Source organism: Massilicoli timonensis (assembly GCF_900199515.1).
Lineage (GTDB): Bacteria > Bacillota_I > Bacilli_A > Erysipelotrichales > Erysipelotrichaceae > Massilicoli > Massilicoli timonensis.
Genome location: NZ_LT963434.1, coordinates 1,119,811 through 1,235,153, shown reverse-complemented (window position 1 = coordinate 1,235,153; position 115,343 = coordinate 1,119,811). Strand labels below are relative to the sequence as shown.

The following is a 115,343-nucleotide window of genomic DNA, read 5'->3' as shown; positions in this document are numbered from 1 at the left end:
CTTGCGGAAATCGCACATGGCACAAGCAAGCTCGTATTTTATAAAAAAGAAACGGAATATTACCTGTCGCTTACAGACATCTTGTTTTTTGAAACAGATGCCAAAACGGTGTATGCGCATACCGCTAAAGATATTTATGAAACCAAGTATCGCCTGTATGAACTGGAAACGCTGCTCCCTGCTTATTTTATGCGGGTATCAAAATCGACGATCTTAAATTGCAGGGAGATCTATTCGATCACAAAGTCGATCAGTGCGTCCAGCTTAGTGGAATTTAAGAACTGTCATAAACAAGTATATGTTTCAAGAAATTATTATAAAACGCTGAAAATGCGGTTAGAAGAAATGAGGTAGATCATATGAGAAAACAGAGAATCTTTTGGGGCTTGTTCTTTATTGCGATTGCGGCGGTGATGATTGCCAATCAGTTGGGTATGCTGGGCGGATTCAGTATGATGCAGCTCGTACTTGGCATGTTGTTTGCGGCAATGCTTGTAAAAAGCGCGCTTTATCGAAGCATCAGCGGTGTGCTGTTTGCGGCGGCTTGTTTAGGAAGTGTGTTTGCGGAAGAACTGGGAATCGGTGCATGGGCGCCATGGACGCTGTTAAGCATAGCGCTGTTTCTCAGTATCGGGTTTCACTTTCTCTTGCAGCCGAAAAAAAAGTACGTGGATCATGGACAGGCGCATTCTTTCAGTAAAAGCGTCGAGCACGTGAGCGATGATGAATTAAGCTTTCATACTTCCTTTGGCGAAAGTATCAAATATGTCAATTCCAATGCCTTAGAGAAAGCCTATTTGACTTGTTCTTTCGGCAGCATGAAGGTGCATTTTGAAAATGCCGGCATTCAGGAGGAAGCCTATCTCTATATGGATGTGGATTTTTGCGGAGTGGATTTGTATGTACCGAAGAACTGGCAGGTCGTAAACCGCATGCACACTTCCTTTGGCGGGATCAATGAGAAAAATCACAATGCGGCAGATGGGAATGCACCGCGTTTGATCCTAAGCGGGAATCTCAGTTTTGCGGGTATTACGATCACTTATATTTAGGAAAACAGTCATGTTTTGTTCATAGACAAGGCATGGCTTTTTTCTTATAGAAAGAAAGGGTGAATGAAGGCGGGAATAAAAAAGTACATGTTACGATTGATTTACCGGAAAGGGTAAAAATAGACAGTTGCTTTTTTTTATTTTCTATGCTTTAATATAGAAGCCTATTATCAAGAGTCGGAGTAGAGAGTCAGCTCGATGATCCCGCGCCAACCTGTATCTACAAGGTGGTAAAGCTGACAGCGATAAGAGAAACAGTTAAATGACACTACTGTCTTCTTATCGGAAGGCAGTTTTTATTTGAAAGAAAGGACGAGGAGCATGAGAGATTATTTATTTACATCAGAAAGCATTACGGAAGGACATCCAGATAAGATCTGTGATCAGATTGCGGACAGTATCTTAGATGAAGCGCTGCGGCAGGATCCTAACAGCAAAATGGCGGTCGAAGCGACGATCAAAGACGATTTTGTCTTAATTTACGGAGAAGCGAATACAAGCGCGAAGATCGACTATGAACAGATCGCCAAAGATACGATCAAGAAGATCGGGTATGAAGAAACATATGAAGTGATGGTAAAGGTAAACAAACAGTCTTCGGAGATCAACCACGCGGTAACGGCGCAGGAAAACGAAGGAGAGATCGGTGCGGGAGATCAGGGCATCATGTTTGGCTTTGCCTGCGCAGAAAGTGATGAATACATGCCGGCGCCGATTTATTACGCGCATAAATTGGCACGCCAGTTGGCAAAAGTGCGAAAGAGCGATCCACATTCTATTTTAGGACCGGATGGCAAGACACAGGTTTCGGTGGAATATGAGGATGATCACATCAAACGCATTGATACGATCGTGGTATCGACCCAGCATAAAAAAGAAGCGACGCAGGAAGAAATCAGAGAGCTGATCATGAAGGAAGTCATTGCACCATGTATTGAACCGGAGCTGATCGATGCCTCTACCAAGTTTTTGATCAATCCAAGCGGCAGCTTTGTCGTAGGCGGCAGCTTCGGCGATTCCGGTACGACGGGAAGAAAGATCGTATGTGATACTTATGGCGGAATGGGCAGGATCGGCGGCGGATGTTTCTCATCAAAGGACCCGACGAAAGTAGACAGAAGCGCTGCGTATTATTGCCGCTATGTCGCGAAGAATATCGTTGCGCACGGTTTGGCGCATAAATGTGAGATCGAGGTTGCCTATGCGATCGGAAAAAGTAAACCGGTATCCTTGATGGTAGAAACCTTTGGCACCGGTACGAAGAGCGATGAAGAGATCTTAGCGATCATCAAGCGGAATTTTAACTTTGAAGTAGGCAATATTTTGAAGGAACTGGATCTAAGAAAACCAATCTATGCAAAGACGAGCTGTTATGGACATTTCGGTGATCCACAGTTTACATGGGAAAAGATCATTGATCTGAAATATTAAAAAGGACGGGCAAAGGGCACGTGTTTACAAAGAGGAAGAACTGCTTTGATCTTTGGAAAACAAACGGCCGCTTTTGTCCTTTTTTCTTTGAATGCAAAAGTAATCTGAAGTATAATAAAAACCGAAAAGGAATATAGAAAGGATGATGGAAATGTGGGGCATGATTGCAACATGGAGAATGGCATTAGAAGGTGTCAGCGAGGCGGCAGAGCTGCTGGAAAAGGAAGGGAACGCATCTGATGCGATCGTACGGGCAATCTGTGCGGTAGAGGATTTTGAGTATTATAAAAGTGTTGGATACGGCGGCTTGCCGAATGAAGAAATGGAAGTAGAGCTGGATGCGGGCTATATGGATGGCGATACGTTTGATATCGGGTGTGTCGGCGCGATCAAAGATTATGCCAATCCGATCTTGATTGCCCGGGCATTGTCAAAAGAACGTGTCAATAATTTCTTGGTCGGTGCAGGCGCGGAGAAATATGCGCACCGCCATGGCTTTGTCCGTAAAAATATGCTGAGTGAACGAGCGAAAATTCATTATCATAATCGAATCGTCGAGAACCGCGATCAGGAATTGAAGCCTTATGCAGGCCATGATACGGTGGGAATGGTCTGTCTGGATACACAGGGGCATATGACTGCCGCAACTTCAACGAGCGGACTGTTTATGAAGCATGCCGGCAGAGTGGGGGATTCTCCTGTCTTAGGCGCAGGGTTTTATGTGGATTCACAGGTTGGCGGAGCCAGTGCGACCGGCTTTGGCGAAGATGTGATGAAAGGCTGTGTTTCTTATGAGATCGTGCGGTTGATGAAGGAAGGCATGCATCCGCAAAAGGCCTGTGATCAGGCGGTGCAGACATTTGATCGGGAACTGCGCAGACGACGTGGGAAAGCAGGCGATATGTCGCTGATTGCCATGAATCAAAAAGGCGAATGGGGCGTATCGACCAATATCGACAATTTTTCTTTTGTCGTAGCCGGCGAAAAACAAAAACCGACGGTCTATCTGGCAAAAAAAGATGAAGCGGGCAATTCTTATTTTGAGGAAGCGGATGAAGCGTGGATGGAAGAATATATGCGGGTGCGTACTGCGCCGCTTGCTTATAAATAGAGGTGCCGCATGGAAGAAATGCTCATACAAAAGATCGCGCGCAATGCGGATGACATGATCGAATCGATCAAAGCGATCGTACGGATCCCCAGTGTGAAAAGTGAACCGCTGCCGCAGATGCCTTATGGAAAAGCGATTCATGAAGCGCTTTCGGCAGTGCTTGCTTTGGCGCAGGAGATGGGCTTTGAAACAGAAAATGTGGATGGCCACATGGGAATCGTAAAATATGGAGAAGGAAAAGATTATATCGGTATCATCGGACATTTAGATGTCGTTGAAGCGGGTGATGGATGGAAACATGCGCCATTTGGTGCAGAAGAAGAAAAGGGACGGATCTATGGCAGAGGCATATTGGATAACAAAGGCGCGATCCTCAGCTGTTTATATGCTTTATATGCGATCAAGCAGCTGCATATAACGCTGCAGCACCCGATCTGGATCTTATTCGGTACTGACGAGGAAAGCGGATTTCATGATCTGCAATACTATTTAAGGAAACATCAGCCGCCGATCATGGGATTTACACCGGACTGTAAATATCCGGTCGTTTATGGAGAAAGAGGACGCTGTACTTTACAAGTAAGCGCCGATCCTGTGCATTATGATGCCTTTTGCACATTTGTAAATGCTTATCTGCAACAGGATAACGGCATGGGAAAATGCTTTGATTTAGAGATCGAAGATCAAGAGTTTGGTAAAATGCAATTAAGCAGAGGCAAGCTGCATAGGGAAGGGGAAAAGCTGTGCGTTGCTTTTACCTTTGCCTATCCATTTGGGATCGATGCGGAAACGATCATGCGTCAGGTGCGTTCATTTCTGCCCGATGGTTTAATGATGCAGTGTCTGATAAACTGGGAGCCGGTACGCTTTGCGAAAGATGGTTTTTTATGTCGAACGCTCCAATCGGCTTATGAAAAGATCACCGGTACGGATGGAACGCCGGTTACGACAAGCGGTGGTACTTATGCGAAGCTCATGCCGCACATCGTGCCGTTTGGGCCGAGTTTCCCGGGACAGAAAGGCATTGCCCATCTGCCGGATGAATGGATGGATAAAGAAGATCTGATCAAAAACGCCATGATCTACGGAATCAGCATGTTGCGTTTAGGAAGTGAGGGAACCTATGAAGAATAAACTGGAAGTATGCTGCGGCAGTTACCAAGACGCTTTGGCGGCACAGGCCGGCGGAGCGGATCGAATTGAATTGAACACTGCGCTGCATTTGGGCGGTCTGACACCGAGCATCGTTATTTTAGAAGCGGTAAAAAAAGCGGTGTCGATTCCTGTCGTCTGCATGGTAAGAGAGCGCGGCGCCGGATTTTGCTATGATGAAACAGAATGTGAACTGCTGTATTTACAGGCAGAAGCACTGTTGCAGGCGGGGGCAGATGGCATTGCGTTTGGCTTCCTGCATGCAGATCATAAAATTGATCGCGCTCATACGAAGAAGATGGTCGAACTGATCCATGCGCATCAAAAAGAGGCGGTCTTTCATCGTGCCTTTGACTGTGTAAAGGATGGAGAAGCGAGCATCCGATGTCTGATCGAATTAGGTGTCGATCGTGTTTTGACCAGTGGATTGAGCCGCAGTGTAACAGAAGGAATGGATCGGTTAATGATGTTACAAAAGCGATATGGCGATCAGATCGAAATATTGGCCGGCTGTGGAGTGAATGAGGGAAATGTAGAATTACTATTGACACAGGGCATAAAACAGGTGCACAGCAGCTGTAAAACATGGATCAAGGATCCTACGACCATACAAGGCGATGTTTCTTATGCGTATGCGCAGGGAGAACAGGCGGAATGTTATGATGCCGTGGATCAAAGGAAAGTAGCGAAACTGGCAGAGCTGGTGCATCGTTAGAAATGCATTGAAACAATTTACATCATTATTGAAAATGTTTTTGAAAACAGCATGTAAAAACTGATGGAAAGCATAAAAAATAACTTTACAGATAGTAGGTCTGCGAGTATAATAATTACGGTATTTATTGAAAATACAAGACAGGAGAGTTGAACTATGGAAAGAAAAATCGGTACTGTATCCAGAGGTGTCCGCTGCCCGATCATTCGTGAAGGCGACGCACTGGCTGATATTGTGGTAACTTCTGTATTGGAAGCGGCACAATCAGAAGGGTTTGAATTGCGTGATCGTGATATTGTCGCGGTAACAGAATCTGTTGTGGCAAGATCACAGGGCAATTATGCAAGCGTTGCGGCAATCGCCAAAGATGTAGAACAAAAATTCGGAAAAGATGCGACGATCGGTGTGATCTTCCCGATCCTGAGCCGTAATCGTTTTGCGATCTGTCTCAAAGGCATTGCGGCGGGCGTAAAAAAAGTCGTGCTGATGTTAAGCTATCCATCTGATGAAGTAGGAAATGAGCTGGTAAGCTTTGATCAGTTAGATGAACACGGCATCAATCCATACAGCGATGTGCTGACACTGGAAACTTATCGTAAATTATTCGGTGAAAACAAACATCCATTTACCGGAATCGACTATGTAGCCTACTATTCCTCGGTAATCGAAGAAGCAGGCGCGGAAGTGGAAGTGGTGTTTGCCAATGATCCGAAAGCGATCCTGCAATATACAAAAAATGTGCTGACTTGCGATATTCATACGCGTGCCCGCACAAAACGTCTGTTAAAAGCAGCCGGAGCGGAAAAAGTATTCGGCATGGACGATATCATGAATGCTTCTATTGAAGGCAGTGGCTACAATGAAAAATATGGTCTGCTCGGTTCTAACAAAGCGACAGAAGATACGGTTAAACTGTTCCCGAAAGAATGCCAGGATTTCGTTTTGGATATTCAGAAACAACTGTTGGATAAGACCGGCAAACATGTAGAAGTAATGGTATATGGCGACGGCGCCTTCAAAGATCCGATCGGAAAGATCTGGGAATTAGCCGATCCGGTTGTCAGTCCTGCTTATACAGAAGGCCTGGAAGGTACACCGAATGAATTGAAATTAAAATATCTCGCGGACAATGACTTTGCGGAACTAAGCGGAGAAGCATTGCAGAAAGCGATCAAAGAAAGTATCCAGAAGAAAGACAATGACTTAAAGGGCAATATGGCTTCACAGGGTACGACACCGCGTAAGCTGACGGACTTGATCGGTTCATTATGCGACTTAACAAGCGGCAGCGGTGATAAAGGAACACCGATTATTTTGATTCAAGGCTATTTCGACAACTTTACTAACTAAGCGACGATTATTAAAAAATAAGATCCTCTTAACAGATACTGTTTCAAGTCAGTGCAGGTTAAGGGGATTTTTCTATTGGAAAGAAGTGATGCAGCCAGAGGAATCATCGTATAGAGGAAACGAGCAGTTTTTGGAAAGACGCGTCATAAGGCGCACTGATCGAAATGCGCTCGTTTGTGAAAGGCTGATAAAAAACGATTTGGCAAGCATGCAGGCATAAGCGCGGATAAGGCTTACCATCATAAAGAACATCGCCGATCAGCGGATGATGGATGGCTTTCATATGAACTCTGATCTGGTGCATCCTGCCGGTTTTGATCGTTACCGCAAGCAATGCATGATCGCAAAACTGTTTGACAACGCTATAATGAGTAGACGCCGCTTTCCCGTTTTCATGGATGATCATTTTTCTCGGTTCGGCAGGGTCGTTCATCATCGGAAAGGAAATAACATCATTTTGTTTTTCCATCACGCCTTCTACGATCGCATAATAGGTCTTTTGACTTTGTTGAGAATTACGCTGTTCCGTCAGTTTTTGTGCTGCGATACGGTTTTTCGCAAGTAAGATGATGCCGGAAGTTTCTTTGTCCAACCTGCCGACACAGTGCAAACGCACGGTTTCCCCTTTCTTTGCGCAATAGCCGCTTGCCTGTATGAGCAAAGTATCATGGTAGTGGGCATGGATCGGATGCACTACACTTCCGCATGGCTTGTTCAGCACAAGCAAATCCTCGTCCTCATAAAGAACAGTCAAAGGATAGAGGGGATCACTCAGCGGCAGGGGCGGTCGATCGCTTTCCAATTTTATTTCGATCAGATCACCTTTCTGAAGCAGATGACTGACATAAACACGCTGATGATTCACCATCAAAGCATCAGGTTGAAATTTCAGACGGCTGATCTGTCTGTTTGTTAATTGTAAGTGTTCCCGCATCCATTTCTTTAAGGGGATTTCCTCATCTGTATGCACAATATGCCGATAGTATCTGCTCATATAAACTCCTTTTTGTTTTATTATAGCATATTGCAGAGAAGGCATAAAAAAACCATCTCAACTGAGATGGCATTTTGCTTTAATAATCGACATTGCGCTTTCCGCTGATGCTTTCGATGGTGATCTTGCCGATGGCGACCGCATTGATATACATGTCGATCACGCTTGGACGTTTGGCTAATTCTCCGGCTGCCAGTCGTTCACAAAGCCTGCCTAAGAGAACACGCATTTCCTGTTCATCTTCGATGAATGATACTGTACCGCTGATCAGTGCACTTTCATAATGTGTAATGAAACGATCGGGAATGATCTGTGTTTGGGCAACAGCGACAAAAGACACCTGCGGATGCAAGTGCAGGGCACGGTATTTCTTACCTGTTTTTGAGCAGTGAAAATAGAGTGCATGCGCGCCTTTGTCAAGGAAGTAATTGATCGGTACACCATAAGGGTTTCCCTCTTCATCGATCATCGACAAATAGCCATGATCACACTTGTCTAAGATTTCGATCGCTTCCTGCTTTGAGATCATTCGTTTTGGCTTTAACATAGCAGCACCTCCTTCGTTATCTCTGATTCTATTATTAGATAGATGTGAGAAAAAAACAATAACAATTTACAAAATCATGAAAATGCGGAGAATATACAATCAAAAACCGAAGAAATGGGAGGAAAACGCTTCTTTTATGAGAAAGAATGCTATAATGTGGATAGGACGGTGATCGGTATGCGCATTGCGGTCGTTGCGGAAGCAGAAAAAGCAAAAGACATGATTTTTACACTGGGAGTACAGTTGGAGGATACCGCATTTTCTTTTCGCTGGTTTGCGAAATTGGCGCAGTATGCCAAGGCGGCGCAGGCCTTGCCTTATGATGTGCTGATCTTATCGGAAAAAATGGATCTCCCGCGTTTTCGGGATACATTATTTACAAAAGCATCGATTGTTTTATTTGTGGACAGCGCGTCTTACCAAAGCCGAAAATATAATCAGACAACTTTTCTCTATCTGCATGATTTTCAAAAAGAATTGCCTTTTTGTCTGCATTTGCTGAAACAGTGTGCAAAAGGGAAGCAATATTATCTGATCCATACGCAAGGGGCGAGCATGCAGATCCGTTTACGGGATATTTACTATGTGGAAAAGCAGGAAAAATATTTGCTTTATCATACGAAATACGGGATTTTTCAAGAGCGCGGCACTTTGAAGGAAAAAGAAGCAAAGTGGCAGGAAGATGGCTTTGTGCGGGTACATCATGCGTTTTTATTGAATTTGCGCAGTGTGAAAGCGGTGCGTGGAGATGAGGTGGAGCTGATCAATCAGGAAAGCATCCCGATTTCTCGCAGCAAAAAGCATCGTTTTTATGAAACATTGCAAACATTTCAACCCGATGATGCAAGTTAAGGACATAAAACAACAAGTTATGCCAAAGCACTTTACAGAATAGCAAAATTTTCTATAATAAAGGTGTAAAGAAAAAGCACGGAAAGGTGTGAGAACATGGGTGATCGATTTTAGCAAAACCATTATGATTCTGTAAGAAAGACATGACTTGTAGAGCATGTACGGGCATACAGGGAAAAGAGAATAACAATCATAATTGTGTTTTGCGAATATAGGAAAATACGGCAGGAAGGCCGGAATTGAAAGATGCCTGCGGAAATGTAGGTGAAAGATGCATGAGGCAGCAGGAAAGGGAACAGCGATGGACCCGTCTTAGAAAAAGATCTTCCGAAAGTTTAACGCGAAATCAATATGACTACGACCCGATCAGTGAGAATAGAACGGGAACAAGCATGAGCGAGAATCATATTCTGTCTGAAGCATAAAGAAAAAGAGGAAAGGAAAGAAACCTAAAAGAATTGGAAAAAAGTGATGCAGGACAGAGTATGTAAAAGATAGATGGAACGTTAGAGAATGGATTATGCGTAAAGTAATAGTAAGATACGGAAAGGAAAAAGTATTTGAAATGAAAGGACGCATAAGTAAAGAAAACTGAATACAACTACTGTTGGAAAATAAATGGAAAAGCGGCACCGAAGAAGGCGTGCCGCTTTGTGCAGTTTGTCTATCTTTATGGTTTGATGAACAAAAGGAGGGAAGCGCAGTGTTTGATGAAGAGCAGGGTGTGTGCATCATCGAAAATGAAAGAGAATGCTCTTATTTTGTATAGCAGGTTTTTCTATGAAAAGCCTGTTTTTCAATCTGTTTGGTCTTATGACGATCGCATTTATTTCCCGGGTGATAAGTAAAGGCTGAGATGAAGAAACAAGCAGCGCCAGCATGCGCTTCTTTCTTTTCGCACGATCTTTCATGAATATTGTGTTTCGTTTACATGGCGAATTTGGTATAATAAAGAAACGGAGGGATGCTTGTGACACCGGAAGAACTGCAAGAAATACTGCAACAAAACGGCATCGCCGTAACAAAAGAACAAATGTCTCAGTTTGCTTTGTATGCGTCCATGCTGCAGGAATGGAACCAGCGTATGAACCTGACGGCAATTCGTGAAACAGCGGAAATTTATGAGAAGCATTTTTTAGATTGTGCGCTGCCTGCCTTTGAGAGAAAGATCAGCGGATCACTTTGCGATGTAGGAGCAGGCGCGGGTTTTCCTTCCTTGCCGTTAAAGATCCTTTTGCCGGATCTACGGGTAACGATCATTGAACCGATCGGCAAACGCTGTCAATTTTTGCGGGCATTAACAGAAGCACTGGGATTAAGCGATGTTGTGATCGTAAATGCAAGAGCGGAGGATTATGCGAAAGAACATCGAGAAACATTTGATTTCGTAACAGCGCGTGCAGTCGCAAATCTGCGGGTGCTGAGCGAACTTTGCATTCCGCTTGTCAAAATAGGCGGTGTTTTTCTGGCGATGAAAGGATCTGCCGGAATAGAAGAAGCGAAAGAAGCGCAGAGAGCGATTGCTTTGCTTGGCTGTGCAGCGGAAGCACAGGATGTGCGGCGGCTGGGAACAGATTCTCTGCGCTGTAATTTGATCTATCGCAAGGAAAAGCCGACGCCGAAACAATATCCTCGCAATTATGCAATGATAAAGAAGAAGCCGCTTTAATAGGAGAGAATGATATATGAGAGAAACAAAAATGATCGATATGGAACTGATTGCACCTAATCCCTATCAGCCGCGCATAGAATTTCAGGATGAAGCGCTGATGGATCTGGCGCAGTCGATTCGCGAAAACGGCTTGATTCAGCCGGTTACCCTTAGGGCAATGCCGGATGGCACCTATCAGATCGTTGCCGGAGAACGCAGATTTCGGGCAATGAAATTACTGGGGCAGCTGGAGATTCCGGCAGTCGTAATGGATGCCGATGAATTGCAGATGGCGGAAATGGCGCTGGTAGAGAATATTCAGCGAGAAAATTTAAGCGCGATCGAAGAAGCAAAAGCATATGTTGATTTAATGGCATATGCGAATTTGACCCAGTCGCAGTTAGCGCTGAAGATGGGGAAAAGCCAGCCGTCGATCGCCAATAAACTGCGTTTGCTGAACTTATGTGATGAGGTGCAGCAGGCAGTCAGTGAAAAAAAGATCAGTGAGCGTCATGCCAGGGCATTGCTCGGAAGCGATCCCGCACAGCAGAAAAAATATTTGCATGCGATCGTGAAAAAGGGATTGACCGTGGCGCAGGTCGAAAAGATGATTCATGAGAAAAAAGCGCCAAAAGCGAAGAAAGCGAAATTAAAGGCAGTGAGCCGCAATATCAGGATCGCCTTAAATACGGTGCATCAGGCAGTTGCCATGATCCAGAAAGCAGGAACGGCAGTTGCATTAAAAGAGCAGGAAAATGATGATGAGGTCATCATTACATTGACTTTTAAGAAATAAACAGATAGGAAGTGTGAGAAATGTCAAAAATCATTGCCGTATCGAATCAAAAAGGCGGCGTAGGGAAAACGACCACTGCAATCAATCTTGCGGTTGGCTTAGGATATTTAGGAAAAAAAGTGCTGTTAGTGGATTTTGACCCACAAGGCAATGCAACGCAGGGCGTTGGGGCAAATACCAAGGAAGGAGCACTCAGTGTTTATGAACTGATCATGGAGGATTATCATGCCCGGGATGTGATCCGCAAGCTGTCATCTCCGCCCATCGACATCATTCCTGCCAATATCTCTTTGGCCGGTGCCGATTTGCAGATGGTAAAATTCGAAACCGGAAAGGAACAGCTGTTAAAAAATAAATTAGAGGAAGTGCGCGATGCTTATGATTTTATCATCATCGACTGTCCGCCTTCCTTGGGACTTTTGAATACCAACGCTTTGACTGCCGCAGATTCGGTCATGATCCCGGTGCAGTGTGAATATTATGCGTTGGAAGGTGTAACCCAGCTGCTTTTGACGATTCGTTTGGTGCAGCAGTTATTTAATAAGCATTTGATGATCGAGGGCGTGTTATTGACGATGTATGATGCGCGTACCAAGCTAAGTGTAGAGGTGCAGCAGGAAGTGCGCAAGCATTTTAAGGATAAAGTGTATAAGAGTTATATTCCCAGAAATATCAAACTGTCAGAAGCGCCGTCTCGCGGCATGTCGATCTTTGAGTATGATGTGCGCTGTGAGGGAGCGAAAGCATATGCCGGTCTGGCGGCAGAAGTGGTAAAGGCCAACAGGAAGAAATAAACAGGAGGCGAACAGATGGCAAGGACAAAAAAAGATAACAGCCGGTTAGGACAGGGATTGTCCGCAATCTTCGGTGAAGATATTGAAAGTGTGCTGGATGATATTCAGCAGGGCGTGAATGAAGACCATGGATCGGGAAAGATCGAGATTGCGGTGGAAGAAATCAAGCCGAATCCTTATCAGCCAAGAAAACAGTTCGACGATACAAAGATCAATGAATTGGCAGATTCGATTCGCCTGCATGGGGTCTTTACACCGATTTTAGTAAAAAAGGCAGTGAAGGGTTATGAGCTGGTAACCGGAGAAAGACGTTTGCGGGCAAGCAAACTGGCCGGACTTGCGACGATTCCGGCAATCATTGTTGAATTTGACGATCAACAGATGATGGAGATCGCATTGTTAGAGAATATCCAGCGAGAAGATCTGAATGCGATAGAAGAGGCAAACGCCTATGATAAGCTGATCACAAAACTGCACTATACACAGGAAGAACTGGCAAAGCGCATCGGAAAATCGAGAACGCATGTGACCAATATGTTGCGGTTAAGAAAATTGCCGGATCAAGTTGCACAGTATGTAATCTCTAATGAGCTGAGCATGGGACATGTAAGGGCGCTGCTAGGCTTGTGTGAAGAGGATATGATCTTAGTGGCACAAAAAGCGATTCATGATAAAATGTCAGTCCGCGGGGTAGAGGCATTGGTAAAGAAAATGAATACGCCGAAAAAACACGTGGAAGCAAAAGTACAGGATCCGCAATACCGTATCTTACAGGATCGTTTACAGGAAAAATTTCAAACGCAGGTAAAGCTGGATGAAAAGCAGATCGTGATCCGCTATCACGGTACGGACGACTTAAACCGTTTATTGGAAATCCTAGGGTGCTTAGAGGAAGAATAGTTAGAACAGATGGAGCATGACAAGAGCAGTGCTCCTTTTTTGGTGGGAAACGGAATAAAAAAACAGCAATCCGACAGGCTGCGATTGCTGTTACTAAAATCATTTGTTTGGCTGGATCAGTTGTTTTCTGTCTGTTCGTTTTTCTGCATATTATGATGCTGGCGAAGCAGCGCCTGTGAAGCACGTTCGAAATCGCGTACCTCTTCGTAACGATTCAGCAACTCACTGTGTTCGTAAGTGATAGAATCATACTTAGAACTATATACGATCTTCAATAAGATCGGTGTAATGATCGTCGTAACCACGACCATTAAAATGACCGGCGCAATGTACTGTTCATCCATCATGCCTAAAGAAATACCCTTCATAGCAACGATCAAAGCGACTTCACCACGTGAGATCATACCGACACCGATCCGCATTGCCCGAGGAGTCGGACATCCGCACATCTTGGCGCCCAGTCCACAGCCAAGTACTTTGGTCAAAATAGCTACGATTACCAGAATCAGCGTAAAGGAAATGATCTCCCAGTTCATTGCCGGTAATACGACCTTCAAACCGATGCTCGCAAAAAACAATGGACTTAATAGCATATAAGACAATGTATTGACACGGGATGACACATAGGTCGCCTTCGTCGTATTAGAGATCACAAGTCCCGCAAAGAAAGCGCCGGTGATATCCGCAACCCCGAAAAACTCTTCTGCCACAAAAGAATAAAGCAAGCAGAAAGCAAAAGAGAAGACCGCAAAACGACGCAAATCACGATCATGACGCTTCATCCAGATCGCAAATCCTTTATGCAGCAGCATGCCGAGGATCCCGCTTAAAGCAAAGAAAGCAATGATCTTGATCGCCATCATCATGATATTTACATTTGGATCGGCAAAGCTGGTAATTACAGTCAAAAGGATAATTCCTAAAATATCATCGATCAGTGCCGCTCCTAATATAATATTGCCGCTTCTTGTCGATAAACGGCCCATTTCTTTTAATGTTTCAACTGAGATGCTGACCGAAGTCGCTGTCAGGATCACCCCGATAAAGACATTTTTCAAAACATCGGTCGTACCGATTCCATAAAGATCAGCAACGATAAAGCCGCCGATGAAAGGGATGATGACACCCATTAACGCAACGATGAAAGAATTTTTTCCCGATCGTTTCAATTCATTGATATCAGTTTCTAAACCGGCATCAAACATTAACACGATAACGCCTAATTCCGCCACTTGGGTAATAAATTCCGTTTCCTTCAAGATCCCGAAACCTGCCGGGCCTAAGATCAGTCCCGCCAGCAATGCACCAACCACTTGAGGGAGTTTTACCCGCCTCGTCAGCATGCCTAATAATTTTGTAGCTGCTAAAATGATTGCCACATCAAACATAAATCCATATTCCATTTTTGACAACTCCTTTTTTAGACCTTAATCAGTATAGTCCTGTTTTATCATAAAAGCAAATGAAATTTTTAATGATAACGCATTCATCAAATAGTTATATTTTTCACAAAAGAAAGCCCCTACAAAAGAGGGGCAATCGGATATTTGGCGGTCAATGTCAAGACTTCTTGTTTGATGCGCTGCTTGTTTGGTACAGAAGGATCTTTTAATAAAGAAGCGATCCATTTCCCGATCTGCATAAACTCGTTTTCCTTTAAGCCGCGTGTTGTCATTGCGGCACTGCCTAAGCGGATACCGCTGGTCGTAAACGGTTTTTCTTCATCAAAAGGAATACTGTTTTTATTACAGGTGATCGATACTTCATCTAATAGCTTTTCCGCTTCTTTCCCGCTCATGCCGATAGAGCTTTTCACATCTACCAGTACGACGTGATTATCACTGCCGCCGCTTACCAAGCGAAAACCCTCTTGCTTCAAAACATCGCACAGCGCCTGCATATTGGCGAGTACCTGCTTTTGATAAGCGATGAATGTCGGCTGCATCGCTTCATAAAGGCATACGGCCTTTCCGGCGATGACGTGCATCAAAGGACCGCCCTGCATGCCGGGGAACACTTTTTTATCGATCAGGCTCGCATACTCTTTTTTACATAAGATCATACCGCCGCGGGTACCGCGCAATGTTTTATGCGTGGTCGTCGTTACAAAATCCGCATAGGGAATCGGCGAAGGATGCAGCCCGGCCGCAACTAATCCGGCAATGTGCGCCATATCCACCATGAGGTAAGCGCCGACTTCATCAGCGATGGCACGGAATTTTTGAAAGTCGATGATACGGGAATAAGCGCTGGCACCCGCCACGATGAGCTTTGGCTTCTCTTGCAGGGCTACGGTGCGCACCTCCTCATAATCGATCATTTCATCCTCTTTGCGTACGCCATAAGATACAAAACGGTAGATAGAACCGCTGAAATTTAAGGGATGTCCATGTGTTAAATGTCCACCGGCCGCAAGGTCCATCCCCAGTACCGTATCGCCCGGCTCTAATACAGCCATATAAACGCCCATGTTGGCCTGTGAACCGCTGTGTGGCTGTACGTTGGCATGTTCGGCATGAAATAGCTTCATCGCCCGCTGTCTTGCGATTTCCTCTACTTCATCGACATACACACAGCCGCCGTAATAGCGTTTTCCCGGATAACCTTCCGCATATTTATTGGTAAGTATGCTGCCAACGGCTTCTCTGACTTCATCTGATACATAGTTTTCCGATGCGATCAGCTCAATATGGTCTTTTTGTCGCTTGGCTTCTTTTTCAATCGCTGCTGCTATTTCTCTGTCTTTCATCATGTGATCCTTTCCTGCATATCTGCATGTTCTTGTCTGCTTCTATTATACAGGAAGATCGCTGATTGTGGAAAAACAATGCTTGAAATACGCAGTTCTCCATTTACATACAGAGCAAGTGTTTTCCTAAAGACAGAGGAGCGCGCATCAGAAAACCTCTTTCCTTAAAGTGAGGATGAAAGAAAAGAGGTCGTTCAGAGGAGCTAGTCTGCTTGTTCCAGCCGTGCTAACTTCGCAATTCTTTTTTTATGCCGCTCTCCCTGAGAAAAAGGAGTTGTCAGCCATGTCTTTACAATGTCGCGCATGACTTCCTCGCCGATGACACGCTGTCCCATTGCCAAGATATTGCTGTCATTGTGTTCGCGGGTCAAACGAGCGCTGAAGGATTCACTGCAAAGCGCACAGCGAATGCCCTTGATCTTATTGGCGGCGATGCTGGCGCCGATCCCGGTACCGCAAAGTACGATGCCGCGATCACATTCTCCCTTTGCCACCGCTTGGGCAGCTTTGGCGATATAATCCGGATAATCACAGCTCTCATGACTATATGTGCCGAAATCAACGACTTCATAGCCTTCCTGCGGCAGTTCTTTTTTCAAGATCTCTTTATATTCCAAGGCGCCATGATCACATGCCAGTGCAATTCTCATTTTTCTTTTCTCTCCGATCACCGCTTCGATCTGTTCTTCGCTCACCGCTCCGCAGCGAAGAATCTGCCACTCGGTTTTTGTAACATCCAAAATGGTGGAAGCCGCAGACGCACCGCTTGCACCCATTACGATTCCGTCGATCCTGCCATCTAACTGTCCCAGCGCTTCAATGCCGGTCGTAGCAGCCGGTTGATCGGATAAATTGGCGCTGGTTACCAACATCGGTTTTCCCACTTGTTTCAGCAGCTCCAGTACAAAAGGATCATCCGGGATACGCACGGCAATCGTATCCATGCCATTGCTTATATAAGCGGGAGCAGAAGGCTGCTTTGGCAAGATCAAGGTGAAAGCGCCCGGCATGAACGCGTCTATGAGTTTCTTGCTTCTTTCATCGACGATGGCGACTTCCTCTATTTGTGCGCTGCTTGCCGCCATTGTCGGAATCGGCTTTGTTTCAGGTCGTCCCTTGGCGGTCTTTAAGCGCTGCAGCGCTGCTTCATCATCGTAAACAACGCCCAATCCATATACCGTATCCGTAGGGAATGCGATCACTTTTCCTTTTTTTAATTCATTTGCCACAAGTTCTATTTCCGTTTTCAGATAGCGTATCGTATCCATGCTTCATCGATCCTTTCTAATTTCTATTGTTATTGTATCACAGGTTAGATTCTAAGCGTTAGCAAAATAAAAGAAAAGTCCGAGCACCCTCGGACCCTCACAAGGAGAAACATCATAGATCGAAGAATTCCGCCAGCAGGCTGCGCGGTTTTACTTCTTCGATACAATGCAAAGGTTTGGCAAGCGTACCGCTCAGGAATTCTCCCTTGCCATCGCCAATCTGAATGTTGAGACGATTGTGCTTCCAAGTAACATGCGCATGCTCATCAACACGCTCAAATACCGACAGGTGAGAGCGAATCATGGCTTTTTCGCTGTCCGCGTCCAGTCCTTCACATAGTTCCAGATACAGTTGATTGACAGTTTCTTTTACTTCATAGAGGTTATCGCTGCTGCTGTCAAAGTAAATACGGTAAGCAATTTCATTGTTGTCATGGGAAGATACGCGGATGCAGGCACTGCAGAATAAAATGCCTAACAGGGCAATCAAAAGCAAGGGTTTGCGCTTATTTGACCGCGGTGATGCCGCAAAGGTCTTTTCTACATATGCCTCATACTGTATTTGTTCTTGTTCTGTCATCGTCTGTTTCATTCATGCCACTTCCTTTGTATTAGTAGCATTGCCGCTGCTTGTGATTTTATACAAGGAATATGGAAAAAATAAGAAAAAGCAGTTCATAAAATAACTGCCGGTTTTTTAGGAAGTATGATAAAATAGATGAGGAAATGAGGTTTGATTATGAAATATGATGTTTTGATTATCGGTGCTGGACCGGGCGGTATTTTCTCAGCCTATGAGCTGTTGAAACAGGATCCGGCATTAAAGATCGCGGTACTGGAAGCAGGGAATCCGCTTGAGAAACGCCATTGTCCCATCGACAACAAAAAGATCAAGCGCTGTATCGGCTGTTCTACCTGTGCGATCATGAACGGTTTTGGCGGTGCCGGTGCTTTTTCAGATGGGAAGTACAATATTACCAACCAGTTCGGCGGAACGCTTTATGAACACATCGGCAGAGAAGAAGCGCTGTCTTTGATGCGTTATGTCGATGCTTTGAATTTACAATTCGGCGGAGAAGGAACAAAGCTGTATTCGACCGCTAATTCCAGATTAAAGAAGATCTGTCTGCAAAATGACTTGCATCTGCTTGATGCGCAGGTGCGCCACTTGGGAACCGATGTCAATTACATCGTATTGCAGAATCTGTACGCACATTTATCCGAGCATGTGGATTTTTATTTCCGCTGCTATGCCAAACAGATTGAAAAAACGAAAGACGGTTATCGTGTCATTGCCGGCGAGGAATGCTTTGACGCACCGTACTGCATCGTATCGACAGGCAGAAGCGGCAGCAAGTGGATGGAAAGCATCTGTTCTGCATTGGGAATCCATACCAAATCCAACCGAGTAGACATCGGTGTACGGGTGGAACTGCCGGCGGAAGTGTTTTCACATTTGACCGATGAACTTTATGAGAGCAAGCTGGTGTATCGCACGAAGAAATTTCAAGATAATGTCAGAACATTCTGCATGAATCCAAGAGGAGTCGTGGTCAGTGAAAATACGAATGGCATCGTAACGGTAAACGGGCATAGTTATGAGGATCCATCACGTTATACGGAAAATACGAATTTTGCCCTGCTTGTCAGCAATCACTTTTCCGAACCGTTTAAGGACAGTAATGAATATGGGGAAAGCATTGCGCGCTTATCCAATATGTTAGGAGGCGGCGTGATCGTACAGCGATTCGGTGATCTGATCCGTGGACAGCGTTCTACGGAAAGCCGTATTCGTTCCAGTTTCTTAAAGCCGACACTTTCCGCTACACCGGGCGATCTGTCGCTGGTCATTCCGAAACGTCAGATGGATGACATCATCGAAATGATCTATGCGCTGGACAAAGTGGCGCCGGGTACCGCCAGCGATGAAACGCTGTTATATGGAGTAGAAGTGAAATTCTATAATTTGGAAGTGGAAATCGACGAGAACTTAGAAACCAAACACAAAGGACTATATGTGATCGGTGATTGCAGCGGGGTTACACATTCGCTGTCCCATGCTTCCGCCAGTGGGGTATATGTCGCAAGACATCTTGTGCAGACAAGAAAAGAGAAAAACGAGCAAAAGCATTAAAACAATAAAACCGCAGATCTCGAAAAAGGGGAAGTGCGGTTTTTTCAATTGATTGATTAGAAAGGGAAATCGACGTATCTGCCGATGTAGTCATTATAGGTTCATCTTTTTCAAATAATGGATCACACCGTCCTCATCGCAAGTATCCTCAGTGATATGATTGGCTTGTGCTCTGATATAGCGAGAAGCATTTTTCATCGTAACACCGTGTCCTGCTGCTTCTAACAGCAGTAAATCGTTGCCGTTGTCGCCAAAAGCGATGACCTGTTTCATCTCATAGCCGTATTTTTGACAAATGTATTCCACTGCGTGTCGCTTTGATACATCACTTTTCGTAATTTCGCTTACAAAGGGATTTTCGTAAAAGAATTGATAAGTCCTGCCATAGCGGCGATGAATTGCCGTTTCTAACGCTACGATATGTTTCGGCTTATGAGAGAGAAAGCATAATTTTTGAAAGGAATGCTCGAAGTGCGGTTCTTCCTTTAAGATCTGCATCTGCTCATAGCGGTCAATGCCATGACCGATCTTCGGGTGCAGCTTGCGAAACAGTGGAAACAAATGCTTGGCGATGCGCATGATCCTGCGGATACTGCCGGTCTGTATGAAATAGTAGCCGTCCTCATCATAGAGATAAGTACAGCAGTGCTTGCTTTTGGCAAAACGGATCAGTTCTTCACTTTCCTTTGCACTGATGGGGGTAAAACGATGATAGCTGTTATCTTTTTTATCATAGATCTCAAAGCCGTTGCAGGCGATGATGATGCCATGGTGTTCTTCGATCTGTAAAGCCTTGGCAACCGGTTCGATTTCATGGATAAAGCGTCCACTGGCAATGACCAAGAGATAGCCTTTTTCCTGTAAACGAATCATTTCCTGAATCGTGGCGGCAGAGAGCTGTTTTTTACTGTCTACTAAAGTATTGTCCAAATCGCATACGATCATGCGGTAAATTTCGTGCATGAAGATCATCCTTTCACATAGGATTATTGTAACGGATAAATGTGGTGCTTGCAAGTAAAGAAGATTGATGTTTTTGCTTTGAAAGGGTATAATGAAAATAGCAAGACGGGAGGTGTCTTTATGAACAAAAAGTATTTGATTACCATCAGCAGACAATATGGCAGCGGGGGCAGAGAGGTCGGCAAAAGACTGGCAGAACTGCTGGGCGTTCCTTTCTATGACAAGGAACTGATCGAAATGGCAGCGGCGGAAAGCGGCATTGACAAAGAACTGTTTGAAACCGAAGGAGAACGGACGAGCAAAGGCTTTAATTTCTTAGGTGTCATCGGTTATACGCTGGGCAGTCCGGTTGCCGGGTTGAGTGAAATGACGTTGAATGATAGAATGTTTTTGGTACAGAGTCAAGTCATTCAGCAGATTGCGGCAGCAGGCTCTGCGGTCATTGTCGGAAGATGTGCGGATTATGTGCTGCGGGAAGATCCATATTGCATCAATGTATTTATTCACTCTAATTTAGAAAGCAGAAAACGCCGTGCGATTGAAGAATATGGCGTTGATCGCGAAGATGCGGAAGATATTTTGATCAAGACGGATAAACGCCGTGCCAACTACTATAATTATTATACCGACCGAAAATGGGGCAAGGCAGAGAATTATCATATTGCGATCGACAGCAGTCGTTTTGAACTAGAGGAAATTGCGGAAATGATCGCACAGCTGGTAAAATCAAAACAGTAAGCACAGGCTGTGCAAATAGAAAAGAAAGCGGATCTTTACGCCTATTGATTAGGCGCAAGAACCGCTTTTATTTTTCAATCATCTCTTCCAAATGGAAGCTGTATAGATAACTGTGTATGCGATGGTTAGGATAAATCTGATGCAATGCGTCCTCATATGCCTGTAATTGTGCTCGATAATGGGCAAGCAGCGCATCGCCATTCGATACCCGATCGCTTTTGAAATCGATCAAAAGCAGTTCCTTCTCATCTGCCGCTAAAAAGTCTATGACGCCATGCAGCAGCGTATCATCTTGTAAAATGGCAAACGGCGCTTCATAGTAGCGCTTAGGCATCTGCTGTGCCTTTTGAAAGAGCGGCTGCTTCGCTAAGGCAAGCAGGGCGTTTTCAATTCCGGTTTGATAAGGAAGCTCCCATTTTTGTGAAACAGCTTGGATCTTTGCGCTGTCCCATGGCAGATCACCCAGCTTTTCTATATAGGCGTGCAAGGCCGTACCATACTGCATGCCCTCGTTTTGTAACGTGAGTTTTGGCAGGGCATCGCTTTTTTTCGCTGTCGGTGTTTCATAGAAAAGCGGCTGATGTGCGTACGCATAAGTAAGCTTTTGAAAATGATCCTGCTGTGGTTTGCTTTGCAGATAGGATTTTTTCTCTGTTTGCCAGGTCTTGCTGACTGTTTTGGTGAGCACCATGCCGGGTTTTAGATGCGAAGCGCTGCATAACCATGAGGTATAGCCTCTTCGCAAGTAAAGGAAAGGAGACGTGATTGCAGATCTGGCAAGCCTGCTTTCATCGGTAATGACGTCGACAATGTGCATTTCATCCTGTGCACGCGTTGTCGCTACATATAAAATGCGCATTTCTTCTTCCAACTCTTCTTTGTTTTTCTTGTGCTCCATCGCCATGCGCATGATCGTATCTTTACGATAACGCATCGGCAATACGATCTGATCCATCGCAATGCCCAATTCATTGTCACAGATCATCAGATCTTTGGATTCCAATGCCGGGAACGTAACGGTTGACCACAAAAAGACGATCTTAAACTGTAAGCCTTTTGATTGATGAATGCTCATGACCCGCACGACATCATCTTCACTGCCGATTGGCAGCGCTTCGGCGCTTTCCTGCTGCTTCAGCGTTTCCACATAGCGCAAAAAGCCGGTTACCCCAAAGCCTTCCTGCCGTTCAAAATCACATGCCATTTCATATAGCAGATCGAGATTGGTCTTTTCCTGTACGCTTGTATGCGCTAAGTAAAAAGCGTTGGTTTCATAGAGTTCATTCAACAGATCTTTCAAGGAAGCGTGCAGGATCGTTTGATGATGCGCAAGGAAAGCAGAAAAGCCGTCACAAGGATGTTTTTTCAAATACGCATAATACGAATATTCCTGTTCCTGCCGCATGGCCTGCTTCCACTTTGCCAGCTCTTCGAAAGAAACCGCAAATAAAGGCGAAGTCAGTGCGGCGACCAATGCGATATTGTCAAAAGGATCGACACAGGCGCGTAAGTAGGAAAGAATACAGGAAACGCCGTAAGATTCATAGAAGCCGGACTTTGCATCAATAAAGAAGGGAATGCGGTATGCGGAAAAGGCTTTTTTCATCTCTGCCTTGATCGAATTGGAGCGTGCCAGCACGACAAAATCTTTCCACTTGCATCGTTTTTCTTCATGGAGCCTTGCGATCTCTTTGGCGATGTAATCTGCTTTTAACGCCGGGTTGCTGATCGAAGCGGGGAGCTGCACCGATAATTCTTTCCACATCAGCTTATGAAAAATGATCGGCTGGTTGTCTTGTAACTGTGCCGGTGTGCCGCCATATGCAATATCTTCCTGATGAAAGGCCGGTGTGAAATCATCGGTATTCATCAATTCCTCATAAAGTGCATTATTGAAGTCGATCAGCAGCTGTTTGGAACGATAGTTGTTTGATAAATAGATGACTTCATCCTGTGCCCCTCGATGTGTGATGAGATCGCGCATGATCGATGGCTTGGCATGACGGAAACCGTAAATGGACTGCTTAATATCGCCCACTCGAAATACATTGTTTCCTCTGGCGATCAAATTCACCAAAACATTCTGTACGTCATTGGCATCCTGAAACTCATCGACCATGATTTCCGCAAACTGCATGCGGTAATCGTTTCGGATCTCTTCATGCTCTTGCAGGATAGAGAGCGCATAACTTTCCATATCGTGAAAGTCCATTCCCTGCTGCTGTTTCTTTTTCATCAAAAAGCGTTTTTGATAGGCGCTTGTCAATTCACATAGCTTTCGGATCAACGGGCGCTGTTCACTGATTTGCGCAAACAGTTCTTCCTTGGAATAAAGCTGTGCCAGCAGCCGTTCTTCCAGCTCTTGGATCTGTTTGCGTAGCTGATCATATTCCGGATCGTTTGCTTTGTCGGGATTGGCCGGCAGGATCACTTTTGCACAGGCGATCAGCTGCTCCCGAAACAGATCATAGTCCTTTTGGTCTAACGCTTTTTTCATCGCCGCAATGCCGACCTGTTTACTGGTTAATGCAGTACGCTGCTTTTCTGTTGCTTCTTCACGATAGGTGAAACGCATGGCGAGGGCATCGTACTGTGCGCTGTAAATACTGAGCTGTGATGTTAAGTAATCGAAAAAAGCCTGATAGATCGTTTCCGGCAGTTCTTGAAAAGAAGTGATCGGCTGATAGTTGTCAATACACATTTGTAAATAAGCCTGTTCATCGACGAAAGAAGATGCGGCTTGCGATAAGGAAAAGATCGCCTGCTTCAGCGCCTCATCATTTTCAGCCCGCGGTGAAAATAACGCACAAAGTTTTTGCATGTCCTCATCGTTTTGCGCCATTGCCTCATGCAGCACCTCTTCACAGGCTTCCTGCTCATAAATGGCAAGCAGGGAAGGATCTAAGATCGTTTCCACCTGCTTTGGCGTTAGATCGGTCACATAATAATACTTTTTCACGATCGATAAACAAAATGAATGGATCGTTGAGATATTGGCGTCGGGAAGCAAGGAAAGCTGCTTGCGGATATATGCGCGTGTTTGTTCATCATCGGCTTCCTGTAAACGGCTTTGCAGCTGCTTTGCCAGTCGTTTTTTCATTTCATTGGCAGCGGCATCGGTATAAGTCATTGCCAAGATGGAAGAAAGCGGGATCTGATCGTCAAGGATACGGCGCATCAAACGCTCTATCAGCACGGTCGTCTTGCCGCTCCCCGCCGATGCGGAAACCAGCACATTTTTATCTCTTGTCGTAATGGCTTTTAACTGTGCTTCATTCCATTTCATGCTGCTTTCCTCCTTTGATGTAAAAATGCTCCGGCAGTTCTTCGATCAATGCTTTTAGTTCTCGATTATTGCCCTGATAGCGGCAGATGTCATGATAATGACAGAACAGGCAGGCATCTTTGATCGGTGCGGGCGCGATCACACCGCTCATCATCTGTTTTACGATCGCATCATAGAGCTGCAACAGCACTTCGCTGATCCCTTCCATAGAATAGATCGTACGTGCCTGTATCGCACCGTCTTTATTTTGGGAAAAACCGTTGATGTGCGTACCGTCATGATCAAGCGCCTCTAAAAATTCACATGTCGTCCAGCCCTTTAAGCCACTTTTCTTTAATTTGTCTCGCAGTGCATCAGCCTCTTCGTAAACGTGGAAAGCCACCGGTCTGCGTTTGATCTTGCCATAAGGAAAAGGGATGCTTTCATTCTTCAAAGACTGATAATAAGCGCCTGCGACATCTTTGTGAAACTGCTTTTGTGCAACATAGGCATAGGTGAGCAGCTGTAATTGTTTCCCTGATAAGACATTTTGTAAAGAGAGCACTTTGGCACTGCTCTTATAGTCGATGATGCGTAAAAAATGTTCATAAAAGTCAATACGGTCGATCACACCGCTAATACGGATCAAAATGCCTTGATTGGTCGGGATTTCTTCCTCAAAGCGGTGTTCAAAGGCAGCGGGCGCATAGGAAGTCTGTTCTTCCATATCGTCTAACAATCCCAGCAGTACCTGTAAGTTTTGATGCAAACGCTGCAAGATATTGGATAAAAGCACTTCTTTGTTTGGATAAACCTGCATGATTTCCTGTATTTTGCTTTCCAGATAAGGAAGCAGCGCCTCTTCATGCTTGGTATAGGATTTTTGGTAATGACGTGTCATCTGTTCCATGGCATAATGGGATAAGGTACCGATCTTGGCGACATTGAAGCTCACATCCAACGGTTCTTTGATCCCCAGTCCATAGCGCACAAAATAGGAAAACGGACAGTTCACATAGCGTTCAAATGCTGAGATACTTCCCTTTAATATCTGGTCGGGGGTAAATAACTGCCGTGCCGTTGTTTCCCGCAAACAAATTTCTTCTTGCCGTTCATGATCATGCTGGGATAAAGGATAAAGGACAGATGTCCTATCGGCAAGCAGTTCGATTTCCGGCGCCGCCTCTTGACTTTTTCCCTTAAAATCGCCCTGTGCATAGAACAGATACAGTTCCTGTGCATTATGATGGTGCTTTTCTAATCGTTTCAGTGCATGCGCATAGCGCTTCTCTAAAGCGGGATAAGCAACCTGTTCCATGTAGCTTTCATCAAAAAAGCCTTTTTCTCCGCTGAATGCAGGATAATGTTTCTGATCGCAGCCCATGATGATATGTATCGGCGTATGCAGCAGCGGCTTATTGAGGTCGGTTATCATGACCCCCTCATAGTGCTCACAGCGTTCTTGTTTCATAAAGGAATCACATATTGCCAGTAAAAAAGAAAGATCTTCTTTTTCATTCAAATAAGGCATACTGTCCTGCAAGATCGTCTGTATCTGTGGCAAAGCGCTTTGATAGGCGCGGTTTTGGGCAAGCAGATCATAGCAGTGGTGAAACAAAGCAGGCAGATCGTCTTGTTGCAGCGGAACCAGTTGCAGTAACAATTCTTCCTTGGCAATGCGTGCTTTTTGTTCGATCTGCTTTAATTCTTCCACTTCATAAGCGGAGAGAATATCATCGCTGATCACAGCTTGTTCCATATGGGTAAAAGAATCATGCAGTTCTTTTTCAAAGATGAGCAGATAGGTGCTGAGCGCATGCAGATGCTTGATCGGAAACAAGGAAGCATCCAACAAAGCGAGCAAGTGTGCGCGATCTGGCGTCATGGCATACGTCAATAACAGCACAAACGCCTTCATGCCTAAAGAGGCACGCTGTTCAAATAAGATGGTATGGGGGATCTGATGTCGGGAAAAGATCTGTTTGATAAAAGGCTTATAGGAATCATCACAAACGGTGATCTGTACGTCTTCTGCCCGATATTGTTTCGTTAAGATAAGGTCGGCGACACTTTCTATTTCCTGCCGTTTATTGATGCTGTGATAAAAATGGAGCTTCGGTTTGTACGCATACCAGTCGATGCGCTTTGCACCTAATGCATACAATGCTTCTATCTGTTGTTGCTGCGTGAAGGAATAGCCGCAATCTAAAATATAGACATTGCTGAGATCGCGCTTTGTTGATAGCAGCACGCTGCATGAGGTGCTTGCGGGGTCGAGCATGATAGCGAGATCTGCCAGTGCATGCAGGATCAAAGCGAGCTCGCGCTGTACTTCACTTTGGTTAGGCAAGGTGGAAAGGTCAAATGCGAATTGCTCCCGTTTTACTAAAAATCGGTGCACTTCACTTAGAAACGCATAGGTAGGCGCAATTCGTTTTAAGATATGCAAAGCAGGCAGTATTTCTTTGATCTTGTGATAATACTGCCATAAGACTGCGGTTTCATTGACTTCTTTGCCGATCGTTTCTGTTAAAAAGGCCTGCGGGGTTTTCATGTGCAGGTCAAACAGATTTTTGTGCTGTTTCAACAAGCGGTATTGTAAAAAAGGATGCAGGTAACTCGGTGCAAGAATCGTGGCATTTTCAGGGATCTCATAAAGGTTCATACGGCCGCCTCCTGTCGTTTGCTTCTACTTTATAGTATAGCGTAACTGGCTTCTAAAAGAAAGAAACAACAGGTAAAAACAAATGTAAAAATATGTTGTGAGAAGGACGATATGTATGCGATCGATCATAAGAAATAAAATTTATAAAAAATACGATTGCGTTATCTGTAAAGATAGAACGCATTGCAGGCTCACGATCATAGATATATGATTAGGAGAAAAAGTGATACAATGGCGGTTCGTCTTTGCCTATGCCGTATTGGTCTTTTTTTGCTTGGAAATCAATGTCTATGATTATTTCTTTTTTAATTCTTTTGAAATTCTTAATATTTTTTAAGAGGGAATCTTTACTTTTTTCTTTTATACTGTAAAAGAAGAAAGGAAGTGATTTTATGAATACCTTTTTCAGTGATACCGACGGGTTGATCGGCTTCTCCCTTTTTGGCTGGCTCCATCTGCTTACCATAGCGGTTTTGATACTGGCAGTTTACTTGCTTTATCGCTTCCGCTTTCGTTTAATGAAGTGGCGTTTTCGTGAACAAATGCGCTATCTCTTTGCCGGTATCATGTTTTTGAATATGACGGTCTATTATGGCTTGAAGCTATATACCGGTACTTGGGATTTTCATGTGCATCTTCCTCTTCATTTCTGCTTCATCAGCGGTTACTTATTCATGTATGCATTGGTCACAAACCGTAAAGAGATGTTTCACTGGCTTTATTTCTTTGCTTTTGCCGGTCCGCTGCCTGCCATTCTTTTACCTGATCTTACCTGCGGATTTGACCGTTTTCTGTACTGGCAGTATTTCATCTCCCATCATTTTTTCCTGATTGCGGTATTTTACTGTTTATTTGTTTTACAGTGGCGGGTGGAGCGAAAAGATATAGTGCCGGCGATCATCAAGGCAAACTTTGTCTTTCTGCTCGTGTTCCTATTCAACCAGCTCTTTCACACCAACTACATCATGACAAGCACTTTGCCTAGTCATATCTTGCGGCTGATGCCTTTTCTTTCTCATTTTCAATCGCCGATCCTTTTGTTGGAGCTGGCAGGAGTTGCTTCTGCATTATTCGCTTACTCCTTTGTACTATATGATTATAATAGAAGATCAGTGCTGTCTTGATAGAGCAAATATTTTGAAAAGCCTGTGCAATCATTTGACACAGGTTTTTATTACGTCTCTTTTTATGCCTTTTTGTGGTTTGAGAAGAGGAGCATATGATTGTGGTGTTGGCTCTAACTACATTCTCTTTCATTAAGTTTTGAGTAGATTGGGGAAAAGTGAAGGAAATAAGAGATTAGAGAAAGGAGCTTTTATAGTAAAACTTTCATTTATAATGTCTAACAGTCTATCTATTTCATTGCCATTAAAAACTCATTTTCTTCCACGTCTTCTTTGTATTATCTTATTAGTGAAGCAACTTAAATTTAGATAATAATCTTCATTTTAATCATATAAAACTTATCACAATCAACGACCTATCAACGAAAACTAATATAAAAATGATTGAAAATAGGCTTAATTATAAGCTTTTCAATCATTTTTGTATAAAACAATCAACGACTTGTCAACGAAAATTATGCCCAATACGGAATATATCTTCTCATTTTTGTAGGAGCAGAATTGTCGGCTAGTTTAATAAATCCTAGTTTCATTGTTTCTTTAATTACTCTAGAAACCATAGCTTTGTTTTTTTCTTCAATACCAAAACGATTTCTTAAAACAGCATTTGATACTTCAATTTCATTAACATAGCAATAGCAAGTATACAAATAACATGTTCTTATCTTATCTTCTTTTTTCCACTCGCCGAAGTTTTTGTACCAATATAACTTAGTACGAGTAAAATCTTCAGCAGTTTCTACTTTTGGTGCCGGAATTTTGAGTTCATTCATTCCTTCTTCCATGCGATCAAAACCACTGCCACGCTCCTCACAAATTTTAACGATTCGCAAAAAAGAAGCAATATACTCATTTCTAGAGTGCGGAGCTGTATCAATAATACGATTTACTTCGACTAATAAGTTGCCTGGATTTGAAGACTCAACTCTAGTATCAAATACTTCCATCATTGGCCCATTTCCATGAACAGTTAGGTCTTGATGGATAATCATATTTCCAACCATTTCCCTAACTGCTTTTTTTGGAAACATAATATGTTCTTCTCTAGGACCACCATCAATTTCTTCCTCCTGTGGAATGATTGTCATTACGTAGTCTGTAATATCGCTGAACTGAACTGCATATCCTTTTGAAAAAACCTGTTCTCTAATTGCATTAGTTCTTCCTGTTCCTCTGTATTGAATCACACGAATAGATTTACGTTTTAGATGTGAAAAATCATTAAGATTCTTTGCGAATAATAATGCTCCCATATTGGTAATTGCATAATTTCCATTATCCATTTCAATAATAAACTGTTCATCCAACATATTATGAATAATACCATCACGGTTACTAGGTAATGGTAAATTCATAAGTGTATAGTACGCTGCACAATCTAATAACTCTGTGACTCTTGAAGAAGTAATGTTTTCTAATGCAATCATCAATTCAAAAGGTTTTTGTTCAAAAGACAACCAAAGTTTCCGTTCTTTTTCAGGAAAATCTTTTAATTTTTTCTTATAGGAACCTACGCGAATATACTCTGTTTCTTTGAACCTTGTTGGATGATTATTCGCACGAGGGATTTCCATTATTACGACATTAACGCCATTGATTGATATTTCAAAAAACTTGAAATCAACTCTTGGCTTTAATGCTCTTAATAGCCAATTTTCTAATTCTTCGTTACCAATTTTCGTCTGTTTCGGACTAAAACTAGTACCAACGATTTCATGAGTGCTATCATCAATCCCCCAAATCATATATGCTTTTTCTTTTTCGCATATAGTAGCAGAATTGCTTAACGCAGAAACATATTCGCCAATTAGAGATGGTTCATCATTGTTGACTTTAAATTCTAACCACTCTGTTTCGTTAGAAAAATGACATAGCCTTTCTATTAAACTAATGTAATATTCTTGCTCTGCACTCATTTAATCATCCTCTTTCTCATCTTTTGATTCATTTAAAATCCCCCTATTCCCAAATAAAATAACATTATAGTTTTAATAAATCCTTTAAGTTGAGGGAATGCACTTCTATTCACACCCACACCGAACAAAAAATTAATGTGAGAAGATGAGAGAATATTTTTGTTTAATTTTTCTTCCATAAAAACACCTCCTAACTAGCTAAACCGTTCGTTTTATTCCATATTATTTAAAAAGTATTCAGCTTCACTTAATCTTAAATCCCAATGCTTCTACAAAATTCGAATGATCTTATCGTTTTCTATATCAAGTTCTTTCAATACATAAACTATTTTCTTTATATCTTCTATCTGAATTTCTATTTGAGCATCATTAAATCTTTGCCTATTTCTTTCTCTTACTTCTTCAATAATATCTCTACTGAAATTTTTTATACTTTTCCAATTACTCATGATTTTGCTCTCCATCTAAAATTTCTCTGGAAGTGGAGGAACGTTATTAACATTAAATAAAGATAATATTTCAATAATATTTCCTGCTCTATCCCAATTATCCATTCCTTGCTTCCAAACAAGAGTATCTTTAGTCAATGTTCCTTGCACAATCATTTGAGATAATGTATTTAAATCAAAAGGACCAGTTGCTTCGCCGTTTACTGCAACATAATACATTACAGTAGGTAAAGGTGGTGGTGTTATTCCGATTTGGTTAGGCTGGTTTATTCCAGACATCATATTACTTATTGAACCTGCAATATTTTGTCCAACAGCACCTCCAACAGCCATACTGGCCATCATTGCTGCCATATTAAATCCATCTCCATTATCACCTAAATTAATATCTCCTGCTTCATTAGTTCCCATTTGACCTAATGCTTCAGCACCAGCAACACCAACTTCTGCCTGTTTTTCGACTTGGAAAGCCCCAATATTAGCAGTTTGAGTTTGTTTATGTTGTGCATATTGACCTTCTTCTCTTTGAATACGAAGTCTTTCAACATAATCTTCTGTTTGTGCTTGTACTTTAACAATATCAATATCTTTCGTTACACTCATTAATTGTTTAAATCCATCACTTGATTTATCTAGTTCAATTGCAGATATGTCTACTCCAGATACTGTCACACCAAAATCTTCATTCAATCTTTCTTCAATATGTAATTCTACAACATCATTTATTTGAGAAGTTTTTGTTTCAATTTGAACTAAAGGAATATTATTTTGAGCTGGTGCATTTGCTACGATATCTTTAACATAACGACAAACCGCATCTCTAATTTCTCTTTGAAAATCATCTAAATTAAAAGTATTAAGTCGATGTAATTTAATAAATTCTCTGTAATCGTTAATCTTGAAACTTATAGTTCCTCTAACAGCAGTTGGGACACCAAAATCCATAAATCTAGGATCATATACATCAAAAAATGGAACACCAAATTTTACTTGGATAATACGAGCAAGATTTATAAAGTAAATTTCTGCTTGGAAAGGAGTTCCCCCCTCGTATGCTAAGCCCACAATACTTGCAAGGATAGGAAAGTTATTTGTTTTGATGATTTCATCATATGGTCCTTCAATAAACTCTTGCATAGTTTCATCTTTTTGTTTATAAACAAATACAGCAACTTCACCATCTTTTACTCGTAACGATGAACCATATCTAATAGCATTTTCTCTATTTCCTTCTCCTAACTCTTTTCCAGATGGATGCCATTTCCATATTAAATATGACTTTTCATCACATCTAATTTCATCCATAAATCCTCCAGTTTTATTTTTCCTATTGAATATTGACATAATATATCCTCCATTCTATGTCTAATGTCTTTTATAACTTTAATATTTTCTATTTTTTATCACTCAATTGCTACCCCCGCTGCTATAACAATAAACATAAGACTAATAACACCAATGTTTTCATTATTAGATGCTGAGTATACTAAAAAAAAGAAAATTCCTATGATAAAAAAGATTAACGCCCACGCATATTTTGATTTAAAAAAATTGAATGCATAGTTTTTCTTATTCATTTTTTTTATTTGAACATACATTGATTTCAAACGTTCAAATTCACTGGTATTTCCAAAAGATAATTCTGCCTTTTGATATGCTTGTTCAATTTTAACCATCCATGCATTTGTATTCATACCGCCAATTTTAATATTTGAACTTGCAAGAATAAAAAATTCATAAATTTCTTCTTTAGTATTTGGAATATAAAAAGTTCGAATTAATTCTTCTTTTTTTTTGCACATTATTAGTGTTTTCTAATTTTAATGATAACTTATGTACTTGACTTGTAATTTGTCTTCCTCTGATTTCATGCCCACAAGTTGTACACACCATTTCATAGGCATTTATCGTGTTACCACAATTTGGGCATTTATGTATTTCACCTTCATAAACTGTTTTCCGTTTGCTATTGTCATCTAAAGTTGATTTTCCACAATTAGAACAAAATTTATCATCTTCATTTAATTCTTTTCCGCAATTCATGCAAACCTTCATTCATTTATCCTCCTTTGTATATTTTATTCTTCAGTTTTAATAGCATCGCATATATCTCCAATATTACAATCTAAATAACCGCAGATACGCAATAATACAGATAGTGCGACTTCTTCATTTCTTCTCAACTTAGTCATTGTACCAGTTGCGATATTTAAATCAGCTCTTAATGATACTGGAGAAATTTCTTTTTCAATAAGCAATATCCATAGTTTTTTATAACTGATTTTCATTTCTCTACCTCTTATCTTAAAAATACAGTTTAATTATATTATTACAAAGCCGTTTTTTCAATATGTTCAATTGCTTTTATAATAAAATATCGCAACTTCTTGCTATATTTGTTGGAAATATTTATGATTTTGTTCAAAATTAAAAAAATATATATAAACTAAAAAACACCCCTCAAAATGAGAGGTGCTATATATTAAATGGTGCCGACTATAGGACTTGAACCTACGACCTACGCGTTACGAGTGCGTTGCACTACCAACTGTGCTAAGTCGGCATTTTCTTTGCCTTCTTATTGTAACGCGCATCATTAAAAAAATCAATCAAAAATTTATGCTTTGCAACTATTATGTGCAAATGGAACGTGTTAAAATAAGAAAAACAGGAAAGTGAGGTGGCAGTGTGAAACGAAAAGTAGTGATCGGCATTCTGATTGTTATAGCAGCGATCGGCGTTTTTGCCTTGTGGCGCCACAACAGCCGCAATTATAATCGCGAATTAGGCAATAAGGAAAACATCAAAACGCCTGAAACAATAAAGATTGCCACCTATAACATCAAGACGCTGAACCAGGGAGAAGATCTGCATGCGTGCGTACAAGATCTAAAAACGGCGCAGGCTGATATTTTAGTATTGCAGGAAGTGGATGAGAGCGCTTTTCGTTCAAATGAGATGGAAATGGTAAAAGAATTAGCCGCTGCCGCTGACTATCCTTATTATTACTTTTACGAAACGATGTGGATGGTGGACGGTTATTATGGGTTGGGCATTTTGAGCCGTTATCCGATCCTTTCCGTATCTTCTCATTCTTTGCCTAATGAACTGTTAAAGGAGCCGCGTATTCTTGCCGGCGCAAAGATTCAGGCAGGCGAAGAAATCCTTTCTGTTTATCTCACTCATTTAAGTTATAAAGAACGCGACGTCAGATGGGAGCAGATCGACTACTTAAAAGAGGAACTGCAAAATGAGCGTAACACGATCCTCATGGGGGACTTCAATACATTCACCGCCGATGATTTTTTTACCATTGACGGCTATGAACAGATCAATAATGCCGCTGCACCGTTGCTTACATTCCGTGATTTCGGTTTCCCAGACAACATTTTCTATGCCGATCATTTTACCTTGTTAGACAAGGGAACGCTGCAAAGCTCCTTTTCCGATCATAATCTGTTATGGTGTCAATTAAAAATACAGCCCTCCTAGGTAGAACGAAAAAGATTCATGATTCGGATGCGCTTCCTAAAATAGCATCGAAATGATTTTCTGGTAACAGTTTAGTTTTATACGGACTGATGATTCTTGTCTATCTGCCTTTTGGTATCGCATAGAACTTCGCGTGTAGAGTTATGATGCATGACTGACACAAAAGATAATCTGATGTAGATAGAAGCGCTGTTATAAAGCATGTTATAGTAGCAAAGCGTTCAAAAATTACTGTTCATATACCTGATGACTTTTTCTGTTGTTTTCCGGTACGCTTTAGCCGATAAGGAATGACGCGCGGCAGTCCGCTTTCGACTGATTGGCTGATATCGTTTTATGTGCAGCTATCATTAGGCAATCCGCTTATTCTATGTTAAAATGTAGAGCAGGAAGAAGGATGATAGTATGGATACGATAGCTGCGATTTCAACAGCACTTGATCAAGGAGCCATTTCCATCGTGCGTATGAGCGGAGAAGATGCGATTGCCATTGCAGATACGCTATGCACCTGCTCTTTGCATGATGCGCCAAGTCATACCATTCACTATGGCTATATCAAAGATCCACAAAGCGAAGAAGTGCTAGATGAAGTGCTGATATCGGTATTTCGCGCCCCTAAGACATTTACCAGAGAGGATATGGTGGAGATCAACTGCCATGGCGGTATTTACATCACCAGAAAAATATTGCGGCTTTTATTGGCAAATGGAGCGAGATTGGCGACACGCGGTGAATTTACCCAGCGCGCTTTTTTGAACGGCAGGATCGATCTTACCCAAGCAGAGGCCATCAATGATATGATCGCTGCCGAAGGCGCATCGGAAGCAAAGCTTGCGGTGCAGGGAATCCGCGGCAGCATCAAAAAACTGCTGGATCCTTTTTTAGAAGAGCTGTTGGACATCATTGCACATATTGAAGTGAACATCGACTATCCGGAATATGATGATGTCGAACAATTAACCAATGAGGTGTTGTTGCCGAAGGCAAGAGACTGGGCGCAGAAGATCAATGCAATCTTAGCGCGCGCCAATAGCGGAAAGATCGTAAAAGAAGGGATTTCCACGGCGATCGTCGGACAGGCGAATGTTGGGAAAAGCAGTCTTTTGAATGCTTTGTTGGAAGAAGAAAAAGCCATTGTAACCGATATTGCCGGTACTACACGGGACATCGTGGAAGGAAGCATTCACTTAGGCGCATTTACTTTGCATTTGATCGACACTGCCGGAATTCGGGAAACACAGGATACCGTTGAGAAAATCGGCATTGCGCGTTCACTGAAAGCGATCGAAGAAGCACAGTTGGTGATCGTGGTGCTGGACGGCAGTAAAGAAGCAGATCAGCAGGATCAGGAATTATTGGAAAAGACTGCCGATAAAAACCGCATCATCGTTTATAATAAAAAGGACATCAGCCAAGCGCCTTCCAAAGAAGGCATCTGGATCAGTGCGGCGAACGGCGAGATCGATGCGCTGATCAAAGAGATCCACCGTCGCTATGACGAGCATCTGATCGTATTGAAGGAGCCTTCCTTAGCCAATGATCGCCAGATCGCCTTGATGATGAAAGCGCAGCAGGCAATGACGCAGGCAATCACGGCAATGGAAGCGGGCATGGAGCTGGATCTGGTGGCGATCGACATACAGGAAGCCTATTCGGCATTAAAAGAAATTCTGGGTGAAGTGCATCGAGAAGATCTGTTAGACGCGCTGTTCTCCAATTTCTGCTTAGGAAAATAAACGGTAGGATCAAAAGACGCATGCGCAAACATACAGCAAGAGCAAAGGAGGAATAGGATGAAACTGGTAGATTCACATGTGCATCTGGCAAGCGATGGCTTATATGAGGACGCAGAGGAAATCATCGCCAATGCACAGGCGGCAGGCATCGTTAAGATGATGGTGATTACTTTGAATCCGGAGGAATTTCAGCGGGCAAAGCAGTTAAAAGCAAAGTATCATGATCTGTTAGATATTGCTTACGGTCTTTTTCCCAGCGATCTGCACGAAATGACAGAGGCGGACTGGAATGCGTTTTATGCGATCACGCAAGATGAGGATGTCAAGGCGATCGGTGAGATCGGTTTAGACTATCATTGGGATAAGGAACATGCACAGTTACAAAAGGAAGGGTTTATCCGCCAGATCAAGCAGGCCCAAAAACTGCAAAAACCGATCATCGTTCACAGTCGGGAAGCGATGCAGGATACGATTGCGATCATTCAGACCCATCTGCAAGGAAAAGGCTTGATGCACTGTTACAGCGGCAGTGCCGAGAGTGCGAAAGTACTGATGAAAGCAGGCATGGATATTTCCTTTGCGGGGCCGATCACTTACAAAAATGCAAGAGCTTTGGTAGAAGTGCCGCCGGTCGTACCGCTCGATCATATTCTGGTGGAAACAGATGCGCCTTATTTAACGCCGCATCCGCATCGCGGCAAGCGCAATGAGCCGCGCTATGTCACATATACGTTTGAAAAAATCTGCGAACTGAAGCATTGCGACAGCGAAGCGCTGTCTGAGGCAGTTCTCGCAAATTATAAGCGTTTATTCGGTTAGTGTTTCTGTGATCCATAAACGACGAAAAAAGTTTTCTGTCTTATTTGAAATGAGGAATAGGAGGAATGGTGATGTCTTTAGAGCGGGTGATTCATTATTTTGGACAGTTTGATATGGCAGATCGTATCTGCGTGCTGTCTGACTCCAGCGCCACTGTCGCGTTAGCAGCGGCGGTGATCGGCTGTTCGCCTAAGGAAATTGCCAAGACCATGTCCTTTTTAGTAGAAGGGAAGCCGCTTTTGATCGTAACCGCAGGTGATGCGAAAATCGACAACCGCAAATATAAGGCCTGTTTTCAGGTAAAAGCGAAGATGATTCCATCAGATCAAGTGGAAAAGCTGATCGGTCATGATGTCGGTGGCGTTTGTCCGTTTGGCATCAACGACGGAATCGATGTATATTTAGATGTCTCGCTGCGGCGATTTACAGAAGTTTATCCGGCTGCCGGAAGCGCCAACAGCATGATCAAGATGACATTGCCTGAATTGGAACGATATGCACAGGCAAAAGAATGGGTCGATGTTTGCAAGGACTGGGAAGAAGCATAACGATCATTTCATGTAAGCGCAAGTGCGTACAACGAATTGTTTTGGATACAATTAAAAGATAAAAGAAAATGCAGGCACGATATTTTGCTCGATTGCCTGCATTTTTTATGAATGTTTTAGGATAATGTTTCTTCATCTGCCGCGAAATGGATCCCGGCCTTTACTCTGGCTTCATACAGCACCTCAAATACCGCCAATGAGTTTTCCAATTCCCGATAACATGCGTCTAGATCTCCCTGCTTCATCATTGAAACAAATGCTTTTACCTCATAGTACAAGCCCGGCATGATCTCCTCTGTTCCGATATTTGTCTGTTTTTGTTTCAGGTTAAGCATGACCTCCTGTAATAAAGAAGTCGCACCGTTTACAAGCAGATAGCCATTCTCACCCTGAATCTGGGTATAATTCGCCGCTTCACAGTTTTTACAGGCGATGCAGACAGCCTGAAAGTCCGGATAAGTCAAAAGCAGCACGCCTGCAGTATCGATCCCGTTAGCAGCAAGACTTGGCTCATAGCGAACTTCCTGCGGTTTTCCAAACAAGCCCATCACAAAATGAAGATTATAAATATTGAGATCCATCAGCGCCCCGCCGGAAAAAGCAGGATTGAAAACATTAGGATTTTCTCCGGCGAGAAACTTGTCATAGCGGGAGGAATACTGTGAAAAATTACACTGTACCATGTGAATCTTCCCCAGTTGTTCGACATGTTCCCGGATGATCCGATAGTTTGGCATATGTCTGGTTACGATTGCCTCAAACAAAAACAAACGCTTTGCTTTTGCGACCTGGATCAAATGCTTTAATTCATCTACAGTAGAAGTAAACGGCTTTTCACAGATCACATGCTTCCCCGCCTGCAATGCTTCCAGCGCATAATGATAATGCAGTGAATTAGGCGATGCCACATAAACCGTATCAATCTCCGCATCTTTCAACATTTCCGTAAAATCCGTATAGACCTTTTCCACATGATATTGATCTGCCAGCTTTCTGCCGGTCGTTTCTTTCCTGGAATATACGGCGACACACTTCGCACCTTCATTTCGTTCCACAGATGTCAAAAACCATTCTACGATAAAACCGGTTCCCACCGTTGCGACTTTCATATGTTTCACGCTCCTTGCCTATACTATATCATAATCACAGCCGATCATGTACTTATTTTCGCTTTTCTGTGAAATCATGTATAATATTGGTAATCAATAGGGAAAAGCAGGTGATCAGATGTTTGTAAAGTATCAGGAACCGGAAGTCATGCGTGATCCGATCCACGACTATATCCATATTTCTTATCAGGTAATATGGGATTGCATCAATGCCAAAGAATTTCAAAGGCTGCGCCGGATCCGTCAGCTGGGCGGAAGTTTTCAGATCTTCCATACTGCGGAGCATTCGCGGTTTTCCCATTCGGTCGGTGTTTATGAGATCGTCAGAAGAATGATTGCGGAAGTGAAAGGCTTAAAAGAAGAATTAAGCGAATATGAGCAGGTAACGGTCATGCTGGCAGGCTTACTGCATGATATCGGACACGGTCCTTATTCCCATGTATTTGAAACCATCAGCCATTGCTCGCATGAGCGTTTTACGCAGCGTATCATATTAGAGGACAGTGAGATCAATGCCATCTTAAAAAGCGCGCATCCCGATCTTCCCAAAGATGTCGCAAGTGTGATTTCCTACACGCATCCCAATGAACTGCTGAATCAGTTGGTAAGCGGACAGTTAGATGCAGATCGCATGGATTATCTATTGCGCGACGCTTATTTTACCGGTACGAGCTATGGACGTTTTGATATGGAAAAAGTGCTGCGGGCAATGACGATCAAGCAGCATCGCTTAGTCGTAAAAGAAAGCGGCATCTATGCGGTCGAAAACTATATCATGGCGCGTTATCACATGTATTGGCAGATTTATTATCATCCGATCTCACGAAGCTTTGAGGCAGTGCTGACTTTGTTTTTTAAGCGCATGCAGGTATTGTATCAAAAAGATCCTGCTAAGCTTTCCGGCGCCGAACTGTTTTTTCCATTTCTGAAAGCGGGAGAAATTTCGATCGACGATTTCTTTTTCATGGATGAAAGCAGCGTGCAGTATGGGTTCCATGTACTTACGAAAAGTGAAGATGAGATTCTTGCGGATCTGGCAGGGCGCTTATTAAATAGACATTTATTTCGCTATGAAACATTAACGGAAAGCCGTATTCCGATGATCAAAAAAGAGCTTGCGGAAAAAGGCTTGGATCCGGACTATTATTGTTATTTCGACCGCGCTATCCAAAAACCTTATCAGCCGTATCGCAGCGAAAACGGTCATAACATTTGGGTATGGAAAGCAGATGGCAGCATCGTGGAACTGTCGCAGGTTTCCTCTATTGTCCATGCCATCGCAAAAGCAGACATCAAAGAAAATCGCCTGCTGTTTTATCCATAGGAGAGAGGCAGAAAGTATCTGTAAAATAAAGAAAGCGTAGGAAAAGCTTGTATGATCGCATTTCTTGTTTTGAAAGCGTTATGATAGTATGCTATAATAAAACAGACGTTTGAAAGGTAGAGATAGAAATGAAAGATTTATTTGCGATGTTATGTATTCGTTTTGCGAAGCGCAATACGCCGGTTCGTAAAAAGAATTTTTTGAAATGGATGATGGAAAACTGCAAGCAGATGAAAGTGAAGCACAAGGTGGATGAAAAAACGGAAAAGCGCATGACTTCCACCAATCTGATCTGCGGGGATCTGAAACATGCGGATGTGGTGTTTGTGGCCGGTTACGATACGCCAAGCAAAGTGTATATTCCGGGTTATCAGTACTATCCTTTTGATGAAAAGAAAGATCATAAGATGGAAATGCTTTCTTTGGTCATTCAGCTGTTGATGTCGTTTATCGTATTGATCGCACTGTTCTTTTTGATCCGCGGCTGGAGCGGCTACAATATTTGGCTTAAGATCGGCTGTGTGATCGGTTCCGCTGTTTTGCTGGTGGCGGCGTATCTGTTTGGCAAAGGGGCTGCCAATAAATACAACTTTAATAAAAACAATGCGGCGTTAAGCGTAGCGATGACGTTGTTAACGCAGTCTGTTGATAAAAAGTATGAAAATGTGGCATTCGTCTTTACGGATTTCTCAAGTGCTTCTTTTATGGGCTATCGCCAGTTGTCACAGATGCGGGAGATTTCCAATAAGAATATCGTGATCTTAGATTGTATTGCGAGCGAAGGAGAATTGTTTGCGGCTTATAACAACGGCGGGAAAGAATGCGCAATGTCGTTAAAGCAGATCGACGGAGATATTCAGACTTTGGATTATACCGATGCGGCAGGGGTATTTGGCTTATTCAGAAAGCTGACCTATGTTACCAGCGGAAAAAAAGTGGACGATCGTCAGGTTGCGATTGCACATACGCGTTCCCGCAAAGATTCCAAGGCTGATTTTGATCGGATCGAAAAAGTATATCAGTTCTTGCTTGCCTATATGGACCAGTTGGGAACTGCACCGAAAAAATAAGAGATGAAAAGCATGTGCTGAAAAGGCATGCTTTTTTTAGCTGCGAAGAATAGATGGCATAAGGGAAAGGCAACAGCACATATGAAAAGAGATCCTTAAAACGTGTGTAAAAATCATTTGCTCAAGTGCTTTTTATCGGTAATTGTGTTATACTGTTTGACGTAATGAAAGAGGCGATCATATGGAAATGAAAAGAAACAGTCCGTGCTGGTGCGGCAGCGGGCTCAAATATAAAAACTGTCATGAAAAATTTGATGAGAAAATGGCATATTACGCAGCCAAAGGCAATATTATGCCGGATCGCAGCTTGATCAAAAATAAAAAAGATATCATCGGCATCAAGAAAAGCGCGGCAATCAACAACGGTGTGCTGGATCTGATCGCAAGCAAGATCAAGGCAGGTATGAGCACGGCTCAGTTGGACCAGCTCGCCTATGACTATACCGTTTCGCATGGAGCCATTCCCGCGCCGCTTGGATATGGCGGTTTCCCAAAAAGCATCTGTACTTCGATCAATGATGAAGTGTGTCATGGGATCCCCGATGAATCCATCATCTTAAAAGAAGGCGATATCATCAATGTCGATGTATCGACCATTTATCATGGCTATTACAGCGATGCTTCCCGTATGTTCATGATCGGAGAAGTCAGCGAAGAAGCCAGAAAACTGGTCGAAGTAACAAAAGAATGTTTACAGATCGGAATTGCGGCAGTTAAGCCATGGGGGCATGTCGGTGATATCGGTGCCGCTATTGCCGAACATGCACATAAACACGGATACAGTGTCGTGCGCGATTTTGCGGGGCATGGTGTTGGCAAGGAGTTTCATGAAGATCCGATCGTATCACACATCAATGTCAAAGGAACCGGCATGATGCTGGTACCGGGCATGGTCATTACCATTGAACCGATGATCAATGCGGGAGACTGGCATCTTTATATTGATGCCGATAATGGCTGGACCTCTTATACGAAGGACGGCAGCCTTTCCGCACAGTGGGAACACACGATTTTAATTACGGAAAAAGGCGTAGAAATCATTTCACAGTAAGAGGAAAACAGACAAAAAGGGAGCAGATCAGACAAAATTTGCTCTTTTTTTCATAAAATCTACATAAAAAATGCGTTTGGTATCCCTTTCAATGAAGAAATACTTTGAAAATAAATACATTTGATTAAAAAAGTGTTATAATAATCCATATATGAGAGGAGAAAATCATATGGAAAAATTTACGATGGAAGATTACAAAGCACGTCTACAATCTAAAAAACAGGATGCTCACAATAAGGAATGGTTATACATTGAAGTGAACGCAAAAGATTTGATCGAAGAATATGAGCCGGGTGTTAAAAATTTGAATGCGGCTTGTAAGGCAATGCTGAGTGAGATGCTGGAAGGGGATTACTTTGTAGTAGAGCCGAAAAGCAAATCGAAATGTGCTTATGCTTTGACGATTCGCTACTATGTGGATAACTTAAGCCCGGAGCGCAGAACATACGCAGAAGCAAACGCATAACCGAAAAAAAGCAGGTGTGGATAGGGAAGTTCCTTATTGCACTTGTTTTTTTATTGATAAATGGAAAAGCGATCATTTTAGCATGAGCGATATGGCAAAGGCAGAAAAGGAGCGGTAGGATTGCAACAGCGGTAAAAATAAGAAAATACTGATGAAAATATGGATTTGAAATGGCAATGATAAAAATTTTGTTATAATTTTGTTGGGATAAATCTGTTATAATGGAGAAGCGTTCAATGTAATAAAAAGAAATGATAAAGGGAACAGCGTTTTTATGACAATGGTGTTTCTAATAAAAAAAGAGGAGGAAAGTGTGATGGAGCGAATTACCAGTTTTTGCATCGATCATGACCGGTTAAAGAAAGGCTTGTATCTTTCTAGGATCGATGGGGATGTCGTTACGTATGATATGCGCATGTGTGTGCCGAATCAAGGTGTCTATTTAGAAAATGCAGGACTTCATACGTTTGAACATCTGCTTGCGACTTATGTACGCAACAGTGTATATCGAGATCAGGTCATCTATGCGGGACCGATGGGATGCCGTACCGGTTTCTATTTCTTATGTCGGGATCGTGTCAGCAAGCAGGAAGTGATCGCTTTATTGCAAGCGGCATGCGCGTTTATAAAAGACTATGAAGGGGAAATTCCCGGAGCGTCCTGCAGCGCCGAGTGCGGAAATTATTTAGACCATGACTTACAACAGGCAAAACGCTATGCGCAGGATTATTTGCAAGTGATTCAGGCATGGAAACCGGAAGATATGATATATGAGGATAGTGACAAAGCATTGTAATTGATCATAATATCAAGTAAAATGAAATGGTAAGAAAAAGGACAGGAGGATATCATGAAGGTACTGGTAATCGGAAAAGGCGGACGGGAACATGCGATTGCTCATGCCGCGAGCAGAAGTAAAAAAGTAACAAAGGTATTTGTGGCGCCGGGGAATGTCGGCATGCGTGATATTGCCACATGTGTGCAGGTAAGCGATCAGGATGTGGCAGGATTAGTAGCGTTTGCGAAACAGGAACAGATTGATTTAACGATCGTCGGACCGGAGGCAAGTCTTTCACTTGGTGTTGTCGATGCGTTTCAAGAAGCGGGATTAAAGATCTTTGGGCCAAGCAAGGCGGCGACCCAGTTAGAGGCAAGCAAGGATTTTACGAAACGGCTGATGGCGAAGTACCATGTGCCGACGGCTGCCTATGCGACATTTGCACATTATGAGGAAGCGGCTGCTTATGTCAAGAAACAAGGGGTGCCGATCGTTATTAAAGAAGATGGCTTAAAGGCAGGGAAAGGCGTTACCGTGGCAATGACGATGGAAGATGCGTTAGAGGCTTTAGATATTGCTTTTGCCTTACCGCAAAACAAAGTCGTGATCGAAGAATATTTGGAAGGATTTGAATTTTCACTGCTTTGCTTTGCATGTGGAACGACGCTGATCCCGATGGAAATCGCACAGGATCATAAACGTGCTTATGACAATGATGCAGGTCCGAATACGGGCGGTATGGGCGTCTATTCACCGGTCAAGAAGATTACCAAAGAAATCGTGGAAGAAACGATGCAGACAATCATGTATCCGGTAGCGGAAGCGATGGTAAAAGAGAGGTGTCCATTTACCGGTTTCTTATACGGAGGGCTGATGCTTACCAAAGAGGGCGTCAAGGTAATTGAATTTAATGCCCGTTTCGGCGATCCGGAAGCGGAAGTGATCTTGCCGCGTTTAGAAAGTGATTTTATAGAAGTGATCGAAGCGGTCATGGAACAGCGGGAAATGGAACTGCAATGGGATCCACAGGTTACCTTAGGCGTTGTGCTGGCAAGCACGAACTATCCGGCATCTTCTACCAAAGGCGCTGTGATCAAAGGCTGTGAAGAAGTGGAAGGACTGCTTTATCACATGGGAACGGATGAGAAAGATGGGCAGCTCATTACTGCCGGAGGACGTGTATTGATCGTTGTAGGAAAAGGCGATACTTTGGAAGAAGCATATGAGAAAACCTATGCGGATGTAAGAAAGATCAAAAGCGATGCGCTGTTTTATCGAAACGACATCGGTAAAAAAGATATGGCTGAAAAATAAAAAACAGATTGGCACAAGGTTGTTGCGAGATCGTACGAAATAGTAAAACAAAAAGGAGGGGCAATTCCATAATGTGGAATAACCGTCCTTTTTTGCGTTTATCGGAACTTGATTGCAATGACGAAGCGATACGAAATGCCCTCTTACAAATAGTGAATAGGATACATTTTTTCCGGCGTGTGCACCTATCTGTTATTTTGTGAATCACGGTCATATAAAAGAAAAAGTCAAGAAAGGAATGCTGTTTATTCTTACATTTAGCGGGTAATAGTTCTTTTAGGTAAGAGAAATTTCATCGTTGGAAAAAGAATACAACGCTCGTTATACTGTAGGTGGTGAGGAAATGATAGAGAAGATTGATTATCAAATTTTGAAAATTTTAATGGAGAGCGATGCTTATGTGTCCGGCAATAAAATTGCAACTTTATTAGACAAAAGTACCAAAACAATTCAACACCGTATTCGTTGTTTAGAGGATGAACTGACATCTTATGGCGCCAAGATTGCAGTGAAACATGGTTTCGGTTACTTGCTGGTGATTGAAGATCAACAGTTGTTTGATCAGCTGTTGTCGAATGTTCCCTATACGGAAGAACAACTGGTAGATCAGATACTCTCTCGGCTGGTCACAGAAAACGGCTACTTAAAGTCAGATGATTTGACAGAAGAATTCTTTATCTCTAAATCGACATTGACTAAAATATTAAAAAAAATCAGACATATTTTAGCAAATTACAATTTGAAAATTCAAATGAAGCCTCACTACGGCATCAGAATCATCGGCGAAGAATTTGATTTGAGGAGATTTATTTCAAGCAACTATGTGCAAAGACTGGTAGAAGATAATTTCTATTATTTCAGTAAGTCAGATAAAGCATACTGCAAGATCAAGCAGATTATTGAAAAGGTCTTTGAAGATCAAAAATACAGCATGCCGGATTATTTACAAGAAGCATTATCCTCACACCTCTATATCAGTGTAAAAAGAATTATGGAAGGGAAAGAAATTGACTATTCACTGGGACAACAGAAAGTATCTTCTAATATGAATGATTTGGCAGATGAGCTGATTGATTGTTTAGAGAATGAATTTGCGATCACGTTCAGTGCTTCAGAAAGAGAATATATTTTATTACAGATCCTATCGAAACGTGAATTGGATCAAAAACATAACCAACAAATCCCGGAAGCGATCAATCAACTAGTTGAAAAAATCTTAATTACGATACGAGATATTATCGGCATTGATTTATTAGATGATTTTAATTTGCGCATCATGCTGGGCTTGCATCTGTTACCGCTAAAATTTCGGCTGGAACACGATGTCGTGTTAAAGAATCCAATTTGTGAACAGATCAAAACACAATGTGTAAGCGGGTACGAGTTGTCTTTGATCGCGGCAGAGGTGATAAAAGACGAGTGGGGTTTTGAACTGTCGGAACAAGAGATCAGTTATTTTGCCTTGCACTTCAATGTCGCATTGAAAAAAGAAATCCAAAATATTCGCAAGAAAAAAATACTGATCGTATGTGGAAGTGGGAGAGCGACCTCGCAGATGATATTTTACAATTTCCAGCAATACTTCCAGCAATATATAGAGAAAGCAGATATTTGTGATGTCAATCAAATAGAGCGTTATTTACAAAACCATGCAATAGATTACATTTTCACTACGGTACCGCTGAATGTGGATACTTCTATTCCCGTTTTTGAATTTTCTTTCTTTCTGAATGAAAGAACCGTTAAAAGGATTCAATCCATATTATCGGAGGAAATTCAAAAATCAGATGCCATCGCATATTTCAGACCGAGTCTATTTTTTACGAATTTAGATGTAAAAGATAAAGAAGAAGCTTTGGATCGGATCATTGATCGAGTGGGCGAAAATGTAAAACTGCCAAAGCATTTTAAGGAGTTGGTATTAAAAAGAGAGGAACTGTTTACAACGGATCTGTTGCCTGATGTGGCATTGCCCCATCCGATAGAGAGCTGTACGGATTTTACCTTTGTCTCAGTTTCATTCTTAAAGAAATCGATTGATTGGGGAAATCAAAAAGTTCGTTTGATCTTATTGATTTCCATGAGCAAGGTATCCAGTGAAAAGTATGTATTCTTATATGAAAGAATCATTAAAATGCTATTAAATCAAGAAGTATTATATCGTATGATCGATCAGCCGGATTATGAAACATTTATCAATGAACTGATCAAAGCATCTTATTAAAAAGCAGGTGAATTATGGAAAAAATAAAATTGGAAGGAGCCTATAACTTTCGCGATATCGGCGGCTATCGGACAAAGGATGGGAAAACGGTGAAAACCGGTCTTCTATATCGTTCTGATGAACTGAGCAAACTAAGCGAAAGTGATGTTGCTCTTTTGGAGAAAATAGGCATTAAAACAATCGTTGATTACCGTGCGAAGCGGGAACGGATCGATAATGAAGATGTGCCGATCGAAGGCAGCACGATCATTTATCTGGATCCGAAAGCTGATGTGGCGGCGTTAGCCAGCAGCGAAAATAAAGACATTTTAGAAAAAAACCGTTCGATGATTTCTTCAAAACAGGCGTATTCGCTCATGTACCGGCAAAATGAAGAATTTGTTTTAGCAGAAACATCCAAGAGCAGTTATCGTAAACTATTGAAACTGCTGCTGGATACAGGGAATTGTCCATTGGTCCAGCATTGTCGAGGCGGGAAAGATCGTACCGGTTATGGTGCTGCTTTGATCTTACTGCTGCTTGGCGTAGATCAAGAAACGGTGCTCAAAGATTATCTATTGACCAACGTATATAAAAAAGAGAAAAATGAGCGAAGCTTGAAAGAAGTTTATGATAAGACCGGAAATAAAGATTTTGTACTGGCATTACGATACCTGAAAGAAGCCCGCAAGGAATTTTTATTGGCCGCGTTGAATTTGATTGAAGAACAATTTAACGGTATTGAAAACTACGTGATCCGAGAATTAGGACTCACGATAGAAGAAGTAACTAAAATAAGAGAAAATTATTTACAATAGGGAAAGGAACATTTTTATGAAGTTTGATAAATTGCGCGATGCGCTGGGTAAATTTTCTACAGCATTTTCAAATAATATTTATATGAAGGCGTTATCTCAAGGCATGATGGCAACAATGGCATTGATGATGATCAGCTCTGTTGCCACGCTGATCGCAGCGATTGACATCGGTTCTTCACAGGCGATTTTGAGAAGCACAGGAATTTTAAGTGTTTGTAATGTCATCTCTACAATGACGATTGATGCGATTTCAGTGTATGTATCGTTCTTAGTAGCTTATAAACTAGGCGATATCATGAAAAAAGATGCACTGAACTGCGGTATTATGGGAATCATGTCTTTCCTGATCTTATGCCCGATTTCCGTATTAGAAGATGGAACATTTATCAATATCAGTAATTTCGGCAGCAGTGGTATTTTCACCGCATTGTTTGGCTCTTTGCTTGCGGCACGGCTTTATATTTGGGCAACGGATCATAAGTTTACGATCAAGATGCCTGATTCTGTGCCCCCGTTTGTGGCAAGTTCGTTCGCCGCAATTATACCGGGATGTTTGGTAGCCGTCATTTTTGCGACCATCAATGTGATCATGAGCCTCACGCCGTATGGTACAGTAACCAATATGTTGATGACTTTTATCCAGACGCCGTTTATGCACTTGGGAAATAATATCTTCTCGGCTATGCTGGTAGTGGCTTTTATTGAATTGTTGTGGTTTTTTGGGATGCACGGTGTTATTACCATGATGCCGATCATGATGATGCTTTGGATGGAACCGCAGATGGCGAACTTATCGGCATACAATGCCAAAGAAACACTGCCGTATTTATTTACATTCGGTTTTGTCCTTGGAAATCGCGGTGCCCGATCTTTAGCGGTTGCGCTCCATTGTTTATTTACTTGTAAATCGGAACGATTAAAGGCAACCGGCAAATTGGGGTTGATTCCGGCATTATTCGGTATCAGTGAACCGATCAAATTCGGTATTCCGCAAGTAATGAATATCCGTATGCTTATTCCTTTGGTCCTGACACCGGCCGCCTCGGTATTGAGCGCTTATCTGCTTACCATTATTGGCTTTTTGCCATATACAAACGGAGTAACCTTACCTACCGGCTTCCCGGTCATCATCGGCGGATTCTTTACAAACGGCTGGCAGGGAATCATCGCACAGCTTGTTCAATTAGTGATTTGTTATATCATTTATATTCCGTTTATGAAAAGAGAAGATAAATTTGCATGTGCAGAAGAGACAGCAAAGGAGGAAAACTAATATGAAAAAAATCGTACTGCTTTGCGCAGGCGGCATGTCCACCAGCATTTTGGTAAATAATATGAAATCCTATGCGAAAGAAATCGGTAAGGAATTTGATATTGCGGCTTATTCTGTGGATGCGGCTGCGACAGTGGCAAAAGATGCGGACTGTGTGCTGCTTGGTCCACAGGTTGCCTATCGCAAGGAAGATCTGAAACAATATATCGCATGTCCCCTTGATGTGATTGAAATGGTTGCTTATGGCATGATGGATGGAAAAAAGACCTTGCATCAGGCTTTGAAATTGATGGGTGAGGCATAATGGAACAGTTTGAATTGATCTGTTTTCAAATTATCAGTCATGCCGGCGGGGCAAAGAGCAAATGTTATGAAGCGCTGCATTGCTTCCAAAACGGCGATGTCAAACAGTTTGCAAAGCTGATGGAGGAATGCAATCAGTTATTCATCGAAGCACATAAGATCCATGCGTCTTTGATTCAAAAAGAAGCGGCTAAGGAAAAGGTAGAGCTATCTTTGTTATTGATTCATGCTGAAGATCAACTGTCATCTGCGGAACTTGTCCGTGACACGGTCAATCAAATGGTGGCTTTGTTAAAGGAAGTGCATGATCTGAAAGCGGAAATACAGGAAATAAAAAAGAATATCGATTAAAAAAACAGTCAATGATGGATCTCTAATTGGACTAGTTTGCATGGAAACAGGATGACGGGTACAATGAAAAATACTTTTTAGAAAAAGGAGGGAATGAAATGACTTTTCCGAAAGATTTTTTATGGGGTGGTGCGACGGCAGCGAACCAGTGTGAAGGAGCATGGAATATAGATGGAAGAGGTCCGGCGCTGACCGATGTAACGACCGGAGGCTCGAAAGATACACCTCGCTATGTTACTTTTCTTGATCAAGATGGGAGACCGGGAAAGATCCCGGCACATGGCGACGTACTTCCGGAAGGCGCAGCCTATGCGGTATTAGAAGATGAATGGTATCCCAATCATGATGGAATCGATTTCTATCATCATTATAAAGAAGATATTGCCTTGTTTGCGGAAATGGGCTTCAAAACGTTTCGTATGTCTATATCCTGGTCAAGATTATATCCAAAGGGCGATGAATTGAAACCAAACCCCAAAGGGATTGCTTTTTATCATCGTGTATTTCAGGAATTAAGAAAATATGAGATCGAACCGTTAGTAACGATATGGCACTTTGATACGCCGCTCTATTTGGAAGAGCATTACGGCGGTTGGAAGAATAGAGAATTGATTGCTTTTTATGAACGCTTTGCGAAAACATGCTTTCAGGAATTCAAAGGACTTGTAAAATACTGGCTGACGTTTAATGAAATCAACAATACGGTCATGTTTCTAGATTTACTAGGCAACAATGCAAGCGATGAAGCGTACCAAAACGCCTATCAGTGTCTGCATCATCAGTTTGTGGCAAGTGCAAGAGCGGTGAAAATCGGACATGCCATTGATCCGCAAAACAAGATCGGGTGTATGATATGTGGAATTACATTTTATCCATTGACACCTGATCCAAAGGATATTTTAGAAAACCGTCATCATTGGGAACAAAATATTTTTTACTGCGGCGATGTGCAGTGCAAAGGCGAATATGGCAGTTATGCGAACCGTTTATGGAAAGCGCATCATGTAAATCTTGAGATCAGTGACCAAGACCGAAAAGACTTAAAAGAAGGAACCGTAGATCTTTATACATTTTCTTACTATATGTCTACCATTGTGACGACACATAAAGTAGATGAAAAAGTAGGAGGCAACTTCTCAGCAGGCGCAAAGAATCCCTATTTGACCTATTCTGATTGGGGATGGGCGTTGGATCCGGATGGATTGACCTATTATTTAGAAATAATTTATGATCGTTATCATAAACCGCTGATGGTGGTGGAAAACGGAATTGGTGCGTTTGATCGTGTGGAGGAAGATGGAAGTATCCATGATCCCTATCGAATTGATTATTTCAGAGAACATATTAAGGCGATGGATACGGCGATTGAAAACGGTGTCGATTTGATTGGTTTTACCCCATGGGGCTGCATTGACTTAGTAAGTGCGGGAACCGGAGAAATGAGAAAACGCTATGGTTTCATCTATGTGGACAAAAATGATGATGGAACCGGAACTTATACAAGAAGTAAAAAAGATTCTTTCTATTGGTATAAAGATGTCATTGCAAGCAATGGGAAGAAACGCTGAAAGCAGAATCGTAAATGATCAGGAAAAGAAATATAAAACAGAAATAAAAAAGATGGCAAGGCCCCATGTAGAAAGTGGCATTGCCGTTCTTTTTATTGTATGAGAATACGCATAGCAGGTTCTGTTTTATCGACAATATAAGATATGTTTTTCTTATTTTTTAATGGCAATGGAGTATAGCGTTTCTAAATGATGAAAGACGTAGATGCGATCAATAGATTAACAAACAGACGCGTATCATGCGTCTGTGTGGGAACGGATATAATTCAATAGACCGCCTTCTTTTAGTATGGCGATATCATGTGCGCTTAACTGATGGGTACAGGTATAAGCCGTTTTTTTGGTTGCATTATATACCACAAAAGGCTGTCCTTCTTTTAATTGGGAAAGATCATGAAATTGCAGTTCATCTAATTCATCAATGCTTTCAAGATCTTCCGCTTTGGTAAACAACAACGGCAAAATACCGAAGTTGATCAGGTTAGCATGATGAATACGGGCAAAACTTTTCGCAATGACCGCCTTGATGCCCAGATACATCAAAGCCAGCGCCGCATGTTCACGACTAGAACCCTGGCCATAGTTTTCCCCGGCTACGACGATGCCGCCTTGATGCCTTTGACAGTTCAAATAGAAATCTTTTTGATTGTTTTGAAAAACAAACTCGGATAGTTTTTCGATGTTGCTGCGATAAGGGAGCACCTTGGCGCCTGCCGGAGCGATGTGATCGGTCGTGATGTGATCGCCCAGCTTGATCAGCACCTGTTTGGTGAAATGATTGGGCATTGTTGTATTGATCGGGAGCGGTTTGATATTCGGCCCGCGGATAATGGGCTTGCTGAGATCGTGATCCGGTAGCAGGATCATAGAATCGTCAATCGGAATAGATGTCTGGTCCTGAGGCATGGCAAACGATACGGTGCGTGGATCGACCAGTACGCCGGCCACAGCACTGGCAGCAGCTGTTTCCGGTGAAACCAAGCACACTTTGGCGCTGAGTGTACCGCTGCGTCCATAAAAGTTGCGGTTAAAGGTACGCAAAGATACGGCGTCGGTTTGCGGAGACTGCCCCATGCCGATACAAGGTCCGCAGGTGCATTCCAGCAGCCGCGCGCCTGCTGCTAACAGCGTATGCAAAGCGCCGCTATCCGTAATCATCTGCAATACCTGACGGCTCCCCGGTGAGATGATCAAACTGACATCGGGATGCACATGTTTGCCTTTTAAGATGGCGGCTGTTTTCATCAGATCCATATAACTGGAATTGGTACAGCTGCCGATTGCTACCTGATCGATCTTCATACCGATCCTGTCTTTAACCGCTTTTACCTGATCGGGAGAATGCGGCAATGCGATCATCGGTTCGATCTGATCTAAATACAGCTCGATTTGTTCATCATATTGCGCGTCATCATCAGCTGACAATTCCACATAATCTTGTCCTCTCCCCTGACTTTCCAAAAAAGCTTTGGTCATCGCGTCGCTTGGGAAGATCGAAGTAGTCGCACCCAGTTCTGCCCCCATATTGCAGATCGTGGCACGCTCTGGAATGGTTAGGGATGCGATGCCATCACCACTGTATTCGATGATCTTGCCGACACCGCCCTTTACGCTCAGCATGCCAAGCAGTGTCAAAATGACATCTTTCGCACTGACGCCCTTTTGCAGTTTTCCATGCAGTACGACCTGCATGATCTTTGGAACAGTTAAAGTAAAAGGATAACCCGCCATTGCACAGGCAACATCAAGACCACCCGCACCGATTGCCAATGCGCCGATTCCACCGGCTGTCGGCGTATGAGAATCACTGCCTAATAACGTACAGCCCGGTTTCGCGAAACGCTCTAAATGCACCTGATGACAAATTCCATTTCCTGCTTTAGAGAAGCGAATGCCATGTGCATTGGCAATGCTTTGCAGATATTTGTGATCATCCGCGTTTTCATATCCGTTTTGCAGTGTATTATGATCGACATAACTGAGCGATAATTCCGTTTTTACCCGTTTGATGCCGATTGCTTCTAATTGCAGATAAGCCATCGTTCCGGTCGCATCTTGGGTGAGCGTCTGATCGATCTTCAAACGCATCTGCTTTCCTTTTGTAAAAGCATTGTTCGCCGCATGGGCACGCAGTATTTTCTCACTTAATGTCGGCATAAAATTCCTCCTTTGCATCTTATACGCAATATTATAGCACTGTTCTTGTAAATAAATGAATAAAAAATGATGATATATGAAAATATTTCAATCATTACATATGAAATATTTTCCAAACAACATGTATTCATGCTATAATAAACGCAATATCAGAAAGGAAGTGCGGCGATGTTTACGCTTCATCAGTATTATCTGCGTTATTTAGAGGAACAGTCGATCCCCAAAGAATGGTATCAAATGTATCATGTAAAAAACGGTCTGCGCAATGAAGATGGGACCGGCGTATTGGTCGGCTTGACCAAGGTGGCGGATGTAGTTGGCTATGAGATGAAAGGCACCATGAAAAAAGATGCGCAAGGGAAACTGTATTATCGCGGCTATGAAATACAGGAACTATTAGAGAAAGAAGATACTTGTAATCAATATGAGAGATGTGGATTTTTGCTGCTGTTTGGCTTTTTGCCAAGTCAAGAGGAGTTATCTGTATGGCAGAGCGTTTTGGCAGAACACGCCGCTTTGCCGGATGGCTTTTTGGAAAAACAGATTTTGCGCGGCTCCTCAAAAAATCTAATGAACAAACTGATGCAGGACATATTGACCTTATATGAATATGACGACAATGCCGATGCTTTGGATAATGAAACGCGGCTTTATCAGGGGATTGCGCTGATCGCCAAGCTGCCGTCCTTGATCTGTTATAATTACGCAAGCAAGCAGCATGCGCTTCATGGACATTCTTTATACATTCATCCGATGGCAAAAGATCGCTCCACAGCCGAGAATATTCTGCGCATGTTAAGAAGCGACCGGAAGTACACCAAAGAAGAGGCACAGATATTGGATCTGATGCTTGCGCTGCACAGCGATCACGGTGGCGGAAACAACTCAACCTTTGTAAATGTGGTGATGGGATCGACCGGTACGGATCTATATGCGGCATTTGCGGGAGCGATCGGTGCTTTGAAAGGGCCGAAGCATGGCGGTGCAAACTGTAAAGCCGCGCAGATGATGAAAGAACTGATGCGCAAAACCGGTTTAGATGCAAGTGAAGCAGAACTGAAAGAGGCAGCTGCACAGCTGTTAAGAAAAGAAGGTTTTGATCAAAGCGGTTTGCTTTATGGTTTTGGACATGCCATCTATACATACAGTGATCCACGCGCCGAGCTGCTGCAAGACCAGGCGAAGGCTTTGGCGATTGCCAAAGGAAAACAGAAAGAGTTTGCTTATTATGAACGCTTTGCGAAATGTGTCAAAGCGCTGCTGAAAGAAGAAAAAGGTATAACGGTATGCACCAATGTCGATTATTACAGCGGGTTTGTCTATGAGCTTTTACAGATACCGGAAGAATTATATACGCCTTTGTTTGCCTGTGCCCGCAGCATGGGCTGGCTTGCGCATAATATCGAGCATCAGCTAGCCAGCGGAAAGATCGTCAGACCGGCAACCCGCTACGTCGGTACTTTGAAGCATGTGAAATGACAGGATGGAGGGAAAAGCATGAAAACGATAACGGTATTAAGAGGCGATGGCATCGGCCCGGAAATCACGGAAGCGGTACTGCGGATCTTGCATGCACTAAAGCTGCCGCTCACATTTGAAGTGTTTGATGCAGGTATGAACGCGTTTGCGAACTGTGGGGAATTGATCCCGCAGGCAGTCCATGATTCAATCAAGAAAAATCGTGTGGTATTAAAAGCGCCGATCACAACACCGATCGGAAAAGGATTTCGTTCCGTCAATGTGCAGCTGCGCCAGCGTTATGATCTTTACGCAAACATTCGCCCCGCACACTCTTTGCCAAAGATCAAGACACCATTTTGTGATGTGGATATCGTGATCTTTCGGGAAAATACCGAAGATCTTTACACCGGAGAAGAAATCGTGATCAGTGATGATGAGGTGCATGCGATCAAAAAGATCACTCGCCATGCGAGCGAGCGCATCATTCGCGCCGCTTTTGACTATGCCTGTGCCAAAGGGCGACATAAGGTAACCTGTGTGCATAAGGCGAATATCTTAAAGAAAAGCGATGGTTTGTTTTTATCCTGTTTTCAAGAGATTGCCCAAGCGTATCCGATGATCGAAAGCGAAGATCTGATCGTTGACAATGCCTGTATGCAGCTGGTCATGGATCCCCATCGCTTTGATGTCATGGTAATGCCGAATTTATACGGCGATTTGTTATCTGATCTTACCAGCGGCTTGATCGGCGGGCTGGGAGTATTGCCGTCTGCCAATATTGGGAACGACTATGCTATTTTTGAAGCGGTACATGGCAGTGCACCGGATATTGCCGGGCAAAACTGTGCCAATCCATTGGCGCTGCTGCTGGCATCTTGCTTCATGCTGGAACATATTGGCTATCCAAAAGAAGCAAAACGGATAACAGATGCGATCGACAAAGTTTTGCAAGAAGAAAAAGTACGCACCAAAGATCTGGGCGGAACCGCAACGACCACACAGTTTGCGGATGCTATTTTAGCCTGTTTATGATATAGTAAAGGCAATCGAGGTGGATATGATGAAGTTATTAAAAATTACGATTCCCGAACCGGTCTATAAATACAAAAACGGCTCGAAGGTATTTGCGCTGTATTTCGGTTTTGGCAATGAGGAATTATTGCGGCGCGATTATGCGGCAACGCTGAAACAGCGCATCGCTAAGATCATCGCTGATTCATTTGTTACCGAACAGGCGGTATTTTTGCCTTATCACGATTTATACTGTGTGATCTTTCGCAGCAATATCGACAAGCGTCAGTTATTTCGCTTATGTGAAACATTATTAGGAGAAGCGGATACTTATACTGAGGGGAAACTCAAGATCTTTTATCACTTTACCAAATGTGTGATCGTCGAAGAGGGGAAAGCGCCGGGTCCGTTTCATTTTGCCTTTACCGGTGAAGAGCTATGTGATGCGTATGCTTCGCTGCCCAATACTTTTTTGGAACACAAAGAAAGAAGAAATATGCACTATCTGGCAGATTTAAGCGATGTAAAATGGCAATGATCGCGCAAAGGGGGAAAGCCGATATAATCGAGAAAAACTCGTTTTGTGACAGACTGAAAGGAGGGAAGGATAAAACAAGACGAGATTAAGCAAGAGAAAAGTGTATCCGGAGGATGAAAAAGACGTATAGGCATAACGGTATCAATGTAATGAAATAAATGGGAATATGATCGATCGTTCATAATAAAAAGGAGGGGATTTCTATGATGATCCTTTACAGTTGGGGAACAAAAGTAAAGAAAAGCACTTATCTGGGTTTGCGCCCTTATGCAAACTGCGACGGCTATACGCATTATTATCTTTTTCGTCAGGTACGCTATTTCAGTATTTTCTACATTCCGATCATACAGTTTACCAAATCTTATTTTATCGGCTGTTCAAGCTGTATGCGAGGAACCCAGATCGATAAAACGGCTGCCAAGGAATATAAAGAACGCTATGCACGCTTTCCCACTCAGCATCATTTAGAACGTGTTTTTGAGATGATCCGAACATGGAGCGCAAAAAAAGAGGGAAAAGAAGAAAAAGCACAGCTGCTGCAGGAAATCGGGAAGATCTGTAATTTCAGCGGACATGAGGAATATTTAGAAAACTTGATTGCGGAAATCGATCAGGGCAAGAAGGAGGAAGCAGCATGTATCGAAGAAAGCTGACAGCACCTCATACAACACAGGTGCATGACGAGGTTTTTGGGGGCTTGATCGCCTCCTGCAAGGGAGATACGACATGGCTGTTAGCCGGTGCGATCTTATTTGCTGTATTGGGATTTTTCTGTATATTAGCCGGCGTGCAGGGACAAATTGCCGGTGCAGGCAGTTATTTGCTCATTATGCTGGGCATCGTATTCTTTGCCGCAGCTGTGTTCGCGCTGCTTTGCATGAAGGATCGCATTGATTTTTATGAATACGGCATCTTTGTCATAACCCGTAAAGGGATCGAAAAGAAGATCGCCTATGATGAAATCAAAAGCATACAATTAAAGAAAAGGATAATCGTAGCCAGAAATCACAGCAGAACCGTATATAATTGGCATATCATTGGACAAGATGATAAAGAATTACAGCTGATCCCCAATGATGATTATCGAAATGTCGGTCAGTATCTTACAATGGCTGGCGATGCGTTTCATCTGTTAGAAGTGGCAGATAATCGCAGAAAAACTATTTTGAAGCCGTAAAAAAGGTTGCCGGATTGGAGAAGTATCCGTATACGTCAACAAGCCGATCAAGAACAAATCTTTAATCGCAAAATTGAACTTGAAATTAAATTCCTTATAGGTGTTTCCAGTTTTCTTGGATTTCTTTTCAATTTCGGCAAATTCCGCAATTTGGTCATCCAAATCAGAAATACGAGCTTTTATTTCAGAACGCTCTAACTGAGCGCCGGCTTCCTGTAAGAGTTTCTATATTGGTTTAATCAAATAAGCAATTTTGCCGTCGGAAGATAGTTGTTTAATGCTCATAACTGTTCCCACCGTTATATCTTGTCAATCTGATCTATCGCATACAGCGGCAGATTAACGAGCCATTCTTCTTTTTTGTAGTCCGACATAGATGTACGAACAGAAATTTCGGGTGAGAATTTTTCTTGATAGGTTTTCAAACTCTTAGCTCTGAGGTTTACTTCTGCTTTTACTTCAATAGGAACAATCTGCTCACCCGTATCAACGACAAAATCAACCTCGCAGGAACCCCTGTCGTTGGTGTAATAGTAAACATCCAAGCCTTCGATGGTTTTTAGCTGCTGACAAACATATTGCTCTGTAAGAGCGCCCTTGAACTCTACAAACAGGTCGTTACCATCAAGCAAGGTGCGCTGTCGAAGTCCCACCATACAGCCAAGGAGTCCAACATCCACCACAAACAGCTTAAATGCTTTCAAGTCCTCATACGCACGTAAAGGGATTCTCGCCGCATTGACTCGGCTAACTTTATGAACCAAACCACAATCACTGAGCCACATAATAGCAGTCTCGTACTCTTTTGCACGAGCGCCTTCACGAACAAGACCGTAGATAAACTTTTTGTTTTCCTTGGCAAGTTGGGAAGGAATACTGTTCCACAACATACGAAGTCTTGGAACAATTTCGTTTGGAGCGTGCTTAGAGAAATCCTGTTCATAGGCAGCGAGGATTCGTTTTTGAATTTCACGAACCTCGTTAAAGTCTTTATTTTCCGCAAAGCTCTGCACGGCTTCGGGCATACCGCCAACAAAGTAGTAATATTTCAAGGCATCAATATACGTTTGCTTAAATCTTGTAACCATATCGAAGTCTTGCTTATCAAGAAGCTCAGCAAAACGCTCCTTATCGGTTGCCATCAAAAACTCCTTAAAGGAAAGAGGATACAGTTTTAAGAAATCCACCTTGCCAACAGGAAAAGACGTGCCTTGATGTAAGGCAATGCCGAGCAGCGAACCGGCGCACACAATGTGATACTGCGGTGCATTTTCATAAAAGTATTTAAGAGATGCCAACGCTCTTGGAACTTCCTGCACTTCATCAAAAATCAGTAGAGAATTGTTCGGATCAATTTTGTGACCTGCATACAGCTCCAGCCCCATAATCAAACGGTCGGTATCCAAGTCGGAGGCAAACAACTCCGCCATTCTGGAATTGGAGTCAAAATTGATATATACTGTGTCCGCATACGCCTGCCTACCAAATTCTTTCATCAGCCAGGTCTTGCCGACTTGACGTGCACCTTCGATGATTAAAGGCTTGCGGCGTTTGTTTTGTTTCCATTTTAACAATTTTTCAATTGCAATTCGGTACATACACGCACCTCCGTTAGTATAATGCAAATATAGTATATCGCGGAATTACAAAAAATGCAACGAATTTTAGAAAAGTAATTACACTTTTTACAGTGAACAAAGCCTGTGTTATCCATAATATCTTTTAGATAGGTAAAAAGCAAGTGATGTCTAACATTTGCCAAACATCACTTGCTTTGTTTGATTCATTTAGCAATGAATCATCTCGGATTTTATGATTTCTTCAGCACGATTGCAAATACTGTTCATGGCACCAACTCATGCCATTTGGTCAGCAGCTTTCAATTCCTCTGTCACTCCCTCTACGGCATTTATCTGCTCAATAATGACTTCAAGACGGTTTTGCGCCTGCTCGTTCAAATCAGCCAAATAAGTCCAAAGCGTACTGTCAAGGCACAGAGTATCAAATAGGATAGGGTTATGCTCCTTGAGATAATCCCTGTGCATCCTTCCAAAACGACCAATGGGTCTGCTTCCCTCCGGCAAGCGAATATCGGGAATGTAGTAGTCTTCACAACGAATATAGTTCAGTTCTTGCATCGTATGTCTCTCCAATCATAGGTTCAAAAATAGTGTTAGTGATGAAAAAAGGCGATACCTGGTTGTAAAACCAAGTATCGCCAATTTTTCTTGTCGCACCCTGTACGGCAGCTACCCTATGTCAGTAAGGTTCTCATACTGTCTTATTGGAAGCTACCCGAGCAGTGGCCTTTTTTTTTTGAAATTAGGAATTATCATACAATCTTATTTTTGTAGCTTTATCACTTTGGCAAGTCGGGGGATAAACAATGCGGCGATGAAAACAGATACGAGATCTCCCGGTAGAAAAGTAAGAAAATAAGCGGTAAATAAGGTGGAAACAGTAAGCGTCGTTCCCATGACCGTTGTCATGATGACATACAAATACGGCAGCGCCACAATATAGATAACCGCTTCCATGGCAATGCCGGTCATGATTGCCGCAAACTTTGTTTTAGGAAGCAAATAAGCATAGAGATAGCCGCCGATAAGGGCTGCAATCAAAAAGCCTAACAAAAAACCAAATGACGGATACAGGACATAGCCGAAACCGCCGCCGCTTGCAAATACCGGCAGTCCGATCAAACCCATCACAATATAAAGGGCAACGCTGATCCATGCTTGTTTCTGAAGCAGAAATACCGTAATACAAAGCATCAGGACCTGCAAAGTCAAAGGGATCGGTCCGATCGAAATATGTAAGAGTCCCCCGATAATCATTAAAACACAGCATAGTGTGCATTGGATCATATCTTTTGTTTTCATTTGTCATGTTCCTCCTTCAATAAATGATCAGGCAAACGGTCAAGACTTGACGCGAATGGTGATTTCCCCACTGCTCAGCGTTTCCAAGTGACCGTCTTTTTCAATGATCAGATAGCCATGTTCATCAATGTCCAGCACCTTTGCGGGATAAGTCTGATTGCCCTGATACACTTGGATCATCTTGCCGATCACACAGCTGTGTTTACGGTAATGTGATAGAAAATCACGATTTGGCAGTGTCTGATAATCTTTGAAAAAATCTGCAATGATCGCGGCTGCCAGCTTCGCCCGTATGAAAGATGCACTTTGCAAAGAAGCGGCAATTCCCTTAATGTCCTGTGGGAATGTGGTATTGTGGCAGTTGATGCCGATGCCGACGATAATATAGTCAAATTCATTTGTTTCGATCGAACAGCTTCCCTCACATAAGATGCCGCAGACCTTCTTCCCTTTCAGATAAATGTCATTGACCCATTTGATCTGTGTATCTAATCCGGTAACACGCTTGATGCCGCTTTGTACGGCACAGGCGCTGAGGGCGCTTAACAGCAGCGTGTCTTCCGGTTTGAGCTGTTTTGGTCTGAGCAGCAGGCTCATATATAAGCCATCATCATTTGGGGAATAGAAAGAACGTCCCTTTCTCCCTTTCCCTTTTGTCTGTGTCTGTGCGATCAATACACATTTTTCCGGATATCCCTGCTGAGCGAGTTCTTTTAATACATCATTGGTGGAAGTAACCTCAGATTTGACAATGATCTGAAAAGAGGGATCATGCAAATAAGAGGAAATCGCTTCTTGTGACAGAATATCACAGTCATTTGCCAGACAATAGCCTTTACCTTTGCGGCTTTCGATCTGATAGCCTTGCTCCTTCAACGATTTGATCTGTTTCCAGACCGCAGCGCGGGTAATGCCGCAGTATTGTGCGATCAGTTCTCCTGATAAATAACGCCCTCTGCTTTTTTCCAATAATTCAATTACCAGCATAGCAGCACCTCATTTCTTATCATCTACATTTTACCATTTAGTAAACCCGAACGATACTTATAGGTTTACCTTTAACAGCGGCATTTTTACAGGTTTTTTCGTCAGGTGAAGCATGAAAAAAAGATGTAAGCGCATACTGAATATATAAATGTCCTTTGATTAAGGAAATTATTTGAAAGAACGTACAGAGAGTTCTGCTAATTTATGGAAAAATTGTGTGATTTTTTTACATAACGGCTTTATTTTATGCTTTTATAACGGTTTTTTATCCTGTTTAGTTCCTTTATTAAGGTCTTTATAATTCTAACTATAGAAAAGCCATGTATCCATATACATGCGAGAAGGAGGTTAGAATTTTTTATGCTGCCATTAGAGGGAGTAAAAGTCGTCGATTTGACACGTGTATTGTCAGGACCATATTGTACGATGATCTTGGCAGACTTCGGAGCAGAAGTCATTAAAGTTGAGATGCCGGGAACCGGTGATGATTCCCGTGCATACGGCCCTTATGTGAACGGTGAAAGTGCTTATTACATGAGCATCAACCGCAACAAAAAGAGCATTACGGTCAATACCAAAGACCCTAACGGTGTGGAACTGGTAAAAGAATTGATCAAGAAGGCTGATGTCGTTGTGGAAAACTTTAAGCCGGGAACGATGGAAAAACTGGGAATGGGCTATGAAGATCTGAAGAAGATCAATCCGGAAATCATTTATACCTGTGTATCCGGATTCGGTCACAGCGGTCCGTTCTCCAAACGTCCTGCTTATGATGCGATCGTGCAGGCAATGGGCGGAATCATGAGCATTACCGGTCCGGGCGATGGACAGTACACCCGTGTCGGTGCGTCTGTGGGCGATATCACGGCCGGTTTGTTTGCGGCAGTCGGAACGATTACTGCGCTTTACCACAAAAATAAGACCGGTAAAGGACAGAAGGTCGATGTGGCAATGCTGGACTGCCAGGTGGCAATCTTGGAAAATGCGATTGCACGTTATTTGGTAAACGGCGTGATCCCGCAGCCAAAAGGCAATCGCCATGCTTCCATTACCCCATTTGAAGATTTCCTGTGCAAGGACAATATCAAAGTTATGGTTGCGATCGGAAACAATGGTCTGTGGAAGAAATTCTTGACTGTTGCAGGCCGTGAAGAACTGGTTGATGACGAACGCTTTAATACCAATCCGCTGCGTACACAGAATTATGAAGAATTGAAACCGATCATGGATGAAATCTTTATGACAAAGACCAGTGATGAATGGTATGAACAGCTGGTTGCCGCAAACGTGCCGGTTACTTATGTCAATACGGTTGATAAGGTAATCAGCAATGAGCAGGTCGTTGCGCGTGAAATGATCGTTGAGGCAAATCATCCGAAGGTAGGACCGTTCAAGATGGCAGATACGCCGATCAAGATGTCCGAAACAAAAGGCGGTTTCCGCACACCGGCGCCGGTTTTGGGTGAAAACACCGATGAGATCTTACGCGACTACTTGGGATACAGCGAAGAACAGATCGCTGAAGTAAAAGCAAAAAATATTTTATAAGGAATGTGATAAAAATGAGTAAACTAGATGAATTGAAAGCCAGAAAAGAAAAGATCCGTCTGGGCGGCGGAGAAAAGGCGATTGAAAAACAGCATCAGTCAGGCAAACTGACCGCAAGAGAAAGAATCAATCATTTATTGGACGAAGGCAGTTTTGTGGAAATCGACGCGTTCGTAGAACATCGCTGCACGCAGTTCGGCATGCTTGGAAAAGAAGCGCCGGGTGAAGGTGTCGTATGCGGCTATGGACAGATCGACGGACGTCCGGTTTATATTTTCGCACAGGACTTTACGGTGCTGGGCGGATCACTTGGTGAAAAACATGCCGACAAGATCTGCAAAGTACAGCGCATGGCATTAGAAAGCGGTGTTCCGCTCATCGGTATTCAGGATTCCGGTGGTGCACGTGTGCAGGAAGGCATTGATGCGTTAGCGGGTTTTGGCAATATTTTTAAGAATAATGTCAATGCTTCCGGTGTCATTCCGCAGATTTCGGTAATCTTAGGACCATGTGCCGGTGGGGCAACCTATTCTCCGGCGCTGACCGACTTCATCTTAATGGTGGAAAACATCGGCAAGATGTTCATTACCGGACCGGATGTCATTAAAACGGTAACCGGTGAAGAGATCGATCAGGAAACATTAGGCGGTGCGATGACCCATAATTCAGTGAGCGGCGTGGCACATTACATGGATGCGACAGAAGAGGAATGCTTTGCCCGCATCAGAGAACTGCTTTCCTACCTGCCATCTAACAATATGGAAAAAGCACCGGTCGTTGCCAGCGATGATGATATCAACCGTGTTGATGAAAAGCTGAACACGATCGTTCCTGACAATCCGAACAAGGCTTACGATATGATGGATATCATTGAATCATTGGCTGATGACGGTGTATTTATGGAATACCAGCCGTTATTTGCGAAAAACATCATCTGCGGCTTTATGCGTTTGAATGGCAAGAGCGTTGGTGTGATCGCAAACCAGCCGAAGATGAACGGCGGCTGCATGGATATCGACGCATCAGACAAGGGTGCACGCTTTATCCGCACCTGCGACGCTTTCAATATCCCGATGCTGACGCTGGAAGATGTACCGGGCTTCTTGCCGGGCTCTGAACAGGAATACGGCGGTATCATCCGTCATGGTGCAAAGATGCTGTATGCATACAGCGAAGCAACTGTACCGATGGTAACCGTTATTACCCGTAAAGGCTTTGGCGGTTCTTATATTGCAATGTGTTCAAAACATCTGGGCGCTGACTTCGTTTATGCTTGGCCGCATGCACAGTTAGCGGTTATGGGTGCAAGCGGTGCCGCGAATATCGTATTCCGCAAGGAAATCAAAGCGGCCGACGATCCTGCCGCAAAACGTGCGGAAAAGATCAAAGAATACGAAGATACGGTTGCCAATCCATATATCGGTGCGGCACGCGGTTATGTCGATGATGTCATTGAACCGGCATTAACGAGAAAATATGTGATTTCCGCATTTGAAATCTTGCAGAACAAACGTCAGACGCGTCCTGCGAAGAAACACGGAAACATCCCTCTATAATTAAGGAAAGGAGAAACTTATGAGCATAGAACTTATTGCATTGCTTTCCCTATTCGTAGCGATTGCAATCGGTTACTTCACCAATGTAAATACCGGTGTCTTAGGTATTGCGATGGCATTCTTGGTAGGTACGTTCTTAGCGGATATGACCGGTAAAGAAATCATCGCCGGATTCCCGACAAGCACCTTTGTTACCTTGATGTCCATGACGTTCCTGTTCTCTATCGCCAAAGTCAATGGTACGATGGAAACGATGGCGTATAAAGTAATTCAGCTGGCAAAAGGTAAAACAAAACTGATCCCGCATTTATTCTTTGTATTCGCGGCGATCCTATCGGCAGTCGGTGCAGGTCCGATCGTTACGCCGGCCTTGCTTTGTCCGATCGCTACCAGTGTCGGTAAAAAGGAAAACATCAAAGATATCATCATGCTGATGTGTGTCATCTGCGGTGGTCTGGTTGGTGGTTTGACACCATTTGGACCAAGCGGCATCGTTGCATCAACATTGTTTGAATCTTCCGGTATTGCACCATATACACCGGTTATGTTATCCGCAGTCGTGATCCATATCGTACAGTATGCTGTCGTATTTACGATCATTGGCGGCTGGAAGATCAAAAATCAGGGAGTGCGCGAAGGCGAAGAAGTGCCTTCCTTCAATAAAAATCAGTGGCTGACAGTTGCTGTGATCCTGTGCGTTGTATTGGCAGCGATGTTCTTAGGCTGGGATATTGCGCTTGTGGCACTGCTTGGTTCATCTGTATTGCTGATCCTGAAAGCCAGCGATCAGGCGAAATCCATTGCCGGTGTTCCTTGGGGCACATTGCTTTTGGTCGGCGGTGTTTCGGTGCTGATCAATGTCATTAACAGTGTCGGCGGCATTCAGTTATTATCCGATGCGCTGTCTTCGATCATGAGCGAAAACACAGCGTCTTCCATTATCTGTTGTATGGCCGGTCTGTTATCGGCAGTATCCAGCGCGTCCGGTGTCGTAATGCCGACATTGATCCCTACGGTTACAGAGATTTCAGCCGGTTTAGGCGGAGCTGTGGCACCGGCGGCATTAGGTGCGGCAGTCTGCTTGGGTGCGCATCTGGTAACTTGTTCACCGCTTTCTACAATCGGTGCGCTCGGTTACTCGGCAGCCAATGCTGAAACGGATAAAAATAAACTGTTCATGCAGCAGTTAGGTCTTGCAGTTCTTTCCGTACTGATCGGTGCGGCAATGGGTCTGCTTGGTGTATTTAATTGGTTTTTGTAAGATATAAGTGAGGTAAAACAGTATGTATGGAAATGAAATCACACTGCTTGATTCTGGTGTAATCACCGTATTCAGTATGGCGTTGGTATTCGTTGCCTTGATTGTAATTTCCTACTTCATTGATTTTGTGGCATTCCTCATCAATCGGGGAACGAAAAAAGAAGAGCCGAAAGCAGCGGCTGCACCGATCGTGGAAGAAGTCATCGAGGAGGAAGATGACAGTGAACTGGTTGCGGTCATTGCGGCGGCCGTTGCGGCGACAAGCGGAAAATCAATGAATGCATTTGTGGTGCGCAGTATCGTGCCAAGTGCGGAGAATGAATCAGAATGGGCGAAAGCCGGACGTATGAATTTAATGAGATAGGAGTATAAAAAATGAAAAAATATAACATTACAGTAAATGGCGTTTCTTATGATGTAGAAGTTGAAGAATTGGGTGTCAGCGAAGTAGCGAGCGCAGCTCCACAGGCAGCGCCGAAAGCGGCACCGAAACCAGCTGCGAAAAAAGCGGCACCGAAACCAAAACCGGCAGGCGGAGCAGGAGCAGTAAACGCACCGATGCCGGGAACGATCTTGGATGTGCAGGTAAAAGCCGGACAGAGCGTAAAAGCCGGTGATATCCTGTGTATCCTGGAAGCCATGAAAATGGAAAATGAAATCGTTGCACCGGCTGATGGTACGGTAGCAAGCGTAAGTGTAGCAAAAGGAGATACTGTTGCTTCAGGAGATGTACTGGTAACACTTGAATAATTTGAAAGAGAGGTAAAACAAAATGCTTGAATTACTGCAGAGTTTTTGGGAAAGCACAGGGTTCTACCACATCTTCGACTTATTTGAGTTAGAGTTATTTGGAATGAATCTGATGCTGCCGGGCTATTTGATCATGATCTGCATTGCATGTCTGTTCTTATACCTGGCCATCTGGAGAGGCTATGAACCATATTTGCTGATCCCGATTGCATTTGGTATGCTGTTAGTGAATCTGCCTCTGGCCGGTTTGATGGATGATGGAGGATTGCTGAGATTACTCTATGCGGGTACTGATCTAGGTATTTATCCGCCGCTCATCTTCTTGTGTATCGGAGCCTCGACAGATTTTGGACCGTTAATTGCCAATCCGCGTTCTTTGCTGCTTGGTGCGGCGGCGCAGTTTGGAATCTTCTTCACCTTTGTCGGTGCGATCCTGCTTGGCTTTACCGGACCGGAAGCGGCTTCTATCGGTATCATCGGTGGTGCTGATGGACCGACCGCATTGTTCTTAACGAGCCGTCTGGCATCTGATCTGCTGGGACCGATCGCGATTGCGGCATACTCTTATATGGCGCTGGTACCGATTATCCAGCCGCCGATCATGAAGCTGCTGACGACGGAAAAAGAACGCAAGATCAAAATGGAACAGCTGCGTCCGGTCAGCAAGACCGAAAAGGTCATCTTCCCGATCGCCGTATCGCTGTTGGTGATCTTGCTGTTACCATCTGCTGGATCCCTGATCGGTATGCTGATGCTGGGCAACTTGATCAAAGAATCCGGCGTTGTGCCAAATCTGGTTAAGACCTTGTCAGATACGTTAATGTATATCATTTCCATCTTGTTAGGTATGACCGTAGGTGCAAAAGCAGACGCGGTGCACTTCCTGAATACGCAGACGATCTCGATCATTATCTTGGGCCTGATCGCGTTCTCGGTTGGCACTGCCGGCGGTGTATTATTAGGAAAAGTAATGTGCAAACTAACAAAAGGAAAGATCAATCCTTTGATCGGCGCTGCCGGTGTATCGGCGGTACCGATGGCGGCGCGTGTCGTACAGAAAGAAGGGCAGAAATACAATCCTGCCAACTTCTTGCTCATGCACGCAATGGGGCCTAACGTAGCAGGTGTAATCGGATCTGCGGTTGCGGCCGGCGCCTTGCTCATGTTCTTTGCATAATGTGTAAAAAATAAAAATCAAACAGGAGGGCTGATATGGAACAACTTTCAAGAAGACAATATGCCATACTGATGCAGTTGATTGAGTATGACGGATTCTTAAATTCCAGTCAGCTCTCACTTGTTATTGGGGCAGCGGGCAAAACGATCCGACGCGACATTGAACAGATGAGCGCGCATTTGAAAGAGGTATATGGAATCGACATCGAATCAAAAAGCGGACTGGGGTTTTATCTGCATCGCGAGGATAAAGAAAAATTCCAGAAGTTCATGGAGATCTACAACAACGCTTATAAAGAGATCTATCCCTATGTCAATAACGAAGCCCGTCTGCATTATCTGATCCAGCGCTTGATTGCCGCTAACGGCTATGTCAAGATCGCTTCGTTGTCAGAGGAAATTTACTGCAGCCGCTCGCTGATCACCAGGACCCTGCATGTCGTACGTGAGGTTTTGGAAGAGTATGGTCTGCTTTTAGAACAGAAAGCGAATTATGGCTTGATCGTAAACGGCAAAGAAAGCAATAAACGCATTTGTATGATGAATGAACACGGTTCCTTTTTACATATGCAGGGAAGCGTTTATGAAGAAAAAAACTACAAGCAGTTATTTGAACTGCCAACGCATCAGACAAAGGTCATTCGTGCTGTCATCTTAGACTTCTTGAAACAGGATGCCAATTACTGTATATCATCGGAAGCGATCGATAAGATCGTATTGGCGATCATTCTGTTGAAAAACCGCAACTCATCAGGACAAGAGGTTTCTTATACAGATGAGGAAATCATCAACTGTCATTTTACATTTTCTTATGAAATGAGCAAGAAGATCTTAGCCAAGCTCAAAGAAGAAATCGATTTGGTCTATACCGAGGATGATATTGCATTCCTAGGGATCACCATGCTTGGCTATCGTACCATTCTTCGCTATGAAGAAGTACATGTGAAACGACAGTTTCATGAATGTTTGGCATTAGCCGAGGATGCGATCCACTATTTATCAAATCGATGCGGGCTTGCGACCTTTGAAACCGATCGCATCTTCAAAGAGCGTTTGACGCTGCATTTGATCGGCCTGCGTCTGCGTGCCCAGAACAATTTGATCATTGACTATGTACCGGGCTATCTGACGATCAAAAATTCTTCATTGGCGATCGAGTTATCCGTATTGCTGTGCAAACGGCTTTCGGATACCATCGGCTATAAGATCCATCGAAATGAAGTGCCTTATATGGCGTTTCTATTGCTTCCGGTCATCATGCGCATGGAAAAAGATGTTTTGAAGGACAACCGTGTTGCCGTGATTTCCTACTTTGGCAGAGATGTGGCGATGAGCATCGTCGAAGCGACGGTACAGCGTTTTAATCGCTTTATCAGAGATATCAAAGTATATGAGCAATATCAGAAAAATGATATTCAGTTCGGACAGTATGATTTCATCATTACCGACTTGCCGGCAGAAGAGTTTGAATCGACCAATACGCCGGTGGTGCACTTTGATTTCAAAATATCAAAGCATGATGAGATCGCCAGTGCGCTGTGCTACTATCGCATCGAAGAAAAACTGGCAAAGCTCAAAAAGATTTTCCGCAAAGAGAACTTTTACACCTTGAAAGGAGTAAACTCCGATGTAGAAGCGTTAAATCGCATTGCCGATCGTTTACAGGAGGATCTGGGCATTAAAGGTGATATTCATTCCGATCTGCGGATCAGAAACACCTTAAACCCGGTAGAGAACGGCAATACGATCGCTTACTTAAAGACGCTGGAAAACTATACGAGCGAAACATATTGCTCTGTGTTTAAGCTGGAGCATCCGGTCATATTCTTTCGTGAAGCGATACAATGCGTGATCGTATTGATCTTGGGAAATGATCATAAAGAAGATTTACTGCTGTTTGGCGGTGAGTTTGAACATTGGATCAACAATGGTAGAGCGATGATGGAGCTGCTGCATAATCTGACTTATGAAAATTTTATCAGTTGTTTAGAAAACTATATACGAAATTTCCCTGAATTTTGATGAACGTCCTTCTTAAATAACCGAAATAACTGATTATTGGTATTTCATCGCTTTTCGTTTAGAAGGAACATAGCAGCATGTTCCTTTTTTTCATAGCAATTTTCCTTACCGATGAACTGGAACTCATAAAGAATACTTTTGTATTTCATAGGTGAGTTTGTTATAATGAAATCGTATTTATACAGTGGGAAAAAGATGGGTGTGCTGTATAAATCAATAAGGAGTGAGGATAATGTTACATGTGTTGGATCATCCTTTGATTACGCATAAATTAACACAGATGCGTAAAAAAGAAACGAAAACAAAGGATTTTCGACAGAATCTTGATGAAATCGGCGGTTTAATGGCTTATGAGATTACCCGTGATCTGCCGACAAAAGAAGTGCGGATCGAAACGCCGGTCTGCGGCTGTGTGACGAAAGAGCTGGAAAAGGATATCGTGCTGGTGCCGATCCTGCGGGCGGGACTTGGCATGGTGAATGGAATCTGTAATCTGATTCCGACGGTGAAGGTTGCACATATCGGTATGTATCGTGATGAAGAAACGCTGCAGCCGCATCCTTATTTTGAAAAGTATCCGAAAGATATGGATCGCTCGATCGTGATGGTGGTGGATCCGATGCTGGCAACCGGGGGCAGCGCGGCGGCGGCCATTGACATGGTGAAAAAACAGGGTGCGCGTGATATTCGTCTGATTTGTTTGGTAGGTGCACCGGAAGGGGTCAAGGTCATTGAGGAACTGCATCCCGATGTCGATATCTATCTGGCAGCCTTAGACGATCACTTAAATGAAAAGGGCTATATCGTACCCGGTCTCGGTGATGCCGGCGATCGCATCTTCGGCACGAAATAAGATGAAAGGCTATCAGCAGGCACTGCGCTTTGCCTTTCGCATGGCGATCTCTTGTGTGCTTGCGCTTGGTATCGGTATTTATGCTGATGATCATTTGCATACATCGCCATTGTTTTTGATCGGCTTGCTTGTATATGCGATGATCGGCAATCTTTATCTGCTGGTAAAGGAGTGCGGGAAAGATGAATGAAAAACGAATGTACCGCGGGATCCGGCAATTGACTTGGCTTTTGATGGCGATTGCCATGGCAGCCATGGCGCTGCTTACACAGGAATATAAATACGTTCCCGCCGGTGTGGCGATCGGTGCATTAAGCGGGGTGCTTGGCTTTCAGAAGATCATTGCGATGAGCGAGCGGATCGATGGCAGCGTAACCGATCTGAAGCTGCCGGCATTCTCGGAATATGCGAAGCGCTATGTGCTGTATTTATTGGTGTTTGGTATTAGCGCCTATGCAGGCGTTGATATATTGGCGATGCTGGTGGGTTTTTCCTGCCACAAAGTCGCAATACTTTTATATGTGTGGATGCACAGAAAGGAGGCTGAATAATGGACTTTGTGATCACAGTTGGCTCATTTGTCCTTGAGATTCCCCAATCAGTTGTTAATTGGCTGGGCCTATGTGTCATTCTGTGTGTGCTGCTTGTGATATGGGGCAAAAAGTTTGAAAAAGCAGATCCGACGCAGGCGCCGAAAGGCATCGTATTGATGGTGGAAATGCTGTATAACACGTGCATGAGCATCATCGGCGATAACCTGAAAGAAAAAACACATCGTTATTTGCCGTTTTTAGGAACGCTGACGATGATGATGGCGATGAGCAATCTGCTGGGACTGTTGGGCTTACAGCCGCCGACATCAAATCTGAGCGTGAATGTAACACTGGCGCTTATGATGTTTCTGCTGATTCAGTATAACGGAATCAGAAAAGGCGGGCTGCTTGCGCGAATGAAAGAACTGACAGAACCGATGTTCTTTTTAACTCCGTTAAATATCATCGGCGAACTGGCTCTGCCGATCTCACTGTCGCTGCGTTTGTTTGGCAATATTTTGGCAGGCTCGATCATCATGGCGCTTGTTTACTACATGATGACATCGTTTATGCCGTTCGGTGCGCTGGGTTATCTGTTTACCCCGCTGCTGCACGCATATTTTGATATTTTCTCAGGTCTGATTCAGACTTATATCTTCTTTACGCTGGCAAGCTTCTTCTTGAGCGAGCAGGTGTGTGAAGGTGAATAGTAAAAACAGAACTACATAAAAAGACGATTAGTTGAAGGAGGAAAATTTTTATGTTTAATGCAGAGTTCGTAAGTGGTATGGCATTGTTAGGTGCGGGCATCGCAATGATTGCCGGTTTAGGGCCTGGTATCGGACAGGGTATCGCAGCCAGTAAAGGTGCGGAAGCGGTAGGACGCAATCCGGAAGCAGCCGGCAAGATTCGTTCGATCATGGTGCTCGGTATCGCGTTGGCGGAAACGACCGGTATCTATTCCTTGATCATCGCATTGATCCTGATCTTCTTAAAGGCATAATCACGCATTTTAGAAGAGAAGGAGGACAGATAAGACATGAATGGTTTTGTATTTGATATCAATAGTTATTTACGATTGGTTCCAACCGATATGCTTCTGATCTGTATTTCCACATTGCTCATTGTACTTATCGCAAAGCATTTCTTCTGGGATAAGGTAACGGTTTATCTCAATGCCCGCTCGGAAGTGATCCAGGGTGATTTAGATGCGGCGAAAGCGGCGAAAGCAGAAGGCGCACAATATAAGCAGCAGTATGAAGAACAGCTTGCAAGTGTGAAAGCGGAAGCGCATGCGCTCATGGAAACGGCGAAAAAGAACGCGAATGAAGAAAAGCGGGAAATTTTGGCAGATGCACGGCGCAGCGCTGATCTGATGAAAGAAAAAGCGGCTGCCGATATTGAACGGGAAAAAGTGCTTGCCCGCAAGCAGATCAAAGACGAGATCACGGAAGTTGCTTTTCTTGCGGCCGGTAAGATCGTTGAAAAAGAACTGGATGAAGCGACCCATAAACAATATGTAAAAGACTTCATCGAGCAGGCAGGTGAAGATACATGGCAGGCATAGCCGCGAACGCTTATGCGCAGGCGCTGTTTGCATTAGGCAAAGAGGAACAGCGTTTAGATGTTTATAAAGAACAGCTGACGGCGATTGCGGCATCGCTTAGGGAACATGGTGATTTCGTAAAGATCTTGAATCATCCAAGGGTTGCCAAGGCTGAAAAAAAGGAACTGCTTGTGCAAGTGTACGGTGCCGATACAGATCACAGCCTCATGAATTTTATGAAGCTGTTGATCGATAAAGGACGTTTTGTGAGTTTTTTTCAGATCGTAAAAGCTTTTGTGAAGGCATACAACGAAGAATACCGGATCGCGGTGGCGCTTGTAAGAAGCGCACAGGAACTGGATGAAAAACAGTGTGCCGCGCTCAAGGCGTTGTTGGAACAAAAGTTATCCAAGACAGTGGAACTGCAGGTGCTGGTCGATCCATCGTTATTGGCAGGCATCAGAGTGAAAGTAGATGATTTGGTGATTGACAACTCGGCCGCGATGCGGTTAAACAAAATGAAAGAGTCTGTGCAGTCAGCAAATGAGCGATAAGTGAGGTGAGCGCATATGAATCTACGGCCAGAAGAAATCAGTAAACTGATCAAAGAGCAGATCAAGCGCTATGATGAAGACTTAGATGTGGGCGAAAGCGGAACGGTCATTACGATCGGTGATGGGATCGCTTTGATCTATGGACTTCAAAATGCGATGGCAGGCGAGCTGCTGTTATTTCCGGGCGATGTATATGGAATGGTGCTGAACCTGGAGGAAGAACATGTCGGAGCCGTGCTGATGGGCGATGATTCCGGCATCAAAGAAGGAGATGAAGTCAAGCGTACCGGGCGTATCGTTGAGGTGCCGGTCGGTGATTGCATGCTGGGACGTGTGGTAAACGCGTTGGGACAGGCGATCGATGGCGGTGAAGCGATCAAGAGCGACCGCTATCGTGAAGTAGAACGTGTTGCACCGGGCGTTATGACGAGAAAAAGTGTATTTCAGCCGATCCAGACCGGACTCAAGATCATTGATTCGATGATCCCGATCGGGAAAGGACAGCGTGAATTGATCATCGGCGATCGTCAGACCGGTAAAACGGCGATTGCGATCGATACGATCATCAATCAAAAAGGAAAAAATGTAAAATGTATTTATGTGGCAATCGGTCAGAAAGCCAGCACGGTTGCACAGATCGTGGAAAAACTGCGCAGTTATGGTGCCATGGAATATACGACGATCGTATCTTCCACAGCGAGTGAACCGGCGCCGCTGCAGTATATTGCGCCTTATGCGGGCTGTGCGATCGGTGAAGAGTGGATGGAAAAGGGCGAAGACGTGCTGATCGTTTATGACGATCTCAGCAAACATGCGGTCGCATACCGTACGATGTCGCTGCTTCTGAAACGCCCGCCGGGACGTGAAGCATATCCGGGCGATGTCTTCTATCTGCACAGCCGTTTATTGGAGCGTGCGGCGAAATTAAATGATGAACTGGGCGGAGGCAGCTTGACGGCTTTGCCGATCATTGAAACACAGGCAGGCGATATTTCCGCCTATATTCCGACCAATGTCATTTCCATTACCGATGGACAGATTTTCTTGCAGAGCGAATTGTTTAATGCCGGTATTCGTCCGGCGGTAGACAGCGGTCTTTCGGTATCTCGTGTCGGCAGTGCGGCGCAGATCAAGGCGATGAAGCAGGTATCCGGCTCTTTGAAACTGGAGCTGGCACAGTATGCGGAAATGCAGGCGTTTGCGAAATTCGGAAGCGACTTAGATGCGGCTACGGCAGGCGTATTGGCACATGGTGAACGCCTGACCCAGCTGCTGATCCAAAATCAGTATGAACCGATGCCGGTATCACATCAGGTCGTATCGCTGTATGCGGCGAAAAATAAATTCTTAAAGCCGGTTGCGGCAAAACAGGTAGGAAACTACGAAAAAGAAATGTTGAAATATATGGAACGCGAACATGCGGATATTTTCAGTGAAATCGATGCGAAACAGAAATTGGATGATGAGTTAGAGGCGAAGATCAAAACGGCTTTGGAAGCATTTGCGAAACAGTATGAAGTACTGGAAGGATAGTGTATGGCAGCCGGTAAGTTAGCAATCAAAGCGCGTATCCGCTCGGTTGATTCCACAAAGAAAATTACCAAAGCCATGCAGCTGGTCGCCACAAGCAAGCTGAAGAAGCAAAAGGCATACATGGAAGAAAACCGTGAATATGCCAAATATCTGCGTGAAAGCATACAGGATATTCTTCGCTCTTTGGATACGAGCGATCATCCTTATCTGCGTAAACATGAAAACGGCAAGAAGCTGTTGATCGTATTTACCAGCGACATGGGACTTTGCGGCGGTTATAACGCCAATATCTATCGTCTGCTGGAACAGGAGAAAGACAGCGAGATCTTTATGATCGGTTCACGCGGCAGCAGCTGGATCGCCAATAAAGATTATGATCTTGCGGGAAATATGACCAATTTAGAAGATGAGTGTTACAGTGAATTATGCACGATTGCCGATGAAGCGCTGGAGCGTTATGAAAACGGCGAATTATCGGAAATCAGGATCCTTTTTACTTCTTTTGTGAACTCCGTTACATTCACCCCGGAATTTGTTACACTGCTGCCGGTTGAAAAGGAAGCGGGCGAGCAGGAAAAGAAAGACACGCAGGACACGATTTTTGAACCTGCGGGGGATCAGATCTTGAATACGCTGGTGCCGATGTATGTCAGATCGCTTTTATACAGTTATTATTTACAGACGAAAACAAGCGAGCAGGCATCACGGCGCATGGCGATGGAAAATGCGACAGATAACGCAGAAGAATTGAAAGAAACACTGGAATTACAGTTCAATCAGGCAAGACAGGCCGCTATTACCCAGGAAATAACGGAAATTATCGGCGGCGCAAATGCCATTGAATGAAAGGAGTGAACAAATTGAGCAATACAGGAAAAATCGTACAGGTCATCGGACCGGTTGTCGATATTCGATTTGAAAATGAATTGCCTGCACTGCTTTCCGCTATTGAGATTCCTTTGAAAGATAAGGATTCTTTGATCGTTGAAGCGGCGCAGCATGTCGGCGATGATCTTGTCAGATGTATCGCAATGGGTTCGACCGATGGCTTGGTGCGCGGATTAGAAGCCATTGATACCGGGAAAGCGATCAGTGTTCCGGTCGGCGATAAAGTGCTGGGCAGAATGTTTAATGTATTGGGTCGGGAAATTGATGGCTTAGGTGAAGTAACAGACGCGCCGAGAATGCCGATTCATCGTGCTGCACCGACTTTTGACGAACAGCAGACAAGCGCGGAAATGCTGGAAACAGGCATCAAGGTCATCGACCTGCTTTGTCCTTATGCAAAGGGCGGTAAGATCGGTCTGTTCGGTGGTGCCGGTGTCGGCAAGACCGTATTGATCCAAGAGCTGATCCATAATATCGCCAAAGAGCATGGCGGTAAATCAGTCGTTACCGGTGTCGGTGAAAGAACGCGTGAAGGAAACGATATGTATCATGAAATGAAAGACAGCGGCGTCTTAGACAAGACGGTCTTGGTATATGGACAGATGAATGAATCTCCGGGTGCCAGAATGCGCGTTGCGTTATCAGGCTTGACGATGGCAGAATATTTCCGTGATGTCGAACATCAGGATGTGCTGCTGTTTATTGACAATATCTTCCGTTTTACCCAGGCCGGATCAGAAGTAAGCGCCTTACTTGGCCGTATGCCAAGCGCCGTAGGCTATCAGCCGACATTGGCGACGGAAATGGGACAGTTACAGGAACGCATTACTTCTACCAAGGATGGCTCTATCACTTCGGTACAGGCGGTTTATGTACCTGCCGATGACTTGACAGACCCGGCGCCGGCAACTGCCTTTACGCATTTGGATGCCAAAACGGTATTGGATCGCGGTATCGCCGCATTGGGCATTTATCCGGCAGTGGATCCGCTGGAATCCAGCTCCCGTATCTTAGATCCGCTGGTAGTGGGAGAAGAACACTATCGCGCAGCCCGTGGTGTGCAGCAGCTGTTGCAGCGGTATAAAGAATTACAGGATATCATCGCCATCTTAGGTATGGACGAATTGAGCGAAGAAGACAAGAAAGTGGTAAACCGTGCAAGACGTGTGCGTAACTTCTTGTCGCAGCCGTTTAATGTGGCAGAGGCGTTTACCGGCATGAACGGACGCTATGTGCCGTTAGCGGATACCATTCGCAGTTTCAATGAAATTTTAGACGGCAAATATGATGATCTGCCGGAGCAGGCGTTCATGTTCGCCGGTACGATCGAAGAAGTTGTGGAAAAAGCGAAAGCGCTAGGTGAATAATATGCTTGCGGTAAAGATCATTACACCGACCGGACTTTATCTGGAAGGGGAATGTGAAGCGATCCACGCTACGACAGTGGAGGGTGAAATGACACTGTTGCCAAGCCATATGCCGGTCGTTGCCATGCTTGCGACAAGCAAACTGTCATTAAAGCGTGACGGCGATTACAAGCATTATGCGGTAGCGGGCGGTATGCTGCATCTGCATCGCGATCAAGTGAACATCTTGACCGATGCGATCGAAGGTGAGAAAGAAATCGATCTGAAACGCGCCGAAGCAGCGAAGGAAAGAGCATTGAAACGCTTGGAGAAAAAAGATTCCGCAACCAATATCAGGCGAGCGGAGGTTGCGCTGGAAAAAGCGATCAACCGTATCCGTGTTGCCAATCACTAATGAAAAAAGCATTCTGCCCTATCAATGTGTGCAGAGTGCTTTTGCTTATGGAGGCGCGATTCTTCGGCAATATCTATGATGTGAAAGGTTTTATCCATGTAAGGACATGGCTAGAGATGAACGAAAAGATCAGTTTGTCAAAGAGATCCGATAGAATGTATGATTATTGTATGTATGAATGATCATATGCGCATGATCGTGCAAAATATGGTAGCGTGTATCTTGTGGGAAATCTGTCTGTATCGGTGTCAAACGATCATCTTTCAAGAAATAATAACGGAAAATGTCATTGTCATCATTTTTGACAGCGAGCAGGCCGTTATCGAAAGCGACCAGATCACCGTTGCAGCAGCCATCCAGTTCAGGGAAATATAACTTTTCCATATCAGATAGCCGATAGGTAACATTTTTCATTAGATTATCAGTAGTTATAAAATAATCATCGGTTGCCTCATACATGCCGTTTGGCGAAAAGTCCAAAGGTAACGTATTCATCTTTATTTTTCCATAGTTGAGCGCAATCGTATCATCATGTTTGATCAGATAGAATAACTGATCATGATTGACTGCCATTGTTCCAAGATTAGACCAGAAGCGATCTCCCTGATTCGGTGTAATTGAATTGTTGTTTACCTGATAAGCGCCATATTCCACCAATTCGAGTTTGTGATTGCGGAAGCGATACAGATGATAGCATTCTAAAAAGGTTGTATAGTCTTCGTTGTAATCTGTCATCGTAAATAGATTCAAATGACAGCCGTTTTGATTCATGTAGATCATTGGGGTGCCGATATAGTTCCATGTAAGGCCGCTTCGTAAAGTATTGTCTTTTCCCTTTTCAACGAAATGAATTTCGACAGTGTAAGGAGTGAGGTAGTCGATCTCACCGGACTTTACCGCTGTATAAAGGATCGTGCCATCTTCCAACTCTACCAGATCTTGCACACGCAAATGGTCTTTGAGGGTGAGTACTTCTGCATATTCTTGTGTATCAAAGTCATATTTCCAGACTAACTTGGTCTGACCGATCATGGAAGCATCATCATGCCATTTACTGAAATACAATGTATTGTTGAAAAAGCCATGGACTACCAGCTCGTTGCGGTCTTCGCTAAATGCCAGTTCATCAAACACTTGTTCAAGCGCTTCTTCTTTCTGGAAAGTAATTTCATAAGAAAGCGGTTTTGGTTTACAGGCACAAAGGGTGAGCAGCAGGATGAAAAGAAGCAAGATTTGTTTTTTACCAGACATAAAATCCTCCATAGAAAGAAGTCATATTTCGCATGATGCTTATATAAGCACCAGCTTTCATGATCACTATATTAGGTATTGATCATATTGATAAGGATAAGGCGATCAGTATCAAGGATCCTTCTTTGAAATGATCTTATCATGAAACAACAGGATTTGGGAATGTATTGAGAAAACTGGTTTTCTGCTAATAAAAAGTAGAAAAATTCCATATTTATGGTACAATAAAACCAAATGCGGAGGTGTTTTGCGTGACAAACAAACGAATCGAAGATACAAATGAAGATATTGACTTGATGAAGATGGTCGAAGAATACGAAAAAGAAGAAGCAGCCGAACAGATGGCGCAGCAGCCATCTAAAAAAGCTGCGACCCCGGCAAATGATTCAGACAGCGCATTTGATAAACGCACAGAAGCAGGAGATGATCTGACACGGGTCATGACGACAAAGGATTTGTCTATGCAGGATAAGACCCTTACGATCTTGACAAGTGCGAAACAGGCGCAGGAAGAGCGGACAACTCGTACTGATGAGGAAGAAGAATTGGTGCTGAAATCGACAAAGTCATCGAAAAATAAAGGCGGACAGCCGAAGAAACCGACTGATCCCGATAAAAACGATAAACAGAATAAGATCATTACCGGCATCATTATTGCGGTCGTGGCAATTCTTTTGATCGTTGCGGTCGTCGTTGCGATGAACTTCATGGGCGGATCAGATGATTCTAAGAAAAAAGAGGATCAGACTGAGGAAGTCGATGAAAAGGATAAGGAAAAAGACGATGAAAAAGATAATGAAAAAGACGATGAGAAAGAAGACGAAAAAGATGATGAGAAGGATAATGAAAAAGATTGCAGTGCAGAGGACGCGAAGTTGGATGAGTTGATCGAGGGAGAAAGAAAAACGATCGCCACTTTGCAGGGTGAGTTAAAAACCCTTTATACAAAGCAGGGAGAACAGCAGGCCATGGTAGCTAGTATTCAAAAAAAATATGATGCCTGCATCGAAAGCATTACCAAGATCGAGACTTCCTTGAAGGAAGATGAGCTATCAGAAGAAGAAATCACCGATCTGAATAACCAACTGACAGCGTTGAATACAGAATACGGCAATATCGGCAAACAGTTGAATACTGCCAAAGAGGAATTAGCGGCAACGACAAGCGAGATCACGAAGAAAGAAAACGGGATCAATGAGTCAAATAAAAAAATATACGAATATGAATCACAGAAAGGCACTTGCAACGCCAATTAAACCAAATGAACGGTTCTCTGCTCACAAGCGGAGGACTGTTTGTTTTTATGAGAAAAAATTGCGCTTCCTTTTTATAGGGAATTTCATTATAATGGAAAGTAATGAAATAGAAAGGGGTTTTTATGTTACAAGAATTGAGTAATGTAAAAAAAGAACTGCAAGGGCTGTCAGGTGAAGACAAGGTCATCGTTTGGACGTTGATTTCGATGTTTCTGCCTTTTTTTGTAACGGTTCCGGCAGTCATATTCGCATTTTTCTATATGATTAAAGAAGGCCGATTACAGACGGTCATGAAAAAGACGCCGTTTGGATATACGATCGCTTTCTTTCTTGTGCTTACCTTAGTCGTATCGCTTTGTTATCGCAACTGGTGGGGTGTTGGATTAGGGATATTACTGGGTATGGTAATCATGGTATTGATGTATTATCGTACGCTGGTAAATCATGCGATGTTCGATCTGATCGTGCGAATCGCTGTATTTTTGATGTGCCTTTGCGCGGTGTATGCGTTGTTTGAATATGCGTATCGTATCATCGTGATGTTAGATTGGGACATTATGGCACTGCCGATTCCCAGCAAACGGCAATACCGTATTCGCGTCGGATTCTTCAATGCGAATTATTATGCGATGATGATAGAATTTACGATCCTGCTGTGCTTTTATAAAATACAGGGGAAAGGATCAAAAGCAAGTAAATTGTATTATCTGTGCGCGATGCTGTTGCAGGCGTTCATCTTGTATTTGACAGGAAGCAGGACCGGCATGGTTGCGGCAGTCGGGGGCATCGGGATTATGATCCTGTTTTTGATGAATAAATATGTGATTGCCGCATTTACGAGCGGATGCGGGGCGCTGATCGTATTTTTTGCGACAAAGCCGCAGTTATTTCCGCGCGTTACATTCTTAGAACGTAATTTTCAGGCACGCTTTGCGATCTGGGAAGGGGCATGGCGATGTTTTCAGGCGCATCCGCTGTTTGGACAAGGTTCCTTTACTTACTATTTTAATTATCTGCAATCGATCGATACACCGCATGAAATGTATAAGACTCAGCATGCGCATAATCTTTTATTAGATCCGCTTGCCAGTTTCGGTATCATCGGCTCTTTCTTAGTGCTTCTGTATCTGGCAGGTTTTTTGAAACAGGCATGGCTGCTATTCAGAGCTAAGACAGACAAAGGCTTGGTTGCGTTAGTTGCCGCGACATTGGCGGTAACGCTGCTGCATGGCGTGTTTGACTACACGATTTTCTGGGTACAGACGGCAATGTTCTTCTTCTTTCTCTTAGGGGCAATGGCGATGTATTTTCCCCAGACGCAGATTCGCATGCAAATGAACTGAATGAAAGAAAACGATGCATTGGCAGCTGCTTATCGTGCGATGCTGGCTCTAGCCCTGTGATGGCGACAAAATGATAATGAAAATCATGCGGATAGAGATGTTTTGATATTGTTTGATTATCAAATATTGCATGTATTTTTTTGTTAAAAGTTTGTTTCATTTATAGAAAAATCAATATAAAACAGGTATAATAGAAAAACGGAGGAAAGATATGGCAACAAATTTGATTGTACTCATTGTTTATATCGTCTGTTTTGCCGTCAGCTTTTTTGCTCTGACTGCCGTGCGCTTTGATCGCTTTTGTCATTTACAGCAGCCTTGGAAGATCCATTTGTTTATCTTTTTACTGGCGATGGCAATCGGCTGGCTGAGTGCGCAGTTTATCTTGGCCTTGAGTATTTATAACGGCATCATGCTATAAACAAAAGAAATGGAAATAGGAGTGTTATTATGTATAAAGTCATGTTGATTCAGGAAAATTTAGATTCCTGCAAAGAGTTAAAACAGCTGATCGACTGGAAGGAGCTAAACTGTGAAGTGGTATCGACCGTAACCAATATGGCGGATGCGGTGGTGAACTATCGCAAGCTGATGCCGGAGATCGTCATTACCGATATTATGACCAATGATGTCGATCTGACATCTATGATCTTGGATCTGCGCCAGCATCATCGTGCAACCCAGATTATCGTGATCAGCGATCAGGATGACTATCATTATGTGCGCAATGCTTTGAAAGCAGGGGTATTTGATTATCTGCTGCGGAAAGAGCTGAACAGAGAATTATTGAGAAGCACACTGAAAGATGCCATTCATTATTTTACGAGCTATCGCACGCAGAATATCCGTGCCGAAGGGGACAGCATCGAACGGCTGCGTCAGTATATGATCTTATACCGCAACCAGCATGAAGTGAATGAAGAAGAAGTGCGGGAAGTGCTGCGCGGCAGTGTGTTTGATGAATATCGGCGCGATGGCTATCAGCTCGCTTATTTTCGCATTGATAATATTCGTCTGCTTTATGAATCTCGCATCACTTCTCATAAACAGTTACAGGAGCGCTTGCGTTCCGTGATCGTAGATGCGCTGCCTGCCGATCAGCAGTATTTACTGCTGTTTATTTCCAATCATTCCGGGGTATTGGTATTTAAGGGCATGCAGCACCTGCGTGTGATGAATAACTGCAATCTGATGATTCGCGAAGTACAGGAACAGATGAATATCGAAATGTCGGTTACCGTAGGCAAAGCGAGCCATGATCTGAATATGCTGTTTCAGGCTTATCAGTATTTGTTAGAACGTCATGAAGCGAGATTTTATCTGGGTGAAAAGGTCATCGTTGAAGATGAAGAGATCCCTTCTTTTCAGGATCTGGATCCAATGGCGACAAACTATCATTTAGATTTCATGAGAGCGATGCGCACGCGTGATTATGAACGGGCTGAGGTGATCATCATGGAGATCTTAGACTACATGAAAAAAGAGTTCATCTATCCAAAGCAAGTCAAAAACTACTTTGTCTTTTTATTCAGCAATGTGGAGGGCGATGAAATGCAGAAAGGCCTGCAGAATGTCTTTCATTTAGAAGCATGGCTGGATCTGATCTCCAATGCCGAAACGGCCCAGATGCTGCAGAAGGTCGTCAATAATACGATCGCTTACATTCGCTCGTGGATCAAAGACACCAATAATAACCGATATCGTGATGATATTACGCATATCATTGAATATATTGATGAAAATTATACGGTAAAGCTCAGTTTGAAAACGATTGCCGAGGCTTTTTCGATCAATGAGAGCTATTTGAGCCGTATGTTCAAGAATGAAACCGGGAAAAACCTGATTTATTTCATCAATGAAAAGAAGATGCGCAAAGCGATGGAACTGTTAGAGGATCCGAATATGACGATCAAGAAAGTAGCGAATATGGTAGGTATCAACGATCAGTTCTATTTCAATAAAGTATTTAAGAAATTCTATCATGTATCTCCGAGTGAATACCGCAAGCATCAAAAGCAGGAAATCTGATAGAAGAAAACAAAGATCACAACATACAATCAAGACCGCCTTCATAAAATGAGATGAGGGTGGTTTTTTATGAGGAAAGTATACATAGTGGCAGGTGTGTTTGTCATCGTGTTTCTTTTGTTGCTGAAAGAAAGCTTCAAACAGGAAACATGGATCAAAGAAACAACACATGAAAGCAGTGGGAAACAGGAGAAAGAGGAAGCGATCACGGTAACGCTGCATCGTGATGATGCAGTGGAGATCAAGCCATTGGAGGAGTATGTGATGGGAGTGGTTGCTGCGGAGATGCCAGTCTCTTTTGAAATGGAGGCGCTGAAAGCACAAAGTGTAGCGGCGCGGACTTATGTTTATCAGCGCACGCTGGAAGTAGATGATACGACCGCTTCTCAAGTTTATAAGGATGAAGCACAGCTGCGCGAGCAGTGGGGAAGTGCGTATGAGGAAAACTGGGCAAAGATCAAAACGGCGGTAGAAGCGACAAAAGGAGAAGTGCTGACTTATGATGGCGCTTATATCACGGCGGCGTTTTATTCTTCCAGCTGCGGCAATACCAATAATGCTGCTGAATACTGGCAAAAGGATGTGCCTTATCTAAGGTCGGTTCCTTCGCCTTGGGAAGCAGAACTGCAAGACAATTATGAAAGTGAAAAGGCAGTCAGCGCTGCCGCTTTGGCGGAAACAATGGGCACTGCGCTTTCTTCCCTTCCTGCCATTACTTATTATGACAGCGGTTATGTGGAAAAGCTGTGTGTAGGTGAGATCTGTAAAAGCGGCAGAGAGATACGTGAGGCATTTTCCCTTCGCAGCAGCAGCTTTCGCATCGTGGAAAGTGAAGAAGGCTTTGTTTTTATCACCAAAGGCAGCGGCCATGGAATCGGCATGAGCCAGTATGGGGCGCTGGGAATGGCGTTAGAGGGGCAGAATTACCGTGAGATCTTACAATACTATTATCAGGGTGCAGAAATCAGCAAAGCAAATGTATAAGGGGGAAAGGCGCGGGCATACTGAAATCAGAGGTGAAAAGTATGTATGCTTATACGAAGAAAAACAAACGCGCAAGAATCTATGCGGCATGTGGCAGCGGCTTGTTTCTGCTGGCGATGGTCGGCATCTTATCTATGAATGAATTAGGCAAGGAGGAGGAAACAGCGACAAAACCGGTCGTCAAAGAAGTAGATATCCCGGTCATTTCTATTCCCAAGGCTGCTGAAACGGCGATCCGCCCTTATCAAAATGAAGCGAGCATCGTATTGGATTTCTATGATGGAAGTGAAAGTGAAGTAGACAGCTTCTCCCAGTTTGAAGGGGTGTATCGGATGAACCAGGGCATTGACTATGCTTATCAAAATGAGGCGTTTGATGTGTTGGCGATTTTCAGCGGCAGCGTGGAGGAAGTAAAAGAAGATGCCATGTTCGGACATACGGTAAAGGTCAAAAGCGATGATCTGACCATTACGTATCAGTCTTTGAGCGCTCCGACGCTGCAGGCGGGCGATGCAATCAAACAGGGCGATGTCATCGCACAGGCGGGCGTGAATATTTATGGAAAGGATCTGGGCAATCATGTGCATATCGTAGTAAGCAAAGGTGATCGGCTCATCGATCCTGAATCGATCTATGGGCTGGCGGTCAAAGACATCCAGTAAAGCTTCTGAGCTGATCGTGAAATGCGTGAAGCAGCACCCTGCATGACGGGTGCTGTTTTTCGATAAAAGCATGAAAAACAGGCGATTTTACGTGATGTTATGAGAAAGTGATGGGAAACCTGCGGAATTATGATTTTGTCTTTTTAATTTGGAAAAATGTGTTATAATGTTTATGCCTTGTAGAAATGGAGGAATATAAAATGTTTACAAAAGAAGTTGGTATCGACTTAGGAACAGCAAACCTACTGATTTATGTAAAAGGGGAAGGAATTGTGATCGATGAACCTTCAGTCGTTTCCATAGATGCTGAAACAAAGAGATGTCTGGCAGCCGGACAGGAGGCAAAAGACATGCTGGGAAGAACGCCGGGACGTGTATTGGCGATTCGTCCGCTGAAGGATGGGGTAATTGCAGATTTTGAAGTGTGCGAGATCATGCTGAACTACTTTTTGAAGAAATTGAATTTGAAGGGCATGTTCAAGCGTCCGACGATCTTGATCTGCTGTCCGTCTAATATTACATCGGTTGAACGCAACGCGATTCGTGATGCGGCTTATCGTGCCGGTGCGAAGAAAGTGTATATCGAAGAAGAACCGAAGGTCGCTGCGGTCGGCGCCGGTCTTGATATCAGCAAAGCAAGCGGAAGCATGGTGCTTGACATCGGCGGCGGAACGACAGATGTGGCCGTGCTGTCATTAGGCGAGATCGTCTCATCTACTTCTTTGAAGGTTGCGGGCGATACGCTGGATCGCGATATTATCAAATATGTAAAAGAAGAAAAGAAACTGCTGATCGGTGATCGTACGGCAGAAGAAATCAAAAAGGTGATCGGTACGGCTTGGGCCGGATCGCGCAATGAATCGATCGAAGTCAGCGGTCGTGATTTAGTAACGGGACTGCCGCATACGATCACATTGACAAGCAGTCAGATCGAAGGCTGTATGCGTGAAAGCCTGCAGAATATCGTACGTGCATGCAAAACGGTATTGGAACAGACACCGCCTGAACTGGCGGCGGATATCGTAACGCGTGGGATCGTTCTGACCGGCGGCGGCGCATTGTTGGATGGAATTGATGAACTGCTGCGCAATGAATTGCATATTCCGGTATATGTTGCGGAAAATGCACTGCGCTGTGTTGCCGAAGGAACCGGTGTATTGTTGGAAAATTTGCATTTGGTAAGATAGGAAACGAAGGAAGCCGGAGGTGTGAGAGATGGATTATCTGCTGTATCTGTTTGTGCCCTTTGCCATCTCTGTCGGCATTACCCCGCTGGTAAAGCGGATCGCCGTTGCTTTAGGCGCCTATGCGGAAATCAATGAGCGTACGATCCATACCGGCAAGATAGCCAGGATCGGCGGCGTCGCGATCTATGTGGCGTTTATCGTATCCATGACTTGTTTTGTAGAAGTAGATGCGACGTTCAATGCGATCTTGATCGGCGGCTTTGTCATGTTCATGGGCGGTTTGATCGATGATCTGGTCGATCTAAGACCGCGCTATAAGTTTGGATTTCAAGTGTTAGCGGCACTGATCGTCATGCTGATGGGGAATGTGTCGCTTGATGTCATTCGTCTGCCGTTAGGCATTCGCATCGATATGGGGATCATTTCGATGATCGTTACGTTTTTCTGGATTACCGGGATCACCAATGCCATCAATTTGATCGATGGATTGGATGGCTTGGCCGGAGGCTTGAGCGCGATCGTTTTGATCGTTATCGCATCGCTTGCGCTCGTCGTACCGCGCAGTGATGTCGTCATACCCTCACTGATCTTGGCCGGTGCGAGCTTGGGTTTTCTCATCTATAACTCTTATCCCGCATCCATCTTTATGGGGGATTGCGGCTCGCAGTTTTTAGGCTTCAGCATTGCGGTCATCTCTTTGCTTGGCTTTAAGGGATCGACCATCATTACATTGGCTTTGCCGATCTTGATGCTGCTGATTCCGATCATTGACACTTTATCCGCGATCTTGCGCAGGACTTTGGCCGGGCATAAGTTCTCCGATGCGGATCGCAATCATTTGCATCATGCGCTGATGCGGCGGTTTGGACATCGCAATACGGTGTTGATCTTATATGCGATCACGGCGCTTTTCGGTTTGACCGCCTATGTCTATATTGTAAATAAGGCAGCCGGATTGATTTGTATGGCGATCATCATGCTTGGCTTCGAGTTGTTTATTGAATCGAGTCAGATGATCTCATCGAAGTATCATCCACTGCTGGGAATCTTTCATCGACTGGTGCGGCGCAGACCGGATGAAGAAAAGGAAACAGAAAAACAACAAGCTGAAAAGGAAGAGCAGTGATGCTCTTTTTTATATGGGAGAATAGGAACGGGCAAGAAAGGATAAGATCATGATGATAAGCATCCGGTAAAAAAAGGGATGTTTAGGAATCATGTTCTCTTTGACGTATATTACATATGGGAGGTGGCTGAAATGGATATTCAGAAACTAATGGGGATGATGCAGAAAGAAGACGGTACGCAGCCGGTATCCAAAAGTCATGAGTGGGATCGTTTATGGAATCAGTATGTAGAAGAAAAAGGCGGCGAATATCACAGTTTAAGCATTGGCGAGGCGGTTCCCCGTATGATCAGCGCCGTTAATTATCAAAATCGAAGGGATTATTATTCTTGTGAGGAGCTGGGCATTCGGGTGCGTGTAGGCGATATTGCATACATAGACTTTGGCGAGGCTTATCGCAATGAGATCGGATTTCAGCATTTCGGTCTGATCTTGAAGCTCTATCGCAACAAGGCGTTTGTCGTGCCGATGAGCGGTAATTATCAGGCTTATTTAAGCGCTTATGGAAAGGATAATCCAAAGGGGAAAAAGCATTTGATGCGTTTAGGAAAACTGGCGGGGATGAATAAGGAATCGGTGTTGTTCATCAATGATGTAAAGTGGATCAATACAGCGAGAATTATCGACATCAAAGCGCATGTACGTAAAAACAGCAAACAGTTTCAGGAAATCAGAGAGCGGGTGTTGCAGTGTTTGGTGTAAAGGTGAAATTTGGGGAGAAAAAGAAAAGCAGGAACAGCGCTAAAAAGAAATTGATCGATCATTTGATAAAATCGAGAGGATAGATGACTTAGACTTTATAAGTATCATAAGATAAATGATGATCCCGTTGGAAAATCGACAGGTTTCTTCCCTATACATTCACTACAATGGGGGAGAGGTGAAAGTGTGGAAGAAAGTATCAGAAGACAGCGGCATCGCCATCTTGCCTTCACCTGGCGGGAAATGGTGCCGCTGACATTGCTTTGGATGGGACAGGGCGTGCTGGTGTTGATCGGTATGACTTTGATCGGGTACCGGTACTGGAAAGAGAAAAGAGATGCATGGATCGGTGCATTGTTTCTTTGCGGCAGCGCATTTGTATTCGGTTCTCTATCCAATGTATATGTCATAGCCTTGTTATTGATGATTGTTTTTTGTATGATAGAAGCTGCCCGGCTGTGCGGCGGCAATATCGGCAAGTGGGTAATGTTTGGCGTAGTGGGGAGCAGTGCGGTATATGCGATGTATTTACAGATGGCGCCTGCGCGGATCATCTGTATTTTAGCTGCACAGATCTTATTGTTTGAAAGTGATCGGCTGCATATGGAGGAGGCAAGCCGCCACTTTCATATCACCCAGACCTTGATCGCATTAAGCATTGCGATTTGGGCAGCGTTTCTTTTCCCTCACTATGGCGTTTCGCTGCTTGCGGTTGTCGGGGTAATGCTTTGTCTGCGTGCGGAATTTGAAACAGCTTTGGTCACGTTGCTGCTGCTGTATGGGTTAAGTGCCGCAATATCGGCGCCGCTTTACTATTTGTTTGTGATCATTTGCGCCTATTTCCGTCAAAATTTATTTCTATTAAGTGTAAGCGGCATTGGCGGTGCAGTCTTTTTTTCTTCGTGGCTGCTGCTTGGCATATACGGTTGTTTTGTGTGTGCCTATCTTTATGAACGATTGACCAAAGAAACAGCTGCCGCATATGTATGCACCAATCAACAAAAAGACTTTAAGCGGCGGCTTCATAATTTTTCAGCCATTTTTGATACGCTTGCAGAGTATTATGCTGCCATTTCTCCGGTACAATCGGAAATACTGGGACATATGGCAGAAGCGTTGTCTTATAGTGCCTCGATCATGTATTTGCATGCGCTGCGGGAAGATCGTGAAAACAAGATTCGTAAAACTTTAGAGGTGTATCGTTATGAAATAGAACATTTTTATTATGAAGAAAATGAAGAAGGCATGATCCACATCGCTTTGACCTTATGCAATCTGAAAGCACAGGAAGGACAGGAAACGATCCTGCCGTTGTTAGAAAGTTTGTGTGACTGCCGGCTGGAGATCAAGAAAGAACAAAGCCGACGCTTCTTGCGCAACCGCAGAGAACTGGTCTTAGAAAGCGTACAGCCTTTTGTGCTGGATGCGTATGCCGACAGCTTGAGAAAAGAATCACGCTGCGGCGACAGTTTTTCTATCTTTGCATATCGGCAGTACCGCATTTGTATGATCAGTGATGGAATGGGAAGCGGTGATCGTGCCGCAACGGTTTCCCGCAGCATGACAACGATCTTCCAAAGAATGATCAGCAGTGATATTCCTATGGATATCAGTGTGCGCTGTATGAACCGGCTATTGCAGAGCGATGTATTCGCGACCATGGATGTCATTACCTTCGATCTCAATCAAAAACTTGCCTATATTTTCAAAAGCGCCGCCTGTCCGACCATTTTGATTCGCGGAGATGAATTGTTGGAGATCAGCGGCAACAATTTGCCGGTTGGCATCTTAAACGCTTTAGATGCGGACTGCTATACGCTGCAGCTGCGGGAAAACGACGCGTTTTTGATGTTTAGCGACGGCGTTTATATGAATGAGATCTATGAATGGCTGCGCATGAGGAAAGGAACGGATGCAAAAGCACAGGTTGAAGCGATGATGGAAATTTTGACGCGTGTAAAGCGCAAGGACGATTCTACGATCGTTTATGCAAAGGTATTGAAAAATCACTCTTGATCATAAAAGGGGAAAAGGTGTCTTTTTATGTAGAACTGTGCTAAAATGAAAGCGGAAACAGGAGGTACATATGAACGTATTAGATCATAGCAAAGCTTATCAGAAATTTTTTGAGGAACTGACCCGGATCCCGCATGGCTCAGGCAATGAAAAGGCAATCAGCGATCATTTGGTGGCGTTTGCCAAAGCGCATGGTCTGCGGTCCGTACAGGATCAGGTAAACAATGTCATCATTTATAAAGATGCGACAAGCGGATATGAGGATAAGGATGCCGTTATTTTACAGGCGCATATCGACATGGTGAATGAAAAAAATGCCGATGTAGAACATGATTTTGAAAAAGACCCGCTGAAACTGGAAATTGTGGACGGTTATTTGCGGGCAAAAGGCACAACGCTGGGCGGTGATGATGGAGCCGGAGTTGCCATGATCATGGCAGTGCTGGCAGATCAGACGCTGGCGCATCCGGCAATCGAAGCGTTGTTTACAGTTGATGAGGAAAGTACGATGATCGGCGCCTTTTCACTGGATCCAAGCTTATTGCGCGGCACCCGTTTGATCAATATCGACGCCGAAGAAGAAGATACGACCAATACTTGTTCGGCAGGCGGGGAAGATGTTTTCTTGCAAAAACAAGTGCGGTTTGAACAAAATACAAAACCTGCCTATCTGCTGGAAGTAAAGGGCTTATTAGGCGGGCACAGCGGAGCGGAGATCCATAAAGGGCGCGGCAATGCCAATAAAGTGCTGGGACGCCTCCTGCATGCGGCCAATGAAGCGAAAGGCATTCGTTTGGCAAACTGGCAGGGCGGTTTGAAGATCAATGCGATCCCAAGAGAAGCGCAGGCGGTATTTGCCGCAGCAGAAGAGGTAAAAGATGTTATTTTAGATGAAGCGAACAAGATCCGCAAAGAATTGGAATTTACCGATCCCGGCTTTACTTGGGAATTAAAAGAAGCAACAGCGGAAAAGGTGATGGAACAAGGCGACAGCGATGCGGCGATCCGCCTGTTATATGTATTGCCTTGCGGTATGCGGCAGTTCTCTGAGAAAATCGGCGTAACACAAGCCAGTGAAAACACCGGCATCATCTCTGTTGCAGATGATACGGTGCGCATTGAAACAAGTACGCGCGGCGCTTTGGATTCTTATGTCAAGGATATGAAGTCCGAACTGTTAACGATTGCCGCGGCATTCGGCTTTAACGGCAGCGGCGACAACTGGTATCCGGCATGGGATTATATGGAGGTCAGCCCACTGCGGGACACGATGGCGGAAGTTTATGCACAGATGCATGGCAGTCCATTAAAGATGGAAGCGATCCACGGTGGTTTGGAATGCGGGATCTTCAAGGAAAAAATGCCGGCATTGGACATCGTAACAATGGGACCGAATTTATATGACGTACACACGCCGGATGAAAAACTGGATCTGGCATCGTTTGATCGCACTTATGCGTTCTTGTGCCGTTTGATCGCCGCACTGTAAAAACTTCGATGTGTCGATCCGGCATGGATTTCATCCGAGCAGTTTGTAACAGAAGCAGAAAAGGAAGCATCTTGGTCGATCCGGACTTCCTTTTTTCTTGTTTTACTTTCGATTTCATCAAATGTGCATAAAAAGATCTGATGACGCACATAGCCAAGAAAATGGGATGACAGGGCGATTTACCGATATCAAAATATTTCGCAATCCAAAGGATTTCATGTGCAGAAGCAAGCCTTTATGTTATAATAAAGCAAGAAAACGGATAGGTGATGATATGGCAAACTGGCGGGAATTAAAAAATCGCAGATGGGTCGTCGGTGTCTCCGGCGGCGCCGATTCGATGGCGCTTTTGGCAATGTGTTTAGAAAAGCAGTTGGATGTGATCGTCGCCCATGTGAATTATCAAAAGCGAGCAAGCGCAAACCGCGATATGATGTGTGTGGTAAACTTCTGTAAGGCGCATGATGTCATGTGTCATGTGGCGTATTGCGATCCCCATCATCAGGGAAATTTTCAGGCATATGCCCGTGCATACCGCTATGATTTTTACCGTCTGCTGGCAGATACTTATTCCTGCGGCGGCGTTTTGGTCGCACATCAGATGGATGATGTGATCGAAACCTATCTCATGCAGCGCAAACGTCATGCCACACCACAATACTACGGTATTCGAGAAGAGCTGATCCTGCACAATATCCTTGTCGTGCGGCCGCTGCTTGCCTATACCAAAAAAGATCTGTTGAAATACTGTGAAAAACATGCGATTCCTTATTACGATGACGAAAGCAACTTTTCCGATGATTATGAGCGCAACCGCATTCGCCATGCGGTCGTCGATACGCTGCGCTTAGAGGATAAGAAACAGATGATCCGGGAAATCGAGGAGTTGAATGAGGCAAAACAAAAGCAAGAACGGCTCCTGTTCGACGCCTTCAGCAAATGGCAAATGCAAAGATCGCTCAAAGATCTGCGCGCTATGAGCGAAACGATGCGCTTAGGCGTGCTACGGATGTTTTTGAAGACCAAGATCGATGTTGCCAAACTTTCCGGCAAGGAGCTGCAGAATATCAGCGATATGATCATGCAGAGCACCCATAACTGGGTATATGAGCTGGATGATACGTATTCACTTGTCCATAATTATGAGATCTTGTCGATCGAAGAAACAAACTGCAAAGGCTATGCTTATACATACGATGCGATCTGTTATGAAGAGACACCGTATTTTGCGATTTGTGAGGAAGGGGAAACGATCGAACGGCTGGCACTTGCCAAGGAAGACTTTCCGATCACGATCAGGAACGCACGCGCAGGTGATTTTATCCGTTTGCGCTTCGGCACCAAAAAGGTGGCGAGATGGTTTATTGACCGTAAAATTCCTTATCGGCAGCGTCAATTATGGCCAGTTGTGGAAAATGCGGCGGGAAATGTGATTTTTGTTGTGGGAATTGGATGTGATATCGCACATTTTACTAACAATTCCTATATCTTTGTGATAAAATAGAGAAGATACTTGTTGGAGGGCATTGGGATGCATAAGGATGTAAAAAAGATTCTGATTTCGGAGGAAGAAATCGTCAAAAGGTGCGAAGAACTGGGACGCCAGATCACGGCAGATTATGAGGCGAAACAGGAAGCGCCTTTGTTGGTGGGGCTGTTAAAAGGAAGCGTGCCTTTCTTAGCGGAGCTGATCAAGCATATCGACATGGATATCATGTTTGATTTCATGGATGTTTCCAGTTATGAAGGAACGCAGTCCGTAGGCAATATTCGGGTAATCAAGGATTTGGACAGTTCGATCAACGGAGTCTCGATCCTGTTAGTGGAAGATATCGTCGATACGGGCAGAACGCTTGCGGAAGTAAAGCGTATGCTGTTAAATAAAGGCGCAAAGGAAGTAAAGATCGTATCCTTGCTGGATAAGCCGCAGCGGCGGGTGGTCGATATCTCGGCAGACTATGTCGGTTTTGCGGTACCGAATGAATTTGTGATCGGGTATGGTTTAGACTTTGATCAGAAATATCGGAATCTGCCTTATGTCGGTGTACTAAAAGACGAGTTATATGAATAATATCCGTAACAGGCAGAAGAAAAACGGATCAGGGAAATGAATAGGAAAAGGAAAATGATCGAATCCTATACTGAAGGAGGTTTACAGAATGAAAAATAACCGTTATGTGAATTTTCTTCCCTATGTACTGGTAATTGCGATTTTGTTGATGCTGGGATCTTTCAGCACCGGCACAAAGCATCGTACATTCAGTTACAATGAGTTCGTATCGCAGGCGGAAAAAATGACGTTTGGCGATGTTAATATTTCCGTAGGAACATCTATTGTAAAAGTGGAAGGAACTTATCGCTCCGGCGGTGAAGAACAGGCGTTTGATGTATCAATGCCGAAGACGACGAAGAATTTAGAATGGCTGCAGGAAACCCTCGATGAAGAGAAAAATCAAGTAACGGTTTCCGATGCGGATGAGCGTAATATCTTTTTAGAGTTCATGATGCAGATCGTTCCATTGCTTTTGGTGATGGGCGTCGGTTTCTTTATCTTGATGAAAAGCAGCGGCGGTGCCAACAACAAGGCATTTGAATTTACGAAATCACGGGCGCGTATCGAGTCGGATGTAAAAACGCGCTTTGCGGATGTGGCCGGCTGTAAAGAAGAAAAGGAAGAAGTAAAGGAAATCATCGATTACTTAAAAAATCCGACGAAATTCTCGGAAATGGGAGCGCGCATTCCTAAAGGGATGTTGATGGTAGGGCCTCCGGGCACCGGTAAAACATTGCTTGCGAAGGCGGTTGCCGGAGAAGCGAACGTACCGTTTTTCTCTATTTCAGGCAGTGATTTTGTAGAGATGTTTGTCGGTACCGGGGCAAGTCGTGTGCGTGATATGTTCAAGCGTGCCAAACAGGCAAAGCCTTGTATCATCTTTATTGATGAAATCGATGCGGTCGGCAGACAGCGCGGCGCCGGTTTAGGCGGGGGCAATGATGAACGCGAACAGACCTTGAACCAGATCTTAGTAGAAATGGACGGTATGAACGAAAATGCCGGAATCGTTGTCATTGCGGCGACCAACCGTGCCGATGTATTAGACCCGGCGCTGATGCGAAGCGGACGATTTGACCGTCAGATTACCGTTGGCTTGCCGGATAAAACAGGGCGCTATGAAATTTTACAAGTGCATGCCCGTAATAAAAAACTGGCGCCGAATGTGAACTTGGAACAGCTGGCGAAGCGGACACAGGGATTCTCGGGAGCCGATCTGGAAAATGTGCTGAATGAAGCTGCGATCTTGGCGGTGCGTGAAGATCGTCATTTGATTACGATGAGCGATCTGGATGAAGCGATCGACCGCGTCATGATGGGACCGGCAAAGAAATCCAAGAAATACACAGATAAAGAGAAACGCATGGTGGCTTATCATGAAGCAGGTCATGCGGTGATCGGATTGAAGCTGGAAGGCGCCAACAGCGTGCAGAAGATTACGATCATTCCGCGCGGTCAGGCCGGCGGTTACAATCTGATGACGAAGGAAGAAGAAACCTACTGTACGACCAAGAGCGAGTATATGGCAATGATCACCAGCTTTCTGGGTGGCCGGGGCAGCGAAGAAGTTGTATTCAATGAGATTACAGACGGCGCTTACGGTGATTTGGAACAGGTTACGAAAATTGCCAAAGCAATGGTGCGCAGCTTCGGTATGTCAAAGCTGGGACCGATCCAGTATTCCGATAATTCCGGCAATGTCTTCTTAGGACGTGATTATAGCCAGGGAAGCAATTACTCGGGAGAGATCGCTTTTGAGATCGACAAAGAAATTCGCAGGATCGTAAATGAATGCTATGATCAGGCAAAAGAGATCATTGTGGCGAATCGTGATCTGCTGGATCTGATTGCGAAAACCTTGATCGAAGAAGAAACGATTACTGCCGAACAGATCAAAAATCTTGCGGAATACGGTACTTTGCAGTCACCGGAAGAACAAAAGGCGGAGGCAGAAACAGCAGCCTTGGAAGCACAGGCGAGCGAACAAAGTACGCAGGAAGCGACGATGGAAGCAAGCGATGAAGAAAAACAGACGCTTGTGGAAAGCGTGGCAGACGCAGTTGATGAAACAAAAGAGTAGGTGTGCCTACTCTTTTTACAGGAAGGGAAACAGATGAAGAGATTAGGGATTATGATCGGCACCGTGCTGCTTTGTATCGGTGTGGTCTTATTTGGACTTGGAAAGAGCGCGGAATCATTCATGAAGCAGGATTTTTCACACACATTAGTAAAAGAACTGCAAAACGGTGAGATCATCGCACGTTCTTTAGATGCGCTTGCAGTTGATCCAAGTATTCGCCCACCGCTGGAACAGGCGATGAAGGCGGTCTTTCAAGATGAACGAATCGCTGCACGGTTAGAAACTTACACCAATCAGACCATTCGTTCCCTGATTACAGATGAAATAGTCGATCTGCATCTGAATGAGGACATAAAAGCACTGCTCTTAGAACAGGAAGATGTGATCTATTTGGCAACGCAGTATGTCATGAGCAGGGCAGAAACACATACTTGGCTGAGCAATCTTGCCGATGTGCTGGATGTGGAAGCGGCGTATGAGGCACAGCTTTTACAGATCAAAACAACCATGCCCGCATCCTATCAGCAGGCGATACGGTGGATCGGCTTTTTCTATGAAGGAAATGTGGCACTGCTCGCTTTGGTGATCGGCGGTATCGGATCAATGCTGATTCTGATCGGTACGCTTTCCTTTTATCGCTGGATGAAATATGGGAAAACCGCATTTCTGCTGGGTGCGCTTCTTTTGGCAGGCAGCGGATTTATAGGAGAACAGGCGCTGCGTTTGCGTTATCATGATACGCTCATTCTCGATTTTGCGGGAACTATCAGCGAAGCGCTGTTTCGCTGCAGTGCCTATGCGGCAGGCATCGGCATCGTGCTGTGGGTGCTGTATGGGATCATTCATTTATTAGTAAATACGAAAGACGTGTAGATCATTCTATCAGAATCAATAGATCGCATGATCGGTTGGTATAGTGGAAATCAAGAAAGAAGCAGGAAAGGAGCAAAAACATGAAAGATGGATTGATAAAGGCATTGGCTTGCGACAAACGGGTTCGCATTTATCTTTGTGCAACGACGGCACTGGTCGATGAAGCGCGAAAACGTCATGATTTATGGCCGACTGCCAGCGCGGCGCTGGGGCGTACGCTGAGCGTGGGCGTCATGATGGGCAGCATGTTGAAAAGCGATAAGGAACAGCTTACCATTCAGATCAACGGCAATGGTCCGATCGGAACGATCATGGTAGACGCTTACAGCGATGGGCATGTGCGCGGATTTGTCGGAGAACCGCATGTGCACTATCAATATAATGATACCGGAAAGCTTGCGGTCGGTATTGCAGTTGGCAAGGACGGCTATTTAGAAGTGATCAAGGACTTCGGCATGAAAGACAACTGGAGCGGGAAAGTGGCTTTGCAAAGCGGTGAGATCGGCGAGGATTTTGCCTATTACTTTACCGTGAGTGAACAAACCCCTTCGGCCGTATCACTGGGTGTGTTGGTAAATCCGGATCATCAGGTACAGGCAGCCGGCGGTTTACTGATTCAGATGATGCCGGATGCGACAGAAGAAGATATCGTAAAAACCGAAGCATTATTAAAAACACTGCCGCCGATGTCTACTTTGATCAATGAAAAAGAAAGTCTAAGAGAAATCGTTTCTTCTCTTTATGATGATGTAGAGATCTTAGAAGAAATGCCGGTGGAATTTCGCTGTCACTGTTCCAAAGCAACGATCAAACGCATGATCACCACTTTACCGAAGGAGGAGCGGCTGGCGATGATTCATGAGGATCACGGCTGTGAGGTAACCTGTCATTTCTGTAATTCCACTTATCAGTTAAGTGAAGCAGAACTGCGGGAGCTGGAGGACTTTTTAGAGCGTTATGAAAAATAACAGCTGGAAGATCGGCGATGTTACGATCGCAAACAGAGTGGTGATCGCACCGATGGCAGGCATTTCCAATCAAGCCTTTCGTTATATCTGCAAGGAATTCGGTGCCGGGCTGATCTATACGGAAATGGTATCGGACAAGGCGCTTTATTATCAAAATGTAAAGACGCTTGGCATGACCCAGACCTTAAAGGAAGAACATCCGCTCGCGATGCAGATCTTTGGCAGTGATGTGGAAAGCATGGTGTATGCGGCGAAGCTGTTAGATCAGGAAACGGATTGTGATATCATCGATATCAATATGGGATGTCCGGTCAATAAAGTAGTAAAGGCAGGAGCAGGCAGCGCATTGATGAAAGACCCAGAGCATGCGGCAAAGATCGTAAGCGCGGTAGTGGCGGTGGTAAAAAAGCCGGTAACCGTAAAAATGCGCATCGGTTGGGATGAAACCTGTATCAACGCAGTGCCATTTGCATTGGCGATGGAAGCGGCAGGGGCAAGTGCGGTCGCGGTACATGCGCGCACGCGCAAACAGATGTACGAAGGACACAGCGATTGGCGCTATATCAAAGCGGTCAAAGAAGCGCTGCACATTCCGGTGATCGGCAACGGTGATATCCATACGCCCCAAGATGCCCAACGCATGTTAGAAGAAACCGGCTGTGATGCGGTCATGATCGGCAGAGGGGTACTGGGCGATCCTTGGCTGATCAGACAGTGTGTGCATGCTTTGGAAAGCGGAGAAGAACTGCCAAACGCGGCGATGGAAGAAAAATTTTCCTTGGCAAAGGAACATGCCCGACGTTTGGTCGATCTGAAAGGGGAATATGTCGGCATCAGAGAAATGCGGGGACATGCGGCGTGGTATGTGAAAGGCTTACCGAACAGCCATCGTCTCAAGGATCGTTTAGCGAAGATCGAAAGCATGGTAGAGCTGGAACAGATCTTAGGTGATTATGCGAAAGAACAGGAAAACGAGAAGAAAGCGAAAATGTGATTGACAAGCAATCGGTTTGTCTATATAATCATACCGTAATCAAGAAAACGTTGAAGGGAGCAGTAGCCTCGTATCATAAGCGCAAAGAGAGTTCCGGTCGGTGTGAAGGAATCGTGGATGCGTTGGCGAATCAAAGGCCCGGAGTGATCCGAAAGGACGTGTCGTTCACGTTACGAACCGGCTTGCTTTGAAAGAAGGGCATGTCACAAAGGCGATATCGGCAACGGTATGGCGAATTAGGGTGGTACCACGATGTAACTCTCGTCCCTATGTGGAGGAGAGTTTTTGTTTTGTAAACGTAAAAAGGAGAGAATAACATGCAGCAGAACTTAACAGATCAGGAATTAGTAAGGCGCGAAAAACTGGAATTTCTAAAGGAAAAAGGCATTGCGCCGTTTGGACATCGCTATGACCGCACACATAAAAGCGGTGATATCAGAAACGCATATGAACAGTGCTCTAAAGAAGAGCTGGAAGAAATGCAGGTAAACGTAAAGATTGCCGGACGTATCATGACCAAGCGTATGATGGGGAAAGCAGGCTTTATGCACATGCAGGATCTGGACGGACAGATTCAGGTTTATGTACGCAAGGATGCGATCGGCGATGAGATGTTTGAAGTGTTCAAGAAAGCCGATCTAGGCGATATTGTCGGCATCGAAGGCGAGGTCATGAAAACCAATCACGGGGAATTGTCGATCAAAGCAGCGGTCTATACGCATTTGAGCAAGGCACTGCGCCCGCTGCCGGAAAAATTTCACGGTTTGACTGATATTGAAGAACGTTACCGCCGTCGTTATGTCGATCTGATCATGAATGAAGAATCACGCAGAGTTGCGCTGTTAAGACCGCGCATGGTCAGAGCTCTGCAGGAATACTTAGATCAAAGAGGCTTTGTAGAGGTGGAAACACCGGTATTGCAGCCGATCTTGGGCGGTGCGAATGCACGTCCTTTCATCACGCATCACAATACGTTGGATATGGATTTCTATCTGCGCATCGCTACCGAGCTGCCGTTAAAGCGCCTGATCGTCGGCGGCTTGGAAAAAGTTTATGAATTCGGCAGACTGTTCCGCAATGAGGGAATGGATACAAAGCATAATCCGGAATTTACAACGGTGGAAGTATATGAAGCTTATTCGGATATGGAAGGCATGATGGAATTGACCGAAGGCATGATCGAGCATGCGGCGTTAAAGGTGTGCGGCACAACGGAACTGACTTGGAAAGATAAGATCATCAATGTAAAAGCGCCGTTTCAGCGTCTGCACATGGTCGATGCGATCAAACAGGAAACCGGTGTGGATTTCTGGAAAGAAATGAGCGTAGAAGAGGCGCTGGAAATTGCCGCATCCCATCATGTCGAAGTAGAAGCGCATGAACGCAGCGTCGGTCATATCATCAACTTATTCTTTGAGGAATTTTGTGAAGACAAGATCGTGCAGCCGACTTTTGTCTATGGCCACCCGGTAGAGGTTTCTCCGTTGGCGAAGAAGAATCCGGAGGATGAACGCTTTACCGACCGCTTTGAACTGTTTATTGACGGCAGTGAATACTGCAACGCATTTACAGAATTAAATGATCCGATCGATCAAAGAGCGCGTTTTGAAGCACAGGTGGAAGAAAAGAACAAAGGCAATGACGAAGCCTGTGAAATGGATGTAGACTTTGTGGAAGCACTGGAATATGGTTTACCGCCGACCGGCGGTATGGGCATGGGCATCGATCGTCTGTGCATGCTTTTGACAAATTCGGAAAGCATCCGCGATGTTCTGCTCTTCCCGCATATGCGCAACATCGGCGGTTCTGCGGCTAAGGCAAATACGGCAGTGAAAGCGGAAAAGCCGACAATGAAGCTCGACCTTTCGAAAGTGCAGGTTGAACCGCTGTTCAGCGAAATGGTAGATTTTGATACCTTCTCCAAGTCTGACTTCCGTGCGGTCAAGGTGCTTGCCTGCGAAGCCGTACCGAAATCAAAGAAGCTGTTGAAATTTGTGCTGGATGATGGAAGTGGTAGTGAGCGCATCATTTTAAGCGGCATTCATGAATACTATGAGCCGGAAGAGCTGGTGGGCAAAACTTGTATCGCCATTACCAATTTACCGCCAAGAGCGATGATGGGCATTGATTCCTGCGGTATGTTGATCAGCGCTGTATATGAAATAGATGGCAGAGAGGGATTACATCTGTTAATGGTCGATGACAATATCCCGGCCGGTGCGAAATTATACTGATAGAAAAACCAAACAAAAGCGGTGCTTCCTATAAGGCGTGCCGCTATTTTTTTGCTATGTCGGGCATAGCATACGTTTCGATGCAGCAAAGTAGAATCATTTGATAGATAGTTGTTAAAGGGCTGTAGATTTGCGGCATCTCATTTTTGGAAATTCAGCGTTTTCGTTATGGATTTAACTAAAAATATTGACTTTTAACTTTTAGAAAGTTAAAATAAAAAAGTAAAAGTTAAAAAGAGGTGCGATCAAAATGCTCACAAGTATATTCGGCATACCAGTAAAGTATGAACAATGGAATAAGGAGAATTCCCTGCCTTTGTATCTTATCGAAAGATATGATTTTCAAGCTGCAGTGATCGACACGCAGAAATGCATTATGCTGACAGTAAAAGAAGAACTTGCAACGCTTCCGGCATTGAAAAAACACATGAAAAGGATTCAGGAAGTGGATCATGTTCCGGTTGTATTGGTATTACCGACAGTATCTTCTTACAGAAGAAAAAAACTGATCGAAAACAGAATACCATTCATTACAGACAAACAAGTATATCTGCCTTTTATGGGGACACTTTTGGTAGAGCAAAAAGAGCCTGAAAAAGAAGTAGAGAAATTTATGTATTCCACACAGCAGTTGGTCCTTCTTTATTTCTATTGCGGTAAACAAAGATTATATATGGCTGAAGCAACAAGAATACTTCCGTTTACTGCTATGACATTAAGCAGAGCAGTAAAACAGTTAGAATTGATCGGTTTATTTAAGGTCACAAAAGATGGTGTAAATAAAGTTATTGAAGCCAAGTATGAAAAGAAAGAACTGTTTGAAAAAATAAAAAGATATTTTTTGAGTCCGGTCCGTATTGCCGGATATTTGGAAAAATCCAATGTGACAGAGGATATGGTGTTTGCCGGGGAAACCGCATTATCAGAAAAGACAATGCTGAATCCGAGCAGAGTTTTAACCTATGCCATCTATCATAAATCGTTTGATAAAAAGCAACTATTGACAGAATTAGTAGACCCTGACAAGCAGATCCGTCTTGAAGTATGGGAATACGATCCGAAACAGTTTACAAGTGATTCTGCGGCTGACAGTTTATCCGTTGCAATTTCTCTCATTGACAGTGAAGATGAAAGAATAGAAGAAGCGATAGAGGTATTATTGGAAAAGGAGCTTGAAAGATAAATGATTACGGGGTTAACGACATTCAAAGAGAAATTTCAAGGATTTGAAAATGAATACGTTGTAATAGGTGGAACAGCGTGCGACCTGATTATGGAAAACGAAGAACTCCCATTTCGAGCAACAAAGGATATTGATATTGTTCTGATTGTGGAGGCTATAACAGCAGAGTTTGGAAAGCAGTTTTGGGAGTACATCATAGAAGCCGGATATGAACACAAGAATAAAAGCAGTGGAGAAGCACAGTTTTATCGATTTACATCTCCACGTAGTAAAGATTATCCGTATATGATAGAGCTTTTTTCGAGGAATCCGGAATTTATCACGCTTGATGAAGATGCGCTACTTACCCCATTACCAATAGATGAATCCATATCCAGCCTTTCAGCGATACTCTTAAATGAAGCCTATTATGAGCTGCTTAAATCGGGGCAGGTAAATATTGACGGGATTTCGGTTCTAAAAGAAACCTGTCTGATTCCGTTCAAGGCAAAAGCATGGCTTGATTTGAGTGAGAGAAAAGCGAATGGGGAATCGGTAGACAGTAAAAATATCAAAAAGCATAAAAATGATGTATTTCGACTTGCGCAGTTGATTACAGCAGATACAAGACAAATGCTGAGTTCGGAAATAGCAACGGATATGAGGCTGTTTTTAACAGAAATGAGAAATGAAGATATAGATATGAAGGCTTTGGGGATTCGTGGGAAAAGCAAAGGGGAAATGCTGGAGTTACTATTACAGTGCTACGGTATAGAGTTATAAATACATACGGATTGCAAGATAAGATGTCGTAAATGTGCGACGCCTTACTTTAATATGTGCAGGGACCACAAGCCATATCACAAATACGAACGACAATCTATGAACCAATTTTTAACAAACTCAGCAATGGTTTTCGACCAAAGCGCAGCGCATATATGGCAATGGAAGAAGTGGAATGCAGGAAACGAATTTGACACCATCACCAACAATTCTAGGCATAAAGAAAGGGGACAGACCAAAATTGGTCCATCCCCTTAATTGCTGTCTTAAGAGTTTGGATATAAATGTAGAGCCGCATACCTTGCCTGTACGTATGGTAAGTGAGAGGGCAATAAATGAGAAAATTTATTCCTCTATCCTATTAAAATCTTCTTTTTGATCACTGCTTCCTCTGCTCCTGATACGCAAAAAAAGCTTTCCCAACTTGCTCTTTTTGCCAGCTCTTCAAGATCCGATAACCCGGATAAGCAAAGATCACTTCACAAAGCAGTTCCACAAGCATACCGGTGATGGCGCAGGTGATGCACTGCAACAAGGTCCAGCCGAAAAACTGATGGCTGACGATCAGCGCGAACAATAAATTGTCGCAAAACTGCCCCAGTGCCGTTGAGATATAAGTTCTCGTCATAAAGGTCTTGAAACTGGTTTGATCTTTACAAAATTTACCGATCAAGGCATTGGAATAATTATTGACAATGGAAGAGATCAAAAAAGCAATCGTACTTCCAAGCAATACATACCACACACCGCCGAAAGTCGCATCCAAGCTGTGGTTGATCACGGTTTCCATACCGGGCACATAGCTTTCCGACCAAATGCCGGGAATGCGGCTGGCAATAAAAAAGATCAGACACATGCCGAGATTGATCAGCGCCGCTACGATCGATGCCTGTGTGGCGGCTTTTGGACCGAAATGTTTGGTAATGACATCCATGCTGAGAAAAGACAGCCAAGAGATCAAGATCCCACAGTCCAGCGCAAGAAACTCCCATGGCAGTTGAATGCTTTTATTCGCAAGCAGATTCATGGCGATGACCGATACGATAAATAAGGTCATCATCAGTGATGGAATACTGTGAAATAAGAGTTTCATTTCCCGAATTTCTGATTTTAATTTGTTGATCATGTTCATTCCTCCTGTTTTTTTAACGATGGTTGGGAAGTAAAACATCGTTTTAATCGAACCTCTAAAATTTAATACAGAGTGAGAGAAATGTCAATAAAAAACAGCAGCATTCTTTCCGTTTTTTGATATAATCATAGATACCATATGAAAAAATTGCGAAAGGGGCAAACAAGATGATCTATGTGATGAGCGATATACATGGCATGGCTGATCGTTATCAGGAAATGTTGGAATTGATCGATTTTAATGAACAGGATACACTTTATGTACTGGGAGATATCATTGATCGGGGAAATGGATCAATCAAAGTATTGCAGGACATGATGCGCCGTCCTAATGTGCATGGGATATTTGGCAATCATGAATGGATGTGCGTAGAATGTATGAAGTGGCTGTCGGAAGAAATCAGTGAAGCGTCTATAAGCAGGATCGACGAAGAACAACTGATGAAACTATCGGATTGGATCAATAACGGCGCTTATCCGACGATTCGAGAGCTGCTTGCATTGTCTTTGGAAGAACGCATGGCGATCATGGATTATTTGCTGGATTTCAGTGCTTATGAAGAAATTACGGTAAACGGGAAGTATTATCTTTTGGTACACGCCGGACTGGGGAATTTTCAAAAAGATAAGCCGCTTTTTCACTATGATGTAAACGATTTTATCTGGGAGCGTCCGGATTGGGAGATTCCTTATTTTGACGAAGCCGATCGTTTCGTGATCGTCGGTCATACGCCGACACTGGGAATCAGCGGGAAAGCGGAGATCTTTCATCATAATCAATTCATTGCCATCGACTGCGGTGCGTGTTTTCAAGACGGCGCATTGGCTTGCCTCTGTTTGGATACGATGGAAGAATTTTATTGCTAGGCAGTCAGTTCAGGCGGCGAAACGGCCGTCTTTTTTTGATCAAGGAAAGCATAGAGCAGTTTGGCGGATTGACAGTGAGCAGGGGAAATGACATATAATGAAATCCTGATTGGAGGTATGGATATGAATAGAGAAGAGATCCAGCATTATTTAGTACAGTATTATGAGGACTGTACGCTTAAACGCCGCTTAAATGCTAAGACGATCAAAGCTTATAAGATCGACTTGAAGCAGTTTTTGGACATCATGGAAGAAAATGATTATACTGATCATGCGGCACTGCGCGATTACGTTTACCAGCTCAATCGGCAATATGACAAATACAAGACCGTAAAGCGCAAGCTCGCAAGTGTGAAAGCATTTTATCATTATTTGGAATATGAAACGATCATAATAGACAATCCTTTTCACAAGATCAAGATACAGTGCAGAGAGCCGCTGCTTTTGCCCCGTACCATTTCCTCACAGCAGTTAAGAGCGATCTTTTCCTGTGTTTACGATGATCTGGAACATGCACGGTCTGACTTTGCGTTCAAGTATCATATGCGCAACGTCGTATTGCTGGAACTGCTGTTTACGACCGGTATGCGTATATCCGAATTATGCGGCTTAAGAAAAGAAGATATTGATTTGAAGGAGCGCACAGTCAAAATATTCGGCAAAGGGGCTAAGGAACGCATGCTTTATTTAGGCAATGATGAGGTAGTGGAGCTATTAAAGCGATACATGCAAAGCATTGTGCAAGATCGTGCTTCGCCTTATTTCTTTGTCAATAAATACGGTGAGAAGTTATCTGATCAGTCGGTTCGCAATCTGCTTCATATGCTGGAACGGCGTTTAGGGTTTTCCAAGCCGCTCACACCGCATATGTTTCGCCATACCTTTGCGACCTGTCTGCTGGAAAAAGATGTCGATATTCGCTATATTCAGAAAATACTGGGACACAGCTCCATTGCCATTACCCAGATTTACGCGCATGTGACAAGTACGAAGCAGAAAGAGATCCTGACCCTGAAAAATCCCCGCAACGACTATAACCGTTTCGATAAGCGCATTCACTGATCTTAGCGCATGATGTGCTAGGCAAATACATTGGGCTTTGTTATAATAGAAAAGAACAAGAACGAACAGAATAAGAGGTGATCAGATGAATGGCGCAAAGCGTAGGCTCCTCATCTTTGAACAGTTAAAGGAAGCGAAAAGCGTTGAGGTCAAGCAACTGGCAAAACAATATGAAGTATCGCCGATGACGATTCGCCGCGACCTTTCTTTATTTGCGAAGCAGGGACTTGTTTCCTTAAATTATGGCGGTGCGATCTTGAATGAAGGAAGCGGGGTCGAAGCGAGCTTTTCGCTGAAAGCCGCACAGGCGCAAAGTGCCAAAGCTGCTATTGCCAAAGAAGCCGCCCGTTTGGTAAATGAGGGAGAAACGATTTTATTAGACTGTGGAACGACGACCTATGAAATGGCAAAGTATCTGAGTGATAAAGCGATCACGGTGATCACGAATTCATGGAAAATTCTGCAAGTATTGCAAAATACGCCGAAAATTAAGGTGATCCTGGCGCCGGGCACCTATTCGCGCATATCGCAGGGGGCGATCAGTTCCGATACGATACGCTTTATCGGCGAACATCATGTCGATCATGTGTTCATGTCTACACAAGGACTTGATCTGGCATGGGGCGCCAGCGTTCCCGATGAAATGGATGCGAATGTAAAGCAGGCGCTGATGAAAGCGGGCAGTCACTGCATCTTGTTGGCAGATCAAAATAAATTTGATCAGCGCTATTTTGCCCGTTATGCGAAGATCGATGAATTTGATCTGGTCATCAGCGACCGTCAATTGGAAGAAGCTGAAAAGCAGGCATTAAAACAAATGCGAACCGGGTATTTACAGGTCATAGTACATTCTGCTTAAAAACACAAAAAAGAACAAAAAGAAACAGATGGAGCAGAAAGGGAAACAGGATGAGGTGTTCCCCTTTTTTCTTTTTCCAAAAAAACTTCTATTTCTAAAAGGCAGGACTAGGCGCAAAGTAAAATCCCAAGTATGATAAAGACGAAGGTACAGGAGGTTCATAATATGGAATGGATGATTGATACTGCTGATTTAACCAAGATCAAAGAATTGATCGAATATTATCCGATCTGCGGTGTAACCAGCAATCCCAGTATTGTAAAAAAAGCGGCGCCGCAAGACTTTTTCGCACATATGCGGGAAATTCGCAAATGCATCGGCAAAGAGCGTTCTTTGCATATTCAAGTAACAGCGAAAACGGCAGAGGATATGTTGGCGGAAGCGCGGATGATCCATGAAAAGGTAGACGATGCGGTCTATATCAAAATACCGGTTACCAAAGAAGGATTGAAGGCGATCAAGCTGTTGAAAGAAGCAGGCTTTCGGGTAACGGCAACCGCGATCTATACCGAGATGCAGGCATATTTGGCCATGTGTGCCGGTGCGGATTATCTCGCCTTATATATCAATCGCATCGCTAATTTAGATCATGATCCGATGATCGTGGTCGAACATGTGGCGGCGGCGATCCATGCCCACCAAGCAGACTGTCAGATCTTGGGGGCAAGCTATAAAAATCTCAGACAAGTACAGGAAACGCTCGTCAATGGGGCAACGGCGGTAACAGTGCCGGCAGATATCCTGCCGCTTACCTTTGCCAATCCTTCGATCGAACAAGCGGTGGAGGGATTTGAGCGAGACTGGTTCTCCTTGTATGGAGAAGGCAATGATTTATTGAAGATGGGAAAGGAGCAGTAAATGATGTATGGTTTATTAAGTATGGAAATTACCAATCAAGATTGTGATTTTACAAGGATCGAAGCGATGCGTAACCGGATGTATCATCGTAAAGCGACGATCTGTGCGCAGCGTGCGGAAATCATTACCGCCTCTTTTCAAAAACATGAAGAGGATCCGATCGTGATCAAACGAGCCAAGGCGTTTGCGGATATCCTTGATCAGATGGATATTTACATCGAACAAGATACCTTGATCGCAGGCAATCAGGCATCGCGTAATTTCGCCGCGCCGATCTTTCCGGAGTATTCGATCGACTGGATCATAGAAGAATTAGACGAGTTTGACAAACGCAGCGGCGACGCTTTTTCCATTGATGAAGAAACAAAAGAAAAGCTGCGCAAGATCGCTCCTTATTGGAAAGGCAAGACGCATCAGGATGAAGTATTAAAAAATTTATCGCCGATCAATCGCTTGGCAGAGCAACAGGGCGTTTTGCATCGCGGTGGGATTTCGATGTCCGGAGATGGGCATATCATTCCCAATTATGAGTTTGTGCTGGCAAATGGCTTTGGCGGCATGCGTGAGATCGCGAAGCAGCACTTGCAAAACGATCAAGATCTAAGTGAAGAACAGATTGCTTTTTATGAGGCTTCGATCATTACGATGGATGCGGCGCTGCGTTATTGTAAACGCTTTGCAAAGCGGGCAAAGGAAGAGGCAAATGCTTGCGGCGATGTCAAACGCAAAAGCGAGCTGCTGGATATGAGCCAAATGTTCGCCCATTTGATGGAAGGCAAGGCACAAAGCTTTTATGAAGCGGTGGAAACCGTATATCTGGTGCATCTGTTAATGATGATCGAAAGCAATGGGCACAGCTTTTCATTTGGCCGCTTTGATCAGTATATGTGGCCTTATTATGAAAAAGATCGTGCCAATGGCATGTTAAGCAAAGAAAAGGCGCTGGAGCTGATCACCCATTTCTTTATTATGACCAACTCGCTTAATAAAGTACGTCCTTGGGATCATACCCAGTACAGCGGCGGTTATCCGCTTTACTCTAATTTGATGGTGGGCGGCATGAAGCCGGATGGCAGCGATGGCACCAATGATCTTTCTTATCTTTGCTTAGAAGCGATGGCTTTGACCGGCTTGCCGGAACCGAATTTAAGTGCACGTTTCTTTGCCGGAAGCGATCATGCATTTATGAAGGATGTGGCGCGTTTGATTCGCAAAGGGTTCGGTATGCCTTCGATCTTCTGCGATGAGGTGTGTATTCCGGCAATGATGTCGCTTGGCTTAAAAGAAGAAGTCGCTCGTGAATATGCGTCAATGGGCTGCGTGGAAACGGCGATCCCGGGACGCTGGGGACATCGTGCGACCGGCATGACGTATGTGAATTTCGGCAAGATCATCGAACTGGTCATGTATAACGGCTATGATCCAAGTACCGGCATTCAGCTGGTAAAATTGAATGGGGAAGCGGGAAAAGCGATTCATTATCAAAGCTATGAAGAAGTATTTGCGGCATGGGAAACACTGCTTCGCTATTATACCGATCTGGCGATCGACTGTGATCTGGTGTGTGATCGCGCCTTGAAATATCATGATGCCGATGCGTTTGCTTCCAGTACGGTAAACTGCTGTTTGGCGCGCGGCAAGACCTTGAAAAACGGCGGTGCGGAATATGACTATGTCAGTTCTTCTAATATCGGACCTTCGGTGGTAGGCGATAGCTTGGCGGCAATCAAGAAACTGGTGTTTGAGGAAAAGAAATTGACCTTGGAACAGCTGCAGGATGCGATGCTTCACAATTTTGCGGGACTTGAAGGCGCTAAGATCCGCAAGCTATGTAAGAATGCGCCGAAATTCGGCAATGATGATGATTATGTCGATCAGATCGTCGCCGATGTGTATGAATCCTATTTGAAGCTGCTGCCGCTTTATCATACCGATCGTTATGGCAAAGGACCGATCGGCTGTACTTATACGATGTCTACCTCGAATATTACCTCTTATGTGCCAAATGGCTTTGATGTCGGTGCGACGCCGGATGGACGCTTAGCGACGATGCCGTTAAATGAAGGCTGCTCTCCGTGTCTGAGCGCCGATAAAGAAGGTCCTACGGCCGTCATCAATTCGGTGTCAAAGCTGCCAAATCAAAAAATGGCAGGCGGACAGCTGCTGAATATGCGCTTTACCCCGGGGGCTTTGGCCGGTGAGGACAATCTGGAGAAATTTACCTGCTTTATGGAAGCGGGCAGAAAGAAAAATATCTTCCATAATCAGTTTAATATCGTAGACAGTGAAACTTTGAAAAAAGCAAAGGCGCATCCGGAAGATTATCCGGATCTGATGGTGCGGGTTGCCGGCTATTGCGCACTGTTCTCTACGCTGATGCCGGAAGCACAGGATGCGATCATCGCCAGAAGTGAGCATGACTGGCGATAAAGCGCTGATTTCCAAGATTCAGCGCTACTCCACCAAAGACGGACCGGGTCTGCGCACAACGGTATTTTTCATGGGCTGTTCTTTACGCTGCAACTGGTGCGCGAATCCGGAAACATTATCCGCAAAACCACAGGTCTATTATTTTAAGGAACGCTGTCAGCACTGCGGTCTTTGCGTACAGGCGGGCAATGGAGCGATCAGCTTTGATCAGGTCGGCTGTCTGATCGATCGCGATCATTGTCAAAATCTTGCGGAGATGGTGGAATTATGCCCGTTTGATGCTTATGAAACAGTTGGAATGTGGAAAAGTGCGGAAGAGCTGGCAGAGATACTGTTGAAGGACCAGACGTTTTATGAGAGCACGGGCGGCGGCGTTACTTTTTCCGGCGGTGAAGCGGCTTTGCAAAGTGCCTTCGTCCTGCACTGTGCTAAGCTCCTAAAGCAGCACGGCATTCATATTTGCCTAGATACGGCAGGATATGTATCGTGGGAACATTTAGACGCATTGAGTGATGTCGTTGATCTGATCTTATACGACATCAAAGCGTTTGATCCGCTCATTCATAAACGCTGTACCGGATATTCCAATGAAAAGATATTAGACCATTTCATCAGACTGGTACAGAAAAAAGTACCGATGCGCGTACGGATGATCGTCGTACCGGATCAAAATGACGATGTGCAGGATCTGAAAGCACGTATTGATTTTGTGGCAAAGCATCGAGATTGCGTGGAACAGGTCGATCTGTTGAACTATCATATATACGGCATTGGCAAATATGAAAAACTGGGCATGATCTATCCGCTTGCCGATCAGCGCAGCGCTGCAGATGATTCCTTAAAGTGGCTTTTGGAATACGGAGAAGCCAAAGGACTGCGGATGACGATCGGCGGTTGATGTGAAATTGCATGTATTGTAATCGAAAAGGGCGTAAAAACCCTTTTTCTTTCTGATAGATCCAGAAAACGATGTTTTTTCACTGCATACAGATCATGGATAATACTGTTCCTATACATATGCTTATGGTATAATAAGTACATATTTGCATCAAAATATAGAAGAAGCGGAAGAAAAGAAACAGGTGATGTATGATGACAGAGGAAAGAAATCCCGAACAAAAGAAAAAAACCGTACAGGTGAAACTGGTGCGCCATAAATGGCCTGATGAAATCGCGGCAGAAAAAGCGCTGCGCCGAAAGACGATCTTATTGGTGATCGGTGCGATCTTATTTTTTGGGATCGGCTATGCCTGCAATGCGGTAACGAAAACAAACGGTGTTGCTTCTTCAAGCGCCAATCAGAAATTAAATGAAGTCTATGACATCATGCTGAATCAATGGTACTTTGGAAAAGATATTGACAGCCTCGATGAAGCATTGCTGAATCAGGCGTTAAAGGGCATGAGCGGCAGTGAAAGCGATCCTTACACATCTTATTTGACAAAGGAGGAAACGATGGAGCTCTCTTCTTCTTTGCAGGGAAGTGTCATGGGGATCGGTGTTGAATATGTCTATCTATATGACAGTGGCTCTTTCTACATTGTGAATGTGTTTGCGAATGGACCGGCAGGGCGTGCAGGTCTATGCAGCGGTGATCAGATCATCAGTGTAAATGAAGAAAGCGTTGCGGGACTTGACAGCGATGCGCTGCGGGAAAAGATCGTAGGTGAAAAAGGGACGAGCGTACGCATGCAGGTCAAGCGGGAAAATAAACTGCTGGATTTTGAGATCGAGAGAGGTGAAGTTGCCAGCTCGGTATTCGGCGAAGTAAAGGGCAGCGTCGGTATCCTGACGATTGCTTCGTTTGCGGAAAATTCCGGTGAATTGGTGGGCGACTATCTGAAAGAATTTGATCAGCAGGGCGTAACTTCTTTGATCGTCGATCTGCGCGGGAACGGCGGCGGCTATGTACAGGCGGCAGTGGACATTGCCAATCATTTGCTGCCGGAGGACAGTGTTGTCCTGTATGAAGAAAAACGGGATGGTTCTATGAGCGAAAACAGAACATCCGGATCAGGCAAGCAGTACCGCTATGATGCGATGGCGGTGCTGGTAGATGGCGATACGGCAAGTGCTTCCGAGGTCTTGACCGCTGCTTTGCGCCATTATTTAGATGCTGAAATCGTAGGCGTCAATACCTTTGGCAAAGGCACGGTGCAGATCACCAAGCCTTTTGCAGATGGCTCGTCGCTGAAATATACGATTGCGCAGTGGCTGACGCCTGCCAAAGAAAAAATACATGGCAAAGGCATCGCACCGGATGTTGAGATCGCTTCGGCAGAGGCGCACCTGTTCTCACCGGTGGCATTAAACGGTACTTATGCTGCGGACAGCGTTTCTCAGCCAGCGGTCATCGTACAGAAAGAATTGGCTTTTTTAGGCTATGCGGTGGATCGTGAAGATGGCTATTTCAGTACCGCCAGCAGTGAAGCATTGAAGCAGTATCAGCGAAATATCGGTATGGAAACAGACGGCGTGATCGATCAGGCGGTCATGGACGCACTTTATTCCAGTGTGCAGTTAAAATGGAATGCGGAAAAAGAGACACTGGATACCCAGATGATAAAAGCAATGGAGGTCGTAAATGACAGATAGCAGGAAAGAAGAAAAAGGCTTTGAACTGGTTTCCAAGTTTCAGCCGCAGGGAGATCAGATCAGCGCTATTCAAGAACTGGTAGAAGGAATCAAAAAAGGAAAAAAGACACAGGTTTTACTAGGCGCAACCGGTACCGGTAAGACATTTACCGTATCTAATGTCATTGCGCAGATCAATAAACCGACCTTGGTCTTTGTGCATAATAAAACGCTGGCAGGTCAGCTGTACTCGGAGTTTAAGGAGTTTTTCCCGCATAATCGGGTAGAGTATTTTGTTTCTAACTTCGATTATTATCAGCCGGAGGCATATTTGCCCAAAAGCGATACGTATATTGACAAGAATGCGACGACGAATATGGAGCTGGATATGCTGCGGATGGCGGCGACCAATTCGGTATTGGAACGGCGTGATACGATCATCATCGCCTCTGTAGCCTGCATTTACGGTGCAAGCAATCCTGAACAGTACCGCGATATGTTTTTCTCAGTGCGCGTGGGAGAAAAGGTCGATCGGCAGGACATTTTGAAAAAGCTGGTTGCGCAGCAGTATACGCGCAATGATATGGATTTGGCCAGAGGCTGTTTTCGGGTGCGCGGCGATAATATCGAAATCGCATTGGGACATACCGATGCCTATATTTTAAGGATCGAACTGTTTGATGATGAGATCGAGCGAATTGCGGAAGTCGATCCGTTGACAGGCAAGGTGCAAAACGCATACAGCGTTTATGTGATCTATCCCGCAAGCGGCTATGCAACGAGCAGAGATGTGATGCTTCGGGCATGTGAAACGATCGAAGAAGAATTGGAAGATCGCCTGCAGGTGCTGGAAGCGGATGGGAAGCTGTTAGAGAAACAACGCCTGGAACAGCGCACGCGCTATGATATTGAAGCGCTGCGGGAATTTGGCGTCTGCCCGGGCATTGAAAACTATTCCCGTCATATCGACGGACGCAAACCGGGAGAAATGCCTTATACGCTGTTTGATTATTTCCCCGATGATTTTTTATTGATCGTTGATGAAAGTCATGTATCGTTGCCACAGGTGAGAGGCATGTATAACGGCGATCGCGCCCGCAAGGAAGTGCTGGTCGATTATGGTTTCCGCCTGCCCAGCGCTTTAGATAACCGTCCGCTGCGCTTTGAAGAATTTGAGGGAAAGATCCATCAGGCGATCTTTGTATCCGCAACACCGGGCGATTATGAATTGGCGAAAACACATGGCGAGGTCGTGGAACAGATCATTCGTCCGACCGGCCTGTTAGATCCGTTAGTGGAAGTGCGCCCGACACATGGACAGATCGATGACCTGGTCGATGAAATTAAAAAACGCATCGCCCGCAATGAGCGTACGCTGGTAACGACGCTCACGGTGCGCATGGCAGAAGATCTCAGCACGTATCTGAAGGGACTTGATTTTAAGGTGGCCTGGCTGCATCATGAAGTCAAGACGATCGAGCGTACGGAAATCATCCGCGATCTGCGCAAAGGGAAATATGATGTGTTAATTGGGATCAACCTGCTAAGGGAAGGTTTGGATATTCCCGAAGTTTCATTGATTGCGATATTAGATGCGGATAAGGAAGGCTTTTTGCGCAGCGAGCGTTCTTTGATTCAGATCATCGGACGTGCGGCGCGTAATGCCGATGGTACGGTAATCATGTACGGGGATCAGATCACCGGTTCAATGGAGCGTGCGATCACGGAAACCAAACGCCGCCGTAGCATTCAAGAAGCATATAATCAAGCACATGGCATCGTACCGCAGACGATCATCAAACCGATCCATGAAGTGGTAAGAAGCAAAGAAACAAAACAGATGACTGCGGCTTATATGAAGAAAAAGCAGAAGATCGGCAAGAAAGAAAAAGAGAAGCTGTTGGCAGGCATCGAAAAAGAAATGCGCGAAGCCGCAAAAGTGCTTGACTTTGAACGGGCGGCAGAGCTGCGTGATATTTTGATCGAGCTGAGGAGCTGATATGAAAGTGCATCATATCCCAAGCAGTCAGATCATCTTTACCAAGTGCGCTTATCCAACGGCATTAGCAGAAAGCATGGAGCGTATCGGCATTGTCTTTCCTTTGCGCTTGCGCTGGCAAAATGACAGTTATGTCTGCCTTGACGGACACAAACGGCTCAGCGTGCTGGCAGCGTTAAAGAAAGAAACAGAAGTGCCTGCGCTCATTGAAAACGACGGCAGCATGCGCACGCAGGGAAGCTGGCATTTGATGAATCATCATTAGGAGGGAACTTCCCTCTTTTTTGTTGAGAAACAATCGCTTGTCTTTGCCATAGGCGCATGCTAGAATGAAAGCAGAGGTGAAGTTCTATGTACTGGATCATTTTTGGTATTGTCGATCTTTTTGTATTGGCGGTGTTTGGCACCTTGCTTCACTTGCGCAAAAAGAAGAGTTGGGAATCACTGTTCAATGATTATGAATTAAAAGAGGATTTGCCGAAAGAGGTGCAGGAAAAATATTGGGAAGATGCGACGGCGCTGGATGCAAAACTGTTTTTTCGGATATTTTTATTGATACAACTGGGTGCAATCGGTTCTTATTTTACCGCATGGATATGGCTGTTTATCGTATGTGCTGCGATCTATATTGTTATTTGGTATGGATATGCTTTTCTGAAAATAAAAGTTAAATATCAAAAGCAAAAGGAATCTTTCCATTGAACTGGAGGATAGGATATTATTTGTTTCCGTTATGGATCTTGTTTTTAAGAGATTTCAGCAGTACAGGAGATAGGGATTGTTGTTTTTGGGAAAATCCTGTGCTGTTATCGGAAAAGAACAGGTATCCATCAACGGCAAAAACAGGGGAAATTTATAGAACCATCTATTGATACATATTTTTATCGATAAATTTATGCGTTTATGCATATTTTTATCGATATTTTTATGCATTCGTGCATATTTTTATCGAACTTATGCAATATTAACAAGATTCGTGGTATAATGATAACGGTGATGGTATGAAAAGAACAATACTAAATCAGTTGCGAATATGGAAACAAAAACCGGATAAACGGCCACTGATCATTAAAGGCGCCAGACAGGTAGGGAAAACGTATATCATCAGAGAATTTGCCAGAACGGCATATCAGGATATGGTGGAAATCAATTTTGAAAGAGATTTGGAATTAAAAAGGATCTTTGAAAAGACCCATAAGCCGAAAGAACTATTGGAATATTTACAGTTATCTTATCTTGATAAAAGCTTTGATTCGCAGACACTATTGTTTATGGATGAAATTCAGGCATGCCCGGATGCGCTTACTGCCTTGAAGTTTATGGCAGAAGAATTCCCAT

Annotated in this window: 110 protein-coding genes, 1 tRNA gene, 1 pseudogene and 1 riboswitch (2 of these 113 only partly in view); of the genes and pseudogenes, 86 read left to right on the top strand and 26 right to left on the bottom strand. The window is 44.0% G+C overall.

What is annotated here, in order from left to right; all coding sequences use genetic code 11:
* The 7 genes from C1712_RS08105 to C1712_RS08075 form a co-directional block, all read left to right on the top strand.
* Positions 1–354: the 3' portion of a LytTR family DNA-binding domain-containing protein gene (locus tag C1712_RS08105; RefSeq protein ID WP_102268350.1), read on the top strand. It extends 99 nt beyond the left edge of the window; only the last 354 of its 453 coding nucleotides appear in the window; the start codon falls outside the window, past its left edge; its stop codon occupies positions 352–354.
* 5 nt (positions 355–359) lie between these two features.
* Positions 360–1,052, top strand: coding sequence for a LiaF transmembrane domain-containing protein (locus C1712_RS08100; RefSeq protein ID WP_102268348.1), 693 nt, complete (start codon positions 360–362; stop codon positions 1,050–1,052).
* A 164-nt stretch (positions 1,053–1,216) separates the two neighbouring features.
* A riboswitch (SAM riboswitch) is annotated at positions 1,217–1,304 on the top strand.
* 69 nt (positions 1,305–1,373) lie between these two features.
* Entirely contained in the window at positions 1,374–2,483 is a 1,110-nt protein-coding gene (gene metK, locus C1712_RS08095) for a methionine adenosyltransferase (RefSeq protein ID WP_102268346.1), read from the top strand.
* A 151-nt stretch (positions 2,484–2,634) separates the two neighbouring features.
* The gene (locus C1712_RS08090; RefSeq protein WP_102268344.1) at positions 2,635–3,594 is read left to right on the top strand and encodes a glycosylasparaginase; all 960 of its coding nucleotides are present in this window, start codon (positions 2,635–2,637) and stop codon (positions 3,592–3,594) included.
* Between the two features lie 9 nt (positions 3,595–3,603).
* On the top strand, positions 3,604–4,728 hold the full coding sequence (locus C1712_RS08085; RefSeq protein WP_102268342.1) for a Sapep family Mn(2+)-dependent dipeptidase: 1,125 nt from the start codon (positions 3,604–3,606) through the stop codon (positions 4,726–4,728).
* On the top strand, positions 4,718–5,461 hold the full coding sequence (locus C1712_RS08080) for a copper homeostasis protein CutC (protein WP_102268340.1): 744 nt from the start codon (positions 4,718–4,720) through the stop codon (positions 5,459–5,461). Before C1712_RS08085 ends, C1712_RS08080 begins: the two co-directional genes overlap by 11 nt.
* Positions 5,462–5,617: 156 nt before the next feature.
* Positions 5,618–6,811: a coenzyme F420-0:L-glutamate ligase gene (locus C1712_RS08075; RefSeq protein WP_102268338.1), complete on the top strand. Its 1,194-nt coding sequence runs from the start codon at positions 5,618–5,620 to the stop codon at positions 6,809–6,811.
* Positions 6,812–6,914: 103 nt separating this feature from the next.
* Here the strand turns inward: C1712_RS08075 and C1712_RS08070 are convergent, their stop codons facing one another.
* Both C1712_RS08070 and C1712_RS08065 read right to left on the bottom strand, forming a co-directional pair.
* Complete coding sequence (locus C1712_RS08070) at positions 6,915–7,805, bottom strand: RluA family pseudouridine synthase (RefSeq protein ID WP_180963099.1); 891 nt, start codon at positions 7,803–7,805, stop codon at positions 6,915–6,917.
* 79 nt (positions 7,806–7,884) lie between these two features.
* Positions 7,885–8,352, bottom strand: coding sequence for a pyridoxamine 5'-phosphate oxidase family protein (locus tag C1712_RS08065; RefSeq protein ID WP_102268334.1), 468 nt, complete (start codon positions 8,350–8,352; stop codon positions 7,885–7,887).
* 114 nt (positions 8,353–8,466) lie between these two features.
* Here C1712_RS08065 and C1712_RS08060 point away from each other — a divergent pair, with 114 nt between their 5' ends.
* From C1712_RS08060 to C1712_RS08035, 6 genes are all read left to right on the top strand, one after another.
* Positions 8,467–9,204 carry a LytR/AlgR family response regulator transcription factor gene (locus tag C1712_RS08060; protein WP_102268332.1) on the top strand — a complete coding sequence of 246 codons (738 nt, stop codon included), beginning with the start codon at positions 8,467–8,469 and terminating at the stop codon, positions 9,202–9,204.
* 607 nt (positions 9,205–9,811) lie between these two features.
* A complete protein-coding gene (locus C1712_RS12705) occupies positions 9,812–9,973 on the top strand; it encodes a hypothetical protein (protein ID WP_180963098.1) in 162 nt (53 codons plus the stop codon).
* A gap of 195 nt (positions 9,974–10,168) precedes the next feature.
* Positions 10,169–10,873, top strand: coding sequence for a 16S rRNA (guanine(527)-N(7))-methyltransferase RsmG (rsmG, locus tag C1712_RS08050; RefSeq protein ID WP_102268328.1), 705 nt, complete (start codon positions 10,169–10,171; stop codon positions 10,871–10,873).
* A gap of 16 nt (positions 10,874–10,889) precedes the next feature.
* Complete coding sequence (locus tag C1712_RS08045; RefSeq protein WP_102268326.1) at positions 10,890–11,651, top strand: ParB/RepB/Spo0J family partition protein; 762 nt, start codon at positions 10,890–10,892, stop codon at positions 11,649–11,651.
* Positions 11,652–11,671: 20 nt separating this feature from the next.
* On the top strand, positions 11,672–12,445 hold the full coding sequence (locus C1712_RS08040) for a ParA family protein (RefSeq protein WP_102268324.1): 774 nt from the start codon (positions 11,672–11,674) through the stop codon (positions 12,443–12,445).
* Between the two features lie 15 nt (positions 12,446–12,460).
* Positions 12,461–13,345: a ParB/RepB/Spo0J family partition protein gene (locus C1712_RS08035; RefSeq protein ID WP_102268322.1), complete on the top strand. Its 885-nt coding sequence runs from the start codon at positions 12,461–12,463 to the stop codon at positions 13,343–13,345.
* A 116-nt stretch (positions 13,346–13,461) separates the two neighbouring features.
* On the opposite strand, the gene C1712_RS08030 is transcribed toward C1712_RS08035, so the two are convergent.
* The 5 genes and pseudogenes from C1712_RS08030 to C1712_RS08010 all read right to left on the bottom strand — a co-directional run bounded on the left by C1712_RS08030 (position 13,462) and on the right by C1712_RS08010 (position 17,954).
* Positions 13,462–14,748 (bottom strand): cation:proton antiporter, encoded by a 1,287-nt coding sequence (locus C1712_RS08030; protein ID WP_102268320.1) that lies wholly within the window; start codon positions 14,746–14,748, stop codon positions 13,462–13,464.
* Between the two features lie 119 nt (positions 14,749–14,867).
* Complete coding sequence (locus C1712_RS08025; RefSeq protein WP_102269819.1) at positions 14,868–16,094, bottom strand: serine hydroxymethyltransferase; 1,227 nt, start codon at positions 16,092–16,094, stop codon at positions 14,868–14,870.
* 203 nt (positions 16,095–16,297) lie between these two features.
* Positions 16,298–16,744, bottom strand: a complete 447-nt coding sequence (gene rpiB, locus C1712_RS08020; protein WP_102269817.1) for a ribose 5-phosphate isomerase B — start codon at positions 16,742–16,744, stop codon at positions 16,298–16,300.
* 27 nt (positions 16,745–16,771) lie between these two features.
* Positions 16,772–17,362, bottom strand: a pseudogene (locus C1712_RS08015) (L-threonylcarbamoyladenylate synthase); the annotation flags it as partial.
* 112 nt (positions 17,363–17,474) lie between these two features.
* Positions 17,475–17,954 (bottom strand): hypothetical protein, encoded by a 480-nt coding sequence (locus C1712_RS08010; RefSeq protein WP_102268318.1) that lies wholly within the window; start codon positions 17,952–17,954, stop codon positions 17,475–17,477.
* A gap of 147 nt (positions 17,955–18,101) precedes the next feature.
* On the opposite strand from C1712_RS08010, the gene C1712_RS08005 reads away from it, so the two are divergent.
* Positions 18,102–19,496 (top strand): NAD(P)/FAD-dependent oxidoreductase, encoded by a 1,395-nt coding sequence (locus C1712_RS08005; protein WP_102268316.1) that lies wholly within the window; start codon positions 18,102–18,104, stop codon positions 19,494–19,496.
* Positions 19,497–19,589: 93 nt separating this feature from the next.
* On the opposite strand, the gene C1712_RS08000 is transcribed toward C1712_RS08005, so the two are convergent.
* Positions 19,590–20,459 (bottom strand): HAD family hydrolase, encoded by an 870-nt coding sequence (locus tag C1712_RS08000; RefSeq protein ID WP_178200769.1) that lies wholly within the window; start codon positions 20,457–20,459, stop codon positions 19,590–19,592.
* Positions 20,460–20,579: 120 nt separating this feature from the next.
* Between C1712_RS08000 and C1712_RS07995 the strand changes: the two genes are divergently transcribed.
* A complete protein-coding gene (locus C1712_RS07995) occupies positions 20,580–21,197 on the top strand; it encodes a cytidylate kinase-like family protein (protein WP_102268312.1) in 618 nt (205 codons plus the stop codon).
* Between the two features lie 67 nt (positions 21,198–21,264).
* Here C1712_RS07995 and C1712_RS07990 read toward each other — a convergent pair whose 3' ends face one another.
* Together C1712_RS07990 and C1712_RS07985 are read right to left on the bottom strand one after the other, a co-directional pair.
* Positions 21,265–24,483: a UvrD-helicase domain-containing protein gene (locus C1712_RS07990; RefSeq protein ID WP_102268310.1), complete on the bottom strand. Its 3,219-nt coding sequence runs from the start codon at positions 24,481–24,483 to the stop codon at positions 21,265–21,267.
* Positions 24,470–27,127, bottom strand: coding sequence for a PD-(D/E)XK nuclease family protein (locus C1712_RS07985; protein ID WP_102268308.1), 2,658 nt, complete (start codon positions 27,125–27,127; stop codon positions 24,470–24,472). Before C1712_RS07985 ends, C1712_RS07990 begins: the two co-directional genes overlap by 14 nt.
* A 392-nt stretch (positions 27,128–27,519) precedes the next feature.
* Between C1712_RS07985 and C1712_RS07980 the strand changes: the two genes are divergently transcribed.
* The gene (locus C1712_RS07980) at positions 27,520–28,251 is read left to right on the top strand and encodes a YwaF family protein (protein WP_102268306.1); all 732 of its coding nucleotides are present in this window, start codon (positions 27,520–27,522) and stop codon (positions 28,249–28,251) included.
* A 455-nt stretch (positions 28,252–28,706) separates the two neighbouring features.
* Here the strand turns inward: C1712_RS07980 and C1712_RS07975 are convergent, their stop codons facing one another.
* The 8 genes from C1712_RS07975 to C1712_RS07945 all read right to left on the bottom strand — a co-directional run bounded on the left by C1712_RS07975 (position 28,707) and on the right by C1712_RS07945 (position 33,179).
* Complete coding sequence (locus C1712_RS07975; RefSeq protein ID WP_102268304.1) at positions 28,707–30,167, bottom strand: RNA-binding domain-containing protein; 1,461 nt, start codon at positions 30,165–30,167, stop codon at positions 28,707–28,709.
* A 32-nt stretch (positions 30,168–30,199) separates the two neighbouring features.
* Positions 30,200–30,346, bottom strand: coding sequence for a hypothetical protein (locus C1712_RS12700; protein ID WP_180963097.1), 147 nt, complete (start codon positions 30,344–30,346; stop codon positions 30,200–30,202).
* Between the two features lie 90 nt (positions 30,347–30,436).
* Positions 30,437–30,616, bottom strand: coding sequence for a hypothetical protein (locus C1712_RS07970; protein ID WP_146003325.1), 180 nt, complete (start codon positions 30,614–30,616; stop codon positions 30,437–30,439).
* Between the two features lie 15 nt (positions 30,617–30,631).
* Positions 30,632–31,960 carry an SPFH domain-containing protein gene (locus C1712_RS07965; protein WP_102268300.1) on the bottom strand — a complete coding sequence of 443 codons (1,329 nt, stop codon included), beginning with the start codon at positions 31,958–31,960 and terminating at the stop codon, positions 30,632–30,634.
* A gap of 59 nt (positions 31,961–32,019) precedes the next feature.
* Complete coding sequence (locus C1712_RS07960) at positions 32,020–32,418, bottom strand: hypothetical protein (RefSeq protein ID WP_102268298.1); 399 nt, start codon at positions 32,416–32,418, stop codon at positions 32,020–32,022.
* A complete protein-coding gene (locus tag C1712_RS07955; RefSeq protein ID WP_102268296.1) occupies positions 32,366–32,671 on the bottom strand; it encodes a zinc-ribbon domain-containing protein in 306 nt (101 codons plus the stop codon). Before C1712_RS07955 ends, C1712_RS07960 begins: the two co-directional genes overlap by 53 nt.
* A gap of 23 nt (positions 32,672–32,694) precedes the next feature.
* Positions 32,695–32,904 carry a helix-turn-helix domain-containing protein gene (locus C1712_RS07950; RefSeq protein WP_102268294.1) on the bottom strand — a complete coding sequence of 70 codons (210 nt, stop codon included), beginning with the start codon at positions 32,902–32,904 and terminating at the stop codon, positions 32,695–32,697.
* Positions 32,905–33,103: 199 nt separating this feature from the next.
* Positions 33,104–33,179 (bottom strand) — tRNA-Thr (locus tag C1712_RS07945).
* 125 nt (positions 33,180–33,304) lie between these two features.
* Between C1712_RS07945 and C1712_RS07940 the strand changes: the two genes are divergently transcribed.
* The 4 genes from C1712_RS07940 to C1712_RS07925 all read left to right on the top strand — a co-directional run bounded on the left by C1712_RS07940 (position 33,305) and on the right by C1712_RS07925 (position 37,212).
* Complete coding sequence (locus C1712_RS07940) at positions 33,305–34,108, top strand: endonuclease/exonuclease/phosphatase family protein (protein WP_102268292.1); 804 nt, start codon at positions 33,305–33,307, stop codon at positions 34,106–34,108.
* Positions 34,109–34,513: 405 nt separating this feature from the next.
* Entirely contained in the window at positions 34,514–35,845 is a 1,332-nt protein-coding gene (gene mnmE, locus C1712_RS07935; RefSeq protein ID WP_102268290.1) for a tRNA uridine-5-carboxymethylaminomethyl(34) synthesis GTPase MnmE, read from the top strand.
* A gap of 57 nt (positions 35,846–35,902) precedes the next feature.
* Entirely contained in the window at positions 35,903–36,664 is a 762-nt protein-coding gene (locus C1712_RS07930; protein WP_102268287.1) for a TatD family hydrolase, read from the top strand.
* A 71-nt stretch (positions 36,665–36,735) separates the two neighbouring features.
* On the top strand, positions 36,736–37,212 hold the full coding sequence (locus C1712_RS07925; RefSeq protein WP_102268285.1) for a YbaK/EbsC family protein: 477 nt from the start codon (positions 36,736–36,738) through the stop codon (positions 37,210–37,212).
* A gap of 116 nt (positions 37,213–37,328) precedes the next feature.
* Here C1712_RS07925 and C1712_RS07920 read toward each other — a convergent pair whose 3' ends face one another.
* Complete coding sequence (locus C1712_RS07920) at positions 37,329–38,321, bottom strand: Gfo/Idh/MocA family protein (RefSeq protein WP_102268283.1); 993 nt, start codon at positions 38,319–38,321, stop codon at positions 37,329–37,331.
* A 118-nt stretch (positions 38,322–38,439) separates the two neighbouring features.
* On the opposite strand from C1712_RS07920, the gene C1712_RS07915 reads away from it, so the two are divergent.
* The 12 genes from C1712_RS07915 (at position 38,440) to C1712_RS07860 (ending at position 50,840) form a co-directional block, all read left to right on the top strand.
* Positions 38,440–39,645 carry an HD domain-containing protein gene (locus C1712_RS07915; protein ID WP_102268281.1) on the top strand — a complete coding sequence of 402 codons (1,206 nt, stop codon included), beginning with the start codon at positions 38,440–38,442 and terminating at the stop codon, positions 39,643–39,645.
* A gap of 128 nt (positions 39,646–39,773) precedes the next feature.
* On the top strand, positions 39,774–40,715 hold the full coding sequence (locus tag C1712_RS07910; protein ID WP_102268279.1) for a hypothetical protein: 942 nt from the start codon (positions 39,774–39,776) through the stop codon (positions 40,713–40,715).
* Positions 40,716–40,896: 181 nt separating this feature from the next.
* Positions 40,897–41,766: a methionyl aminopeptidase gene (locus C1712_RS07905; RefSeq protein WP_102268277.1), complete on the top strand. Its 870-nt coding sequence runs from the start codon at positions 40,897–40,899 to the stop codon at positions 41,764–41,766.
* A gap of 169 nt (positions 41,767–41,935) precedes the next feature.
* Positions 41,936–42,232 carry a hypothetical protein gene (locus C1712_RS07900; RefSeq protein ID WP_102268275.1) on the top strand — a complete coding sequence of 99 codons (297 nt, stop codon included), beginning with the start codon at positions 41,936–41,938 and terminating at the stop codon, positions 42,230–42,232.
* Between the two features lie 316 nt (positions 42,233–42,548).
* Positions 42,549–43,028, top strand: a complete 480-nt coding sequence (locus C1712_RS07895; protein WP_102268273.1) for an S-ribosylhomocysteine lyase — start codon at positions 42,549–42,551, stop codon at positions 43,026–43,028.
* Positions 43,029–43,082: 54 nt separating this feature from the next.
* Positions 43,083–44,324, top strand: coding sequence for a phosphoribosylamine--glycine ligase (gene purD / locus C1712_RS07890; RefSeq protein ID WP_102268271.1), 1,242 nt, complete (start codon positions 43,083–43,085; stop codon positions 44,322–44,324).
* A 343-nt stretch (positions 44,325–44,667) separates the two neighbouring features.
* Positions 44,668–46,548: a BglG family transcription antiterminator gene (locus C1712_RS07885; RefSeq protein ID WP_102268269.1), complete on the top strand. Its 1,881-nt coding sequence runs from the start codon at positions 44,668–44,670 to the stop codon at positions 46,546–46,548.
* A 14-nt stretch (positions 46,549–46,562) separates the two neighbouring features.
* Positions 46,563–47,345 (top strand): tyrosine-protein phosphatase, encoded by a 783-nt coding sequence (locus C1712_RS07880; protein ID WP_102268268.1) that lies wholly within the window; start codon positions 46,563–46,565, stop codon positions 47,343–47,345.
* Between the two features lie 16 nt (positions 47,346–47,361).
* Positions 47,362–48,618: a PTS sugar transporter subunit IIC gene (locus tag C1712_RS07875; RefSeq protein WP_102268266.1), complete on the top strand. Its 1,257-nt coding sequence runs from the start codon at positions 47,362–47,364 to the stop codon at positions 48,616–48,618.
* A gap of 1 nt (position 48,619) precedes the next feature.
* Complete coding sequence (locus tag C1712_RS07870) at positions 48,620–48,922, top strand: PTS sugar transporter subunit IIB (protein ID WP_102268264.1); 303 nt, start codon at positions 48,620–48,622, stop codon at positions 48,920–48,922.
* Entirely contained in the window at positions 48,922–49,272 is a 351-nt protein-coding gene (locus C1712_RS07865) for a PTS sugar transporter subunit IIA (protein ID WP_102268262.1), read from the top strand. Before C1712_RS07870 ends, C1712_RS07865 begins: the two co-directional genes overlap by 1 nt.
* A gap of 98 nt (positions 49,273–49,370) precedes the next feature.
* Complete coding sequence (locus C1712_RS07860) at positions 49,371–50,840, top strand: glycoside hydrolase family 1 protein (RefSeq protein WP_102268260.1); 1,470 nt, start codon at positions 49,371–49,373, stop codon at positions 50,838–50,840.
* A gap of 237 nt (positions 50,841–51,077) precedes the next feature.
* Here C1712_RS07860 and C1712_RS07855 read toward each other — a convergent pair whose 3' ends face one another.
* Positions 51,078–52,997, bottom strand: a complete 1,920-nt coding sequence (locus C1712_RS07855; RefSeq protein ID WP_102268258.1) for an aconitate hydratase — start codon at positions 52,995–52,997, stop codon at positions 51,078–51,080.
* A 168-nt stretch (positions 52,998–53,165) separates the two neighbouring features.
* Between C1712_RS07855 and C1712_RS07850 the strand changes: the two genes are divergently transcribed.
* The 5 genes from C1712_RS07850 to C1712_RS07830 all read left to right on the top strand — a co-directional run bounded on the left by C1712_RS07850 (position 53,166) and on the right by C1712_RS07830 (position 57,184).
* Positions 53,166–54,476: a citrate synthase gene (locus tag C1712_RS07850; RefSeq protein WP_102268256.1), complete on the top strand. Its 1,311-nt coding sequence runs from the start codon at positions 53,166–53,168 to the stop codon at positions 54,474–54,476.
* 18 nt (positions 54,477–54,494) lie between these two features.
* The gene (locus tag C1712_RS07845; RefSeq protein ID WP_102268254.1) at positions 54,495–55,490 is read left to right on the top strand and encodes an isocitrate/isopropylmalate dehydrogenase family protein; all 996 of its coding nucleotides are present in this window, start codon (positions 54,495–54,497) and stop codon (positions 55,488–55,490) included.
* Between the two features lie 28 nt (positions 55,491–55,518).
* Positions 55,519–56,007, top strand: coding sequence for a hypothetical protein (locus C1712_RS07840; protein WP_102268252.1), 489 nt, complete (start codon positions 55,519–55,521; stop codon positions 56,005–56,007).
* Between the two features lie 203 nt (positions 56,008–56,210).
* Entirely contained in the window at positions 56,211–56,660 is a 450-nt protein-coding gene (locus C1712_RS07835) for a zinc ribbon domain-containing protein (protein WP_102268250.1), read from the top strand.
* Positions 56,642–57,184, top strand: coding sequence for a DUF5336 domain-containing protein (locus C1712_RS07830; protein ID WP_102268248.1), 543 nt, complete (start codon positions 56,642–56,644; stop codon positions 57,182–57,184). Before C1712_RS07835 ends, C1712_RS07830 begins: the two co-directional genes overlap by 19 nt.
* 299 nt (positions 57,185–57,483) lie before the next feature.
* On the opposite strand, the gene C1712_RS07825 is transcribed toward C1712_RS07830, so the two are convergent.
* From C1712_RS07825 to C1712_RS07810, 4 genes are all read right to left on the bottom strand, one after another.
* The gene (locus tag C1712_RS07825; RefSeq protein ID WP_102268246.1) at positions 57,484–58,782 is read right to left on the bottom strand and encodes an ATP-binding protein; all 1,299 of its coding nucleotides are present in this window, start codon (positions 58,780–58,782) and stop codon (positions 57,484–57,486) included.
* A 258-nt stretch (positions 58,783–59,040) separates the two neighbouring features.
* Positions 59,041–59,322: a TnpV protein gene (locus C1712_RS07820; protein ID WP_425436002.1), complete on the bottom strand. Its 282-nt coding sequence runs from the start codon at positions 59,320–59,322 to the stop codon at positions 59,041–59,043.
* A 204-nt stretch (positions 59,323–59,526) separates the two neighbouring features.
* On the bottom strand, positions 59,527–60,066 hold the full coding sequence (locus C1712_RS07815) for a biotin transporter BioY (protein ID WP_102268244.1): 540 nt from the start codon (positions 60,064–60,066) through the stop codon (positions 59,527–59,529).
* 39 nt (positions 60,067–60,105) lie between these two features.
* A complete protein-coding gene (locus tag C1712_RS07810; protein ID WP_102268242.1) occupies positions 60,106–61,053 on the bottom strand; it encodes a biotin--[acetyl-CoA-carboxylase] ligase in 948 nt (315 codons plus the stop codon).
* A 360-nt stretch (positions 61,054–61,413) separates the two neighbouring features.
* Here C1712_RS07810 and C1712_RS07805 point away from each other — a divergent pair, with 360 nt between their 5' ends.
* The 18 genes from C1712_RS07805 to atpC all read left to right on the top strand — a co-directional run bounded on the left by C1712_RS07805 (position 61,414) and on the right by atpC (position 77,034).
* Positions 61,414–62,601, top strand: a complete 1,188-nt coding sequence (locus C1712_RS07805; RefSeq protein ID WP_102268240.1) for a CaiB/BaiF CoA transferase family protein — start codon at positions 61,414–61,416, stop codon at positions 62,599–62,601.
* Between the two features lie 14 nt (positions 62,602–62,615).
* On the top strand, positions 62,616–64,157 hold the full coding sequence (locus C1712_RS07800; protein WP_102268237.1) for an acyl-CoA carboxylase subunit beta: 1,542 nt from the start codon (positions 62,616–62,618) through the stop codon (positions 64,155–64,157).
* A gap of 19 nt (positions 64,158–64,176) precedes the next feature.
* Positions 64,177–65,418 (top strand): SLC13 family permease, encoded by a 1,242-nt coding sequence (locus C1712_RS07795; protein WP_102268235.1) that lies wholly within the window; start codon positions 64,177–64,179, stop codon positions 65,416–65,418.
* Between the two features lie 22 nt (positions 65,419–65,440).
* A complete protein-coding gene (locus C1712_RS07790; RefSeq protein ID WP_102268233.1) occupies positions 65,441–65,782 on the top strand; it encodes an OadG family protein in 342 nt (113 codons plus the stop codon).
* 11 nt (positions 65,783–65,793) lie between these two features.
* A complete protein-coding gene (locus tag C1712_RS13115; protein ID WP_102268231.1) occupies positions 65,794–66,168 on the top strand; it encodes a biotin/lipoyl-containing protein in 375 nt (124 codons plus the stop codon).
* A 22-nt stretch (positions 66,169–66,190) separates the two neighbouring features.
* Complete coding sequence (locus C1712_RS07780; RefSeq protein ID WP_102268229.1) at positions 66,191–67,345, top strand: sodium ion-translocating decarboxylase subunit beta; 1,155 nt, start codon at positions 66,191–66,193, stop codon at positions 67,343–67,345.
* A gap of 35 nt (positions 67,346–67,380) precedes the next feature.
* Complete coding sequence (locus tag C1712_RS07775) at positions 67,381–69,366, top strand: BglG family transcription antiterminator (RefSeq protein ID WP_102268227.1); 1,986 nt, start codon at positions 67,381–67,383, stop codon at positions 69,364–69,366.
* Positions 69,367–69,598: 232 nt separating this feature from the next.
* Entirely contained in the window at positions 69,599–70,219 is a 621-nt protein-coding gene (upp, locus tag C1712_RS07770; protein WP_102268225.1) for a uracil phosphoribosyltransferase, read from the top strand.
* Between the two features lies 1 nt (position 70,220).
* Positions 70,221–70,409: an AtpZ/AtpI family protein gene (locus C1712_RS07765; RefSeq protein ID WP_102268223.1), complete on the top strand. Its 189-nt coding sequence runs from the start codon at positions 70,221–70,223 to the stop codon at positions 70,407–70,409.
* Positions 70,402–70,770, top strand: a complete 369-nt coding sequence (locus tag C1712_RS07760; protein WP_102268221.1) for a hypothetical protein — start codon at positions 70,402–70,404, stop codon at positions 70,768–70,770. The genes C1712_RS07765 and C1712_RS07760 overlap by 8 nt, the downstream gene beginning before the upstream one ends.
* Positions 70,770–71,462 carry a F0F1 ATP synthase subunit A gene (gene atpB, locus C1712_RS07755; protein ID WP_102268220.1) on the top strand — a complete coding sequence of 231 codons (693 nt, stop codon included), beginning with the start codon at positions 70,770–70,772 and terminating at the stop codon, positions 71,460–71,462. Before C1712_RS07760 ends, atpB begins: the two co-directional genes overlap by 1 nt.
* Before the next feature lie 50 nt (positions 71,463–71,512).
* A complete protein-coding gene (gene atpE / locus C1712_RS07750; RefSeq protein ID WP_102268218.1) occupies positions 71,513–71,755 on the top strand; it encodes an ATP synthase F0 subunit C in 243 nt (80 codons plus the stop codon).
* 36 nt (positions 71,756–71,791) lie between these two features.
* Positions 71,792–72,319, top strand: coding sequence for a F0F1 ATP synthase subunit B (atpF, locus tag C1712_RS07745; RefSeq protein WP_102268217.1), 528 nt, complete (start codon positions 71,792–71,794; stop codon positions 72,317–72,319).
* On the top strand, positions 72,307–72,852 hold the full coding sequence (atpH, locus tag C1712_RS07740) for an ATP synthase F1 subunit delta (RefSeq protein WP_102268215.1): 546 nt from the start codon (positions 72,307–72,309) through the stop codon (positions 72,850–72,852). The genes atpF and atpH overlap by 13 nt, the downstream gene beginning before the upstream one ends.
* 15 nt (positions 72,853–72,867) lie before the next feature.
* Positions 72,868–74,385, top strand: a complete 1,518-nt coding sequence (gene atpA, locus C1712_RS07735; protein ID WP_102268213.1) for a F0F1 ATP synthase subunit alpha — start codon at positions 72,868–72,870, stop codon at positions 74,383–74,385.
* A 3-nt stretch (positions 74,386–74,388) separates the two neighbouring features.
* The gene (gene atpG, locus C1712_RS07730) at positions 74,389–75,231 is read left to right on the top strand and encodes an ATP synthase F1 subunit gamma (protein ID WP_102268211.1); all 843 of its coding nucleotides are present in this window, start codon (positions 74,389–74,391) and stop codon (positions 75,229–75,231) included.
* The gene (atpD, locus tag C1712_RS07725; protein WP_102268209.1) at positions 75,228–76,640 is read left to right on the top strand and encodes a F0F1 ATP synthase subunit beta; all 1,413 of its coding nucleotides are present in this window, start codon (positions 75,228–75,230) and stop codon (positions 76,638–76,640) included. The genes atpG and atpD overlap by 4 nt, the downstream gene beginning before the upstream one ends.
* Before the next feature lies 1 nt (position 76,641).
* Positions 76,642–77,034, top strand: a complete 393-nt coding sequence (gene atpC, locus C1712_RS07720; RefSeq protein WP_102268207.1) for an ATP synthase F1 subunit epsilon — start codon at positions 76,642–76,644, stop codon at positions 77,032–77,034.
* 129 nt (positions 77,035–77,163) lie between these two features.
* Here the strand turns inward: atpC and C1712_RS07715 are convergent, their stop codons facing one another.
* Positions 77,164–78,285: a hypothetical protein gene (locus tag C1712_RS07715; protein ID WP_102268205.1), complete on the bottom strand. Its 1,122-nt coding sequence runs from the start codon at positions 78,283–78,285 to the stop codon at positions 77,164–77,166.
* Between the two features lie 251 nt (positions 78,286–78,536).
* Between C1712_RS07715 and C1712_RS12695 the strand changes: the two genes are divergently transcribed.
* The 20 genes from C1712_RS12695 (at position 78,537) to C1712_RS07615 (ending at position 102,225) form a co-directional block, all read left to right on the top strand.
* A complete protein-coding gene (locus C1712_RS12695; RefSeq protein ID WP_180963096.1) occupies positions 78,537–79,541 on the top strand; it encodes a hypothetical protein in 1,005 nt (334 codons plus the stop codon).
* Positions 79,542–79,663: 122 nt separating this feature from the next.
* Complete coding sequence (locus C1712_RS07705) at positions 79,664–80,884, top strand: O-antigen ligase family protein (RefSeq protein ID WP_102268203.1); 1,221 nt, start codon at positions 79,664–79,666, stop codon at positions 80,882–80,884.
* 211 nt (positions 80,885–81,095) lie between these two features.
* Complete coding sequence (locus C1712_RS07700) at positions 81,096–81,305, top strand: DUF1146 family protein (protein ID WP_102268202.1); 210 nt, start codon at positions 81,096–81,098, stop codon at positions 81,303–81,305.
* Between the two features lie 29 nt (positions 81,306–81,334).
* A complete protein-coding gene (locus C1712_RS07695; RefSeq protein WP_102268200.1) occupies positions 81,335–82,912 on the top strand; it encodes a response regulator transcription factor in 1,578 nt (525 codons plus the stop codon).
* A gap of 69 nt (positions 82,913–82,981) precedes the next feature.
* A complete protein-coding gene (spoIID, locus tag C1712_RS07690) occupies positions 82,982–83,896 on the top strand; it encodes a stage II sporulation protein D (protein WP_102268198.1) in 915 nt (304 codons plus the stop codon).
* 41 nt (positions 83,897–83,937) lie between these two features.
* Positions 83,938–84,558 carry a M23 family metallopeptidase gene (locus C1712_RS07685; RefSeq protein WP_102268197.1) on the top strand — a complete coding sequence of 207 codons (621 nt, stop codon included), beginning with the start codon at positions 83,938–83,940 and terminating at the stop codon, positions 84,556–84,558.
* Positions 84,559–84,758: 200 nt separating this feature from the next.
* Entirely contained in the window at positions 84,759–85,745 is a 987-nt protein-coding gene (mreB, locus tag C1712_RS07680) for a rod shape-determining protein (RefSeq protein WP_102268195.1), read from the top strand.
* Positions 85,746–85,773: 28 nt separating this feature from the next.
* A complete protein-coding gene (locus C1712_RS07675) occupies positions 85,774–86,871 on the top strand; it encodes an MraY family glycosyltransferase (protein WP_102268193.1) in 1,098 nt (365 codons plus the stop codon).
* A gap of 132 nt (positions 86,872–87,003) precedes the next feature.
* Positions 87,004–87,573 (top strand): hypothetical protein, encoded by a 570-nt coding sequence (locus C1712_RS07670; RefSeq protein WP_102268192.1) that lies wholly within the window; start codon positions 87,004–87,006, stop codon positions 87,571–87,573.
* Between the two features lie 186 nt (positions 87,574–87,759).
* Positions 87,760–89,589: a SpoIIE family protein phosphatase gene (locus tag C1712_RS07665; protein ID WP_102268190.1), complete on the top strand. Its 1,830-nt coding sequence runs from the start codon at positions 87,760–87,762 to the stop codon at positions 89,587–89,589.
* Between the two features lie 70 nt (positions 89,590–89,659).
* On the top strand, positions 89,660–91,078 hold the full coding sequence (gene pepD, locus C1712_RS07660) for a beta-Ala-His dipeptidase (protein WP_102268188.1): 1,419 nt from the start codon (positions 89,660–89,662) through the stop codon (positions 91,076–91,078).
* 274 nt (positions 91,079–91,352) lie between these two features.
* Positions 91,353–92,582, top strand: a complete 1,230-nt coding sequence (gene tilS / locus C1712_RS07655) for a tRNA lysidine(34) synthetase TilS (RefSeq protein ID WP_180963095.1) — start codon at positions 91,353–91,355, stop codon at positions 92,580–92,582.
* 27 nt (positions 92,583–92,609) lie between these two features.
* Positions 92,610–93,149 carry a hypoxanthine phosphoribosyltransferase gene (gene hpt / locus C1712_RS07650; RefSeq protein WP_102268185.1) on the top strand — a complete coding sequence of 180 codons (540 nt, stop codon included), beginning with the start codon at positions 92,610–92,612 and terminating at the stop codon, positions 93,147–93,149.
* Between the two features lie 88 nt (positions 93,150–93,237).
* Positions 93,238–95,211 (top strand): ATP-dependent zinc metalloprotease FtsH, encoded by a 1,974-nt coding sequence (gene ftsH, locus C1712_RS07645; protein ID WP_102268183.1) that lies wholly within the window; start codon positions 93,238–93,240, stop codon positions 95,209–95,211.
* A gap of 33 nt (positions 95,212–95,244) precedes the next feature.
* Entirely contained in the window at positions 95,245–96,084 is an 840-nt protein-coding gene (locus tag C1712_RS07640; RefSeq protein ID WP_102268181.1) for a TolC family protein, read from the top strand.
* A gap of 80 nt (positions 96,085–96,164) precedes the next feature.
* Positions 96,165–97,052 carry an Hsp33 family molecular chaperone HslO gene (gene hslO, locus C1712_RS07635; RefSeq protein ID WP_102268179.1) on the top strand — a complete coding sequence of 296 codons (888 nt, stop codon included), beginning with the start codon at positions 96,165–96,167 and terminating at the stop codon, positions 97,050–97,052.
* Positions 97,042–98,046, top strand: coding sequence for a tRNA dihydrouridine synthase DusB (gene dusB, locus C1712_RS07630; RefSeq protein WP_102268177.1), 1,005 nt, complete (start codon positions 97,042–97,044; stop codon positions 98,044–98,046). Before hslO ends, dusB begins: the two co-directional genes overlap by 11 nt.
* A gap of 317 nt (positions 98,047–98,363) precedes the next feature.
* Entirely contained in the window at positions 98,364–100,280 is a 1,917-nt protein-coding gene (gene lysS / locus C1712_RS07625; protein ID WP_102268175.1) for a lysine--tRNA ligase, read from the top strand.
* A 376-nt stretch (positions 100,281–100,656) separates the two neighbouring features.
* Positions 100,657–101,463, top strand: a complete 807-nt coding sequence (locus C1712_RS07620; protein WP_245858097.1) for a MarR family transcriptional regulator — start codon at positions 100,657–100,659, stop codon at positions 101,461–101,463.
* Positions 101,464–102,225 (top strand): hypothetical protein, encoded by a 762-nt coding sequence (locus C1712_RS07615; RefSeq protein WP_102268171.1) that lies wholly within the window; start codon positions 101,464–101,466, stop codon positions 102,223–102,225.
* A 379-nt stretch (positions 102,226–102,604) separates the two neighbouring features.
* Here C1712_RS07615 and C1712_RS07610 read toward each other — a convergent pair whose 3' ends face one another.
* The gene (locus C1712_RS07610) at positions 102,605–103,351 is read right to left on the bottom strand and encodes a VUT family protein (protein WP_245858095.1); all 747 of its coding nucleotides are present in this window, start codon (positions 103,349–103,351) and stop codon (positions 102,605–102,607) included.
* A 173-nt stretch (positions 103,352–103,524) separates the two neighbouring features.
* Between C1712_RS07610 and C1712_RS07605 the strand changes: the two genes are divergently transcribed.
* The 11 genes from C1712_RS07605 to C1712_RS07555 all read left to right on the top strand — a co-directional run.
* A complete protein-coding gene (locus C1712_RS07605; protein WP_102268169.1) occupies positions 103,525–104,223 on the top strand; it encodes a metallophosphoesterase in 699 nt (232 codons plus the stop codon).
* A gap of 123 nt (positions 104,224–104,346) precedes the next feature.
* Positions 104,347–105,285 carry a tyrosine-type recombinase/integrase gene (locus tag C1712_RS07600; protein ID WP_102269813.1) on the top strand — a complete coding sequence of 313 codons (939 nt, stop codon included), beginning with the start codon at positions 104,347–104,349 and terminating at the stop codon, positions 105,283–105,285.
* Positions 105,286–105,370: 85 nt separating this feature from the next.
* Positions 105,371–106,144, top strand: coding sequence for a DeoR/GlpR family DNA-binding transcription regulator (locus tag C1712_RS07595; RefSeq protein WP_102268167.1), 774 nt, complete (start codon positions 105,371–105,373; stop codon positions 106,142–106,144).
* A gap of 165 nt (positions 106,145–106,309) precedes the next feature.
* Positions 106,310–107,002 (top strand): fructose-6-phosphate aldolase, encoded by a 693-nt coding sequence (locus tag C1712_RS07590; protein WP_102268166.1) that lies wholly within the window; start codon positions 106,310–106,312, stop codon positions 107,000–107,002.
* A 3-nt stretch (positions 107,003–107,005) separates the two neighbouring features.
* Positions 107,006–109,432: a glycyl radical protein gene (locus C1712_RS07585; protein ID WP_102269811.1), complete on the top strand. Its 2,427-nt coding sequence runs from the start codon at positions 107,006–107,008 to the stop codon at positions 109,430–109,432.
* Positions 109,419–110,330, top strand: coding sequence for a glycyl-radical enzyme activating protein (locus tag C1712_RS07580; RefSeq protein WP_102268164.1), 912 nt, complete (start codon positions 109,419–109,421; stop codon positions 110,328–110,330). The genes C1712_RS07585 and C1712_RS07580 overlap by 14 nt, the downstream gene beginning before the upstream one ends.
* Before the next feature lie 194 nt (positions 110,331–110,524).
* Positions 110,525–112,027 (top strand): S41 family peptidase, encoded by a 1,503-nt coding sequence (locus C1712_RS07575; protein ID WP_180963094.1) that lies wholly within the window; start codon positions 110,525–110,527, stop codon positions 112,025–112,027.
* On the top strand, positions 112,017–114,005 hold the full coding sequence (gene uvrB / locus C1712_RS07570) for an excinuclease ABC subunit UvrB (protein WP_102268160.1): 1,989 nt from the start codon (positions 112,017–112,019) through the stop codon (positions 114,003–114,005). Before C1712_RS07575 ends, uvrB begins: the two co-directional genes overlap by 11 nt.
* 1 nt (position 114,006) lies before the next feature.
* Complete coding sequence (locus tag C1712_RS07565) at positions 114,007–114,270, top strand: ParB N-terminal domain-containing protein (RefSeq protein WP_102268159.1); 264 nt, start codon at positions 114,007–114,009, stop codon at positions 114,268–114,270.
* 86 nt (positions 114,271–114,356) lie between these two features.
* A complete protein-coding gene (locus C1712_RS07560) occupies positions 114,357–114,707 on the top strand; it encodes a hypothetical protein (protein ID WP_102268157.1) in 351 nt (116 codons plus the stop codon).
* Positions 114,708–115,006: 299 nt separating this feature from the next.
* Positions 115,007–115,343, top strand: partial view of an ATP-binding protein gene (locus tag C1712_RS07555; protein ID WP_102268155.1) — the start only. The gene runs 992 nt beyond the window's last position; 337 of the gene's 1,329 nt are visible here — the first part of the coding sequence; the start codon lies at positions 115,007–115,009; its stop codon lies beyond the right edge, outside the window.

Coding starts and splice junctions, on each gene's coding strand:
- uvrB (WP_102268160.1), top strand. CDS start 112,017: ATGACAGATAGCAGGAAAGAAGAAAAAGGCTTTGAACTGGTTTCCAAG.
- C1712_RS07865 (WP_102268262.1), top strand. CDS start 48,922: ATGGAACAGTTTGAATTGATCTGTTTTCAAATTATCAGTCATGCCGGC.
- C1712_RS07685 (WP_102268197.1), top strand. CDS start 83,938: ATGTATGCTTATACGAAGAAAAACAAACGCGCAAGAATCTATGCGGCA.
- C1712_RS07565 (WP_102268159.1), top strand. CDS start 114,007: ATGAAAGTGCATCATATCCCAAGCAGTCAGATCATCTTTACCAAGTGC.
- C1712_RS07950 (WP_102268294.1), bottom strand. CDS start 32,904: ATGAAAATCAGTTATAAAAAACTATGGATATTGCTTATTGAAAAAGAA.
- atpB (WP_102268220.1), top strand. CDS start 70,770: ATGGACTTTGTGATCACAGTTGGCTCATTTGTCCTTGAGATTCCCCAA.
- C1712_RS07800 (WP_102268237.1), top strand. CDS start 62,616: ATGAGTAAACTAGATGAATTGAAAGCCAGAAAAGAAAAGATCCGTCTG.
- atpD (WP_102268209.1), top strand. CDS start 75,228: ATGAAAGGAGTGAACAAATTGAGCAATACAGGAAAAATCGTACAGGTC.
- C1712_RS07805 (WP_102268240.1), top strand. CDS start 61,414: ATGCTGCCATTAGAGGGAGTAAAAGTCGTCGATTTGACACGTGTATTG.
- C1712_RS07885 (WP_102268269.1), top strand. CDS start 44,668: ATGATAGAGAAGATTGATTATCAAATTTTGAAAATTTTAATGGAGAGC.
- C1712_RS07585 (WP_102269811.1), top strand. CDS start 107,006: ATGTATGGTTTATTAAGTATGGAAATTACCAATCAAGATTGTGATTTT.
- C1712_RS07795 (WP_102268235.1), top strand. CDS start 64,177: ATGAGCATAGAACTTATTGCATTGCTTTCCCTATTCGTAGCGATTGCA.
- C1712_RS07985 (WP_102268308.1), bottom strand. CDS start 27,127: ATGAACCTTTATGAGATCCCTGAAAATGCCACGATTCTTGCACCGAGT.
- C1712_RS07845 (WP_102268254.1), top strand. CDS start 54,495: ATGAAAACGATAACGGTATTAAGAGGCGATGGCATCGGCCCGGAAATC.
- C1712_RS07835 (WP_102268250.1), top strand. CDS start 56,211: ATGATGATCCTTTACAGTTGGGGAACAAAAGTAAAGAAAAGCACTTAT.
- C1712_RS07610 (WP_245858095.1), bottom strand. CDS start 103,351: ATGATCAACAAATTAAAATCAGAAATTCGGGAAATGAAACTCTTATTT.
- C1712_RS08000 (WP_178200769.1), bottom strand. CDS start 20,459: ATGCACGAAATTTACCGCATGATCGTATGCGATTTGGACAATACTTTA.
- C1712_RS07905 (WP_102268277.1), top strand. CDS start 40,897: ATGGAAATGAAAAGAAACAGTCCGTGCTGGTGCGGCAGCGGGCTCAAA.
- C1712_RS07600 (WP_102269813.1), top strand. CDS start 104,347: ATGAATAGAGAAGAGATCCAGCATTATTTAGTACAGTATTATGAGGAC.
- pepD (WP_102268188.1), top strand. CDS start 89,660: ATGAACGTATTAGATCATAGCAAAGCTTATCAGAAATTTTTTGAGGAA.
- C1712_RS08040 (WP_102268324.1), top strand. CDS start 11,672: ATGTCAAAAATCATTGCCGTATCGAATCAAAAAGGCGGCGTAGGGAAA.
- C1712_RS08045 (WP_102268326.1), top strand. CDS start 10,890: ATGAGAGAAACAAAAATGATCGATATGGAACTGATTGCACCTAATCCC.
- C1712_RS07760 (WP_102268221.1), top strand. CDS start 70,402: ATGAATGAAAAACGAATGTACCGCGGGATCCGGCAATTGACTTGGCTT.
- C1712_RS07860 (WP_102268260.1), top strand. CDS start 49,371: ATGACTTTTCCGAAAGATTTTTTATGGGGTGGTGCGACGGCAGCGAAC.
- C1712_RS07895 (WP_102268273.1), top strand. CDS start 42,549: ATGGAGCGAATTACCAGTTTTTGCATCGATCATGACCGGTTAAAGAAA.
- C1712_RS08030 (WP_102268320.1), bottom strand. CDS start 14,748: ATGGAATATGGATTTATGTTTGATGTGGCAATCATTTTAGCAGCTACA.
- C1712_RS07705 (WP_102268203.1), top strand. CDS start 79,664: ATGTTACAAGAATTGAGTAATGTAAAAAAAGAACTGCAAGGGCTGTCA.
- atpE (WP_102268218.1), top strand. CDS start 71,513: ATGTTTAATGCAGAGTTCGTAAGTGGTATGGCATTGTTAGGTGCGGGC.
- C1712_RS07915 (WP_102268281.1), top strand. CDS start 38,440: ATGTTTGTAAAGTATCAGGAACCGGAAGTCATGCGTGATCCGATCCAC.
- C1712_RS07640 (WP_102268181.1), top strand. CDS start 95,245: ATGAAGAGATTAGGGATTATGATCGGCACCGTGCTGCTTTGTATCGGT.
- C1712_RS08005 (WP_102268316.1), top strand. CDS start 18,102: ATGAAATATGATGTTTTGATTATCGGTGCTGGACCGGGCGGTATTTTC.
- C1712_RS07840 (WP_102268252.1), top strand. CDS start 55,519: ATGAAGTTATTAAAAATTACGATTCCCGAACCGGTCTATAAATACAAA.
- C1712_RS07700 (WP_102268202.1), top strand. CDS start 81,096: ATGGCAACAAATTTGATTGTACTCATTGTTTATATCGTCTGTTTTGCC.
- C1712_RS07990 (WP_102268310.1), bottom strand. CDS start 24,483: ATGAAATGGAATGAAGCACAGTTAAAAGCCATTACGACAAGAGATAAA.
- C1712_RS08065 (WP_102268334.1), bottom strand. CDS start 8,352: ATGTTAAAGCCAAAACGAATGATCTCAAAGCAGGAAGCGATCGAAATC.
- C1712_RS08090 (WP_102268344.1), top strand. CDS start 2,635: ATGTGGGGCATGATTGCAACATGGAGAATGGCATTAGAAGGTGTCAGC.
- C1712_RS07560 (WP_102268157.1), top strand. CDS start 114,357: ATGTACTGGATCATTTTTGGTATTGTCGATCTTTTTGTATTGGCGGTG.
- C1712_RS07875 (WP_102268266.1), top strand. CDS start 47,362: ATGAAGTTTGATAAATTGCGCGATGCGCTGGGTAAATTTTCTACAGCA.
- hpt (WP_102268185.1), top strand. CDS start 92,610: ATGCATAAGGATGTAAAAAAGATTCTGATTTCGGAGGAAGAAATCGTC.
- atpH (WP_102268215.1), top strand. CDS start 72,307: ATGGCAGGCATAGCCGCGAACGCTTATGCGCAGGCGCTGTTTGCATTA.
- C1712_RS07880 (WP_102268268.1), top strand. CDS start 46,563: ATGGAAAAAATAAAATTGGAAGGAGCCTATAACTTTCGCGATATCGGC.
- C1712_RS07855 (WP_102268258.1), bottom strand. CDS start 52,997: ATGCCGACATTAAGTGAGAAAATACTGCGTGCCCATGCGGCGAACAAT.
- C1712_RS07995 (WP_102268312.1), top strand. CDS start 20,580: ATGAACAAAAAGTATTTGATTACCATCAGCAGACAATATGGCAGCGGG.
- C1712_RS07595 (WP_102268167.1), top strand. CDS start 105,371: ATGAATGGCGCAAAGCGTAGGCTCCTCATCTTTGAACAGTTAAAGGAA.
- rsmG (WP_102268328.1), top strand. CDS start 10,169: ATGCTTGTGACACCGGAAGAACTGCAAGAAATACTGCAACAAAACGGC.
- C1712_RS07815 (WP_102268244.1), bottom strand. CDS start 60,066: ATGAAAACAAAAGATATGATCCAATGCACACTATGCTGTGTTTTAATG.
- C1712_RS08025 (WP_102269819.1), bottom strand. CDS start 16,094: ATGAAAGACAGAGAAATAGCAGCAGCGATTGAAAAAGAAGCCAAGCGA.
- C1712_RS07870 (WP_102268264.1), top strand. CDS start 48,620: ATGAAAAAAATCGTACTGCTTTGCGCAGGCGGCATGTCCACCAGCATT.
- C1712_RS07790 (WP_102268233.1), top strand. CDS start 65,441: ATGTATGGAAATGAAATCACACTGCTTGATTCTGGTGTAATCACCGTA.
- C1712_RS07620 (WP_245858097.1), top strand. CDS start 100,657: ATGCTGACAGTAAAAGAAGAACTTGCAACGCTTCCGGCATTGAAAAAA.
- C1712_RS07820 (WP_425436002.1), bottom strand. CDS start 59,322: ATGCAAGAACTGAACTATATTCGTTGTGAAGACTACTACATTCCCGAT.
- C1712_RS08100 (WP_102268348.1), top strand. CDS start 360: ATGAGAAAACAGAGAATCTTTTGGGGCTTGTTCTTTATTGCGATTGCG.
- C1712_RS07715 (WP_102268205.1), bottom strand. CDS start 78,285: ATGTCTGGTAAAAAACAAATCTTGCTTCTTTTCATCCTGCTGCTCACC.
- C1712_RS07605 (WP_102268169.1), top strand. CDS start 103,525: ATGATCTATGTGATGAGCGATATACATGGCATGGCTGATCGTTATCAG.
- C1712_RS07850 (WP_102268256.1), top strand. CDS start 53,166: ATGTTTACGCTTCATCAGTATTATCTGCGTTATTTAGAGGAACAGTCG.
- C1712_RS07825 (WP_102268246.1), bottom strand. CDS start 58,782: ATGTACCGAATTGCAATTGAAAAATTGTTAAAATGGAAACAAAACAAA.
- C1712_RS07615 (WP_102268171.1), top strand. CDS start 101,464: ATGATTACGGGGTTAACGACATTCAAAGAGAAATTTCAAGGATTTGAA.
- C1712_RS07575 (WP_180963094.1), top strand. CDS start 110,525: ATGACAGAGGAAAGAAATCCCGAACAAAAGAAAAAAACCGTACAGGTG.
- C1712_RS08075 (WP_102268338.1), top strand. CDS start 5,618: ATGGAAAGAAAAATCGGTACTGTATCCAGAGGTGTCCGCTGCCCGATC.
- C1712_RS08070 (WP_180963099.1), bottom strand. CDS start 7,805: ATGAGCAGATACTATCGGCATATTGTGCATACAGATGAGGAAATCCCC.
- C1712_RS07590 (WP_102268166.1), top strand. CDS start 106,310: ATGGAATGGATGATTGATACTGCTGATTTAACCAAGATCAAAGAATTG.
- C1712_RS07970 (WP_146003325.1), bottom strand. CDS start 30,616: ATGAGTAATTGGAAAAGTATAAAAAATTTCAGTAGAGATATTATTGAA.
- C1712_RS07965 (WP_102268300.1), bottom strand. CDS start 31,960: ATGTCAATATTCAATAGGAAAAATAAAACTGGAGGATTTATGGATGAA.
- C1712_RS08060 (WP_102268332.1), top strand. CDS start 8,467: ATGGGAGGAAAACGCTTCTTTTATGAGAAAGAATGCTATAATGTGGAT.
- hslO (WP_102268179.1), top strand. CDS start 96,165: ATGAAAGATGGATTGATAAAGGCATTGGCTTGCGACAAACGGGTTCGC.
- C1712_RS13115 (WP_102268231.1), top strand. CDS start 65,794: ATGAAAAAATATAACATTACAGTAAATGGCGTTTCTTATGATGTAGAA.
- C1712_RS07920 (WP_102268283.1), bottom strand. CDS start 38,321: ATGAAAGTCGCAACGGTGGGAACCGGTTTTATCGTAGAATGGTTTTTG.
- C1712_RS07695 (WP_102268200.1), top strand. CDS start 81,335: ATGTATAAAGTCATGTTGATTCAGGAAAATTTAGATTCCTGCAAAGAG.
- C1712_RS08010 (WP_102268318.1), bottom strand. CDS start 17,954: ATGAAACAGACGATGACAGAACAAGAACAAATACAGTATGAGGCATAT.
- C1712_RS07980 (WP_102268306.1), top strand. CDS start 27,520: ATGAATACCTTTTTCAGTGATACCGACGGGTTGATCGGCTTCTCCCTT.
- C1712_RS08085 (WP_102268342.1), top strand. CDS start 3,604: ATGGAAGAAATGCTCATACAAAAGATCGCGCGCAATGCGGATGACATG.
- C1712_RS07580 (WP_102268164.1), top strand. CDS start 109,419: ATGACTGGCGATAAAGCGCTGATTTCCAAGATTCAGCGCTACTCCACC.
- atpF (WP_102268217.1), top strand. CDS start 71,792: ATGAATGGTTTTGTATTTGATATCAATAGTTATTTACGATTGGTTCCA.
- C1712_RS08035 (WP_102268322.1), top strand. CDS start 12,461: ATGGCAAGGACAAAAAAAGATAACAGCCGGTTAGGACAGGGATTGTCC.
- C1712_RS07930 (WP_102268287.1), top strand. CDS start 35,903: ATGAAACTGGTAGATTCACATGTGCATCTGGCAAGCGATGGCTTATAT.
- upp (WP_102268225.1), top strand. CDS start 69,599: ATGTTACATGTGTTGGATCATCCTTTGATTACGCATAAATTAACACAG.
- mnmE (WP_102268290.1), top strand. CDS start 34,514: ATGGATACGATAGCTGCGATTTCAACAGCACTTGATCAAGGAGCCATT.
- C1712_RS07765 (WP_102268223.1), top strand. CDS start 70,221: ATGAAAGGCTATCAGCAGGCACTGCGCTTTGCCTTTCGCATGGCGATC.
- metK (WP_102268346.1), top strand. CDS start 1,374: ATGAGAGATTATTTATTTACATCAGAAAGCATTACGGAAGGACATCCA.
- atpG (WP_102268211.1), top strand. CDS start 74,389: ATGGCAGCCGGTAAGTTAGCAATCAAAGCGCGTATCCGCTCGGTTGAT.
- C1712_RS07675 (WP_102268193.1), top strand. CDS start 85,774: ATGGATTATCTGCTGTATCTGTTTGTGCCCTTTGCCATCTCTGTCGGC.
- atpC (WP_102268207.1), top strand. CDS start 76,642: ATGCTTGCGGTAAAGATCATTACACCGACCGGACTTTATCTGGAAGGG.
- rpiB (WP_102269817.1), bottom strand. CDS start 16,744: ATGAGAATTGCACTGGCATGTGATCATGGCGCCTTGGAATATAAAGAG.
- C1712_RS07780 (WP_102268229.1), top strand. CDS start 66,191: ATGCTTGAATTACTGCAGAGTTTTTGGGAAAGCACAGGGTTCTACCAC.
- C1712_RS07810 (WP_102268242.1), bottom strand. CDS start 61,053: ATGCTGGTAATTGAATTATTGGAAAAAAGCAGAGGGCGTTATTTATCA.
- C1712_RS07925 (WP_102268285.1), top strand. CDS start 36,736: ATGTCTTTAGAGCGGGTGATTCATTATTTTGGACAGTTTGATATGGCA.
- C1712_RS07975 (WP_102268304.1), bottom strand. CDS start 30,167: ATGAGTGCAGAGCAAGAATATTACATTAGTTTAATAGAAAGGCTATGT.
- C1712_RS07910 (WP_102268279.1), top strand. CDS start 39,774: ATGAAAGATTTATTTGCGATGTTATGTATTCGTTTTGCGAAGCGCAAT.
- ftsH (WP_102268183.1), top strand. CDS start 93,238: ATGAAAAATAACCGTTATGTGAATTTTCTTCCCTATGTACTGGTAATT.
- atpA (WP_102268213.1), top strand. CDS start 72,868: ATGAATCTACGGCCAGAAGAAATCAGTAAACTGATCAAAGAGCAGATC.
- C1712_RS07830 (WP_102268248.1), top strand. CDS start 56,642: ATGTATCGAAGAAAGCTGACAGCACCTCATACAACACAGGTGCATGAC.
- mreB (WP_102268195.1), top strand. CDS start 84,759: ATGTTTACAAAAGAAGTTGGTATCGACTTAGGAACAGCAAACCTACTG.
- C1712_RS07900 (WP_102268275.1), top strand. CDS start 41,936: ATGGAAAAATTTACGATGGAAGATTACAAAGCACGTCTACAATCTAAA.
- C1712_RS07955 (WP_102268296.1), bottom strand. CDS start 32,671: ATGAAGGTTTGCATGAATTGCGGAAAAGAATTAAATGAAGATGATAAA.
- lysS (WP_102268175.1), top strand. CDS start 98,364: ATGCAGCAGAACTTAACAGATCAGGAATTAGTAAGGCGCGAAAAACTG.
- C1712_RS07960 (WP_102268298.1), bottom strand. CDS start 32,418: ATGTGCAAAAAAAAAGAAGAATTAATTCGAACTTTTTATATTCCAAAT.
- tilS (WP_180963095.1), top strand. CDS start 91,353: ATGGCAAACTGGCGGGAATTAAAAAATCGCAGATGGGTCGTCGGTGTC.
- purD (WP_102268271.1), top strand. CDS start 43,083: ATGAAGGTACTGGTAATCGGAAAAGGCGGACGGGAACATGCGATTGCT.
- C1712_RS08080 (WP_102268340.1), top strand. CDS start 4,718: ATGAAGAATAAACTGGAAGTATGCTGCGGCAGTTACCAAGACGCTTTG.
- C1712_RS12700 (WP_180963097.1), bottom strand. CDS start 30,346: ATGGAAGAAAAATTAAACAAAAATATTCTCTCATCTTCTCACATTAAT.
- C1712_RS07775 (WP_102268227.1), top strand. CDS start 67,381: ATGGAACAACTTTCAAGAAGACAATATGCCATACTGATGCAGTTGATT.
- dusB (WP_102268177.1), top strand. CDS start 97,042: ATGAAAAATAACAGCTGGAAGATCGGCGATGTTACGATCGCAAACAGA.
- spoIID (WP_102268198.1), top strand. CDS start 82,982: ATGAGGAAAGTATACATAGTGGCAGGTGTGTTTGTCATCGTGTTTCTT.
- C1712_RS07670 (WP_102268192.1), top strand. CDS start 87,004: ATGGATATTCAGAAACTAATGGGGATGATGCAGAAAGAAGACGGTACG.